The 115,343-nt window shown below is 63.0% G+C and carries 98 protein-coding genes, 1 tRNA gene and 1 pseudogene (1 of these 100 running past the window's edge); 52 read left to right on the top strand and 48 right to left on the bottom strand.

Going from position 1 to position 115,343, the window contains the following annotated elements:
• On the top strand, positions 1–533 hold the 3' end of the coding sequence (locus NKJ01_RS01065) for a pyridoxal phosphate-dependent aminotransferase (RefSeq protein ID WP_023759761.1). The gene continues 652 nt to the left of window position 1, outside the view; only the last 533 of its 1,185 coding nucleotides appear in the window; the start codon falls outside the window, past its left edge; its stop codon occupies positions 531–533.
• 58 nt (positions 534–591) lie between these two features.
• Positions 592–966, top strand: a complete 375-nt coding sequence (locus NKJ01_RS01060; protein ID WP_352725313.1) for a YciI family protein — start codon at positions 592–594, stop codon at positions 964–966.
• On the opposite strand, the gene NKJ01_RS01055 is transcribed toward NKJ01_RS01060, so the two are convergent.
• The 3 genes from NKJ01_RS01055 to trhO all read right to left on the bottom strand — a co-directional run bounded on the left by NKJ01_RS01055 (position 967) and on the right by trhO (position 3,808).
• Entirely contained in the window at positions 967–1,722 is a 756-nt protein-coding gene (locus NKJ01_RS01055) for an SDR family oxidoreductase (protein ID WP_023759759.1), read from the bottom strand. It lies immediately after the preceding gene.
• Positions 1,723–2,029: 307 nt separating this feature from the next.
• Positions 2,030–2,767, bottom strand: a complete 738-nt coding sequence (locus tag NKJ01_RS01050; RefSeq protein ID WP_023759758.1) for a tellurite resistance TerB family protein — start codon at positions 2,765–2,767, stop codon at positions 2,030–2,032.
• A 120-nt stretch (positions 2,768–2,887) separates the two neighbouring features.
• Positions 2,888–3,808: an oxygen-dependent tRNA uridine(34) hydroxylase TrhO gene (gene trhO, locus NKJ01_RS01045; protein WP_352725311.1), complete on the bottom strand. Its 921-nt coding sequence runs from the start codon at positions 3,806–3,808 to the stop codon at positions 2,888–2,890.
• Between the two features lie 258 nt (positions 3,809–4,066).
• On the opposite strand from trhO, the gene NKJ01_RS01040 reads away from it, so the two are divergent.
• The gene (locus tag NKJ01_RS01040) at positions 4,067–4,705 is read left to right on the top strand and encodes a 2-dehydro-3-deoxy-phosphogluconate aldolase (RefSeq protein WP_352725309.1); all 639 of its coding nucleotides are present in this window, start codon (positions 4,067–4,069) and stop codon (positions 4,703–4,705) included.
• A 209-nt stretch (positions 4,706–4,914) separates the two neighbouring features.
• Here the strand turns inward: NKJ01_RS01040 and mepK are convergent, their stop codons facing one another.
• Positions 4,915–6,744 (bottom strand): peptidoglycan L,D-endopeptidase MepK, encoded by a 1,830-nt coding sequence (gene mepK, locus NKJ01_RS01035; protein ID WP_352725307.1) that lies wholly within the window; start codon positions 6,742–6,744, stop codon positions 4,915–4,917.
• A 367-nt stretch (positions 6,745–7,111) separates the two neighbouring features.
• Complete coding sequence (locus NKJ01_RS01030) at positions 7,112–8,647, bottom strand: sigma-54-dependent transcriptional regulator (protein WP_352725305.1); 1,536 nt, start codon at positions 8,645–8,647, stop codon at positions 7,112–7,114.
• Between the two features lie 175 nt (positions 8,648–8,822).
• On the opposite strand from NKJ01_RS01030, the gene NKJ01_RS01025 reads away from it, so the two are divergent.
• The 13 genes from NKJ01_RS01025 to NKJ01_RS00965 all read left to right on the top strand — a co-directional run bounded on the left by NKJ01_RS01025 (position 8,823) and on the right by NKJ01_RS00965 (position 23,437).
• Positions 8,823–10,655: a M3 family oligoendopeptidase gene (locus NKJ01_RS01025; protein WP_502905837.1), complete on the top strand. Its 1,833-nt coding sequence runs from the start codon at positions 8,823–8,825 to the stop codon at positions 10,653–10,655.
• A 362-nt stretch (positions 10,656–11,017) separates the two neighbouring features.
• A complete protein-coding gene (locus NKJ01_RS01020; protein WP_352725303.1) occupies positions 11,018–11,797 on the top strand; it encodes a helix-hairpin-helix domain-containing protein in 780 nt (259 codons plus the stop codon).
• Between the two features lie 228 nt (positions 11,798–12,025).
• The gene (locus NKJ01_RS01015; RefSeq protein ID WP_352725301.1) at positions 12,026–13,171 is read left to right on the top strand and encodes an aminodeoxychorismate synthase component I; all 1,146 of its coding nucleotides are present in this window, start codon (positions 12,026–12,028) and stop codon (positions 13,169–13,171) included.
• A complete protein-coding gene (locus tag NKJ01_RS01010) occupies positions 13,120–13,782 on the top strand; it encodes an aminotransferase class IV family protein (RefSeq protein WP_031260321.1) in 663 nt (220 codons plus the stop codon). Before NKJ01_RS01015 ends, NKJ01_RS01010 begins: the two co-directional genes overlap by 52 nt.
• A gap of 14 nt (positions 13,783–13,796) precedes the next feature.
• A complete protein-coding gene (locus tag NKJ01_RS01005) occupies positions 13,797–14,084 on the top strand; it encodes a YciI family protein (RefSeq protein ID WP_352725299.1) in 288 nt (95 codons plus the stop codon).
• Positions 14,081–15,019: a heme-dependent oxidative N-demethylase family protein gene (locus NKJ01_RS01000; protein WP_352725297.1), complete on the top strand. Its 939-nt coding sequence runs from the start codon at positions 14,081–14,083 to the stop codon at positions 15,017–15,019. The genes NKJ01_RS01005 and NKJ01_RS01000 overlap by 4 nt, the downstream gene beginning before the upstream one ends.
• Before the next feature lie 128 nt (positions 15,020–15,147).
• Positions 15,148–16,593 carry a homospermidine synthase gene (locus NKJ01_RS00995; RefSeq protein WP_352725295.1) on the top strand — a complete coding sequence of 482 codons (1,446 nt, stop codon included), beginning with the start codon at positions 15,148–15,150 and terminating at the stop codon, positions 16,591–16,593.
• Positions 16,594–16,780: 187 nt separating this feature from the next.
• Positions 16,781–17,158, top strand: coding sequence for an outer membrane lipoprotein Omp10 (gene omp10, locus NKJ01_RS00990; protein WP_023759745.1), 378 nt, complete (start codon positions 16,781–16,783; stop codon positions 17,156–17,158).
• 186 nt (positions 17,159–17,344) lie between these two features.
• The gene (locus NKJ01_RS00985) at positions 17,345–19,348 is read left to right on the top strand and encodes a bifunctional metallophosphatase/5'-nucleotidase (RefSeq protein ID WP_023759744.1); all 2,004 of its coding nucleotides are present in this window, start codon (positions 17,345–17,347) and stop codon (positions 19,346–19,348) included.
• Between the two features lie 135 nt (positions 19,349–19,483).
• The gene (hemH, locus tag NKJ01_RS00980) at positions 19,484–20,548 is read left to right on the top strand and encodes a ferrochelatase (protein ID WP_352725293.1); all 1,065 of its coding nucleotides are present in this window, start codon (positions 19,484–19,486) and stop codon (positions 20,546–20,548) included.
• A gap of 63 nt (positions 20,549–20,611) precedes the next feature.
• Positions 20,612–21,856, top strand: coding sequence for an NAD(P)/FAD-dependent oxidoreductase (locus NKJ01_RS00975; RefSeq protein WP_352725291.1), 1,245 nt, complete (start codon positions 20,612–20,614; stop codon positions 21,854–21,856).
• A gap of 88 nt (positions 21,857–21,944) precedes the next feature.
• Positions 21,945–22,895 carry an SPFH domain-containing protein gene (locus tag NKJ01_RS00970; RefSeq protein ID WP_023759741.1) on the top strand — a complete coding sequence of 317 codons (951 nt, stop codon included), beginning with the start codon at positions 21,945–21,947 and terminating at the stop codon, positions 22,893–22,895.
• A 77-nt stretch (positions 22,896–22,972) separates the two neighbouring features.
• Positions 22,973–23,437 (top strand): NfeD family protein, encoded by a 465-nt coding sequence (locus NKJ01_RS00965; RefSeq protein WP_352725289.1) that lies wholly within the window; start codon positions 22,973–22,975, stop codon positions 23,435–23,437.
• Between the two features lie 4 nt (positions 23,438–23,441).
• On the opposite strand, the gene NKJ01_RS00960 is transcribed toward NKJ01_RS00965, so the two are convergent.
• Positions 23,442–24,443 carry a KpsF/GutQ family sugar-phosphate isomerase gene (locus NKJ01_RS00960; RefSeq protein ID WP_352725487.1) on the bottom strand — a complete coding sequence of 334 codons (1,002 nt, stop codon included), beginning with the start codon at positions 24,441–24,443 and terminating at the stop codon, positions 23,442–23,444.
• Between the two features lie 249 nt (positions 24,444–24,692).
• On the opposite strand from NKJ01_RS00960, the gene NKJ01_RS00955 reads away from it, so the two are divergent.
• Positions 24,693–26,486 carry an outer membrane beta-barrel protein gene (locus NKJ01_RS00955; RefSeq protein ID WP_352725288.1) on the top strand — a complete coding sequence of 598 codons (1,794 nt, stop codon included), beginning with the start codon at positions 24,693–24,695 and terminating at the stop codon, positions 26,484–26,486.
• A gap of 53 nt (positions 26,487–26,539) precedes the next feature.
• On the opposite strand, the gene galU is transcribed toward NKJ01_RS00955, so the two are convergent.
• Positions 26,540–27,442 carry a UTP--glucose-1-phosphate uridylyltransferase GalU gene (gene galU, locus NKJ01_RS00950; protein ID WP_502905834.1) on the bottom strand — a complete coding sequence of 301 codons (903 nt, stop codon included), beginning with the start codon at positions 27,440–27,442 and terminating at the stop codon, positions 26,540–26,542.
• A gap of 208 nt (positions 27,443–27,650) precedes the next feature.
• Here galU and NKJ01_RS00945 point away from each other — a divergent pair, with 208 nt between their 5' ends.
• The gene (locus NKJ01_RS00945; protein ID WP_352599633.1) at positions 27,651–28,871 is read left to right on the top strand and encodes a lytic murein transglycosylase; all 1,221 of its coding nucleotides are present in this window, start codon (positions 27,651–27,653) and stop codon (positions 28,869–28,871) included.
• Between the two features lie 77 nt (positions 28,872–28,948).
• The gene (locus NKJ01_RS00940; RefSeq protein WP_352725286.1) at positions 28,949–30,163 is read left to right on the top strand and encodes an SGNH/GDSL hydrolase family protein; all 1,215 of its coding nucleotides are present in this window, start codon (positions 28,949–28,951) and stop codon (positions 30,161–30,163) included.
• A 30-nt stretch (positions 30,164–30,193) separates the two neighbouring features.
• On the opposite strand, the gene NKJ01_RS00935 is transcribed toward NKJ01_RS00940, so the two are convergent.
• Together NKJ01_RS00935 and gltB are read right to left on the bottom strand one after the other, a co-directional pair.
• A complete protein-coding gene (locus NKJ01_RS00935) occupies positions 30,194–31,648 on the bottom strand; it encodes a glutamate synthase subunit beta (protein ID WP_352725284.1) in 1,455 nt (484 codons plus the stop codon).
• A 140-nt stretch (positions 31,649–31,788) separates the two neighbouring features.
• Positions 31,789–36,540 (bottom strand): glutamate synthase large subunit, encoded by a 4,752-nt coding sequence (gene gltB, locus NKJ01_RS00930; RefSeq protein ID WP_352725282.1) that lies wholly within the window; start codon positions 36,538–36,540, stop codon positions 31,789–31,791.
• 487 nt (positions 36,541–37,027) lie between these two features.
• Between gltB and NKJ01_RS00925 the strand changes: the two genes are divergently transcribed.
• Positions 37,028–38,077: a threonine aldolase family protein gene (locus tag NKJ01_RS00925; RefSeq protein WP_023759731.1), complete on the top strand. Its 1,050-nt coding sequence runs from the start codon at positions 37,028–37,030 to the stop codon at positions 38,075–38,077.
• 137 nt (positions 38,078–38,214) lie between these two features.
• Positions 38,215–39,153, top strand: a complete 939-nt coding sequence (locus NKJ01_RS00920) for a Csu type fimbrial protein (protein WP_050589535.1) — start codon at positions 38,215–38,217, stop codon at positions 39,151–39,153.
• 19 nt (positions 39,154–39,172) lie between these two features.
• Here NKJ01_RS00920 and NKJ01_RS00915 read toward each other — a convergent pair whose 3' ends face one another.
• The 4 genes from NKJ01_RS00915 to NKJ01_RS00900 all read right to left on the bottom strand — a co-directional run bounded on the left by NKJ01_RS00915 (position 39,173) and on the right by NKJ01_RS00900 (position 43,573).
• Positions 39,173–41,536, bottom strand: a complete 2,364-nt coding sequence (locus NKJ01_RS00915; protein ID WP_352725279.1) for a fimbria/pilus outer membrane usher protein — start codon at positions 41,534–41,536, stop codon at positions 39,173–39,175.
• A 20-nt stretch (positions 41,537–41,556) separates the two neighbouring features.
• Positions 41,557–42,246 carry a fimbrial biogenesis chaperone gene (locus NKJ01_RS00910; RefSeq protein WP_352725277.1) on the bottom strand — a complete coding sequence of 230 codons (690 nt, stop codon included), beginning with the start codon at positions 42,244–42,246 and terminating at the stop codon, positions 41,557–41,559.
• Positions 42,247–42,324: 78 nt separating this feature from the next.
• Positions 42,325–42,813 (bottom strand): Csu type fimbrial protein, encoded by a 489-nt coding sequence (locus NKJ01_RS00905; protein WP_084025440.1) that lies wholly within the window; start codon positions 42,811–42,813, stop codon positions 42,325–42,327.
• 292 nt (positions 42,814–43,105) lie between these two features.
• Entirely contained in the window at positions 43,106–43,573 is a 468-nt protein-coding gene (locus NKJ01_RS00900; protein ID WP_023759726.1) for an Hsp20 family protein, read from the bottom strand.
• Between the two features lie 471 nt (positions 43,574–44,044).
• On the opposite strand from NKJ01_RS00900, the gene NKJ01_RS00895 reads away from it, so the two are divergent.
• Positions 44,045–45,022 carry an alpha/beta fold hydrolase gene (locus NKJ01_RS00895; RefSeq protein ID WP_352725275.1) on the top strand — a complete coding sequence of 326 codons (978 nt, stop codon included), beginning with the start codon at positions 44,045–44,047 and terminating at the stop codon, positions 45,020–45,022.
• A 57-nt stretch (positions 45,023–45,079) separates the two neighbouring features.
• Here NKJ01_RS00895 and hisN read toward each other — a convergent pair whose 3' ends face one another.
• Both hisN and NKJ01_RS00885 read right to left on the bottom strand, forming a co-directional pair.
• Positions 45,080–45,853 carry a histidinol-phosphatase gene (hisN, locus tag NKJ01_RS00890; protein ID WP_023759724.1) on the bottom strand — a complete coding sequence of 258 codons (774 nt, stop codon included), beginning with the start codon at positions 45,851–45,853 and terminating at the stop codon, positions 45,080–45,082.
• 353 nt (positions 45,854–46,206) lie between these two features.
• Complete coding sequence (locus tag NKJ01_RS00885) at positions 46,207–47,148, bottom strand: N-formylglutamate amidohydrolase (RefSeq protein WP_023759723.1); 942 nt, start codon at positions 47,146–47,148, stop codon at positions 46,207–46,209.
• A gap of 162 nt (positions 47,149–47,310) precedes the next feature.
• On the opposite strand from NKJ01_RS00885, the gene cpdR reads away from it, so the two are divergent.
• Together cpdR and NKJ01_RS00875 are read left to right on the top strand one after the other, a co-directional pair.
• Positions 47,311–47,673: a cell cycle two-component system response regulator CpdR gene (cpdR, locus tag NKJ01_RS00880; protein ID WP_006199474.1), complete on the top strand. Its 363-nt coding sequence runs from the start codon at positions 47,311–47,313 to the stop codon at positions 47,671–47,673.
• A 116-nt stretch (positions 47,674–47,789) separates the two neighbouring features.
• Positions 47,790–47,864, top strand: a tRNA-Val gene (locus NKJ01_RS00875).
• A gap of 126 nt (positions 47,865–47,990) precedes the next feature.
• On the opposite strand, the gene NKJ01_RS00870 is transcribed toward NKJ01_RS00875, so the two are convergent.
• On the bottom strand, positions 47,991–49,145 hold the full coding sequence (locus NKJ01_RS00870) for a dihydrodipicolinate synthase family protein (protein WP_352725272.1): 1,155 nt from the start codon (positions 49,143–49,145) through the stop codon (positions 47,991–47,993).
• 243 nt (positions 49,146–49,388) lie between these two features.
• On the opposite strand from NKJ01_RS00870, the gene NKJ01_RS00865 reads away from it, so the two are divergent.
• The 13 genes from NKJ01_RS00865 to NKJ01_RS00805 all read left to right on the top strand — a co-directional run bounded on the left by NKJ01_RS00865 (position 49,389) and on the right by NKJ01_RS00805 (position 64,001).
• Entirely contained in the window at positions 49,389–50,447 is a 1,059-nt protein-coding gene (locus NKJ01_RS00865; RefSeq protein WP_352725270.1) for a LacI family DNA-binding transcriptional regulator, read from the top strand.
• Entirely contained in the window at positions 50,444–51,460 is a 1,017-nt protein-coding gene (locus tag NKJ01_RS00860) for a Gfo/Idh/MocA family protein (protein ID WP_352725268.1), read from the top strand. Before NKJ01_RS00865 ends, NKJ01_RS00860 begins: the two co-directional genes overlap by 4 nt.
• Entirely contained in the window at positions 51,457–53,058 is a 1,602-nt protein-coding gene (locus NKJ01_RS00855) for an acyl CoA:acetate/3-ketoacid CoA transferase (RefSeq protein WP_352725266.1), read from the top strand. Before NKJ01_RS00860 ends, NKJ01_RS00855 begins: the two co-directional genes overlap by 4 nt.
• Positions 53,051–53,827 (top strand): enoyl-CoA hydratase/isomerase family protein, encoded by a 777-nt coding sequence (locus tag NKJ01_RS00850; protein ID WP_352725264.1) that lies wholly within the window; start codon positions 53,051–53,053, stop codon positions 53,825–53,827. Before NKJ01_RS00855 ends, NKJ01_RS00850 begins: the two co-directional genes overlap by 8 nt.
• A 9-nt stretch (positions 53,828–53,836) precedes the next feature.
• Entirely contained in the window at positions 53,837–55,348 is a 1,512-nt protein-coding gene (locus tag NKJ01_RS00845) for an aldehyde dehydrogenase family protein (protein WP_352725262.1), read from the top strand.
• 58 nt (positions 55,349–55,406) lie between these two features.
• On the top strand, positions 55,407–56,660 hold the full coding sequence (locus NKJ01_RS00840; protein WP_031260305.1) for an ABC transporter substrate-binding protein: 1,254 nt from the start codon (positions 55,407–55,409) through the stop codon (positions 56,658–56,660).
• Positions 56,661–56,749: 89 nt separating this feature from the next.
• A complete protein-coding gene (locus NKJ01_RS00835) occupies positions 56,750–57,706 on the top strand; it encodes a carbohydrate ABC transporter permease (RefSeq protein ID WP_023759717.1) in 957 nt (318 codons plus the stop codon).
• Entirely contained in the window at positions 57,703–58,647 is a 945-nt protein-coding gene (locus NKJ01_RS00830; protein WP_023759716.1) for a carbohydrate ABC transporter permease, read from the top strand. Before NKJ01_RS00835 ends, NKJ01_RS00830 begins: the two co-directional genes overlap by 4 nt.
• Before the next feature lie 4 nt (positions 58,648–58,651).
• A complete protein-coding gene (locus NKJ01_RS00825; RefSeq protein WP_023759715.1) occupies positions 58,652–59,767 on the top strand; it encodes an ABC transporter ATP-binding protein in 1,116 nt (371 codons plus the stop codon).
• Positions 59,768–59,772: 5 nt separating this feature from the next.
• Complete coding sequence (locus tag NKJ01_RS00820) at positions 59,773–61,272, top strand: GMC oxidoreductase (protein ID WP_352725258.1); 1,500 nt, start codon at positions 59,773–59,775, stop codon at positions 61,270–61,272.
• The gene (locus NKJ01_RS00815; protein WP_352725256.1) at positions 61,269–62,027 is read left to right on the top strand and encodes a 3-ketoacyl-ACP reductase; all 759 of its coding nucleotides are present in this window, start codon (positions 61,269–61,271) and stop codon (positions 62,025–62,027) included. Before NKJ01_RS00820 ends, NKJ01_RS00815 begins: the two co-directional genes overlap by 4 nt.
• A gap of 12 nt (positions 62,028–62,039) precedes the next feature.
• Complete coding sequence (locus NKJ01_RS00810) at positions 62,040–63,668, top strand: GMC family oxidoreductase (RefSeq protein WP_352725254.1); 1,629 nt, start codon at positions 62,040–62,042, stop codon at positions 63,666–63,668.
• Between the two features lie 18 nt (positions 63,669–63,686).
• On the top strand, positions 63,687–64,001 hold the full coding sequence (locus NKJ01_RS00805) for a Dabb family protein (protein ID WP_352725252.1): 315 nt from the start codon (positions 63,687–63,689) through the stop codon (positions 63,999–64,001).
• A gap of 103 nt (positions 64,002–64,104) precedes the next feature.
• Here the strand turns inward: NKJ01_RS00805 and NKJ01_RS00800 are convergent, their stop codons facing one another.
• From NKJ01_RS00800 to NKJ01_RS00745, 12 genes are all read right to left on the bottom strand, one after another.
• Positions 64,105–64,950 (bottom strand): EamA family transporter, encoded by an 846-nt coding sequence (locus NKJ01_RS00800; protein WP_352725250.1) that lies wholly within the window; start codon positions 64,948–64,950, stop codon positions 64,105–64,107.
• A complete protein-coding gene (locus tag NKJ01_RS00795) occupies positions 64,947–65,849 on the bottom strand; it encodes an endonuclease/exonuclease/phosphatase family protein (RefSeq protein WP_352725248.1) in 903 nt (300 codons plus the stop codon). The genes NKJ01_RS00800 and NKJ01_RS00795 overlap by 4 nt, the downstream gene beginning before the upstream one ends.
• Positions 65,850–66,039: 190 nt before the next feature.
• Entirely contained in the window at positions 66,040–67,590 is a 1,551-nt protein-coding gene (locus NKJ01_RS00790) for a cation:proton antiporter (RefSeq protein WP_352725246.1), read from the bottom strand.
• A 254-nt stretch (positions 67,591–67,844) separates the two neighbouring features.
• Complete coding sequence (locus tag NKJ01_RS00785; RefSeq protein WP_352725244.1) at positions 67,845–68,909, bottom strand: ABC transporter ATP-binding protein; 1,065 nt, start codon at positions 68,907–68,909, stop codon at positions 67,845–67,847.
• Between the two features lie 11 nt (positions 68,910–68,920).
• Entirely contained in the window at positions 68,921–69,712 is a 792-nt protein-coding gene (locus NKJ01_RS00780; protein WP_136616681.1) for an ABC transporter permease, read from the bottom strand.
• A complete protein-coding gene (locus NKJ01_RS00775) occupies positions 69,709–70,623 on the bottom strand; it encodes an ABC transporter permease (RefSeq protein ID WP_502905833.1) in 915 nt (304 codons plus the stop codon). Before NKJ01_RS00775 ends, NKJ01_RS00780 begins: the two co-directional genes overlap by 4 nt.
• Positions 70,624–70,686: 63 nt before the next feature.
• A complete protein-coding gene (locus NKJ01_RS00770) occupies positions 70,687–71,793 on the bottom strand; it encodes an ABC transporter substrate-binding protein (RefSeq protein WP_352725241.1) in 1,107 nt (368 codons plus the stop codon).
• A gap of 240 nt (positions 71,794–72,033) precedes the next feature.
• Entirely contained in the window at positions 72,034–73,206 is a 1,173-nt protein-coding gene (locus NKJ01_RS00765) for an iron-containing alcohol dehydrogenase (RefSeq protein ID WP_352725239.1), read from the bottom strand.
• Between the two features lie 17 nt (positions 73,207–73,223).
• Entirely contained in the window at positions 73,224–74,612 is a 1,389-nt protein-coding gene (locus NKJ01_RS00760) for an aldehyde dehydrogenase family protein (protein WP_352725237.1), read from the bottom strand.
• Between the two features lie 179 nt (positions 74,613–74,791).
• The gene (locus NKJ01_RS00755) at positions 74,792–76,162 is read right to left on the bottom strand and encodes a glutamine synthetase family protein (RefSeq protein ID WP_352725235.1); all 1,371 of its coding nucleotides are present in this window, start codon (positions 76,160–76,162) and stop codon (positions 74,792–74,794) included.
• Between the two features lie 88 nt (positions 76,163–76,250).
• The gene (locus NKJ01_RS00750) at positions 76,251–77,813 is read right to left on the bottom strand and encodes an amino acid permease (RefSeq protein WP_352599565.1); all 1,563 of its coding nucleotides are present in this window, start codon (positions 77,811–77,813) and stop codon (positions 76,251–76,253) included.
• Positions 77,814–77,866: 53 nt separating this feature from the next.
• Positions 77,867–78,706 carry an N-formylglutamate amidohydrolase gene (locus tag NKJ01_RS00745; protein WP_352725233.1) on the bottom strand — a complete coding sequence of 280 codons (840 nt, stop codon included), beginning with the start codon at positions 78,704–78,706 and terminating at the stop codon, positions 77,867–77,869.
• A 234-nt stretch (positions 78,707–78,940) separates the two neighbouring features.
• On the opposite strand from NKJ01_RS00745, the gene NKJ01_RS00740 reads away from it, so the two are divergent.
• The 3 genes from NKJ01_RS00740 to NKJ01_RS00730 all read left to right on the top strand — a co-directional run bounded on the left by NKJ01_RS00740 (position 78,941) and on the right by NKJ01_RS00730 (position 84,253).
• On the top strand, positions 78,941–79,768 hold the full coding sequence (locus NKJ01_RS00740) for a MurR/RpiR family transcriptional regulator (RefSeq protein WP_023759697.1): 828 nt from the start codon (positions 78,941–78,943) through the stop codon (positions 79,766–79,768).
• 193 nt (positions 79,769–79,961) lie between these two features.
• Positions 79,962–81,125: an efflux RND transporter periplasmic adaptor subunit gene (locus NKJ01_RS00735; RefSeq protein WP_352725231.1), complete on the top strand. Its 1,164-nt coding sequence runs from the start codon at positions 79,962–79,964 to the stop codon at positions 81,123–81,125.
• Complete coding sequence (locus NKJ01_RS00730) at positions 81,122–84,253, top strand: efflux RND transporter permease subunit (protein WP_352725229.1); 3,132 nt, start codon at positions 81,122–81,124, stop codon at positions 84,251–84,253. Before NKJ01_RS00735 ends, NKJ01_RS00730 begins: the two co-directional genes overlap by 4 nt.
• Before the next feature lie 36 nt (positions 84,254–84,289).
• On the opposite strand, the gene NKJ01_RS00725 is transcribed toward NKJ01_RS00730, so the two are convergent.
• From NKJ01_RS00725 to NKJ01_RS00705, 5 genes are all read right to left on the bottom strand, one after another.
• On the bottom strand, positions 84,290–84,700 hold the full coding sequence (locus NKJ01_RS00725) for a GtrA family protein (RefSeq protein ID WP_023759695.1): 411 nt from the start codon (positions 84,698–84,700) through the stop codon (positions 84,290–84,292).
• On the bottom strand, positions 84,697–85,506 hold the full coding sequence (locus tag NKJ01_RS00720) for a ChbG/HpnK family deacetylase (RefSeq protein WP_023759694.1): 810 nt from the start codon (positions 85,504–85,506) through the stop codon (positions 84,697–84,699). Before NKJ01_RS00720 ends, NKJ01_RS00725 begins: the two co-directional genes overlap by 4 nt.
• On the bottom strand, positions 85,503–86,492 hold the full coding sequence (locus NKJ01_RS00715; protein WP_352725226.1) for a glycosyltransferase family 2 protein: 990 nt from the start codon (positions 86,490–86,492) through the stop codon (positions 85,503–85,505). The genes NKJ01_RS00720 and NKJ01_RS00715 overlap by 4 nt, the downstream gene beginning before the upstream one ends.
• Positions 86,485–87,648 carry a glycosyltransferase family 87 protein gene (locus NKJ01_RS00710; protein ID WP_352725224.1) on the bottom strand — a complete coding sequence of 388 codons (1,164 nt, stop codon included), beginning with the start codon at positions 87,646–87,648 and terminating at the stop codon, positions 86,485–86,487. Before NKJ01_RS00710 ends, NKJ01_RS00715 begins: the two co-directional genes overlap by 8 nt.
• A 267-nt stretch (positions 87,649–87,915) precedes the next feature.
• Complete coding sequence (locus NKJ01_RS00705) at positions 87,916–89,157, bottom strand: acyl-CoA dehydrogenase family protein (protein ID WP_352725222.1); 1,242 nt, start codon at positions 89,155–89,157, stop codon at positions 87,916–87,918.
• Between the two features lie 115 nt (positions 89,158–89,272).
• Here NKJ01_RS00705 and NKJ01_RS00700 point away from each other — a divergent pair, with 115 nt between their 5' ends.
• From NKJ01_RS00700 to NKJ01_RS00680, 5 genes are all read left to right on the top strand, one after another.
• Positions 89,273–90,088: an SDR family oxidoreductase gene (locus NKJ01_RS00700; RefSeq protein ID WP_352725220.1), complete on the top strand. Its 816-nt coding sequence runs from the start codon at positions 89,273–89,275 to the stop codon at positions 90,086–90,088.
• Between the two features lie 39 nt (positions 90,089–90,127).
• Positions 90,128–90,613, top strand: coding sequence for a MaoC family dehydratase (locus tag NKJ01_RS00695; RefSeq protein WP_263495443.1), 486 nt, complete (start codon positions 90,128–90,130; stop codon positions 90,611–90,613).
• Complete coding sequence (locus tag NKJ01_RS00690) at positions 90,610–91,644, top strand: phosphotransferase family protein (protein WP_352725218.1); 1,035 nt, start codon at positions 90,610–90,612, stop codon at positions 91,642–91,644. Before NKJ01_RS00695 ends, NKJ01_RS00690 begins: the two co-directional genes overlap by 4 nt.
• A gap of 238 nt (positions 91,645–91,882) precedes the next feature.
• Positions 91,883–92,527 carry a TetR/AcrR family transcriptional regulator gene (locus NKJ01_RS00685; protein WP_352725216.1) on the top strand — a complete coding sequence of 215 codons (645 nt, stop codon included), beginning with the start codon at positions 91,883–91,885 and terminating at the stop codon, positions 92,525–92,527.
• A gap of 147 nt (positions 92,528–92,674) precedes the next feature.
• The gene (locus NKJ01_RS00680) at positions 92,675–92,923 is read left to right on the top strand and encodes a DUF680 domain-containing protein (RefSeq protein WP_352725214.1); all 249 of its coding nucleotides are present in this window, start codon (positions 92,675–92,677) and stop codon (positions 92,921–92,923) included.
• A 41-nt stretch (positions 92,924–92,964) separates the two neighbouring features.
• Here the strand turns inward: NKJ01_RS00680 and NKJ01_RS00675 are convergent, their stop codons facing one another.
• The 8 genes from NKJ01_RS00675 to NKJ01_RS00640 all read right to left on the bottom strand — a co-directional run bounded on the left by NKJ01_RS00675 (position 92,965) and on the right by NKJ01_RS00640 (position 100,721).
• Positions 92,965–94,014 (bottom strand): Gfo/Idh/MocA family protein, encoded by a 1,050-nt coding sequence (locus NKJ01_RS00675; RefSeq protein WP_352725212.1) that lies wholly within the window; start codon positions 94,012–94,014, stop codon positions 92,965–92,967.
• Positions 94,015–94,062: 48 nt separating this feature from the next.
• The gene (locus tag NKJ01_RS00670; RefSeq protein ID WP_352725210.1) at positions 94,063–94,848 is read right to left on the bottom strand and encodes a ThuA domain-containing protein; all 786 of its coding nucleotides are present in this window, start codon (positions 94,846–94,848) and stop codon (positions 94,063–94,065) included.
• Positions 94,849–94,926: 78 nt separating this feature from the next.
• Positions 94,927–95,157 (bottom strand): hypothetical protein, encoded by a 231-nt coding sequence (locus NKJ01_RS00665; protein ID WP_352725208.1) that lies wholly within the window; start codon positions 95,155–95,157, stop codon positions 94,927–94,929.
• Positions 95,158–95,215: 58 nt separating this feature from the next.
• Complete coding sequence (locus NKJ01_RS00660; RefSeq protein WP_352725206.1) at positions 95,216–95,800, bottom strand: sarcosine oxidase subunit gamma; 585 nt, start codon at positions 95,798–95,800, stop codon at positions 95,216–95,218.
• A complete protein-coding gene (locus NKJ01_RS00655; RefSeq protein WP_352725204.1) occupies positions 95,793–98,786 on the bottom strand; it encodes a sarcosine oxidase subunit alpha in 2,994 nt (997 codons plus the stop codon). Before NKJ01_RS00655 ends, NKJ01_RS00660 begins: the two co-directional genes overlap by 8 nt.
• Complete coding sequence (locus NKJ01_RS00650; protein WP_023759679.1) at positions 98,783–99,094, bottom strand: sarcosine oxidase subunit delta; 312 nt, start codon at positions 99,092–99,094, stop codon at positions 98,783–98,785. The genes NKJ01_RS00655 and NKJ01_RS00650 overlap by 4 nt, the downstream gene beginning before the upstream one ends.
• A gap of 3 nt (positions 99,095–99,097) precedes the next feature.
• The gene (locus NKJ01_RS00645) at positions 99,098–99,457 is read right to left on the bottom strand and encodes a hypothetical protein (RefSeq protein ID WP_352725202.1); all 360 of its coding nucleotides are present in this window, start codon (positions 99,455–99,457) and stop codon (positions 99,098–99,100) included.
• A gap of 10 nt (positions 99,458–99,467) precedes the next feature.
• Complete coding sequence (locus NKJ01_RS00640; RefSeq protein ID WP_127416521.1) at positions 99,468–100,721, bottom strand: sarcosine oxidase subunit beta; 1,254 nt, start codon at positions 100,719–100,721, stop codon at positions 99,468–99,470.
• Between the two features lie 219 nt (positions 100,722–100,940).
• Between NKJ01_RS00640 and NKJ01_RS00635 the strand changes: the two genes are divergently transcribed.
• The 7 genes and pseudogenes from NKJ01_RS00635 to NKJ01_RS00605 all read left to right on the top strand — a co-directional run.
• Positions 100,941–101,309, top strand: a complete 369-nt coding sequence (locus tag NKJ01_RS00635) for a YrdB family protein (protein WP_352599523.1) — start codon at positions 100,941–100,943, stop codon at positions 101,307–101,309.
• 192 nt (positions 101,310–101,501) lie between these two features.
• Positions 101,502–101,888 (top strand): SET domain-containing protein, encoded by a 387-nt coding sequence (locus NKJ01_RS00630; RefSeq protein ID WP_352725199.1) that lies wholly within the window; start codon positions 101,502–101,504, stop codon positions 101,886–101,888.
• 324 nt (positions 101,889–102,212) lie between these two features.
• Positions 102,213–102,491 carry a 30S ribosomal protein S21 gene (rpsU, locus tag NKJ01_RS00625; RefSeq protein ID WP_023810129.1) on the top strand — a complete coding sequence of 93 codons (279 nt, stop codon included), beginning with the start codon at positions 102,213–102,215 and terminating at the stop codon, positions 102,489–102,491.
• Between the two features lie 140 nt (positions 102,492–102,631).
• A complete protein-coding gene (locus NKJ01_RS00620) occupies positions 102,632–103,474 on the top strand; it encodes a tetratricopeptide repeat protein (RefSeq protein ID WP_352725197.1) in 843 nt (280 codons plus the stop codon).
• Between the two features lie 204 nt (positions 103,475–103,678).
• On the top strand, positions 103,679–104,155 hold the full coding sequence (locus NKJ01_RS00615) for a DUF992 domain-containing protein (RefSeq protein WP_352725195.1): 477 nt from the start codon (positions 103,679–103,681) through the stop codon (positions 104,153–104,155).
• 93 nt (positions 104,156–104,248) lie between these two features.
• Entirely contained in the window at positions 104,249–104,746 is a 498-nt protein-coding gene (locus NKJ01_RS00610; protein WP_352725193.1) for a DUF992 domain-containing protein, read from the top strand.
• Positions 104,747–104,949: 203 nt separating this feature from the next.
• Positions 104,950–106,092: pseudogene (locus tag NKJ01_RS00605) on the top strand (MFS transporter); the annotation flags it as partial.
• Positions 106,093–106,401: 309 nt separating this feature from the next.
• On the opposite strand, the gene NKJ01_RS00600 reads toward NKJ01_RS00605, so the two are convergent.
• From NKJ01_RS00600 to kdpF, 7 genes are all read right to left on the bottom strand, one after another.
• Positions 106,402–107,094, bottom strand: a complete 693-nt coding sequence (locus tag NKJ01_RS00600) for a response regulator transcription factor (protein WP_352725481.1) — start codon at positions 107,092–107,094, stop codon at positions 106,402–106,404.
• A complete protein-coding gene (locus NKJ01_RS00595) occupies positions 107,091–109,820 on the bottom strand; it encodes a DUF4118 domain-containing protein (RefSeq protein ID WP_352725191.1) in 2,730 nt (909 codons plus the stop codon). Before NKJ01_RS00595 ends, NKJ01_RS00600 begins: the two co-directional genes overlap by 4 nt.
• Positions 109,821–109,874: 54 nt before the next feature.
• Complete coding sequence (kdpC, locus tag NKJ01_RS00590) at positions 109,875–110,441, bottom strand: potassium-transporting ATPase subunit KdpC (protein ID WP_352725189.1); 567 nt, start codon at positions 110,439–110,441, stop codon at positions 109,875–109,877.
• 75 nt (positions 110,442–110,516) lie between these two features.
• The gene (kdpB, locus tag NKJ01_RS00585) at positions 110,517–112,610 is read right to left on the bottom strand and encodes a potassium-transporting ATPase subunit KdpB (protein WP_352725187.1); all 2,094 of its coding nucleotides are present in this window, start codon (positions 112,608–112,610) and stop codon (positions 110,517–110,519) included.
• Complete coding sequence (locus NKJ01_RS00580; protein WP_352599503.1) at positions 112,607–112,822, bottom strand: hypothetical protein; 216 nt, start codon at positions 112,820–112,822, stop codon at positions 112,607–112,609. The genes kdpB and NKJ01_RS00580 overlap by 4 nt, the downstream gene beginning before the upstream one ends.
• Before the next feature lie 7 nt (positions 112,823–112,829).
• Positions 112,830–114,533 carry a potassium-transporting ATPase subunit KdpA gene (gene kdpA, locus NKJ01_RS00575; RefSeq protein WP_352725185.1) on the bottom strand — a complete coding sequence of 568 codons (1,704 nt, stop codon included), beginning with the start codon at positions 114,531–114,533 and terminating at the stop codon, positions 112,830–112,832.
• Between the two features lie 19 nt (positions 114,534–114,552).
• Positions 114,553–114,642, bottom strand: coding sequence for a K(+)-transporting ATPase subunit F (gene kdpF / locus NKJ01_RS00570; protein WP_023759665.1), 90 nt, complete (start codon positions 114,640–114,642; stop codon positions 114,553–114,555).
• Positions 114,643–115,343: the final 701 nt, after the last annotated feature.

Below are 115,343 nucleotides of genomic sequence, written 5' to 3'. Positions count from 1 at the left end.
GCTCGCTGCTTGGCTTCCCCGGGATCCGCGATCGGCTGATCGTGCTCAATGGCTGGTCGAAGACCTGGGCGATGACAGGCTGGCGCATGGGCTGGTCGATCTGGCCGAATGGCGACAAGGGCGCTCACCTCTACGACAAGGTGCGCAAGCTAGCGGTCAATTGCTGGTCCTGCGTCAACGCGCCGAGCCAGTTTGCCGGCATCGCGGCCATCGACGGCCCGCAGGACGACGTCGACAAGATGATGCGCGCCTTCGACCGCCGCAGGAAGATCGTGGTTGACGGATTGAACGCCCTGCCTGACATATCCTGCATCACGCCCAAGGGAGCGTTCTACGCCTTCCCCAACGTCTCGAAGACCGGCTGGAAAGCAAAGAAGCTTGCTTCGGCCCTGCTCGACGAGGCCGGCGTGGCATTGATTGGCGGCCCCGATTTCGGCATTCTCGGCGAAGGCTATATCAGGCTCTCCTACGCCAACTCCGAGGAGAACATCTTGCGGGCACTGGAGCGGATCGGAGCGTTCCTGGCCAAGTGAGGCTGTCGGGCCTTGCGACCGGCGCTGGATGTTTGCAATCACGACAGAAGGTGACTCGATGTTTTACGCCATCCTCGCCTACGATGTGGAAGGAGCCATCACCGCGCTGACGCCGGAGCAGGACGCGGCATTGATGGCCGACCTGCTCGAAATCAACGATCGGCTTTACCGGGAAGGCAATCTTGGCCCATCGGCGCGGCTTGGGGCGACCCAGTCGGCCTGCACCTTGCGTGGACCGGGCGACGGAACCATTTTTGACGGGCCGTTCGCCGAGACGAAGGAACAGCTTCTCGGTCTCTATGTGGTCGACTGCGCGACACGTGACGATGCGATCGTTATCGCCCGCGACCTGCGCCGCGTTAATCCGACCGCCGTCTACGAAATCCGTCCAATCGCGCTCTACCTGCCGGGCGTGCCATTGGCCGGGAAATAACTACCCACGCCCGACGAACGGCATCTTGGTCGCCATCACCGTCATGAACAGCACATTGGCGTCGAGCGGCAGGCTGGCCATGTGGACAACGGCGTCGGCAACGTGCTGAACGTCCATCACCGCTTCGGCAGCGATAGAGCCGTTGGCCTGCGGCACGCCGACCGTCATCGGCTGCGCCATGTCGGTCAGTGCGTTGCCGATGTCGATCTGGCCGCAGGCAATGTCGTAGGGCCTTCCGTCGAGCGCCAGCGTCTTGGTCAGCCCGGTGATGGCATGCTTGGTCGCGGTATAAGGCACGGAGCCCGGGCGCGGCGCGTAGGCCGACACCGAGCCATTGTTGATGATGCGGCCGCCCATCGGGCGCTGCTTGCGCATGGCGCCAAAGGCGGCGCGAGCGCACAAGAACGAACCGGTGAGATTGACGCCGACGATATCGTTCCACACCTCGACCGGGATCTCGTCGATGGGCGTCGATTTGTAGCCCATGCCGGCATTGTTGAAGAGCAGGTCGACGCGGCCGAAGGCCGCCGCCACCGTCTCGAACAGATCGTCGACCTCGCCGGCCTTGCTGATATCGCAGGCAACCGCCAATGCCTTGGCATCGGTGCGGCCAGCCTCGGCGACCGCGGCATCCAGCACCGGCTTGCGGCGCCCGCAAAACACCGTGTTCCAGCCGGCCTTGAGCAGCGCCGTAGCGACGCTCTTGCCGATGCCGGTGCCGGCGCCGGTGACGATGGCGGTTCTTTTTACGGTCATGGCTATTGTCCTCCGAAGCGACGCGCGCTCGCGCTATTTTCCGGGTTTGCGCACGAAGCAAAGGGATCGCAAATGACGGCGGCGATGGCAAGCCGAAGCACAAAGCATGATCCGAAAATTGGGATCCGATTTTGCTCGAGATCATGCTCGGGCGAGCAGATCGTGCCGACAAAAAGGGCGGTCATTGGCGACCGCCCTGATCTGGACCGGGCTTGGGAGGAGGAAAGCCGATCCAACTGGTTAGAATGATGCGCTTGCTGGGTTAACGAAAGGTTAACGCCAGACAAGCCACCTGTGCCGTTTTGGCCTACCAGCGCGGATTGGGTGAAGTTCCGGCCTTGGCCGGCACCTTGGCTGCCGAAACTGTCGCCTCGACATGATCGACCAGCGCATCCGGCAGGCCAAGCCGGCCGGCCAGCAGGTCGAGGTAGCCGCGCTCGGCGCGTGTGTCGGGATCGATGGTCAGGCGCGATGCCGTGTAGAGTTCGAGCTTCTGCGCATCGGTCTGGGCGCCTGCCACCAGCGCGTCGAGGTCGAGCGGGCTCGCCAGCTCCGCCATCAGGAATTTTTCGGCGTCGGAGCCGATGCCCGAAAGACTGAGCTTGCCGGCGATCTTCTGGCGCTCGTCATCGTCGACATGGCCGTCGGCCTTTGCTGCCGAGATCATCGCCCGCACCAGCGTCAGCGTGAATTCGTCCTCGCCTTGCGGCGCCTGCGACGGGTGGAAGGCGGTGTCCTTGGGCGGCGGCAGCAATTCAGGTTCGCCGCCTGCCGGCGCCTCGGCCGGAGCATTGCCGGCCTTGTAGTTCTGGTAAGCCTTGTAGGCGAGCCCGCCGATCGCGGCCAATCCACCGAGCTTCACCGCGGTACCCGTCACCTGGCGGCCGGCACCGGTTCCGAGCAGCACTGCAGCGAGCGCTCCAGCGGCCAGCGGATTGTCCTTGGCCATCTGCACGGCCTGGCCCGCCTTGTCGCGAACGGTGCCACTGGTGCCCGGGATTTGCGAGCCGAGCAGATCGTCGAGAAGCTTCTTGGGATCGAACATTCAGTGCCTCCAGGATTGCCCGGCCGAACGGGCAGGTTTCGGACGTCGAAGACGTAGGTCCCGGATCCTTGCATTACAATGACAAACCGTCGCCTTGCGGCTGTCGATAACAGAGCCAAACTAGGATCCGATGTGCGGATCCCTGCCCCGCGCCTGCGCAAGCTCGACTTGCCGCTGACGCTCGGCATAGCGCTGGCGGTCCTCGTCCGAACGCGCATCGAAGCAATGCGGGCACGAAACACCGGCGGCAAATTTGGGCGATGTCAGGTCGTTCGGCGTCAGCGGATGGCGGCAGGCGCGGCAGAGTTCCGCCTCGCCCTCGGCGAGGCCGTGCGACACAGAAACGCGCTCGTCGAAGACGAAGCACTCGCCTTGCCAGAGGCTCTGTTCGGACGGAACCTCCTCGAGGTATTTGAGGATGCCACCCTTGAGGTGGAACACGTCCTCGAAGCCGAGCGATTTGACGTAGGCGGTCGCCTTTTCGCAGCGTATGCCGCCTGTGCAGAACATCGCGACCTTGCGGCCTTCGAACTCCGCCCGGTGTGCTTCCACCCAGGCCGGAAACTCGCGAAAGCTGGCGGTAGCAGGGTCGATTGCGCCCTTGAAGGTGCCGATCGATACCTCATAGGCGTTGCGCGTGTCGATGATGACAGTGTCGGGCTCGGAAATCAGCGCATTCCAGTCGGCAGGCGCGACATAGGTGCCGGCGCTCGTCGCCGGATCGATATCGGCGATGCCCATGGTGACGATCTCGCGCTTCAGCCGCACCTTCATGCGATGAAACGGCATTTCCGCGGCTACGCTGTATTTGACCTCGAGGCCGGCGAGCCCTTCGACGGCTTCGAGATAATCGATCAGTTCGCCGATCGCCGTTTCGCTGCCGGCCACGGTGCCGTTGATACCCTCATGCGCCAGAAGCAGTGTGCCCTTGATGCCGCGCCCGCAACAGAAGGCAGCGAGCGGCGCGCGCAACTCCTCGAAGGCGTCGAGCCGGGCAAACCGGTAGAGCGCCGCGACGCGGAGAGGTTGAAGTGATGTCATGGCCGAAGCCACTAAACGCTCCCGCAAGCCGATTCAAGGCAGCGCCGGAATCCAGCCAAGTATCGGCCGCGCGTGACATCGCGACACGCTTCGTTTCATGGACAGAAAAACACCCGTCTGCTAATCGGTTGAATTGCCCTCAAGCGCGTCGCGCCGAAACCAATTCATACGACGCGCTTTAGGTCTTTGTTTTATGGATGTCGTTTTCCCAAAGCCGGGATCCCTTTGGGCGACATGCGCTAGGATACGGAGAGACAGATGCCCAGCAAGACCGAAAACCTCCTGTCGCTCCTAAACGGCCAGCCGGTCATCCCGGTGCTGAAGATCGCCAATGTCGCTGATGCCGTGCCCTTGGCCCGCGCCCTGGCACGCGGCGGCCTGCCGGCGATCGAGATCACGCTGAGGACCGCCGACGCGCTTGAGGCGATCCGGCGGGTGGCTGGTGAGGTCGAGGAAGCCATCGTTGGCGCCGGCACCATTCTCGATGTCAGGCAGTTCGAAAAGGCAGCGAGCGCAGGCTCGCGATTCATCGTCAGCCCCGGCATCACCCGCGAGCTTCTGGCGGCAGCAAGCGACAGCGCTGTTCCGCTGCTACCCGGCGCCATCACGCCCGGCGAGATCATGGCCGCACGGGAAGCCGGCTTGCGCTTTCTCAAATTCTTCCCGGCTGAGCAGTCGGGCGGCATCGCCTCACTGAAGGCCTTCGCCTCGCCGCTTGCCGATGTGAAATTCTGCCCGACCGGCGGCATCACCGGCAAGAACGCGGCCGATTATCTCAGCCTGCCCAATGTCATCTGCGTCGGCGGCTCCTGGGTGGCCCCGGACGATATGGTCAAGGCCGGCAAGTGGGACGAGATCGAAGCCCTGGCGCGTGCGGCAAGCAAGCTGGCGAAGTAAGGCCTTCGTCGCCGCATGAAAACCCGGCCGGCTTCCGTCGACCGGGTTGCGTTCCTGCTGCGAGCAGGGTCCGTCGCAGGTTTCGAGCCATCCGCGATCACTGCGATGTCACACCGGAGTGATCCGCCGATGGCAGCGGCATAGCGGCTGGTCTCGCAGCAAAAAGCCGCGCAGGTTGCCCAGCGTGGCTTTGTCGATTGGCTGATCGCTCACTTGGTCTGGAAGCGGGCGACCGAGAGGAACTTGACCGCGTTGCCTGTAAAGCGGTTGGCATCAGCCATCTGGTTGTCCTGCTGGAAGCCGGCCGTGTAGACCTCGCTCGGCGCCGTGTGCACGATGCTGTAGGCGTAGCCCGGCGCCGTCGTCGCGCTCGAGACGGTGGCGACATGCTCGCCGCTGGTCAGCGCCCAGCGGGCGGCCTGCGGTGCGGCGGCAACCACCATGGCCTTGGGGCCTGGCTTCAGGTCGCGCGCGGTGGCTCTCGATTCCTTGCGGGTGGTTTTCACGCCGGCACCGATCGCGGCGACCGGATCGGAGCCGGCCGGGCGGGCAACGACAGCCTCGCGCGGCGATGCGGCATCATTACCCGACGGATCGTTGAAGGCCGAACGCGGCTCGGACTCGGACAATGAAGCAACCTGGTATTCGCCGGCCGCGCCGACCTGGGCATTGGCCTCGTCGAGAACGGCCTTGACCGCGTCCGGCCGGGCCATCTCGGGGCGCGCCGTCGGCAGCACCGAGAACGCGTCGGTCGCGGTCTTGCTGTGCTCAGCCGTATCGGCCAGCGCCATCAGCACAGTCTTGCTGGGGGACGCAGCCAGAGCGGCCGGCAGAGAAGCGTCGGGGCGCCATGTCGGCAACGGTATGTTGTTGACGGCAATCTGGGCCGGATCAGCCGAAGCCGTTGCATCGGCCATGCCGAATGGAACGGTAGCAGGCGCATGTGCGGTCGCCACGGCCTGCTCGGTGGTGGCTGTCGCATCCGCCATCCCAAAAGGAACGTTTTCAGGCGGCTGAGCGCCGACATCGGCCTTCGGCCGCGGTGCGAAATCAGGCAACGGAACGCTGCGTGCAGGCAATGCCGCTATGATCGTCTCCGGCGTGTCCTGTTCAGGCTCGGGGGCCTGCTCCTCGGTCACCTGCGGAATCTCGGCGCGCTGCGCGTTCTCCGGCGCCACGATGGCGATGCCTGGCAGGTTGCTGGTCTTTGCTGCCTCGGCCGGCTTCAGGTTTCTCGCCTTGGGCGGAGGTGCGGCCGAAGCGGTCTCGACATCGGCGCTGTCGTCGGCCTCGTCGTCGCCGCCGCCAAAAAAGGCCGACAGGAACCCGCCTGATTTCTTGCCGCTGCCAGCGGCGCTGGCCAACTCGATGGCCGGCGAGCCCGAACCCTTGCGCGCCTTGTAGGAGGCGAGCGCCTGCTCAAAGCCGGGCAGCGGCCTGCCGTCGCTCGGCACATGCAGCGTCTTGCCATTGGGGAACAGGCTGACCAATTCCTGGCGGCTGATGCCGGGCCAATGGCGCACATTGCCGACATCCATATGGACGAACGGCGAACCGGAGGACGGATAGTAGCCGACGCCGCCGCCCTGCATCTTGAGACCGATATTGCGCAGCTTCTTCAGCGGCACGCCGGGAATGTAGAAATCCATCGCCTTGCCGAGCATGTGCTGGCTCTTCTCGGCGACACCCCGGCTGCGGCTGCGCAGCATCGAGTTCGTCGACGGCGAGCGATAGCCGCAGACGACCTGGATGTAGTCCGTGGCGCCGGCTTCCCGGTACGCTTCCCAGACCAGATCGAGCAGACGCGGATCCATCTTGGTCGGCTCGTTGCGACGCCAGTCGCGCAGAATGATGTTGATCTTCCTGAGACCCTCCGGGACGTAGCGGCCGTTGCGCTTGTAGACGATCTCGGCCTTCTCGTGTGTATGGAGGTGATAGAGCTTCAGCGAACGTGTTTCGGCGCTAGCTCCGGTCGCAGCCGCGGCAACAAAACCAAGTGCGACAATCAATGCCGCCAGCCACTTCGGCCAGACGTTCACTTGATGGTGCCGCCCGTTTGTGTGTCGTTCGATTCTGTCCAAATCAAAAGGCCCTGCAGGCTGCCGTTTGTCCCCGGATTTGTCCAAACGGATGTGTCGTGATCACATCCGAATATCGATCCTAATGGTTAATCATCGCTTATTGAAGTCGAAATGCGGTAACACCGTGGCGATATCCCGTCCAAAATTGTACACGGGGTTTCTTGGTAAACCACTGGTTTAGATCATGTTTCCGCCTTTGCGTGGAACACGATCTGTTACCGTTAGCCTTAATGCGTGAACAGCGCTGTCCATAGGCCCGCCACAATCCGCCAACCGCCGGTATACGGCCTGTTGTGGCATTGCAGACTGGTGCCGAGCTTGCGGCTCAGGAAGCGAGCCGGTCGACCCGGCCGGTCTCGGGGTCGATGCCGTATTCCTTGAGCTTGCGATAGAGCGTCGAGCGGCCGATGCCGAGTCGGCGGGCGACTTCGCTCATCTGGCCGTTGTAGTGATCGATGGCGAGCTTGATCATCTCGAATTCGACATCGGCCAGAGCGCGTACATTGCCGCGATCGTCGAGCGCCCGCAACGTGCCGAAGCGGGGCGGCAACCTGGCTGGCGAATTGGACTCGGTTGCCGGGCTAACCTCGCCGGGCAAGGCTTCTTCTTCGTCCCCCTGCGGAGGCAAGGACGGCGACAGCGCATCGCCGTCGGTGTCGAGGTTGACGGTGCCTTCCACCTGCGCCCGGATCTGCGGGAAGTCCTCCGTGGTCAGCAAATCGCCTTCGCAGAGCACCGAGGCCCGGAAGACGGCATTTTCGAGCTGCCGGATGTTTCCGGGCCAGTCATAGGCCTGCAGCACGGCGAGCGCCGCGGCCGAAATGCCTTGCAGGCGATGACGCGGGTCGGCCGGCGCCACCTTGTCCATGAAATGGGTGACCAGGTAGGGGATGTCGTCGCGGCGGTCGCGCAGCGGCGGTACGAAGATCGGATAGACGTTCAGCCGGTAGAACAGATCCTCGCGGAACTTGCCGTCCTTAACCTGCTGCAGGAGGTTGCGGTGCGTTGCCGAAATCAGCCTGATGTCGACCCTGACGGTCGAGCGTCCGCCGACCGGGTCGACCTCGCCGTCCTGCACGGCGCGCAACAGCTTGACCTGCACGTCGAGCGGCAGGTCGCCGATCTCGTCGAGAAACAGCGTGCCGGAATGCGCTTCGACGAATTTTCCGGTGTGCTTGTCGGTCGCTCCGGTGAACGAGCCCTTCTCGTGGCCGAACAGGATCGATTCGACCAGATTGTCGGGAATGGCGCCGCAATTGACGGTGACGAAGGGTTTCGAGCGGCGGTCGCCGCTGCCCTGGATGGCGCGCGCCACCAGCTCCTTGCCGACGCCGGATTCGCCCTCGATCAGGATCGGAATGTTGGATACCGCCGCCTTCTGGCCAAGGCGGATCACCCTGTCCATGGCCGGGCTGTGCGTGATCATGTCCTTGAAGGTCAGAAGGCCGCTGCGCCGGCGCGACGTGCGCTTGACCTCGCCCTCGACGGCCTCGACCTTGAGCGCATTGCCGATCGACGCCTGCAGTCTGTCCGGAGACGCCGGCTTGACGACGAAATCGAAGGCGCCGTGGCGCATCGCCGAGACCACGGTCTCGATGCCGCCCTGGGCGGTCTGCACGATCGTCGGGACATTTATGTCGCGCTCGCGCATCGCCTTCAGCACGCCGATGCCGTCGAGACCGGGCATGACCAGATCGAGGATGACCACCGAAACCTCGCGGGCGCTGAGCCCGTCGAGGACATCGAGAGCAGCCGCGCCGCCATCGACGACGATGGCCGTGTAACCGAACCGTGTCACCGCCGCTTCGAGCAGCCGGCGCTGCACGGGATCGTCATCGACTATGAGTATGGAACCTGTCATGACTGGTATGACTGCCCGCCCGAGGAATTCTGCCCTGTGGACCATCTTGGCACAGGGTTCTAAATAAGGTTTCAAAAAACCCGGTGAATGAATTCCTTAGGATTTGACCGGCTTCTCGTTTCCCCCTGAATCTTGGCCACGGAAGGTGTCGGCAATGCACATGGTCTCTGGGCACATGGTTTCTGCTCGGCAGCTTGCGGCACCAGCGTCCGGTCAGGGCGCGGCCGAGCTTGGCGACCTGCCGGAATGGAATCTTGCCGACCTCTATGCCGGCATGGACGCGCCGGAACTGAAGCGCGACATCGCCAAGGCCGCCACCGATGCGATCAGCTTCGAGAGCCGCTGGAAGGGCACGCTGGCCGCCGAGGCAGAGCGCGGCGGCGCAGGCAGGCTGGGCGAGGCGCTTGTCGCCTACGAGGCACTGGAGGAACTGATCGGCCGCATCGTCTCCTATGCGGGGTTGGTCTATGCCGGCAACACTGCCGACCCGCAGCGCGCCAAGCTCTATGGCGACATCCAGGAGAAGATGACCGACGCCAGCGCGCACCTTCTGTTCTTCGCGCTCGAACTCAACCTGATCGACGATGCCGCCATCGAAGGCGCGCTCACCGGCGATCAGGCATTCGGCCACTACCGGCCTTGGGTGCTCGATCTGCGCAAAGACAAGCCCTACCAACTCGAGGACCGTGTCGAGCAGCTCTTCCACGAAAAATCTATCACCGGACGCGGTGCCTGGAACCGACTGTTCGACGAGACGATGACCGATCTTCGCTTCGACATCGACGGCGAGGAACTGACGCTGGAGCCGGCGCTGAACCGGCTCCAGGACGCCGATGGCGAGGTGCGTCGCCGGGCGTCCGAGGCGCTGGCCACAACCTTCCGCAAGAATTTGCGCACCTTCACGCTGATCACCAACACGCTGGCCAAGGACAAGGAAATATCGGACCGTTGGCGCGGCTTCGAGGACATTGCCGACTCACGCCATCTCGCAAACCGCGTCGAGCGCAGCGTGGTGGATGCCCTGGCGTCCGCCGTTCGCGATGCCTATCCGCGCCTGTCGCACCGCTACTACGCGATGAAGGCGCGCTGGCTGGGCATGGAGGCGATGAACCATTGGGACCGCAACGCGCCGTTGCCGGACACGCCTCAGGCGATCATCGGCTGGGACGAGGCCAGGAACACCGTGCTGTCCGCGTATCACCGCTTTTCGCCAGACATGGCGGAGATCGCGCGAACCTTCTTCGACCGCAACTGGATCGACGCTCCGGTGCGTCCGGGCAAGTCGCCCGGCGCCTTCGCGCATCCGACCGTGCCGTCGGCGCATCCCTACGTGCTGCTCAACTACATGGGCAAGCCGCGCGATGTGATGACGCTGGCGCATGAACTTGGCCATGGCGTGCATCAGGTGCTGGCCAGCGGCCAGGGCGCGCTGATGGCCTCGACGCCACTGACCCTGGCCGAGACCGCGTCCGTCTTCGGCGAGATGCTGACCTTCCGCTCACTGCTCGACCAGACCACCGACAGGCGCGAGCGCAAGGCCATGCTCGCCCAGAAAGTCGAGGACATGATCAACACGGTCGTGCGCCAGATCGCCTTCTATGAATTCGAGCGCAAGGTGCATGCCGAACGCAAGAACGGCGAACTGACCTCTGACAGGCTCGGCCAGTTCTGGCTCGAAGTGCAGGCCGAAAGCCTGGGTCCGGCGATCAAGCTGCGCGAAGGCTACGAGGTGTTCTGGACCTACATCCCGCACTTCATCCATTCGCCCTTCTATGTCTATGCCTATGCCTTCGGCGACTGTCTGGTGAACTCGCTCTATGCCGTCTATCAGAACGCCGAGCGCGGCTTTCAGGACAAGTATTTCGAAATGCTCCGCGCCGGCGGCACCAAGCATCATTCGGAGCTTCTGGCGCCCTTCGGCCTTGACGCCACCGACCCCGCCTTCTGGCAGATCGGGCTCGGCGTCATCAGCGGCCTGATCGACGAGTTGGAAGTGCTCGACACTTGAAATGCGTCCCGCAGGCGTCGCCAAACAGTTTAGCCCGAGTGCATGTTGGTATCGCTGTATTCTTGCTCTAAATATCTGTTCTTGAAGTACTCTCCATCGAAGTTTTCAGATAGCTTTCCACAAGCTCTATGATAGCCTTCGCTCCAAGCTCAGCCGGAGCGCATGCGGATCGGCGAGGAAAGATCTCAGCCGGCCGTAGCGCTCAGGCGAACGCGACGATGGCCGTTGGCCATGGCAAGCAAGGCCGATTGCCGACAGCTCGAACCGAAGCCGGCTGTTCTGCGAACCGCGGAACCACCATCGAGTAGTCCTGCGCCGAAGGTCATGACCCCACGGCAGACGGATCTGACTGGAGAGAGACAATGGGCACTTTTTTCTACATGCTCCTGGCATTCCTGGTAGGCGTGCTTGTGGGCTGGTTCCTGTGGGGCCGCCTGCGCGGTGAGTTGGACAGCTTGCGTGGCGACATCGACCGCACACGCAGCGAGCGGGACAGGCTGCGCGCCGACAGCGACCGGCTGACCGGTGAACTCGATGCATGCGGCAAGACTCGCGCCGATCTTGAGCGCCGGCTGCGCGACGCGCAGGCGACGCCCGCTGCCAGTGCCACGACAAACGCCGCCCCCTCGGCCCTGATGTCGCCGCCTTCGACGGCCAAATCCGCGCCCACAAAGCCGGCGCCTGCCAAGCCGGTGGCCGCAAAGGCAGCCCCTGCAAAGGCAGTGGCTGCGAAATCGGCGGCGCCAAAGGCGGCAGCGTCGAAACCTGCGGTCAAGCCCGCGGCGAGCAAGCCGGCAGCCGCGACCTCGGCAGCCAGGAGTTCGACCGCACCAAAGGCAGCCCCAGCCAGGAAAGCCGCACCGGCACCGGCCAAGCCAGCATCCGGCAAGCCCGACAATCTGCGCCGGCTGATTGGCATTGGGCCGGTCAACGAGAAGCTGCTCAAGGCGCAAGGCGTCACCAGCTTCGCCCAGATCGCCGGCTGGACAGCCGCCGATATCAAGCGGATCGAGGACGTGATGAATTTCGACGGCCGCATCGCACGCGAGCGCTGGATCGAGCAAGCGAAGCTGCTCGCTGACGGCAATGAGAAGGAATTCGCCAAGCAGTTTCCAACTGCTGGAACCGCCAGCAACACCTGATTGTCAGGCAATAGCTGAAGATTGCAACGGCGGCGCCAATACGGTGCCGCCGTTTGCTTTTTGGCCTCTGGGTTGGCCCAAAGTCGACCCGACGGTCGGCTCAAAGGTCGTCCCCAAGGTCGGCCCGAGGTCGGCTTTGAGTGGCAGGGTGCCGTTCCCTCGATTGCGCGCGAGCGGCCCCCCATATAGAGCGATCGACGGCTTCATCGACCGCAGCATCCGGTGCCCATGTCCCTGCCCGCCGCAATTTTCCGCAACGACGAAAGCGCGCGCCAGCTCGTTTTTGACCGGCCGGCCGACGTCATCATGGCGCATGAGGCAAAGGATTTCCTGCCGGCGCTGGTAGCTGCACAAGCCGCGCACGACGCTGGCAAATGGCTTGCCGGCTATTTCTCCTACGAGGCGGGTTATTTGCTCGAACCGAAGCTCGTTCCCTTGCTGCCGGACAGGCGCCGAACTCCGCTCGTGTGCCTTGGCGTTTTCGATGCGCCGGTCGAAGAGGCGGTGCCGCCGCGCAATACCGTGGCGACCAATGGCCCGATCTTCGACGCCCGCGCGACGTGGTCGCCCGAGGATTACGAGAAGCGGTTCTCACGGCTGCACCAGCACATCAGACAGGGCGATTGCTACCAGGGCAATTTGACCTTTCCGGTGCATGCGCAATGGGCAGGCGACCCGCTGGCCGCCTTCGATGCGCTGACCGAACGCCAGCCGGTAAAGTATGGTGCGCTCGTCGCGCTCGGTGAACCCATCGTGCTGTCGCGCTCGCCCGAACTCTTCTTCGAGATCGACGCTGGGGGCATGATCGAGACGCATCCGATGAAGGGCACGGCGCCGCGCGGCGCGACCAAGGCCGAGGACGAACGGCAGAAAATCTTTCTGCGCAACGACGAAAAGAACCAGGCCGAAAACCGCATGATCGTCGATCTCCTGCGCAACGATATCTCGCTGATCAGCGAGGTCGGCACGCTGGATGTGCCGGCGCTGTTCCGCATCGAAACCTATCCGACGGTCCACCAGATGGTGAGCGACGTCAGGGCCAAACTGCTGCCGGGTCTTTCCATCCGTCAGATCTTCGCGGCGCTGTTTCCTTGCGGCTCGATCACCGGCGCGCCAAAGATCCGCGCCATGGAAATCCTGCATGATCTGGAAGGCACGCCGCGCGATGTCTATTGCGGTGCCATCGGCTGGATCGCGCCCGGCGGCAGGATGCGCTTTTCCGTGGCGATACGCACCATCTCACTCTTTTCCGGTGGCGCGGCCGTCTACAATGTCGGTGGCGGCGTCGTCTTCGATTCGACGGCGCAGGAGGAGTATCAGGAGTGTCTGCTGAAAGCGCGCTTCGCGACGGGAACACCGCCAATTTCCAGCTGATCGAGACCATGCGCTGGGAACCCGGTTCGGGCTTCCTGCGCTTCGATCGCCATCTCGCCCGCCTCTATGGTTCGGCGGCGGAACTCGGCTTCCGCTATGATCCGGGCAAGGTCGGCGAGGCATTGAGCAGCGCGGTCAGCGGATCCCGCATTGCCATGCGCACCCGCCTCGTCCTGTCGCAAGACGGCGAGGTGACGGCCTCGGCACAGCGCTTTGAACCCCTCGCCGCCGACAAGGTCTGGCTGCTGCGGCTGGCGCGAACGAGGCTCGATTCGCACGATACGCTGCTGCGCCACAAGACCAGCCGGCGGCAGCTCTACACGCATGCCCGCGCCGAATATCTCATCACCCAGGCGGACGAGGTGATCCTGGCCAACGAGCGCGGCGAAATCTGTGAAGGTACCATCACCAACGTCTTCGCCGATTTCGGCGACGGAGCATTGGCGACGCCCCGGCTCGACTGCGGCCTGCTGCCTGGCGTATTGCGCGCGGAGCTTCTGGACGAAGGCCGCGCCCATGAAGCGATCTACAGCTTGGACGATCTGAAGACCGCCAGGGCGCTGTTCGTCGGCAACTCGCTGCGCGGACTGATTCCGGCCAAACTTACCTGAGAGAAGCCCAAACAATGTTTGTCGTCTCGCTGAACTACAAGGCGCCGCTGACCGAAATCGACCGCTTGCAGGCGGCGCACGTGGAATGGCTGAACGCCTGCTATGCGGACGGCATCTTCGTTGCCTCCGGGCCGAAGAAGCCGAGGACCGGCGGCATCATCATCGCACGATGTCCGCGCGAGGTGCTCGACGCCAGGCTGGCCGCCGACCCTTTCGCCAAGGCAGGCGCGGCCGAATATGATGTCACCGAATTCCTGGCGAGGATGACCGCCGCCTGCCTCGATCATCTCAAGGAGGCATGAGCTTGGCCGAGGCGCTGCCCGCCCACACGCCTTATGACGGTTCGTCGAAACTCTTCAGCATCGGGCTGAAGCCTCTCGATCCGGCGGACTGGATCGAGGTCGACGATCATCTGCTGCCTTATCTCGCCGAGAAGCGCCGGCTCTACGCGGAAATCCCCGAGCGCGTTTTTGTCGAGGAGGACGGCACGCGGGACGCCCAGCAGGAAGTGCTCGAATTGCTCCGCGCGTATCTGCCCGGGAGATTTCCCGGTATCTATCACCCCACCGATACGGGCATCGAGGCTGCTGATGCCGCGAACCATCCCGCCATTCCTTCCGGTCTGGGCGATGCGCCGCTGGTCACGGCTTCGCTGCTGGTCCAGGAAGACCTGATCCTGATGCGCCGCAGCGACAGCGGCTGGCGGCTTGTCGCAGGCTCGCTGTGCTTTCCCTCTTCCTGGTCGCTTCTCGAAAAGTTCGGCAAGCCGCTGCAGGACATCCACGCCCCGGTGCCGGGTTTCGGCCCGGGCACGCGTCCGGCCGAGCTGATCAACCGCATGTTCGACGGTCTGCAGGGCCAAGCCGTCGAGCGCTACAACTGGTCGATCCAGTCGGGCGACGCGCTCTACCATCCGCTCTCCGACCTGCAGCGCATCGACCGCGCCACGAACCGGCCCTCGCGTTTTCCCGACGGCGACATCGACGCCCATGCCTTCATCCGTGTCGAGCGTCAGACATTGCGAAGACTGCCTGTTACACGCGATATCCTGTTCACCATCCGCATCCATCTCGACCCGCTCGCCGTCCTCGCCCGGCACCCGGATCGGGCGATGCTCGCGGTGTCTTTCGCCGCCCAGCTCGAAGCGCTCGATCTCGCCCAGCTCGACTACAAGGGCCTGACCGCAGACCGTGACCGGCTGATCTCAGTCCTTAACCACATGGCCAATGACGGCTAGCCGCTGGTTGGCGCTTTTCGCTGGTTTGTGACAATGATCTGTGATGTAGCGCATGGCCGCCGGGCAAAGATGCCCGGTTTTGTGTGCGTGTTCCCAGTTTCCTGGGCTTTGAAGGAGTGTTCGATAAAATGGCGACCGAAAACTGGCCCGTTTACGGTGAAATCACCGGCCCTGTCGTGATGATCGGCTTTGGTTCGATCGGCCGGGGAACGTTGCCGATGATCGAGCGCCATTTCCAGTTCGACAAATCGCGCATGACCGTCGTCGACCCGCGCGACACCGACCGCAAGCTGCTCGACGATCGCGGCATCGCCTTCGTCCAGGAAGCGGTAACCGAGAAGAACTACAAGAAGCTCTTGACGCCGCTTCTAACCAATGGCGGCGGTAAGGGCTTTTGCATCAACCTGTCGGTCGATACCGGCTCGGTGGACCTGATGCGGCTCTGCCGCAAGCTCGGAGTGCTCTACATCGACACCGTCGTCGAGCCATGGCTCGGTTTCTATTTCGATGCCGAGGCCGACAACGCTAGCCGCACCAACTATGCGCTACGCGAGGCGATGATCCAGGAAAAGCACGACAAGCCCGGCGGTGCGACGGCGATCTCCACCTGCGGCGCCAATCCCGGCATGGTCTCGTGGTTCGTCAAGCAGGCGCTGGTCAATCTCGCCACCGATCTTGGCCTCGAGTTTTCAGAGCCTGCGCAGGACGACCGCGAGGGCTGGGCCAAGCTGATGAAGAAGGCCGGCGTCAAGGGCATCCACATCGCCGAGCGCGACACCCAGCGCGCCAAGAAGCCAAAGCCGATGAATGTGTTCTGGAACACCTGGTCGGTCGAGGGCTTCATCTCCGAAGGCCTGCAGCCTGCGGAGCTCGGCTGGGGCACGCATGAGAAGTGGATGCCGAAGAACGCCAAGAAGCACAAGCATGGCTCCAAGGCCGCGATCTACCTGGAGCAGCCCGGCGCCAACACGCGCGTGCGCTCATGGTGCCCGACGCCCGGCGCGCAGTACGGTTTCCTGGTCACCCACAACGAGGCGATCTCGATCGCCGATTTCTTCACCGTACGCGGCAAGAAGGGCAAGGTGCACTACCGCCCGACCTGCCACTACGCCTACCATCCCTGCAATGACGCGGTGCTGTCGCTACACGAGATGTTCGGCGCCGCCGGCACGGCCCAGCCTGTGCACCACGTGCTCGACGAGAACGAACTGGTCGACGGCGTCGACGAGCTCGGCGTGCTGCTCTACGGCCACGACAAGAATGCCTACTGGTACGGCTCGCATCTTTCGCTCGCCGAGGCGCGCAAGTTGGCGCCCTACCAGAACGCCACCGGCATGCAGGTCACCTCGGCGGTTCTCGCCGGCATGGTATGGGCATTGGAAAACCCGGAGGCCGGCATCGTCGAGGCCGACGAGATGGACTACAGGCGCTGCCTGGAAGTGCAGTCCCAGTATCTCGGGCCGGTCGAGGGCCACTACACCGACTGGACGCCGCTCGATAACCGCCCCGGCCTGTTCCCGGAAGACCTCGACCGGAACGACCCGTGGCAGTTCCGCAACATCCTCGTCCGATAGCGCCCTGCTCGGAATACTCCATTGCCTTGCAATCGCCCGGAAATCGGGCGATTGAAGGGATGCGGACGAGAGCGACGCGTGCCCGTTTGAAGGCACGATGTACGCTCTGGAAACTTGGATGCGCGCATCGTGCTTTCCGAAAATCGATTCCGATTTTTCGGCCGATGCGAGAGGAGAGGATTTTCACATGACTTTTGCGCGCAAAGTTCTTTCTATGAGTTTGGCGGGGGCCATTGTGGCGATGCTTGCTGCTTGTGCCACCAGTGGCCCCGACGGACCGCCGATGGCGGCGTCGCCGAAAGGCGTTGAAGGCTCCTGGATCGATGCCAAGGGCACCGGCCTGTCGACCTTCACCGGCGGCACCTTCACAACCGTCGCCACCGACACAGGCCAGAAGCTTGCCGATGGCAGCTACACGATGACCGGTGCCACTTCGGTACAGATCAACGGCACCTCGCTAATCCGCCAGACGCCAGTCAGCTTCAACTGTCTGATGGTTTCGACAAGCCAGCTCAACTGCACCAGCTCCAGCGGCCAGAATTTCGTGCTGACACGACGCGTCTGAACCTGCTGGCATTCGCTGACCACGGACGGCGGCCGATTGGCCGCCGTCCTTTTTACGCCGGCAAAGTTCCCGGATTTCCGCTTGCGTCATCCGGGACGCGATGGGAACATGGCCAAAGCGCCGACTGTTATGTTCCAGTCAAGCAAGAGCGTTAAAGGCGTCTGATCAGCTTTCCGGGAGACGAAGATGAAGAAGCTTGCTGCCGTTGCCGCCCTGTCCGCCTCAGCACTCGGCCTGTCGGCCGGCGCATCCTTTGCCGACTACACTTTGAACATCTTGCACATCAACGACTGGCACAGCCGCATCGAAGGCAACAACAAATACGAGTCGACCTGCTCGGCCGACGAAGAGACCAAGGGCGAGTGCATCGGCGGCGCGGGCCGGCTGATCACCGCGATCGCCCAGGAACGCAAGAAGCTGGATGGTCAGAACGTGCTGCTGCTCAGCGCCGGCGACAATTTCCAGGGCTCGCTTTTCTACACGACCTACAAGGGCAAGGTCGAAGGCGAGTTCCTCAACCAGATGAAGTTCGACGCCATGGCGCTCGGCAACCATGAATTCGACGACGGCGAAGCGGCCTTGGCGCCGTTCCTCGACATGATCGAATTTCCGGTGCTGGGTGCCAATGTGAAGGCCAATGCGCAATCCAAGCTCGGCGATCGCGTCAAGCCGTCGATCGTCGTCGAGGTCGGAGGCCAGAAGATCGGCATCATCGGCGCGATCACCAACGACACGCCGGAGCTCGCGTCCCCCGGTCCCAACGTCGCCATCGAGGACGACGTCAAGTCGATCACTGCCGAGGTCGAGAAGCTGAAGGGCGAAGGCGTCAACAAGATCATCGCCGTGACCCATATCGGCTACAAGCGCGAGCGCGACGTCATTGCAAAAATCCCGGGCATCGACGTCGTCGTCGGCGGCCACAGCCATTCGCTGCTGTCGAACACCGACCCCAAGGCTGAAGGCCCCTACCCGACGATGGTCGACAACCCGGACGGCTACAAGGTGCCGGTCGTGCAGGCGGCGTCTTATTCGAAATATCTCGGCGAGTTCAAGGTGGTGTTCGACGACAATGGCGTCGTCAAATCGGCCAGCGGCGACCCCATCTATCTCGACAAGTCGATCACGCCCGATCCGGCCGTGCTCGCTCGCATCAAGGAGCTTGGCGCGCCGATCGAGGCGCTAAAGAACAAGGAAGTGGCCGAGACGACCGACGTGATCGACGGCAGCCGCGAGAGCTGCCGCACGCGCGAGTGCGCGATGGGCAACCTCGTCTCCGACGCCATCCTGGACCGCGTCAAGGGACAGGGGGTCGAGATCGTCATTTCCAATGGCGGCGGCCTGCGCGCATCGATCGACAAGGGCACTGTGACCATGGGCGAGGTGCTGACCGTGCTGCCGTTCCAGAACACGCTGGCAACCTTCCAGATTTCCGGCAAGGACCTGGTGGCCGGTCTCGAGAACGGCCTCAGCCAGGTCGAGGACGGCGCCGGGCGCTTCCCGCAGGTCGCCGGCCTGAAATACACCTTCGACAGATCCGCCGCACCCAATGCCGGCCGCGTCAAATCGGTGGAGGTCATGGAAGGCGGCGCCTGGACGCCGCTCAATCCGGACAAGGACTATCTGGTCGCCACCAACAATTATGTCCGCCAGGGCGGCGACGGCTACAAGGTCTTCGCCGACAAGGCGAAGAACGCCTACGATTACGGTCCAGGTCTTGAACAGGTGGTTGCCGACTATCTCGGCGCCCACCGGCCGTACACGCCGAAGCTCGACGGCCGCATCACCGAGATCGCGGCGACCGTCGCGGCGGCACCCGCGGCCGAACCAGCCAAGCCTGCGGAAGCGGCCCCGGCAATGCCTGAACTTCCGGCCAACTCGGGTGATATCGCCAACACACCGCCGGCCGTATCGACAGAGACAGCGCCAGCCGCGCCTGTCGCACCGGCCGAGCCGGCAAAACCGGCTGAAGCAGCACCGGCTCCTGCCCCTGCGGCACCGGAGCCGGCAAAGCCCGCCGAGCCCGCACCGGCCGAAAGCAGCCATGTCATCGTTGCCGGCGATACCTACTGGGATCTGGCGGTGAAGGCCTATGGCGACGGCACCAAGTGGAAAGTCATTTCGGACGCCAACAAGGGCTACGAGCCGCGCCGTCTTCCGGTCGGCGCAACGCTGACCATCCCGCCGAAATAGCATCGCTTCTATGCCTGAAAGACACCGCCCGCCCGAGAAACCGGGCGGGCGTCCTGTTTTCGAGCTAAGGTGCGGCCAGACGCTGCATTGAAAGTGCCCACAAGATGGTTAGGTTCGCGTCTCCCGGAGAACCCTATGACGCTGTCCACCCCTGTCGATCGCAAGGCCGCGAAGGCACTTGGCCCATTGCCCGCCGGACATCCGCCAGTCAAGGCGGGCAAGATCGGCATCATGCTGGTCAATCTGGGCACGCCTGATGGCACCGATTTCAAGTCGATGTGGCGCTATCTCCGAGAATTCCTCTCCGACCCGCGCGTCATCGAGCTCAACAGGGCGATCTGGTATCCGATCCTCTATGGCCTGGTGCTCACCAGGCGGCCGAAGACGTCGGGCGCCAACTATGCCCGGATCTGGAATCGGGAGAAGAACGAGTCACCGCTGCGCACCTATACCCGCGGCCAGGGCGAGAAGCTGGCCGAAGCGCTGCGCGACCTGCCCGATGTTATCGTCGATTGGGCGATGCGCTATGGCAATCCTTCGACCGAAAGCGTTGCCCAGCGTCTGGTCGAGCAAGGCTGCGACCGTATTCTTGCATTCCCGCTCTACCCGCAATATTCGGCGACGACCACGGCAACCGCCAACGATCAGCTGTTTCGCGCCTTGATGAAGATGCGCCGCGCACCGGCCATCCGCAGCGTACCGCCTTACTATGACGAACCGGTCTACATCGAAGCGCTGGCGCGCTCGATCGAACAGCATCTGGCGACGCTTGATTTCGAGCCGGAAGTGGTCATCACCTCCTATCATGGCATCCCAAAGCCCTACTTCGAGAAGGGTGATCCCTATTATTGCCATTGCCAGAAGACGACGCGATTGTTGCGTGAACGGCTCGGCTGGGATGACAAGAAACTGATCATCACCTTCCAGTCGCGCTTCGGCGCGCAGGAATGGCTGCAGCCCTATACCGACAAGACGGTAGAGAAACTTGGCAAGGACGGCGTGAAATCGATCGCCATCGTCAATCCCGGCTTTTCCGTCGACTGCATCGAGACGCTGGACGAGATCGGCCGCGAGGCGGCCGAGACCTTCCATCATGCCGGCGGCAAGAACTTCGCCCATATCCCGTGCCTCAACGACAGCGCCGAGGGCATGGCAGTGGTCGAAGCGATGGTGCGGCGCGAACTGTCCGGCTGGGTCTAAAGCAATTCTGAACCGGAACAACACAAGCTCCGGGGCGTTAAGGCGCGCCCTCCGGAGAATTCGATGCCTCGCAAGCTCGACCTGAGAACCGGCCGGCCCGTCTGGTCCGCCTATCGCGCGCCTGCGGTGCCGACGGACAGCCTGATCCGGGACGTCAAGACGGATGTGCTGATCGTCGGCATGGGCATCAGCGGAGCCATGATGGCGGAGGCCCTGACGGCGCAAGGCCATGCGGTAATCTGCATCGACCGGCGCGGCCCGCTGAAAGGCTCGACATCCGCGACCACTGCGCTGGTGCAATTCGAGCTCGATCAGCCGCTTTCGACGCTTTCAAAGATAATCGGCAGTGCCTCGGCGAACCAAGCCTGGCGACGCTCGCGGCTCGCCATTTCCAATCTTGCTGCCCGCATCGCCGAACTCGGCATCAATTGTAGTCTGAGCCGCACGCCGTCGCTCTACCTGGCCGGCACCTTGCTCAGCCCATCGCAGCTGCGTGACGAGGCCGACGCGCGGCGGCAAGCCGGTATCGGCGCGGCCTATCTCACACCAGCGCCGCTGGCGGAGAAGTTCGGCATCGATCGCAACAGCGCCGTCCTCAGCCATGGCAATATAGCGCTCAACCCGAGCAAGCTGACGGCCGGGCTGCTGCTCAAGGCCCTAGAGCGCAAGGCAGGTCTCTACGCCCCCGCCGAAGCGACGGCGATCGTCGACAAAGCCGACGCGGTAGTGGTCGCAACCAGGGACGGCCCGGCCGTCACCGCGCAACATGTCGTGCTTGCCACCGGCTACGAACTGGTCGATATCGTGCCGGCGACTGCCCACCAGATCCGCTCGACCTGGGCGATCGCGACACGACCGCAACCGCGAAAGATCTGGCGGCAGGCAGCCTTCATCTGGGAGGCGTCGGACCCCTACCTCTATATGCGCGCGACGGCCGACGGCCGGGTCATCTGCGGCGGCGAGGACGAGGATTTTGTCGACGAGGCGCGGCGCGACGAGCTGATCGGCGACAAGAGCGCACGCATTGCCGAAAAGCTTGGCCGGATATTTCCGCATCTCGACAACAGGCCTGAATTCGCCTGGACTGGTTCTTTCGGCACCACGACCACCGGCCTGCCCTATATCGGCGCCATTCCCAGCCACCCTCGTATCCATGCCGTGATGGGCTACAGCGGCAATGGCATTACCTTCTCGCAGATCGCTTCCGAGATTGTCTCGGCTTCGATCAACGGGCTGGACGACATGGATGCAAGGCTGTTTTCTTTCAACCGTAAGTCGCAATCCGACAAACAATGCATCATCACCTGATTGTAACGCATCTGAAATACACTTAAGCCTTTGGTGAAGTCGGCTGCGCGAGAATGGCTTGTGCGGCCTTCGTCTGGGGGAGAGCCAAATGGATTTCAGTGGTTTCGATATTGCGGTTGGTGCACTTGCCCTTCTGGTATTGGTGCTTCTGATCAAAGGCATAAGGACGATCCCGCAAGGCTACAATTATACGGTGGAGCGCTTTGGCCGCTACACCAAGACACTGAGCCCGGGCCTCAATTTCATTTTCCCGTTCGTCGACCGCATCGGCGCCAAGATGAACATGATGGAGCAGGTGCTTGACGTTCCAAGCCAGGAAATCATCACCCGCGATAACGCCATCGTCGGTGTCGATGGCATCGCCTTCTACCAGATCCTCAATGCGGCTCAGGCCGCCTACCAGGTTGCGGGTCTGCAGAACGCCATCCTCAACCTGACAATGACCAACATCCGCACCGTCATGGGTTCGATGGATCTGGACGAGCTTTTGTCGAATCGCGACGCCATCAACGAGCGGCTGCTGCGCGTCGTCGATGAAGCAGCGCATCCGTGGGGCATCAAGATCACGCGCGTCGAGATCAAGGACATCAACCCGCCGGCCAACCTCATCGAATCGATGGGCCGGCAGATGACGGCGGAACGCAACAAGCGCGCGCAGATCCTCGCAGCCGAAGGCCTCAAACAATCGCAGATCCTCGAAGCCGAAGGCCGCAAGGAAGCCGCCTTCCGCGACGCCGAGGCACGCGAGCGTTCGGCTGAGGCGGAAGCCCGCGCCACGCAGGTGGTATCGGAAGCAATTTCCAAGGGCGACGTACAGGCGCTGAATTACTTCGTTGCCCAGAAATACACCGAGGCATTGGGTAAGATCGGCACCGCCACCAACAGCAAGATCGTGCTGATGCCGTTCGAGGCGTCGTCGCTGATCGGCTCGCTCGGTGGCATTGGCGAGATTGCCAAGGAAGTCTTCCGCAGCGAAGGCACGACCGGCGCGCAAAGACAGGCCGCACGCCCGCCAGTCGTGCGCCCAAGCGACAACTGAGATCGTCGGAGCATGACCCCGAAAAGTGGAAATCGATTTTCGGAAAATGTCATGCTCAAACAAGAAGAAACACACCCATGATCGACCGCATCATTTTCGAACTTGGCCCGTGGAACTGGATGGTTCTCGGCTTCGCCCTACTGGTGATGGAAATCATCGCGCCCGGTATCTTCATGCTGTGGATCGGCATCGCCGCCCTGATCATCGGCGCCGTGTCGCTACTGATCTGGGACACCGGTTTCTGGACCTGGCAGGTTCAGGTCCTCGCCTTCCTGGCGCTGTCGCTGGTCTCGGCCTATATCGGCAAGAAGCTGGTCGGCAGTCGCAATGATCCGACCGACCAGCCGCTGCTCAACCGCCGCGGCGCGCAAATGGTCGGCCGTATGGCGACACTTGCCGAACCGATCCGGGATGGACGTGGCCGCATCAAGCTGGGCGACACGCTGTGGCGTGTCTCCGGTCCGGATCTGCCGGCCGGCACGCAAGTGCGCGTGACGGGTGCGGCCGACACCGATCTGGAACTGACAGTGGAGCCCGTCTGAACGTTCAGGCCGCGCCGATCCGCAAGAGATCGTGCAGGTGGATGAGGCCGACTGGTCTCCGGCCCTCCACCACCATCAGGCTGGTGATGGCTGAATTGTTGATCGTCTGCAGCGCCGTTGCCACCAATGTATCCGGCGCCGCCGTCTTCGGTCCTTTCGTCATCACCTGATCCACCGTCATTGCCAGCAGATTGCTGCCTATATGACGGCGGATGTCGCCATCTGTGATGATGCCGACCAGCGCACCGTCGGCGTCGGTGATCGCCACGCAACCAAATCCTTTGCGCGACAGTTCCAGGATAGCGTCCTGCATGCCGGTGCCCGTGACCACCAGCGGCAGCCTGTCGCCGACATGCATGATCTCGCGGATCTGCGTCAGGTTGGCGCCGAGCTGGCCGCCTGGGTGAAAGGTACGGAAATGGTCCGGCGTGAAGCCGCGTGCTTCGAGGAGAGCAATCGCCAGCGCGTCACCCATTACGAGTTGCAGCAGTGTCGATGTCGTCGGTGCCAGGCCATGCGGGCAGGCCTCTGGCGCGCGCGGCAAAAGCAGCACCACATCCGCCGCTCGCGCCAGCGCTGATGTCTCTCCGGCGGTTATGGCGATAAGCGGAATGGAAAAGCGCCTGGAATAGGCGACGATGCCCATCAATTCCTTGCTCTCGCCCGACCACGACATGGCGATGATGGCGTCGTCCCTGGCGATCATGCCGAGATCGCCGTGATTGGCTTCGGCGGGATGGACAAAGAAAGCCGGCGTGCCGGTCGAGGCCAGCGTCGCCGCGATCTTCGAACCGATATGGCCGCTTTTGCCGACGCCAGTGACGATGAGACGGCCTTCAATCCCGGAGATCATGTCGACGGCTTGGCAGAAAGGCCCGGCCAATCCGCTCTCGAGGGCCTCGGCAAGGGCTGCGACACCAGCTTGTTCTGTCGCCACCGTCCTCAGCGCCGAAGCGATCGACGCTTGCCTGTCCAAAGGCTTGTTGTCAGGAGATCCCGCATGCATGGCTGATGCGATTAGCGCTTTGCCGGAGCGCTGTCCAACGGAAATGGCCGCAGGCATGTCGTCCGAATGTTTGCGGCGGTTTGCGATAGCGACAGGCATGGAGACAAAAGGCTTACACGGGCCGTATAAACCCCTTGGGAAATCAGCGCTTCAGGCGGCCGGCGGCCCGCCTCCTCAACCCTCCGTTAACCATCCCCATTTACGGTTCGGTAAGTATGGCGCGCGTGCGCCGCGCAAGCAGTGGTGGCGATGTCCCGGGTCCAGCCAGAAAAATCGACAGGACGAAAGGGCAAGGCGGCCTGCGCGTTGCTGCTGGCGACCAGCATGTTTGCCCTGCTGCGCCCAACGGCGCTCCATGCCCAGGAAACGGAACTGCGCGGCGAGGTTTCGGAATCGGCGATCCTGTCCGACCAGCAGCGCAAGGCGAGGCAGCTAGCCCAAGCAGCGCAGGGTCAGGCGCAGACCAACGCCGCGCAGGACGACGCGTCGGCCCGCACCTATCTGCCGGCCAGCGCCGGCGCTGTGCCTGACGACACCGATGCCGCCGATGCAACCGCGGACGGCAGTATTTTCGGTCCGCCGGAGGTCACCGGCGACACCCCTGCCGGCATTCAAGCGCCGCAGAAGCCTCGCCGTCGCGCATCGACCGCCGGGCAGAATGCGGCTGACCAGACCAAGGACAAGGCTGCGGACAAGTCTAGAAAGAAAAAAAAGTCGACGGCAACAGCCACCGACATCACTGCTTCCACGACCGCCTCCACGACGGACGCCAGCGACAGCGCTGACACCCCCGATGAGGAGACGGCCAACCGTCGCGCCCTCACCATCGACAGCGCCGACAAGCAGAAGCTCGACCCAGGCGCAAAACGCACGGATGCCATCGAAGGCCAGAAAAAGAAGCCGGAGGATGACCCGTTCGCCGCCACCGGCGTCAAATGGGGCTCCTTCGTCATCCGGCCGACGATCGAACAGGGCCTGACCGCCACGTCGAACGGCGATTCGAGCAATGCCGGCAAGTCGGCACTGCTGTCCGAGACGGCGCTGCGCTTTTCCGCCGCCTCCGACTGGCGCGAGAACTCCGCCACGATCGACGGCTATGGCCTGTTCCGCGAGACCGTCTCGGGTTACCCCGTTCACAACGAGCAAGGGCGCATCGAAGGCCAGCTCAATGTCGACCTCGACAATGAACTGCGCGCCATTGCCAAGCTCGGCTACGAGGCCGTACCGGAATCGGCATCCTCGCCTGACGCCATCGCGGGCGTCAGCAAGCAGCCGCTGCGGCAGACCGTCAACGGCAGCCTCGCCGTCGAAAAACACATCGGCAAGATGCAGTACACATTGACCGGTGCGGTCTCGCACGACTTCTACGGCGACGCCAAGCTTTCGAACGGCACCTCGCTGTCCCAGAAGGATCGAGACTCCACGCTCTACACCGCGACCTTGCGCACCGGCTACGAGATCTCCCCCGCCCTCACCCCTTTCACCGAAATCGAGGTCGGCCGTCGGGCCTATGATCAACGCATCGACAATGAAGGCTTCGAGCGCTCGTCGACGCGGCTCGGCGCCCGCGCCGGCCTTGCGCTCGACATGGGTGAGAAACTGTCAGGTGAATTCTCGGCCGGCTGGCTCAGGGAAGCGATCGATGACAAAGACCTGGATGCGATTTCGGGTGCCACCGTCAACGCCGACCTCAAATGGTCGCCCGAACGCGGCACCACGATCGGCCTGACCGGGCGGACCACCGTCGAGCCCACGACCACAGCCAATGAAAGCGGCGATATCCTCTATTCCGGCCGCCTGACCGCCGAACGCCAGATTCGCGCCAACCTCACCGGAAATGCGGCTTTGGGCCTGGACTGGCGTGACTATGTCGGCATCGACGGCCACGACAGGATCTGGAGCGCCGAGGCGGGCCTGACCTGGTGGCTGAACCGCTATGCCGGCCTGACGACAAGGGTGAGGACCGAACAGCTGACCAGCAATTTACCGGGCCGCGACTACACCGCCAACAGCATCTTCCTCGGTGTAAAACTGCAGAGATAGGAAAGCTAGCCAGGCGCAGTCTGGCAAAGCGATATGTCGCTAGCTCGACAGCCTTAAGCGACCCCGAGCCGCTCCGATGGTCTTATCTCATCGAGAAGTGTGCGGATCACGCCGGCCATGTTCCCGTTCATGTCGCTGCGCCACAGTGCGAAGGCGACATTTGCCTCGACAAAACCTTCCGGCGACCCGCAATCGAACGTGCGGCCCTGATAATGGTAGCCATAAAAGGCTTGCTGCTTCTCCAGCTTCAGCATCGCGTCGGTGAGCTGGATCTCGTTGCCGGCGCCCTTTTCCTGGCCTTCGAGGATATTGAAGATCTCGGGTTGCAGGATGTAGCGGCCGTTGATGTAGAGATTGGACGGCGCGGTGCCGGTCTTCGGCTTTTCCACCATCTCGGTGATGCGGAAGCCGTGATGCGTGTCCTCGCCACGGCCGACGATGCCGTATTTGTGGGCTTCGGCGGGATCGCATTCCTGCACGGCGATGATGTTGTTGCCGGTTTCCTCGTACAGATCGACCATTGCCTTCATGCAGCTCTTCTCCGACTGCATGATCATGTCGGGCAACAAAAGCGCGAACGGCTCGTCGCCGACGAGCTCGCGGGCGCACCATACGGCGTGGCCTAGCCCCATCGGCACCTGCTGGCGCGTGAAGCTGGTCTGCCCCGGCGCCGGCTGCAGCCGTTGCAGGCGGGCAAGCTGGTCGTCCTTGCCACGCTGGGCCAGCGTGTCATAGAGCTCGAACTGAATGTCGAAATGGTCCTCGATGACGGCCTTGTTGCGGCCGGTGACGAAGATGAAATGCTCGATGCCTGCCTCGCGCGCTTCATCCACCACATACTGGATGACTGGTCGGTCGACGACGGTCAGCATTTCCTTGGGGACGGCCTTGGTGGCCGGGAGAAACCGCGTGCCGAGACCGGCGACCGGGAACACTGCCTTGCGAACTCTCTTCATGCAGTCAATTATCCGCTTGATGGCTAGCTCCGCAACCCCCGTTGCAAGACATTTTCACGCCGGAATTGAGGATTACTGGGCGACAGGGCTAGAGCGATCGCCGGAAAGCTTCGAGACGTCTTTTCGTTCCCGGCGGCGCCTATGGTAAACTAATTCCTAACCTGGTTCGGCGATGAATGGTCTTCCTGAGACAGAGAAGGAGGAAAAGATGTCCGTTCGCAATGCCGCAAAACGTTTTACCAGCGTCATAGCGGCAGCCAGCCTCTCGCTCGCCCTGCTGATGCCTGGCCCCGCTTTCGCCGATGCCGGCTTCCGGCAATGGGTTGCCGGCTTCCGCGCCACCGCCGTGCAGAGCGGCGTTTCCGGCGCCCTTTACGACCAGGCCTTCAGGGACATCCGGGATATTGACCCGGTGGTTCTGGAAAAGGCGCGCACGCAGCCTGAATTCACCGCCCCTGCCTGGGACTATTTCGACAACCGCGTCCATGACCAGTCGGTCTCGGTCGGCCAGCAGATGGCCAGGAAATGGAAGCCGTGGCTGGACAGGATCGAGTCAAGGTTCGGCGTCGACCGCCACATCGTGCTGGCCATCTGGTCGATGGAATCGAACTATGGCGAGATCCTCAAGCGCGACGACATCATGCGCAACGTGGTCCGCTCTCTGGCGACCTTAGCCTATGCCGATCCGAAGCGCGCGAAATTCGCCCGCACCCAGCTGATCGCCGCGCTGAAGATCCTGCAGACCGGCGATATCGACGAAAGCCATCTGAGCGGATCGTGGGCCGGCGCCATGGGCCACACCCAGTTCATCCCGACCAGCTATCTGCACTATGCCGTCGACATGGACGGCAACGGCAAGCGCGACATCTGGAATTCGATACCCGATGCGCTGGCGACCGCCGCCAACCTGTTGGAGAAGAATGGCTGGCAGGCCGGCAAGACCTGGGGCTATGAGGTTGTGCTGCCTGCCGGCAAGCTTCCCGGCGGCTCCAAGACGCTGTCGCAGTGGCAGGCTCTCGGCGTGGTCAGGGCCAACGGAAAGCCGTTCAAGAACGGCTCCGACAAGGCAACGCTGAAAGTGCCGGACGGCCGTAGCGGGCCGGCTTTCCTGATGATCAAGAATTTCTCCGTCATCAAAGCCTACAACAACGCCGACAAATATGCGCTTGCCGTCGGTCTTCTTGCCGACGAGATCGCCGGCTCCAGCGGTCTCGTGCAGGACTGGAAGAGGCCATTCACCAAGCTCACCTTCGAGGAAAGGCAAGAGCTGCAGAAGCGGCTTTCCCAGCACGGCCTCTACGACGGCAAGTTCGATGGCAAGATCGGCGACGGCTCGAAGTCAGCCATCATGGCCTTCCAGGCCAGCGCCGGCTTGACCCAGGATGGCTATCCGAGCATGGAAGTGCTGAAGTGGCTCCGGCAGAAATAGAGCCGCATACAGTGCCGCGCGGCCCTTCGGGCGCGCAAAGGACACTGTAGCAATCTGCCAAGGGATGGAGGAAACGATTGGCTTCGGCTGCGCGCATCGCAGGGCTTGTTCGTCGCATGCCGGTGCTCATTCTGGCCGTAATCGTGCTCGCCGTCGGTGTGGCCGGCATCTATCACGCACCTGCAATGGCGCAGGAGCAGCAAGACCGCGGCTGGTCGTTGCGCGACCTTCTGTTCCCGCGCCGCAGCGAGCGGTTCGAGCCGCCGCAGGATATCCAGAAGGCAAGGCCCAGGCCGATGGTGAAAAAACCCCGCGCGCCCCGCCCGCCCGCGGAACCGGAAACCCCTGTGGTCGAAAAGGCGCCGGACGCCCGCGCCGTCCTGGTGGTCGGTGACTTCATGGCAGCCGGTCTCGCTGAAGGCCTCGACACCGCCTTTGCCGAGAATGCCGGCGTCAGGATTGTCGTGCGCAGCAATGGATCGTCCGGCTTCGTGCGCGACGACTTCTACAACTGGCCCGAACAGATCAAGTCGTTGATCGAGACCGAAAAACCCGCCACCGTGATCGTCATGCTTGGCTCCAACGACCGCCAACAGATGAAAATCGGCGACATTCGCGAACTGCCGCGGTCCGAAAACTGGACCAAGGAATATGAGCGTCGCGCCGACGCGTTCGGCAAAGCCATTACGGAGACCAAGGTGCCTTTCCTTTGGGTCGGCATGCCGGCCTTTCGGGTACAGAAGATGACCTCCGACATGCTTGCCTTCAACGACATCTACCGTCAGGCGGCCGAAAGCCATGGCGGCGAATTCGTCGATATCTGGGACGGCTTCGTCGATGAGAACGGTGCCTTCGTCACCAGCGGCCCCGACATCAACGGCCAGCCGGTGCGACTGCGTGCCGATGACGGCATCAACGTTTCGAAGGCAGGCAAGCGCAAGCTCGCCTTCTATACCGAAAAGCCGCTGTTGAAGCTCCTCGGACTGACCGCGCCGGGGAGCTCGGTCACGGCATCTGCCCCCGCAGGCGCTCCCGTGGAGGCGCCGGCGCCGGCCGCGGCCCCCATTGTCATCGACCGAACCGCACCGATGCTGCTCAGCGATCCGGCACTCGATGGCGGCACCGAGCTGCTTGGCGCGGCACCGCTGCCGAAGGCTAATCCGGACCTGCCGGGTGAAAAGCTAATAATCGAGGGCAAGGCACCAAACGCCTCGCCCGGCCGCGCCGACGATTTCTCCTGGCCGCCGAAGGCTACCACCGCGACCGACACCACGACCGCGATCAGTCGTTAGTATCGCAGAGCGGCTCTGAGGCCGTTTGGCTCAGCGCGGCAGAACGCTCGACCCCATTAGCGCCTCGTCGATCGATCGTGCCGCCTGGCGGCCCTCGCGGATCGCCCAGACGACCAATGACTGGCCGCGGCGCACGTCGCCGGCCGCATAGAGCCTGTCGACGCTGGTCCTGTAGTCACGGTCGTTGGCCTCGACATTCCTGGAGCGGCGGTTGTCGGTGACGATCTTCATCTTACCGTCCAGCTCCGTCGCCACGCCGACCTTCGCCGGTCCGGCAAAACCGATAGCGATGAAGGCGAGATCGGCGCGTATGACGAATTCGCTGCCGGGGATCGGCTTGCGCTTCTCGTCGACCTCGCAGCACTTGACGCCGGTCAACTGGCCTTCCTCGCCGATGAATTCGAGTGTCGCCACCTGGAATTCACGCTCCGCGCCTTCCGCTTGCGAGGACGAGGTGCGCATCTTGGTCGCCCAGTAGGGCCAGACAGAAAGCTTGTCTTCCTTCTCCGGCGGTTGCGGACGGATGTCGAGCTGGGTGACGCGCACCGCGCCCTGGCGGAAAGCGGTGCCGACGCAGTCGGACGCGGTATCGCCGCCGCCGACAACGACGACATGCTGACCGCCGGCGATGATCGGATGCGACGGCCACGCCACAGACTGGATCGGCTCGCCGCCGACACGCCTGTTCTGCTGCACCAGATAGGGCATCGCGTCATGCACGCCGCCGAGATCGTCGCCGGGAATACCGGCCGCACGCGGCGTTTCCGACCCGCCGCAATAGAGCACGGCATCATGTTCGGCGAGCAACTCGGCAACCGGCTTGTCGACGCCGACATTGACGCCGCAGTGGAAGGTGACGCCCTCGCCCTGCATCTGCTCGATTCGCCGGTCGATATAGTGCTTCTCGATCTTGAAGTCGGGAATGCCGTAACGCATTAGCCCGCCGGGCCGGCTCTCGCGCTCATAGACATGGACGTCATGGCCGGCGCGGCCGAGCTGCTGGGCAGCCGCCATGCCGGCCGGGCCGGAGCCAATGACGGCGACACGCTTGCCGGTCTTCTTCTCCGGCGGATAAGGCCTGATGTGGCCGGTTTCATAGGCCTTGTCGGCAATCGCCTGCTCGACCGTCTTGATGGCGACGGGGATGTCCTCGAGGTTCAGCGTGCAGGCTTCTTCGCAGGGCGCGGGGCAGATGCGGCCGGTGAACTCCGGGAAATTGTTGGTCGAATGGAGGTTGCGGATCGCGTTGTCCCAGTCGCCATTATAGACGAGGTCGTTCCAGTCGGGGATCTGGTTGTGGATCGGACAGCCGGTCGGCCCATGGCAGAACGGAATGCCGCAATCCATGCAGCGCGCGGCCTGTTTCTCGACCTCCTTGTCCGACATCGGCAGCGTGAATTCACGGAAATGCCGGATGCGGTCGGAGGCCGGCTGGTACTTGTGTACCTGCCGGTCTATTTCAAGAAAGCCTGTTACCTTGCCCATAGTCCAGTTCCTGCTGTCCAGATGGTGCGGTTTTCGCCGCACCCGTTAACCTCTTGAGGCAGCCGTGGCAACCTTTCGCACGAGGTCAAACTGTCGATGAAGATGGGCCGGGCGACCTGGGCCTCCCGGCAACTTCAAGTCTATTCCGCCGCCACGCCCATGCGCATGCGTTCCATCTCGATCAACGCGCGGCGGTATTCGACCGGCATGATCTTGCGGAATTTCGGCCGGAATGTCGTCCAGTCGTCGAGGATCTCGCGACCGCGCACCGAACCAGTGTAGTGCACATGGTTCGAGATCAGCTGATAGAGCCGCTCCTCGTCATGGCTGGTCATGTCGCCTGACACGTCGACGCGTCCCTTGTGGTCGAGGTCGCCGCCGTGATGCAGCAGCCTTTCCATCAAATCGTCTTCTTCCGGAACCGGTTCCAGCTCGACCATCGCCATGTTGCAGCGCTCAGCGAAATCACCCGCTTCGTCGAGCACATAGGCGACGCCGCCCGACATGCCGGCGGCGAAGTTGCGGCCGGTCTGGCCGATGACGACGACGATGCCGCCGGTCATGTACTCGCAGCCATGGTCGCCGACGCCTTCGACGACAGCCGCCACGCCCGAATTGCGTACCGCGAAACGCTCGCCGGCGACACCGGCGAAATAGGCCTCGCCCTCGGTCGCGCCATAGAGCACCGTATTGCCGACGATGATGGAGTCAGCCGCGACGATCTTGGCCTCTTCTGGCGGCCGGATGACGAGGCGTCCGCCCGACAGGCCCTTGCCGACATAGTCGTTGCCTGCGCCGACAAGCTCGAACGAGATGCCGCGCGCCAGGAAGGCGCCGAAGGACTGGCCGGCGGTGCCGGTCAGCTTCACCGAAATCGTGTCCTCGCGCAGGCCCTTGTGCTTGAAACGCTTGGCCACTTCGCCCGACAGCATGGCGCCGGTCGAGCGGTCGACATTTCGGATGTCGACCTCGATCTTGACCGGCTGCTTGCTTTCGAGCGCCGGCTTGGCCAGTTCGATCAGCCTGCGGTCGAGCACGTCGTCGATCGGATGCTTTTGCCGCTCGGTCCAGTGCACCGCTTCATGCGGCGCATCCGGCTTGAAGAACATCTTCGAGAAGTCGAGCCCGCGCGCCTTCCAGTGCACGATCAGGTCGCGCTTTTCCAGAAGGTCGGTGTCGCCGATGATCTGGTCGATATGGGTGTAGCCCATCTCGGCGAGCAGACCGCGGACCTCTTCCGCAACGTAGAAGAAGAAGTTGATGACATGCTCAGGCGTGCCCTTGAAGCGCTTGCGCAGCACCGGATCCTGCGTCGCGACGCCGACCGGGCAGGTGTTGAGATGGCACTTGCGCATCATGATGCAGCCGGCCGCGATCAGCGGCGCGGTCGAGAAGCCGAACTCGTCGGCGCCGAGCAGCGCGCCGACGATGACGTCGCGCCCGGTGCGCAAGCCGCCGTCGACCTGCAGCGCAACGCGTGACCGCAAGCCGTTCAAAACCAGCGTCTGGTGCGTCTCGGCGAGACCCATTTCCCACGGGCTGCCGGCATGCTTGAGCGAGGTCAGCGGCGAGGCGCCGGTACCGCCATCATAGCCCGAGATGGTGATGTGGTCGGCGCGCGCCTTGGCCACGCCCGCCGCAACCGTGCCGACGCCGACTTCCGACACCAGTTTGACCGACACGTCGGCCGCCGGATTGACGTTCTTCAAGTCGTAGATCAGCTGCGCCAGATCCTCGATCGAATAGATGTCGTGATGCGGCGGCGGCGAGATCAGGCCGACGCCCGGCGTCGAATGCCTGACCTTGGCGATGGTGGCATCGACCTTGTGGCCGGGCAGCTGGCCGCCCTCGCCGGGCTTGGCGCCCTGCGCCACCTTGATTTGCATCATGTCGGAATTGACGAGATATTCGGCCGTGACGCCAAAACGACCCGAGGCGACCTGCTTGATCGCCGAGCGTTCGGGATTCTTGCCGCCGCCAGGCAACGGCAGATAGCGGTCGGCCTCCTCGCCGCCCTCGCCGGTGTTCGACTTGCCACCGATCTGATTCATGGCACGCGCCAGCGTCGTGTGCGCTTCGCGCGAGATCGAGCCGAACGACATCGCCCCGGTCGAGAAGCGCTTGACGATGTCGGCCGCCGGCATGACGTCGTCGAGCGCGACCTTCTTGCGGCCGGTTTCCTCGGCCAGCTTGATCCTGAACAGGCCGCGAATGGCCTGTGCGCGGGCCGTCTCGCTGTCGATCTGGGCGGAATAGTCCTTGAACGTCTCCCACGATCCCTGGCGCACGGCGTGCTGCAATGTGGCGACCGCGTCGGGCGACCACATATGCGCCTCGCCGCGCATGCGGAACATGTATTCGCCGCCGACCTCGAGGCTGTTGCGCAGCACCGGGTCGTTGCCGAAACCGTCATTGTGGCGGCTGAGCGTCTCGGTCGCGATCTCGTCCAGCCCGACACCTTCGATCAGCGTAGCGGTGCCGGTGAAATATCGCTGCACGAAATCGGTCTTCAGCCCGACGGCGTCGAATATCTGGGCGCCGCAATAGGACTGGTAGGTCGAAATGCCCATCTTGGACATCACCTTGAGAATACCCTTACCGATCGACTTGATGTAGCGCGAGACGACTTCGTAGGCGTCCACTTCCTTCGGCAGTTCGCCACGCTTGTGCATGTCGAGCAGCGTGTCGAAGGCGAGATACGGGTTGATCGCCTCGGCGCCATAGCCGGCAAGGCAGCAGAAATGATGCACCTCGCGCGGCTCGCCGGATTCGACGACGAGGCCGACCGAGGTGCGCAACCCCTTGCGGATCAGGTGATGATGGACCGCGGCCGTCGCCAAAAGCGCCGGGATGGCGATGCGGTCCGGCCCGACCTGGCGGTCGGACAGGATGATGATGTTGTAGCCGCCGGCGACCGCCGCCTCCGCCCGCTCGCACAGGCGGTCGATCGCGCCTTGCATGCCTGCCGCCCCTTCGGCGGAGCCATAGGTGATGTCGATCGTCTTGGTGTCGAAGCGGTCCTCGGTGTGGCCGATGGAGCGGATCTTTTCGAGATCGCCATTGGTCAGGATCGGCTGGCGCACTTCGAGCCGCTTGCGGCGCGAATTGCCGACCAGGTCGAAGATGTTGGGCCGCGGTCCGATGAAGGACACCAGGCTCATCACCAGTTCCTCGCGGATCGGATCGATCGGCGGGTTGGTGACCTGGGCGAAGTTCTGCTTGAAATAGGTGTAGAGCAGCTTCGACTTGTCCGACATGGCCGAGATCGGCGTGTCGGTACCCATCGAGCCCACCGCTTCCTGGCCCGTCGTCGCCATTGGCGACATCAACAGCTTGGTATCTTCCTGGCTGTAGCCGAACGCCTGCTGGCGATCGAGCAGGCTGACGTCCCTACGCAGTTCGCGCGGCTCGACCGGCTTCAGATCTTCCAGGATGAGCTGCGTGTTGGCGAGCCAGGTCTTGTAGGGATGCTTGGCCGCGATTTCCGACTTGAGCTCCTCGTCGGAGACGATGCGCCCCTTCTCCAGGTCGATGAGAAGCATGCGGCCGGGCTGCAGCCGCCACTTCTTGACGATCTTCTCCTCCGGCACCGGCAGCACGCCGGCTTCCGAGGCCATGATGACGCGGTCGTCGTCGGTGACGATGTAGCGCGCCGGGCGCAATCCGTTGCGGTCGAGCGTAGCGCCAATCTGGCGGCCATCGGTGAAGACGACCGCCGCCGGTCCGTCCCACGGCTCCATAAGGGCCGCATGGTATTCGTAGAAGGCCTTGCGGTCGGCATCCATCAGCTTGTTGCCGGCCCAGGCTTCCGGGATCAGCATCATCATGGCGTGGCTGAGACTATACCCGCCCTGGAACAGGAACTCGAGCGCATTGTCGAAGCAGGCGGTGTCGGACTGACCGTCATAGGAGATCGGCCAAAGCTTCGAGATGTTGTTGCCGAACAGTTCGGAATCGACCGAAGCCTGCCGCGCTGCCATCCAGTTGTTGTTGCCGCGCACGGTGTTGATCTCGCCATTGTGGGCGACCATGCGATAGGGATGCGCCAGCTTCCACGACGGGAACGTATTGGTCGAGAAGCGCTGGTGGACGAGGATCAGCGCGGTCTCGAAGCGCGTATCCTTGAGGTCCTTGTAATAGGCACCGACCTGATAGGCCAGGAACATGCCCTTGTAGACGATGGTGCGCGCCGACAGCGACACGCAATAGGCGCCGATGTCCTTGTTGTCGTTCTCGGCATAGATCCGGCCGGATATGACCTTGCGCAGCAGATAGAGCCTGGCCTCATACTCCTCGTCGTCGGTAATGTCTGGCGTGCGGCCGATGAATATCTGCCGATGGAACGGCTCCGATGCCACGATATCAGCCGCCTTCGACAGTGACGAATTGTCGACGGGCACGTCACGGAAACCGATGAGCGGAAGCCCCTCGGATTGCGCCGATTCGGCAATGATGTCCTCGACATGGGCGCGAAGTGCCGCATCCTGCGGCATGAACCAGTGTCCGACGCCGTACTGGCCCGCCGGTGGCAGGTCGATGCCCTGGTCCGCCATTTCCTCGCGGAAGAAACGATCGGGAAGCTGCACCAGCACGCCGGCGCCATCGCCGACCAAGGGATCTGAGCCGACGGCGCCGCGATGCGTCAGGTTTTCGAGCACGGCAAGTCCGTCCTTGACGATCTGATGCGACTTCACGCTCTTCATGTTGACGATGAAGCCGACGCCGCAGGCGTCATGCTCGTTACGCGGGTCGTAGAGACCTCGGGCGGAAAAGCCGTTGACGGTGCGACCAAAGTTGGATCGGCCGATGTTGGTGAGGGACGTATTTTTGACGGTTGCCGCTTTCGTCTGCGCGGCCTGGCCGTTCGTCGCAGATTGCGTCATGTCCGTCATCTCCTGTCCTCCGTTCCCAGCCCCTCGGGCGCTGGTTTGCCTCGGCAAGCGCTTGGCTCACCCTGATCCTTGCGGCACGTCTTGCGAAATTCTTATCGGACCAGGCGGCTTTCCGCATGGTTCGTATTCGTACAGGCCAAATCGGGGCCGTCCATCTGTCGCTCGCAGCAACAGCCGGAGAGGCCCAAATGATACGCCAATCCAGCTCGTTTTGTGCGACAAAATAAGACAGCACTACTGTCCTAAATTTTTATGACAGAAATCCCGGACGCATACAAGACCGATTCACAAAAAACTTGGGCCTCTTGCGACAGAAAATTACGTGAAGCCGGGGAGAAACGTAAGGTTTAGTCGCCAATCTCTCTTCTGTCGGCTGGCTGGCTTTACCGATTTTTCGGCGCCCGGCCCCCTTGCGATCAGCATGCGAAACCGGTCAACTTCAGGCTGACTTCCCCAAAACCCGATTTCCCTAGACATAGGCAGATGAATGTTCTTCGCTTCCGACAATTGGGCAGGCGCCCATCCCAATATCGTTGCTGGCCTGTCGGCCAATGCGGGGGGCTATTCCACCGCCTATGGCGACGGTGCACTCGACCAAGCCGTCTATCAGCGCTTCAATGAGATCTTCGAACGAGAGGTCGCGGTGTTCTTCGTCGCAACCGGCACTGCCGCCAACTCTCTGGCGCTGACCGCCTATAACAAGCCTGGCGGCATCTCCTTCGCCCACCGCGAATCGCATGTCATCGAGGACGAATGCGGCGCGCCGTCATATTTTTCCGGCGGTTCGCGCCTGCATGAGATCGACGGCGCGCTTGGCAAGGTCGACCCGCACAATCTGGAACGGACCATCGGCCGTTTTGCGCCCGAAATCGTCCATTGGGGACGGCCGATGGCTGTTTCGATCACCCAGTCGACCGAGGTCGGCACCGTCTACGGGCTGAATGAAATCGAGACGATCTCGGCGATCGCCAAACAACATTCGGTGCCCCTGCACATGGATGGCGCCCGCTTTGCCAACGCGCTGGTCGCGCTCGACACCACGCCTGCCGAAATGACTTGGAAACGCGGCGTCGACATCCTCTCCTTCGGCGGCACAAAGAACGGCTGCTGGTGCGCCGAGGCAATCGTGTTGTTCGATCTTGATCGCGCCAAGGAATTGGCCTTCCTGCGTAAACGCGCCGCCCAGCTGTTTTCGAAATCGCGCTTCGTCGCCGCGCAGTTCGAGGCCTATTTCAAGGACGGATTGTGGCTGGACACCGCCCGCCACGCCAACGCCATGGCCGCGCGCCTTGCTGCGGCGATCGAGGATTCGGCCACGGCCAAGCTGGCATGGTTGCCGCAGGCAAATGAGGTGTTCGCAGTGATCAAGAAAGCCGAGGCCGAAAGGCTGCAGGCAGCCGGCGCTGCCTTCTACGACTGGCACAGGCCACATGGCTTTGACGGCCACATCAGTGAGGACGAGCTGCTCTATCGCTTCGTCACCAGCTTCGCGACGACCGCGGAAGACGTCGACCGGTTTGGCCTCATGCTCGCCTGATAGGTTTCTCCCGAAAGAGCTCGGAGCCCGTTTCGAATTAGCCTGGGCCGTGATAGGCAGACATAATGGTTGGCAAGGGATCGGGTTTCGGGAGACCGCTACGCCGTGCGCTACACTGGACAGTGCGGCTACGGGCAGTGCTGGTCACGATATTTCTCGTCTCCAGCTTGCAAGGGGCTTGGTCCCAGAGCTGCTCCGTCACGGCCGTCAGCGGGTCGTACGGCGCTGTCGATATCCTAAGTGGTGCCGTCGACGACACGACTGCGACCTTCTCGATCAGCTGCTCGGGCGTGATCTTCTCGACCGTGCGCCTGTGCGTCGAACTTTCGCCCGGCCAGACCAACACGGCCGGCAATCGCCGGCTGGCGTCGGGCACCCAACGATTGGTGCATGAGCTCTACAGCGACGCGGCGCGAACGACGATCTGGGGATCCTGGGGCCTGGCCACGACGGCCTATGCCCTCCATCCCATCGGAACGACTTACGATCTCAACATGGGCTTCTCCGGTAGCGCCAATGCCACGCTGACGGTTTATGGCAGGGTGGCCGCGAACCAGACCACCGCCGGACCCGGATCATACATCTGGACCATGACCTCCGCGCCGGCGATTGGCTACGACTACGTGACGGCAACGGCGTGCCCGACAGGCAGCCGACAAGCCGTCTCAAGCGGCTCCACCTGGACCGCGACAATCAACGCGAACTGCAACGTCTCGGCCACCAACGTGAATTTTGGCTCCGTCGGGGTACTGGCGTCGAATGTCGATTCGACAGGTTCGGTCACCGTCCGCTGCACCAATTCGACGCCTTACTCTATCGGACTCAGTGCGGGAACGGGTTCCGGAGCTACAATCGCCGCCAGGAAGATGACGAGCGGCACCAAGCTCGTCAGCTATTCGCTTTACCGCGACAGCGGCATGGCTACGGTTTGGGGGAACACGATCGGCACCGACACCGCCAGCGGCACCGGCACCGGGTTGGACCAGCCCTACACCGTATATGCCGAGGCGCCCGCACAGACGACCCCCGCGCCAGGAACTTACACCGACACGGTCGTCGTCACCGTCACCTACTGACATCCGGCGACCGCCGGCATCAACGGCAGGAAATCTCGACGACCACTTGCGCGTTTGTCTTCGGCGTATAGTTGAACGCAGCACTGCACGTACCGCTGGCGGTTTCGGCCACGACAGTGTTCTTGCGCGCCAGCCCCTCGACATAGGCACGCCCGTCATAGCCGATGACGAAGTCCTGCTTGCCGTTGATCGTGCCGTGCGACCCCGCCATGAGCGGCTGTCCGTCCGGGCCTGACAGGACCAGGACTGCGGCGTCCACATTCGTGCGAATCCGGAAATCGGCCCGTACACCGGCCCGGTCGGCCGGCGCGATGACATCCTGCGTTGTGGATACATCGGCATCGATCGGCAGGTTGGTGGTATCGATGGCGATTCTGTTTTTCTGATAGGAGCGCAGGCCCGGCACCAGCAGCCGGCCCTTGCCATCCGTAACCCCCACCGGTCGATTCTCGTACAACACGCCGACATCGGGCACGCCTGTTTCGACGACGGCGAAACTGTCGTCGATGCGGTCCGTCAGGAAGACGCCGGATCCCATCGTTGCGATTGCCCCATCGAACTGGGCTGTCGCCGTGGTGCCCGAGATTGAACGGCCGACGGCGGCATCGGCACGGCCATGGGAAGAGCGATAGGCAATCGCTGCGGAGCCCTCAGCGGATCCGCCCTGGCTAAGGCTGGTCCGCCAGCCAACGCTGCCCGGTTCCTCGCCGAGCGGCTTGCTCACGTCGGCAATCATGTCGAGCCCGTCCTTGCCGGCCGAGACAGCCGTCGATGCCATTGCATCGCCGCCGATCGGCATCGACAGTCCGGCGAAGAGACCGGCGCTCCTTCGCCCGCCAAGCTCGGCGAAGGCCGTGGCGTTGAGGTAACCGAAAGGCAGCGTGCGCGAATAGGACGCGGTGACGACCCTGGAGCTCTCGCCGTCGGCCGATGTCAGGTCGATGTAGCTTGCGCTGACGCTGCCGCTGTCGAAGGACAGTGGCGTTCCGACGGAAATGCTGTTCACTCTCTTCGGCGGCCTGGATCTGGCCACCGCGTCCGTAGCTTCCGGATCGAACGACGATAGATTGAAGAACACGTGACTGGGCGCTTCGCTATCCTGAAGCCGGTCGGTCACCGAGGCGAGATCGTCATAGGAGCCGAGGGTCATCCGCAAGCTGGCATTGACGCTGAGGGTTCCGATCCTGATCTCGTAGGAAGCATAGGCCTGCAGGCCGTTGCCGGCCCGGCCATGACTGCCGGCCAGCGCGAACGAGGCGACGCCAAGCGAGCCGGTTCGCATCGCCATGCCTATTCCGCCATTGACCAGATCCTTGCCGGCCTCCGCATGGCTCTCCAGCGTCAACCAGTCGTAGATGCCTTTTCTCAGGCTTGCCGACACGACGGGCTGATTGACGGCGTAGGCATCCGACGTCGTCGCATACCCGAGCCTTGGCAGGCCCCCCTCCAGCGAAAAGTCGAAGAGGCCCGGTCTCAGCAAACTGGGTGAGGCGTAGAACGGTACGCTCGTGCGCGTTTCATGGCCGGCGGCATCGCGCAGCACGACAAGTGCCTGCCCGCCGCCCGTGGTGACGGGAATGTCGGTGATCTGGAACGGACCCGTGTCGACTGGGTGTGAATAGGTTTTCAAGTCGTTGACGTAGACGTCGACCGTCGACGGCACCGCCGCGCTGCCGCTCACCGAGGCCAGCGGCTGCGTGATCAGGTCGGCGCGAAGCCCGAAATTGCGGCGCACCTGAAGCCCGCCGACGCGGATCGGCCTGGTCCAGGCGAAACCACCGGAGATGACATCGCCAGCCTGATACGTCACCAGCTTCGCCGGGTCGGAATAAGTATAGGCGGTGTCGAGCCTCAGCGCATCGGTCCGTCCGTTGTCCGTCAGCCGCATGATCGCCGACTGACTGAACGTGCCGACCGGCGAAAATGCCCTGGCGTCCAGGGTTGCGGACACGCCGCTGAAGGAGAAGCCGCTTGCGTCCGGCTCCTGTCGTGACGCCGCGAACAGATTGTAGTTGAGGACGCCGCCAAACCCCGCGTGAACGTCAGGCGATGCCTCGCGATCGGGCGCGGCGTCATAGGATATCGTCCCGCGCAGGCCGTTACCTACGGTCAGGAAAATACGCTGCTGCGCCGCCTCGTAGCGGTAAGTCAGGCCCTGGACACCGTCGAGCATGATGGTTGTGGCGGTGGATCGACCCTTGCCCAGATCCAGCCCCAATGCCTGCAGCTCATCAGGCGTGGCGCCGATATGCTGCCCGTCGGTAGAAATGAATGCCGCGATCTGATTGGTTGGAGCGTCGTTGATGAAGACTTCGAGTTGAAGCTGCTGGACCGCTCCGGCTGCCTGATTGGACTGCGTCAGTGCAGCGATCAGGATCGACATGGCCAGCAAGCAAGCCGGATTCACGGCGCGGCGACAACCGGCGCTATGGCCTCGATCGCGCCATCATTTCCCTGACCAGCGATCGAGATCGATCCCTTCGCGGCGAATTTGCGCCCGCCAGCCGGCGCCGTCCATCGCATGGTCGACTGACCGAGCGCATAGCCGACGAGCCCTCCCCCGAACGAGATCTTGTGTCCGCCCGCGTCGCGCAACGAGAGTGCGGAGACACGCAAGCGTGTACCGCCTTTGTTGTGGGCCGCCACGATCAGCCTGCCGTCCTGCTTCGATACGGTCCAGTCCACGGCCGGCGGCGTTCTTTCCGGCGAACTGAAGAAGACCGGGATCGAGTGGCGAACCAACAATCTAACCGTGCCGGTCTTGGCCCGGCTGGCGTCCGGAAGCTCGTCGACAAGGAGGCGATAGGCCTCCTCAGAGGCAATCGGCCGCTTCGCCACGCGCACGATGCGAACCACATAGTCGGCGCCCGGCTGAAGTGTAGCGCCCGGAGGAGAGGCGACCACATCTTGCGTGGGCAGCAGGCTCTCCTGGCCATCAGCTTGCGACCAGCGAAAAACACGAATCTGCACGTTGCTTGGCGTCTGCCCGTCATTGCGCAGCGTGATCGTCGACGCCGCGCCGGGAGCGACGACATCGACGAGAGCAGGCTGCACTTGAAGCGATTCCGCGTGCGCCTGCGCACCGCCGAACAACAATGCTCCCATCAAAGCCAAAGTCAGCCTTGCCAAATTCATTTGCACCCCCGGGCGTCGACCGTCGATGCGGCAGACCTAGTAAGTGACCGTGACCGTCACCGTATCTGTGTAAAGGGCTGGCGCAGGTGTTGATTGCGCTGGCACGCGTCCATACACGGTAAAGCTTTGTGAAGATCCGGTACCCGTCGAAGAGACCGTATTGCTTCCTATTGTGTTTCCCCAGACGGTCGTTCTGCCGCTGTCGCTGTAAAGAGAATAGGTGACAGTGGCGGCGCCATTGGTCATCTTGCGCGCGGCAACCGTCGCGCCCGATCCAGTGCCGGCGTCCAAACCAATATTATAGGGGGTCGTGTTCGTGCATTGAACCTGAACCGTCGATGTCTGGTCGACATTGGCTGCAATGAGGCCCGATGAGCCGAAGTTCAGCGTCGATGCGCTGCCAATGGTGCAGGATGCGGTGATTGTCATCTGCACGGTCATGTTTAATGTCGTCGTCGTCGCGCGTGCCTCGGCGCCGAGAAGCGCCAGGATCGCCAGGCACGCTGCCGTTTTTCTTCGCCACATTCGTCGAGAGTCCTTTTTCGATGGTTCCGGAGAGAAGGTGAAACGGGCGTTGGAGCCTCCGGGGCCTGTGGACTGGCCGAGCTAAATATGTTGGTTAAAAAGGGATTACTTATTTAGATAACGCTAAAGTAACAATCGCGCTCGTTTCCCGCGAAATCCTTTGGTCGCCCCATCCGGCGAGCGCGATCACCCTCAAGTCAAAGACTACGCAGTTCCGGCCTCTCGTCGAGCGAACTGATACAAAAAAAGGCGACGCCTTTCAGCGCCGCCTTTGCCTTGGGAGGCTGCAGGTTTAATTGGCGGTTTTGGCCTCGATCTGCTTGGCCTTGGCCGGAGCCGAGGTGATCGCGATCTTGCGGGGCTTCAGTTCCTCGGGAATGTTGCGCTTGAGATCGACGAAGAGCAGGCCGTTCTTCAGCGCGGCGCCGACGACTTCGACGTGATCGGCAAGCTGGAAGCGGCGCTCGAAAGCCCTCGAGGCGATACCGCGATAGAGCAGTTCGGACCCTTCGCCGGTGCCTTCGTCCTTGCGCTCACCCTTCACGGTCAACACATTCCGATGGGCTTCGATCGAGATTTCCTCGTCCGAGAAGCCGGCAACCGCCATCGAGATGCGATAGGAATCCTCGCCGGTACGCTCGATGTTATAGGGTGGATAGGTCTGCGCGCCATCCGGCTGCGCAAGCGAATCGAGCATGGTGAAGAGACGGTCGAAGCCGACGGTCGAACGATAAAGCGGGGAAAAATCAACGTGACGCATGGGGTGTTCTCCTGTTGAGCAACATGGTTTGCGTATGGCCGGTGCGAAACCCTTGAGCGGCATTTCGGCTGGACCAGCGACCCCAACATTGGCGGCCGCATCAGACATTTGGGGAGCAATCGAATGCATTTCAAGATTACATCCGGCGGCAAAAAACCGTGTGGCTGATGCCTTGATGAACGGCAGATGAACCGGCGCTTCGGCGCGCGTTCAGACAGCCGGCGCTAAAGTGCATTCCAGGATCAAGGACTGGCGGCGCCGACAGGCACCGCGACGAGGCCGACCGGGTGTCAACGTCCCTTCCTCCCGGATCGACAGGGGCCGGAAGCATGCTTTCAAGCGGCTTCCGGCCTTCCCCGTTACAGCCTCCGTTGCCGTGAATTGCTTTGCTTTTGGCGCATGGGCGTCTATCACCTTAGCAGAGCCGGCCGGCACAGGCAGGCATGCGAGACGCCAAGCACGAAGCGCCGAATGACGGATCTTTTCAACGACAACCGCCTTTTTCACGAAATTGAGGGCAATCCGCGGCCGGAAAACGCCTCTGCCGGCTTCTTCACCACGCGCGACGGCAAGAAGATCCGCTACGGCCTGTTCGGCGCGGTCGCCCGCCCGATCAAGGGCACCGTGGTCCTGCTGTCTGGCCGTAACGAGTGCATCGAGAAATATTTCGAAACCATCCGCGACCTCGCCGATCGCGGCTTTGGCGTCGCCACCCTCGACTGGCGCGGCCAGGGCGGTTCCGACCGGCTGATCCGCGATCGCCAGCGCGGCTATGTCAAGCGCTTCCGCGACTATACCGCGGACCTCGAACAGTTTTTCGAGGAGATCGTGCTGCCCGATTGCCGAGGGCCGTACTACATCCTGGCGCATTCGGCAGGGGCGTTGATCACGCTGCTTGCCGCACGGTCAATGATGAACCGCGTGCGGCGCATGGTGCTGATCGCGCCATTCCTGACGCTGCCCGACCTGCCGGTCTCGATATCGACGGTTCGCCGCGTCTGTTCGTTATTCTGCGCTGTCGGCCTCGGCCGGCTCTATGCCGCCTGGGGCCCGCGGCCGAAGGTGACGGCCCCGTTCGAGACCAACAAGCTGACGAGCGACCCGGTGCGCTATCGGCGCAACACGCGGATCTACGAAGAGTACCCGCAACTGGCACTTGGTGGACCCACGATCCGTTGGCTGCGGGCAGCCGCGAAAGCCTCTGAAGCCGTCAGCGACCCCGACTTCATGGCTCGGATCCAGATTCCACTGCTGATAATCGCAGCCGGCGCCGACCAGGTCGTTTCGACCAAGGCCGTGGAAGCCTACGCCAGGCGTCTGCGGCTCGGTTCGCTGCTGATGATCGACGGTTCCCGTCACGAAATCCTGCAGGAAGCCGACATCTACCGTGAGCAGTTGCTCGCCGCCTTCGATGCCTTCATTCCCGGCAGCGACGACCCGAGTGCCTGAAGCGCCGATCGCTGGTTCAGGACGCGCTGAGGCAATTTCGAGAGTCGCGTGAAGCGGTCAGCCGCGTAAGGCGGCCATGGCCGCGGCATGGAGCTCCGGCGTCGCCGCTGCCAGCACATCGCCACCCTGTTCCGCCGGCCCGCCGTCGAATGTGGTGACGACGCCGCCTGCCTTCTCGATGATCGGGATCAGCGCGACGATGTCGTAAGGCTTCAAGCCCGGATCGGCGACGATGTCGACGCTTCCTGAGGCTATCATGGCAAAGGCGTAGCAATCGGCGCCGTAGCGAGCGAGTTGGATCTGCTTTTCGAACTGGTCGTAGCGATTGCGCGCCTCGCCTTTGAACAGTGCCGGCGTGGTTGTGAACAGCGTCGCCTCGGCCAGCTTCGTCGTCTTGCGGGTTGTCAGTTTTCGCGAGCCACCTGGACCCTCATAGTGAGAACCCGAGGCGTTGGCGTAGAACAGTTCACCGGTGAAGGGTTGAGACATCATGCCGGCAACGGCGTCTCCGTCGACGGTGAACCCGACCAGCGTCCCCCACACCGGCAGCCCGGAAATGAAGGCGCGCGTGCCATCGATCGGGTCGATCACCCAGACATGCCGGCTCGAAATGTTCTCGCTGCCGTGCTCCTCACCGAGAATGCCATGGTCGGGATATTGCGCCGATATCAGCGTCCGGATAGCGCGCTCGGCCTCGCGATCGGCCTCGGTGACCGGGTCGAAACTGCCCATTTCCTTGTTGGCGACAGCGCCTTGGCTGCGAAAGCGCGGCAAGGTCTCCGCCGCCGCCGCCTGCGCGATGCGGCGCATGAAATCGATGCTGATGTCCAACTGATTCTCCCGCATTGCGGCATGCCCGAGCCGTGCTCTGCCGACAATTTTGTCCCAAAACAAGGGTGTTCGATGATTTTTCCGCGACGACATCTGTTGCCCGGATGTCACACAAGCATCTTCGAAACGCAATTTCCACATCACGGTGAATTAAAAAAACCTGAAGGTCGCTTGACATTTGTGCAGCGCACAATACCCTTGTTCTCGGACAGCTTATCTGTCCATGCCCTCCTTGGGCGTTTCCTCCCTAGACTTCGACCGTATCGTGCAAACGATGCGGTCTTTTTTTACGCCGGGATTTCCGAGGCATGTCAGCGGCTTTGCGCCAATGACATGCACCAACAAGGCGAATTTCACTCCGCAGCCAGCGGCAGGTCGACGAAATGATGGTCGGGCATCGACATCAGGTCGGCTGAAAATCGCGTCAAATCGTCGGCCAGAGCGTCGAAGCCGGCGACCTTCTCGAATGTCCGCTCGTTCATGTAGAGCCCGCGATTGACCTCGATCTGCAGCGCATGCAGATGGCGCGCCGGGCGACCGTAGTGCTCGGTGATGAAGCCGCCGGCATACGGTTTGTTGTGAGCGACTGCATAGCCCATCGCCGTGAGCAGGCCGATCGCGGCCTCGGTCAAGGCCGTGGTGGCCGAGATGCCGAAACGATCGCCGATGATGAAGTCGGGCCGCAAGCCGTTGTCGCCGACACGAATGCTCGCCGGCATCGAATGACAATCGATCAGCACGGCAAAGCCGAAACGCGCATGGGTCCTGGTCAAAAGCCGCTTCAGCGTCTCATGATAAGGCTTGTAGACGGCCTCGATCCGGGCGACCGCCTCGGCCAGCGGCAAGCGGCCGGGATAGATGTCGAGCCCCTCGCCGACCAGTTTCGGCACGGTGCCAAGTCCGCCGGCCACTCGCGCCGAGCGGATGTTGCAGAAGGACGGCACCGGCTCGGCGAACATGCGCGGATCGAGTTCCCAAGGCTCGCGGTTGACGTCGAGATAGGCGCGCGGAAAATTCGCCGCCAGCATCGGTGCGCCGAGCGCGACGGCGCCGCCGAACAACTCATCGACGTAGCAGTCCTCCGACCGGCGGATGGCGTTGCGATCCAGTCTTGCCATGGCCAGGAAGCGTTCGGGATAGTAGCGGCCGCTATGCGGTGAGTTGAAGAGGAAGGGGACGCGCTGCTCGGCGCCCGACCGGATTTCGAAGGGCGGAAAGACCGAAAAATCCTCGGCTGCCGTCTTCAATTTGAACGAACCCGAAAACACCAGTGCATCATGATGTGAAAGTGCCACCTTGCTGGCCGCGTGTCCAGCATTTCAGGGGTCGAGCCGCCGGGCAAATATGGATCATCGCCGTCCGCGTTCACTTGATGTTTACCCTCACCTCCTCATATACAGGATGGTTAACGGGCTTGCCCAACGGCAATCTCGGGCGGGTGATTCGGACGGGACATCATGGCACGCATTCTTCTGGCGGAAGACGACGACGATATGCGTCGGTTCCTCGTCAAGGCGCTGGAGCGCGCCGGTTACCAGGTCAGCGATTTCGACAATGGCGCCAGCGCCTATGAGCGGCTGCGCGAGGAGCCGTTCTCGCTGCTGTTGACTGACATCGTCATGCCGGAGATGGACGGCATCGAGCTGGCACGCCGCGCTACCGAGATCGATCCTGATTTGAAAGTCATGTTCATCACCGGTTTCGCCGCCGTTGCGCTGAACCCGGATTCCAAGGCGCCGAAAGACGCCAAGGTGTTGTCGAAGCCATTCCATCTGCGCGATCTCGTCAACGAGGTCGAGAAGATGCTTCAGGCGGCCTGAGCCGCTTTCCAAGCGAGGCGCCGCACCTCTTCGCCACTGCGGCGAGACGACGCCTTCTTTCCTTTTTCCTGCTATTGACGCGCTGGATCAAAAATGGTGTATGCGCGGCTTCGGATGGGCGTGTAGCTCAGCGGGAGAGCACTGCATTGACATTGCAGGGGTCACAGGTTCAATCCCTGTCACGCCCACCATCCAATCCAGACATTGGCGAGCTTGAGCGCAATGCGCCCGTCCCGGCACTGACCAGAGCGGGCATGCGTGAGATGATATCCGGGTTAGAAGCCAGGACATTGGTTCCGCGAGGGGACAGTCCCAGCTCAGACGCCCGCAACGGCGCAGAGGCTCCTCATCCTGGCAACCGCCAGGTCCGGATCGGCCAGCAACCCAGCCTGGTCGGCAAGGCGGAAAATATCGGCATAGTGACGGATGCTGCGCGCCGATTGCATGCCGCCGACCATCGCAAAATGGTCCTGATGGCCGTTCAGCCAGGCCATGAAGACGATGCCGGCCTTGTAATATTCGGTCGGCGCCTCGAAGATTTTTCGCGATAGCGGCACGGTCGGCGCCATCAATGCGTCATAGCCGGCGCGATTCCTCTCCGCCAGTTTCGCCAAGGCGGCATTGGCGACCGGCGCGATGGCGTCGAAAATGCCGAGCAGCGCATGCGAATGTCTTTTCTCGTCACCGGCGATCAGTTCGGGGTAGTTGAAGTCGTCACCGGTGAACATCACGACGCCGTCAGGCAGGCGGGTCCTGAGCGCGATCTCCTTGCCGGCATCGAGCAGCGAGATTTTTATCCCTGCCACCTTGTCGGCGTGGCGTTCGATGATGGCGATGACGGTATCGAGCGCGGCCTCGAAATCGCTGCTGCCCCAGTAGCCCTTGAGCGCCGGATCGAACATGTCGCCCAGCCAGTGCAGGATGACCTTGCCGGAGGCCTGGCCGAGAATGCGGTCGTAAACATGCACATAGTCATCCGGGCCCTTGGCTGTCGCCGCGAGCGCCCGGCTGGCCATCATGATCGCCTTGCCGCCCAGCCCTTCGATAAAACCGAACTGCTCCTCATAAGCGGTGATGACATCGTCGAGCGTCTTGGCAGCGGCCGGCGCCAGATGGTCGGTGCCAGCGCCCGAGGCCAGGTCGGCGCCATCGACGGTACGCGCCTCGGCGATCGAGCGGCGGATCAATTCCTGCGCGTTTGTCCAGTCGAAACCCATGCCACGCTGCGACGTGTCCATCGCCTCGGCGATGCGAAAGCCTAGCCGCCACAGATGGTGCCGGAACGCCATCGTCCTGTCCCAGTCGACCATCGGCCTGGACCACGGATCGGTCATCGCAAGCGGATCGGCAACGACGTGTGCGGCGGCATAGGCGATGCGCGTAAACCGCGCGCCGATCACCGGCTGCACCGGCTGGCCGGCAAGCGCGTAGCGGGCACTGCGGCCATCCTCGCCAGGCAAGGAAATGTCCATCGATCTCTCCCTTTCCCGCGCCTATAAATGGAACGTTCCAATAAATCAAGAACCTTTAGGATTCAGAGTTCATTCACAGGCAAATGCTGCATTGCATCAGACAAAGCCTTATACAATACGGCATTGGAGTACGTACGATCGATCGTTCCCGACCGGGAAAAAATCTGGGGTTGACTCAAGATCCAACCGATGATTAGAACGTTCCAATAAAACGCGATCATAAAGTTGGGAGGATGCATCTGGATGGCCAGCCGGGCCAAGGCGACGATATTCGACATTGCCCGTGAAGCAGGCGTGTCCAAATCGACGGTATCGCTCGTGCTCCAGGGCAGCGGGCTGATCCGGCCTGAGACAGCAAGCAAGGTTCGCAAGGCGATCGAAGATGTCGGTTACGTTTACAACCGCGGCGCCGCCAACCTGCGCAAGGCTCACTCCAACGTCATCGGCATGGTCATCAACGATCTCACCAATCCTTTCTTCGCAGAACTGGCGGTCGGCATGGAACGCGTCTTCCAGTCGGCCGGGATCGTGCCTTTCATCGCCAACACGGCTGAAAATCCGGTGCGCCAGGAAGAAGTGCTGAAATCGCTGATGGAGCAAGGTGTCGCCGGTCTCATCGTGTCGCCGGCCCGCGGCACGACGCCGGGCGCCTTTCGGAGGATCGAAACGGCGGGCCTGCCTGTGGTCTTCGCCATGCGCCGGCTGCCGGAAAGCCGCATCCCAGTGATCGCGCCGGACAATCATCGCGGCGCCTATCTCGCCACCGCTCATCTGATCGGCAAGGGACATCGCCGGCTGGTCTTCTTCGGCGGCTCGTCCGATCTGGTGGTCTATCATGAGCGGCTTGGCGGATTTCGCGAAGCCTGTGAGACGCAGGGCATCGCCGCCGGTGACGCGCTTGTCGTCGAAGGCGAGACCAGCCGCAGAGGTGGTATCGCGTGCCTGGAGACCGCTCTCGCGATGGCTGAACCGCCGACCGCGGCACTCTGCTTTAATGACGCCGTCGCCTTTGGCGCGATGCTGGCGCTGCGCAAGCGTGGGCTTGAGCCGGGCGCTGATTTCGCCATCGTCGGCTTCGACGACGTGGCCGAGGCCGAGCATCATATGCCGGCTCTGACCAGCGTCGCGGTGGACTCGGCGGGCCTGGGCGAACGTGCCGCGCATGTCATGCTGAAAATGATCCAGTCGCGCACCACGCGGGCCGAGGACCATATCGGCGCGGTCAATCTCGTGGTCAGGGAAAGCTGCGGCCCGGATCGCCGCACCCGAAACAGCCTCGCAGGTTCGAGGAGCGCGACATGAGCGTCAAATGGGGCTTGATCGGCGCCAGCACGATCGCCAGACAGTTCATGATCAACGCCATCCGCGCGCAAGGCGACGGCGAGGTCGCGGCAATAATGAGTTCCAGCCCCGAGCGCGCCACCGCCTATGCCGGGGAAAACAACATTCCGCTTGCCGTTTCGACGCTTGATGGCCTGCTCGGCGCCGATATCGACGCCGTCTACATCTCGACCACCAATGAATTGCACCTCGAGCAGGCGATCGCCGCCGTCAGGGCGGGAAAGCACGTGCTGTGTGAAAAGCCGCTGGCGCTGACCAGCAGCGACGCCCGCAAGATGGTTGCCGCCGCCAAGGCCGCCGGCGTCGTGCTCGGCACCAACCATCATCTGCGCAACGCCGGCGCGCACCGCACCATGCGCGAGGCGATCGCCGCCGGCCGCATCGGCAAGCCGATTGCCGCGCGCGTCTTCCATTCCGTCTATCTGCCTGAGAATCTGCAGGGCTGGCGCATCACCAAACCCGAAGCGGGCGGCGGCGTGGTGCTCGACATCACCGTGCATGATGCCGACACGCTGCGCTTCGTGCTCGGCGACGATCCGGTCGAGGTTTCCTGCTTCACGCAGTCGGCCGGCATGGCCGGCAGCGGGCTGGAGGATGGCGCCATGTGCATCTGGCGCTTCAAATCGGGCGTCATTGCGCAGTCGCATGAGGGCTTCGCCACCAAATTCGCCGGCACCGGCTTCGAGGTGCACGGTTCGGAAGGGTCGCTGATCGCCAGCAACGTGATGACTCAGAAGCCGATCGGCTCGGTGCTGCTGCGCACGGCAGCAGGCGAAGAGGAATTGAGCTTCGACCGCGAGGATCTTTATGCGCGCTCCGTGCGCCAGTTCCACACCGCGATCCGTGGCGAGGGCCGGCCTGCCGCAACCGGCGAGGACGGCATCTGGTCGCTGACCGCTGCCGAAGCAGCGCTGCAATCGGCAAGTTCCGGCAAGGCCGTCAAGATCGACCCGAAACTCGGGAGCATGAATTGAGCAAGGTCGTTTCCGCAACTGAAGCCGCCGGCCTTATCAAGGACGGCATGGTCGTGTCGGTGTCCTCGTCGAGCGGCCTCGGCTGCCCTGACGCCGTGCTGGCCGCGATCGGCGAGCGCTTCGATGGAGAAGGCCATCCGGAGAACATCACCACGCTGCATCCGATCGCCGCGGGCGACATGTATGGCGTCAGGGGTATCGACCATCTGGCCAAGCCCGGCCTGCTGAAGCGGACTTTGTGCGGTTCCTATCCGTCCGGCCCCTCCTCTTCCGAACCGCCGCAGATCTGGAAGATGATCGGCGACAATTCGGTCGCCGCCTACAACGTGCCGTCCGGCATCCTGTTCGATATGCACCGCGAGGCTGCCGCCAAGCGGCCGGGCGTGCTGACCAAGGTCGGTCTCGACACCTTCGCCGATCCCCGCCACCAAGGCTGCGCCATGAACGCCGCCGCCAGCGAGCCGATCGTTTCCGTGCAGCAGTTCGACGGCGAGGAATGGCTCTATTTCCGCTCCATCGTGCCGGATGTCTCGATCATCCGCGCCACCACGGCGGACGAGCGCGGCAACCTCACCTACGAGCATGAGGGCGCCTATCTCGGCGGGCTGGAGCAGGCGCTTGCTGCCCGCAACAATGGCGGCATCGTCATCGCGCAGGTCAAGCGCGTCGTCGAGAACGGCACGCTGAAGCCGCATGACGTACGCGTGCCCGGCGTGCTGGTCGACCATATCGTCGTCGCGCCCGACCAGTTGCAGACGACGCTGACGCCTTACGATCCGGCAATCTCGGGCGAGATCTTCCGGCCGCTGTCGAGTTTCCGCAACGCGGAGATGAATATCCAGAAGGTGATCGCGCGCCGCGTCGCCATGGAATTGCGCGACGGCATGGCCGTCAACATCGGCTTCGGCATTTCGGCCAATGTGCCGCGCATCCTTCTCGAGGAAGGCCAGCACGGCAAGGTCACCTGGGTCATCGAACAGGGCGCGGTCGGCGGCGTGCCGCTGCTCGACTTCAAGTTCGGCTGCTCGTCGAATGCCGACGCCTTCATGCCCTCGCCGCACCAGTTCATCTATTTCCAAGCCGGCGGCTTCGATGCGTCACTGCTGTCCTTCCTGCAGATCGACCGTCATGGCTCGGTCAACGTCTCGAAGCTTTCGGCGCGGCCGCATGTGACAGCCGGCGCAGGCGGCTTTGTCGACATCACCGCACGGGCGAAGAAGATTGTCTTCTCCGGCTTTTTCAACGCTGGCGCCAAGCTCTCATTGGCCGATGGCGGCATCCGCATCGACCAGGAGGGCAAGATCAAGAAGGTCGTCGCGGAGGTCGAGCACATCTCGTTTTCGGGCAAGCGGGCGGTCGCGCAGGGGCAGGACATCACCTATGTCACCGAGCGCTGCGTGATGAAGCTGACGCCGGAAGGTCTGGTCGTCACCGAACTCGCCCCGGGCATCGATCTGCAGCGCGATGTGCTGGCGCAGGCAGAGATCCCGCTCGGCGTCGCCAAGGACCTCAAGACGACACCAGAGGCGCTCTACCTGGACCAGCCGATAGGCCTGTCGCTGAATGGCGGCGCCTCGCTCGGAGGCGCGCATGGCTGAACGTCTCGTTACCTTCGAGCAGCATGGCGCCATCGGCACCGTCACGCTGCGCCGGCCGGAAAAATTCAACGCGCTCGACATCCCGATGCTGCGGGCGCTGGAGACGGCGCTCGACGCGGCCGAGTTGGCCGAGGGCGTGCGTGTCGTCCTGCTGCGCGGGGAGGGCAAGGGCTTTTGCGCCGGCGGTGATGTCGAGGCCTGGGCGCAGATGAGCGCGGCCGATTTCCAGGTGCAATGGGTGCGCTACGGCCACCGGGTGTTCGACCGGCTGGCGCGGCTGCGGCAGCCGACCATCGCGGTCCTGTCCGGCCATGCGCTGGGCGGCGGGCTGGAACTGGCTGTGGCCTGTGATTTCCGCGTCGCGGAAACACAGGTGAAATTGGGCTTCCCCGAAACCTCGATCGGCGTGGTGCCCGGCTGGTCCGGCACGCAGCGCGCGGTGCGCCGTTTCGGTGCGCAGACTGTGCGTCGCATGGCGCTGGGCGGCGAGATCTTGCTCGCGCCCGAAGCGCTGGCTCTGGGTGTGGTCGACCGGGTGGTCGAGACCGGCAATGCCCACGGCGAAGCCAGGGCATGGGGCGAAAAGATCGCCGAGCGCGGACCGCTGGCGACGGAGGCCGCCAAGCTGATGATCGCTGTCGCCGAAGGCGAGGAAAGTGCGGCCGCTACCGAAGCGCTGGCCAGCGGCTTCATCGCGATGTCCGGCGATCTCAAGGCCGGTGTCGGCGCTTTCAAGGCCAAGCACAAACCGACCTTTTCGAGATCCTAGAGGAAACACATGAACGCACCTCTCAAGATTTCCATGCCGGTCGAGGCGTCCACGGCGCCAAAGGCGTACAAGCTGCTGATCGACGGCAAGCATGTCGATGCCCGCGACGGCCGCACAATTGCGCGCCAGAGCCCCGGCCACGGCTTCACCGTCTCGCACTATGCGCGGGCCGGCGAGGCCGAAGTGGAAGCCGCTGTGCAGGCTGCGCACAAAGCTTTCGAAACGGGCCCATGGCCGCGAATGAAGGCTGCTGAACGTGCCGCGATTCTGCTCAAGGCGGCCGACTTGATCGAGGCGCGGCTCGAAGACATCGCCCGGCTCGACGCGCTGGAATCCGGCAAGCCGATTGCTCAGGCGCGCGGCGAGATCGGCGGCGCCGTCGACATCTGGCGCTACGCCGCCTCGCTCGCCCGCACGCTGCATGGCGAATCCTACGCCAATCTCGGCGATGCCATGCTGGGTGTCGTGTTGCGCGAGCCGATCGGTGTCGTCTCGATCATCACGCCGTGGAATTTCCCCTTCCTGATCGTCAGCCAGAAACTGCCCTTCGCGCTCGCCGCCGGCTGTACGGCGGTGGTCAAGCCGAGCGAAATGACCTCGGCTTCCACCTTCGTGCTCGGCGACATCCTGATGCAGGCCGGCCTTCCTGCCGGCGTCGTCAACATCCTCGCAGGACTCGGCGCCGATGTCGGCGCCCCGATGGTCAGCCATCCGCTGGTCGAGATGGTGTCGTTCACCGGTTCGACCCGCGTCGGCAGGATGACGATGGCCTCGGCCGCGCAGTCGCTGAAGAAAGTCTCGATGGAACTCGGTGGCAAGAACGGCCAGATCGTTTTCCCCGACGCCGACCTCAAGGCGGCCGCCGACGCGGCGGTGTTCGGCGGCTTCTTCAATGCCGGCGAATGCTGCAATGCCGGCAGCCGGCTGATCGTGCACGAGGCGATCGCCGACGATTTTCTCGACGCCGTCAAGGCGCTCACCGCTAGGGTGACGGTCGGCGATCCGCTCGATGACAAGACCAAGGTCGGCGCGATGATTTCATCCGACCATTTGGCCAAGGTCGCCGGTTACGTGGCAGCAGCCGCGGCCGAAGGCAGCAGCGTCTACAGCGGCGGCAATCAGCTGGCCTCCAATGCCGGCCAATACCTCGATCCCACCATCATCCGCGGCGTCACCGAGGATATGGCCATTGCGCGCGAGGAAGTGTTCGGCCCGGTGCTCTCGGTGCTGACTTTTGGATCGATTGAAAAGGCGTTGCACATCGCCAACGACACGCCCTATGGTTTGTCGGCGGGCGTGTGGAGCGCCAGCATCGACACTTGCATGTCGATAGCGCGTGGGGTGCGTTCGGGGACCGTCTGGGTGAACACATTCATGGAAGGTTATCCCGAGCTGCCTTTCGGAGGCTACAAGCAGTCCGGTCTCGGACGCGAACTCGGCAAACGCGCCGTCGAGGACTATACCGAGGAAAAGACAATCCAGTTTCATCGCGGCCAACGCACCGGATGGTGGGTCGGCTGAGTTGAGAAGAACCCGGTGGGCCTCCACCGGTCGTGTAATGAAACAAGGGAGGAAGTACATGTTGCGCAAACTGCTTATCGGAACGGCTCTCGCATCGGGTCTGGCTTTCGCGGCCCATGCCGCGGACGTCAAGGAAGTCCAGATGCTGCATTGGTGGACGTCGGGCGGCGAAGCGGCTGCTCTCAACGTCCTAAAGGGCGACCTGGCCAAGGAAGGCTATGCCTGGAAAGACGTGCCGGTGGCCGGTGGTGGCGGCGACGCTGCCATGACCGCGCTGAAGGCGATGGTCGCGGCCGGCAATTACCCGACTGCCTCGCAGATGCTCGGCTACACCGTGCTCGATTATGCGGCGGCCGGCGTCATGGGCGATCTGACCGAGACGGCGAAGAAGGAAGGCTGGGACAAGTCCGTTCCGGCAGCCCTGCAGAAGTTCTCGGTCTACGAAGGCAAATGGGTCGCGGCTCCGGTCAATGTCCACTCGGTCAACTGGCTGTGGATCAACAAGGCCGTCATGGACAAGATCGGCGGCACCGAGCCGAAGACCTTCGACGACTTCGTTGCCCTGCTTGACAAGGCCAAAGCAGCAGGCGTGATCCCGCTCGCTCTCGGCGGCCAGAACTGGCAGGAAGCCACCATGTTCGACTCGGTCGTGCTGTCGACCGGCGGACCTGAGTTCTACAAGAAGGCCTTCAACGATCTCGACGACGCTTCGCTCAAGTCCGACACGATGAAGAAGTCGTTCGACAACCTCGCCAAGCTCGTCACCTATGTCGACCCGAACTTCTCGGGCCGCGACTGGAACCTTGCCACCGCCATGGTCATCAAGGGCGATGCCCTCGTGCAGGTCATGGGCGACTGGGCCAAGGGTGAGTTCCACGCCGCCAACAAGACCCCGGGCACGGACTTCCTGTGCTACCGCTTCCCGGGCACCGACGGCTCGGTGATCTACAACTCCGACATGTTCGGCATGTTCAACGTTCCGGACGACCGCAAGGCCGCCCAGATCGCATTGGCCACCGCTACCCTGTCGAAGAGCTTCCAGTCGGCCTTCAACGTCGTCAAGGGTTCGGTTCCGGCTCGTACCGACGTTCCGGACACCGACTTCGACGCTTGCGGCAAGAAGGGCATCGCCGACCTGAAGGCTGCCAACGAAGGCGGCACGCTGTTCGGTTCGCTGGCCCAGGGCTATGGCGCGCCTCCAGCGGTCGCCAATGCCTATAAGGATGTCGTCTCCAAGTTCGTCCATGGTCAGATCAAGACCTCGGACGAGGCCGTGACCGAACTGGTCAAGGCCATCGACGACGCCAAGTAAGCGCAACACAAGAAAACGCCTTCCCCGCTCCGGTGGGGAAGGCTCCGATCCGCGAAACCGGTTGGTCGCGCGTCGACGGGAGGAGCTTCATGAGCACGGTAGCGACAAGCCAGATCAAGCTGACGCCGGAGCACGCACGCCCGCGCGCCTCGGTGCGCTCGCGCCTGCAGGACGCGCTGCCGAAGATCGTGCTGGCGCCGAGCTTCGCCATCACCATCGTCTTCGTCTACGGCTTCATCCTGTGGACGATCTATCTGTCCTTCACCAATTCCAAGACCTTCCCGTCCTATGCCATCACCGGCTCGCGTGCTTATCAGCGGCTGTGGGGCTGGACCTTCGACACCGACCCGCCATCGAGCTGGTACACGTCGATCACCAACATGGGCATTTTCGGTTTTCTCTACATCTTCATCTGCCTGGCGCTCGGCCTGTTCCTGGCCATCCTGCTCGATCAGAAGATCCGCGGCGAAGGCGTGCTGCGGCCGATCTATCTCTACCCGATGGCGCTGTCCTTCATCGTCACCGGGGTTGCCTGGAAATGGTTCCTCGATCCCGGCCTCGGCCTCGAGCAGACCTTGCATCAATGGGGCTGGACGAGCTTCCATTTCGACTGGATCAAGAACAAGGATTTCGTCATCTACACGGTGGTCATCGCCGGTGTCTGGCAGGCCTCTGGCTTCATAATGGCGATGTTCCTGGCCGGTCTGCGCGGCATCGACGGCGAGATCATGAAGGCGGCGCAGATCGATGGCGCCACCACCTTCCAGCTCTATCGCCGCATCGTCATCCCGCTGCTGAGGCCGATCTTCCTGTCGGCCTTCATCGTGCTCGCGCACCTCGCCATCAAGTCCTACGATCTGGTGGTGGCGCTGACCAGCGGCGGCCCCGGCGGCTCGGCCTGGCTGCCGTCCAACTTCATGTATGAGTACACCTTCAAGCGCAACGAGATGGCCGTCGGCTCGGCCAGCGCCGTGATCATGCTGATGACCATCATCGCCATCATCGTGCCCTATCTCTATTCGGAACTCAGGGAGAAGCCGCGATGAGCGCCGTCACCACTCCCGCCCGTCAGGCCTCAGGCGGCGTCAACGTCAAGCTCATCAACCGCGTCGTCATCTACGGGCTCTTGGCGCTGTTTGCGCTGTTCTACCTGATGCCGCTGTTCGTCATGCTGGTGACCTCGTTCAAGACCATGGAAGAGATCCAGAACGGCAACATGCTGGCGCTGCCGCAAGCGCCGACCTTCGACCCATGGATAAAGGCGTGGAGCGAAGTTTGCTCGGGCCTGACCTGCGTCGGCATGAAGGGCTATTTCTGGAACTCGATCAAGATGGTGGTTCCGGCAGTCATCATCTCGACCCTGCTCGGCGCGCTCAACGGCTATGTGCTGACAAAATGGCGCTTTCGCGGGGCGACGCTGGTGTTCGGGCTGATGCTGTTTGCCTGCTTCATCCCGTTCCAGTCGGTGCTGTTGCCGATGGCGACCATCCTTGGCAGCATCGGCCGTTTCGGCGTGACTTTGCAGAATGCGACCGGAACGAGCTTCGGCCTCGGTAATTCGACAGTCAACCTTGTCTTCGTCCACGTCGTCTACGGCATCGGCTTCACCACGCTGTTCTTCCGCAACTACTACGAGACGTTCCCAACCGAACTGGTCAAGGCGGCGCAGGTCGACGGGGCAAGCTTCTTCCAGATCTTCCGGCGCATCATGCTGCCCAACTCACTGCCGATCATCGTGGTGACGGTGATCTACCAGTTCACCAACATCTGGAACGACTTCCTGTTCGCCTCCGCCTATGCCGGCTCCGGCGACGTAATGCCGATGACGGTGGCGCTCAACAACGTCGTCAACACCTCGACAGGCGTCGTCGAATACAACGTCAACATGGCGGCCGCGATGATCGCCGCGCTGCCCACCCTTCTCGTCTATGTGCTCGCCGGCCGCTATTTCGTGCGCGGTCTGATGGCTGGCGCCGTCAAAGGATAATCTGATGGCTTTTCTGGAAATTGATGGTCTGCGAAAGCGCTTCGGCCAGGTCGAAATCCTCAAGGGGATAGATGTCGAGCTCGAGAAAGGCGGCTTCCTGGTGCTGGTCGGCCCGTCCGGCTGCGGCAAGTCCACGCTGCTCAACACCATCGCCGGGCTGGAGACGATCACCTCGGGCGAAATTCGCGTCGACGGCCGCCAGATCAACGATCTGCATCCCTCCAAGCGCGACATCGCCATGGTGTTCCAGAGCTACGCTCTCTACCCGAACATGACGGTGGCCGGAAACATCTCGTTTGGCATGGAGATGCGCGGCGTGCCGACGGCGGAGCGCCAGAAGGCGATCGACAAGGTAGCCAAGGTGCTGCAGATCGGTCACCTGCTGCAGCGCAAGCCGAGCCAGCTTTCCGGCGGCCAACGCCAGCGCGTCGCCATGGGCCGGGCCCTGGTGCGCGACCCCAAACTGTTCCTGTTCGATGAACCCTTGTCCAACCTCGACGCCAAGCTTCGCGTCGACATGCGCATCGAGATCAAGCGCCTGCACGCCACCACCGGCACCACCATCGTCTACGTCACCCACGACCAGATCGAGGCGATGACGCTGGCGACCAAGATCGCTGTCATGCGCGACGGCGAGGTACAGCAGTTCGGCACCCCGGCCGAAATCTACAACAACCCGACCAATCTTTTCGTTGCCGACTTCATGGGGTCGCCGGCAATGAACCTGATCCCGGCGACGATTGGCACCAACGGCAACGCGCTGTCCGTCGTGCTCCAGCGCGAGGCGCGCGCGCCGATCAACCTGCCGATGGCCAATGCACCGGCCGGCCTGTCGGCATTCCAGGGCAAGCCGATCATCTTCGGCGTCCGCCCTGAAGCGCTGACCGATCCGGAAGGCGCCGAACGCAACGCCTCGAACATAGCCACGGCCGACTGCCATATCGAGGTCGTCGAACCGGCGGGCTCCGATACCTTCGCAGTCACCAATCTCGGAGGCAAGGGCGTGGTGGCTCGGCTGCGTGCCGACGCCAACATCCAGCCGGGCACCAACACGCCGCTCGCCTTCAACCTGACAAAGGCAGTGTTCTTCGATCCGGCGACCGAGAGCCGCATTCGCTGACGGCCATGACAAGTCCGGACATCGTCATCATCGGCTCCGGCATAGGCGGCGCAACGATCGCCTGCGGCCTTGCCGGAAGCGGCGCCTCGATCCTGATGTTGGAACGCGGTGTGCCGTTGCCGGCGACGCCGCATGCGCGTGACACGCGTTCGATCTTCGTCAACGGCCATTACCGGCCGAAGGAGATGTGGCGCGAAGCCGGAGGTGCTGCCTTCAATCCCGGCAACTACTACTATGTCGGCGGCAATTCGAAATTCTATGGCGCTGTGTTGATCCGCTACCGCAAGGAAGACTTTGCCCCCATGGAGCATTTCGGCGGCGTCTCGCCGGCCTGGCCGTTTTCCTATGAGGAGTTCGAGCCCTGGTATTCGAAAGCTGAACAGCTGTTTCGCGTCCGCGGTGCACTGGGCGAAGACCCGACAGAGCCGTTCCACTCGATCCCGTATGCCTACAAGCCAGTGCCCGACGAGGCACCGATTGCCCGCGCCCGCGCCGAACTCAAGAGTCTTGGCCTGCATCCGGCATCATTGCCGCTCGGCGTCGACATCGACACCTGGCTGAAGGAGGGCAGGACCGGCTGGGACGCGTTTCCCAATACCGGTCAGGGCAAGGTCGACGCGCAGACCGGACCGCTGACGGTGGCACTTGCAGACAGCAATATCCAGCTCGAGACCGGCGCCTACGTCGAATATCTCGAAGCATCGACAGATGGCACAACCATCGCTGCAATTCACTATCGGCAGAATGGCGAGGCGAAGAAGGTCACGCCGAAGCTGGTCATCCTCTCCGCGGGTGCGGTCAATTCCGCCGTCATCCTGCTGCGCTCGCCCTCGCCAGACGGCAAGGGCCTCGCCAACCGCTCCGATCAGGTCGGCCGCAATTTCATGAACCACAATTCGAGCGCCATGCTGGCGATCGACCCGCGCCGCCGCAACGATGCCGTCTACCAGAAGACGCTGATGCTGAACGACTACTATTTGTCAGACGGCAAGGGTGGCAAGCCGCTCGGCAATGTCCAGCTTCTCGGCAAGATCGACGGCAACATGCTGAGGGCCAATGTAAAGTTCGCGCCGAAATTCGCGCTCGATTTCATGGCTCGTCATGCGGTCGACTGGTACCTGATGTGCGAGGACCTGCCCGATCCGGAAAGCCGCATCATGGTCGACGGCAAGGACATCGTCATGCAGTGGCGGCGTTCCAACATGCAATCACTCGATGGATTGACCAAGGTGATGCGCGAGAACTTCCGCGCCTGCGGTTATCCCCTGGTGCTGTCGCGGCCTTTCGACAAGCGCACCCCTTCGCACCAGTGCGGCACGGTCAAGATGGGCGATGATCCGGCGACCGCGCCGCTCGACCCTTTCTGCCGGTCCTTCGACCGCCGAAACCTGTTCGTCGTCGACGGCAGCTTCCTGCCGAACTCGGCCGCCGTGAACCCGGCCCTGTCGATTGCGGCACAAGCACTGCGCGTCGCCGACCATATCCGCAAGACGGAGCTCCAATGACCCGGCCATCTGCCATCGTCACCGGCGGCGCGCGCGGCATCGGATTGGCCTGCGCCGAGGCGCTCGCGGATGCCGGCTTCGACATTCTGATCGCCGATCTTGCCGAACAAGCGCCGGATGGTCTTGCTACTAATATCGCCGGCCGAGGCGCGAAATTCGCTTATATCCCTTGCGACATCGCCGATCTCGCCAGCCACACCACGCTTGTCGATGCCGCGACGCGCGCCTTCGGCCGCATCGACTGCCTGGTCAACAATGCCGGCGTCGGCGCTGCCGTGCGCTGTGACCTGCTGGACCTCAAACCGGAAAATTTCGACCGAACGCTGGGCATCAATCTGCGCGGCACCGTCTTCCTCAGCCAGGCCGTCGCCAAGGCGATGCTGGCCACCTCCGGCGATCAGAGATCAATCATAACCATCACCTCTGTAAGCGCCGAAATGGCCTCACCGGAGCGGCCGGACTACTGCATCTCGAAGGCCGGGCTTTCGATGTGGGTGAAGAACCTGGCGCTGCGGTTGGCGCCCGAAAACATCGGCGTCTTCGAGGTGCGACCCGGCATCATCCGCACCGACATGACATCCGGCGTGGCCGCCAAATACGATGCGCTGATCGACGGAGGGCTGGTGCCGGCCAAACGCTGGGGCGAAGCCTCAGACATCGGTGCGGTGGTGGCGACGCTCGCCGGCGGCAAGCTCGGCTTTTCGACCGGCTCGATCATCAATGTCGACGGCGCGCTCTCCGTGCCGCGATTGTAAGTGGACAGTGTCATGACCGACTACATCATCGTGGGCGCCGGTCCCGCCGGCTGCGTTCTGGCCAACCGGTTGAGCGAGGATCCGGGCAATTCGGTCCTGCTGCTGGAGGCCGGCGGCAAGGACTGGCATCCCTATATCCACATGCCGGCCGGCTTCGCCAAGATGACCAAGGGCATTGCCTCCTGGGGCTGGTCGACGGTGCCGCAGAAGCACATGAAGGATCGCGTCTTCTGGTACACGCAGGCCAAGGTGGTCGGCGGCGGCTCGTCCATCAACGCCCAGATCTACACGCGCGGCAATGCCCGCGACTATGATGCCTGGGAGAAGGAAGAAGGTCTCGCCGGCTGGGGGTATCGCGACGTGCTGCCTTACTTCAAACGTGCCGAGAACAACCAGCGCTACGCCAATGATTTCCACGGCGACCAGGGCCCGCTCGGCGTGTCGAACCCGATTTCGCCGCTGCCGATCTGCGAGGCCTATTTCCGTGCCGGCCAGGAAATGGGCATCCCCTTCAACCCGGACTTCAATGGCGCCAGCCAGGAGGGCGTCGGCTACTACCAACTGACCCAGAAGGACGCCCGGCGCTCCTCCGCCTCGGTCGCCTATCTCAGACCGATCCGCTCCCGCAAGAACCTCACCGTCAGGACCGATGTGCTGGTGACGCGCATCGTCGTCGAGAAGGGCTGCGCCATCGGCGTCGAAATCGTCGACAAGCCAGGCGGCGAGAAGAAAATCTTGCGGGCCGAGCGCGAGGTGATCGTCTCCTCCGGCGCCATCGGCTCGCCGAAATTGTTGATGCAGTCGGGCATCGGTCCGGCCGATCATCTGAAATCGGTCGGCGTCACGCCGGTTCACGACCTGCCAGGCGTCGGCTCCAACATGCAGGATCATCTTGATTTATTCGTCATCGCCGAATGCACCGGCGACCACACCTATGACAACTACGCGAAGCTGCACCGCACGGCTTGGGCCGGCCTGCAATACCTGCTGCTGAAGAACGGACCGGTGGCCTCCAGCCTGTTCGAGACCGGTGGCTTCTGGTACGCCGACCCGACTGCCGCTTCGCCCGATATTCAGTTCCATCTCGGTTTGGGCTCCGGCATCGAGGCCGGCGTCGAGAAGCTGAAAAATCCGGGCGTCACTTTGAACTCGGCCTTCCTGCGCCCGCGCTCGCGCGGCACGGTGCGGCTGAAGAGTGCAGATCCCGCCGATCACCCGCTGATCGATCCGAACTACTGGTCCGATCCCTATGACCGCGCCATGTCGATCAAGGGGCTGAGACTGGCGCGTGAGATCATGCGGCAGAAGGCGCTCGCCCCCTATGTGCTGCGCGAGGTGCTGCCCGGTCCATCGCTCGCCAGCGACGATGAACTGTTCGACTACGCCTGCCGCAGTGCCAAGACCGATCACCACCCGGTCGGCACCTGCCGCATGGGTCATGACGACATGGCTGTCGTAACACCGGATCTGCGGCTGCGCGGCGTCGAGGGGCTGCGCGTCTGCGACGCCTCGGTGATGCCGCGCGTCCCCTCCTCCAACACCAATGCGCCGACCATCATGGTCGGCGAAAAGGGCGCCGACCTGATCCTCGGCCGCGAGCCGCTGCCGCCGGCTGTGTTTTCCGGAAACCGAGCCGCTTAGCCACCTAAGGAGCAAGAAATGATCAGGCACTGTGTGTTCGCTAGATTCCGCAATGATGTTGGCGACGGCGAACGCAAGGCGATCCATGCCGATCTTGAAGCGCTGCGACAGGTTATCGACGGCATGGACGCGGTAAATTTCAGCGCCAATGTCAGCCCGGAGCCGTTCGCGCGCGGCTTCACCCACGGCTTCACCATCGACTTTCGCGATGCCGCCGCGCGCGACGCCTATTTGGTGCATGAGGCGCATCAGCGCGCCGGCGCAAGACTGGTCGCGGCGCTCGAAGGCGGCACGGACGGACTGATGGTCTTCGACCTTAGGATTGCTCCTTAAGACAAGATGCTCACCTTCAATCGAAAAATTGGGGCACATTTGTAGATGTGCCTGGTTTCGTCGCCCCATTGGTGAAATGGGTGATCGCGAGACGACACCTGGACTAACCGAGCCTGAGCGCAACGACACCGGCGACGATGCTGAGCGCGGCGGCACCGCGCCAGCCCGTCATCTTCTCGCCGAGCGCGAAGACCGAGATCATCATGGCAAACAGGATCGAGGTCTCGCGCAGCGACGCCACCGAGGCGATCGGCGCCTTGGTCATCGCCCACATCACGATCCAGTAAGCCGCGCCGCTGAGCACGCCGGTGAACAGTCCTGCCTTCCAGTCGCGCGCCAGCACCGGCAGCGCCTTCGGCCCACGGAAGATAAGGCACAGCAGCAAGGCGCCAAAAGCATCGCAGATGAACAGCCAGGCGGCATAGCTCTGCGCCGTGGCGGCCAGCCGTGCGCCGCTGCCGTCCGACAGTGTGTAGCTGGCGATGAAAATCGAGGTGGCCAGCGCAAAGCCGACCGCGCGCAAGTTGATCCTCTCCAGATGCGCACCGCCGCGAAACGACATCACCAGCGTGCCGGCCGACAACAGAAAGATACCCAGAATGGCAAGCGGGGCCGGAACCTCGGCGACGACGAACATGCCGCCAAGCGCCGCCAGCAGCGGTGCGGTGCCGCGCGCCAGCGGATAGGTCTGGGCGAAGTCGCCGGCCCTGTAGGCGCCGATCAGGAAAGTCCGGTAGCCCATGTGGAAAAACACGGAGGCGATAATGTAGGGCCACACTTGCGCTTTCGGCATTTCGACGAAGGGCAGCACCAGGAGGGCCGCGGCACCCATGCCCAGCGTCATCAGCGTGATCGACAGGAAGCGGTCGAGATGAACCTTGACCAGCGCGTTCCAGATCGCATGCATGGCGGCGGCCGCAAGCACTGCGAAGAAGACGAAAAGTGTCATGGGGCGAAGCCGGGTGTTTCCAGATCGATGTCGACCCGGAGCGGGAAATGGTCCGACGCAACCTCGCCGATGTCGGCGCTGATTGAACGCACGCGCCCGGCTAGCATGCCGCCGACGAAACAATGGTCGAGCCGCCGCCTTGCCACCTTGCCGTCGATGGTCTTCACATGGGTGTGGAAGTCCGGGACCGGCTCGCCGGCCACGGCAGCGGCATCGACGAAGCCGTCGAGATAAGCAGCATCGCGATGGTAGGGCGTGCTGCCGACGATGCGATGGTATTCGGCACTGCCCGGTTCCATGTTGAAATCGCCCATCCAGATCGCCGCCAGCGGGTTCTCCGGCTCCGCTTCGCCGCTGGTCCAGTTGCGCGTGGGCTCGTCGTCGACGCCGCTCCACGGCCCGCCATCGGACGGTGCCCGGCGGTGCGCGGCCATGAGGTAATCGATCTGCTCCAGCCGCTCTTCGACCGCGATATGGGCGAGATGCAGCGAAACCATCCGCACCGGGCCCGCTGGCGTGCGGATCATGCATTCGAGTGCCGCATTGCGCGTGTTGAGTGGCCGCAGCGTACGGCGCATCGGCAGCGCATGCAGTCGCGACCAGACGATCGGCAGCTTCGACAGCACCATGGTGCCGAACTGCCGGCGCCGGTTGACCAGGCGGCCGTCGCGCCGCTCGCTGGCATCCATGTCGAAAGCTGGGCCGTAAACCCAGTGATAGCCCGGCAGCAGGCGCGAAAGCAGTTCCGGCTGGTCGTCGAAATTGCTGCGCTGCCAGTGCCGCTCGACCTCCTGCAAGGCGATGATGTCGGCGCCGGCAACGATGCCTGCGGCGCGCGACAGATCATAGCGGCCGTCGCCGCCGAACCCGTACTGGATGTTGTAGCTGACCAGCTTCATTGCTTATCCGGCTCAATGTTGAATGGCAGTAGCGGTTCGGCAGATTGGTTGCAATGTACCGGGCGAGCGACGGGGCTGGGCCAGCGGCCAAAGTTTGATCTCGAAAAGTGGAACCCGGTTTTCGGAATAGATCATGCTCAAACAGGAATCAGAGCCTGCTTCATCTTGAGTCCATCGGATGGAGCAGGCTCTATGTCGTCAGCGGTTGGAACCGGCCTGGTGGCGACGCCGCCAGTTCGGTCCAATCGATCTCTTCCTCGAGGCGGTGATAGGCTTCGTCACCGATCGTGCCGTTGCGGCGCAGTTCCTCCAGCACGTCGCGCTGGCTCTTGATGGCATAGAGGCGCAAGCGGTCATATTCGGTGGCCGCCTGGGCATCGTCAGGATTTTTGGCGATCTTGCGTTGAGCGGCATATTGCTCGCGCACCGCAGCCGCCGCGTCCGATGTCTTGCGGCTCAATATGTCGAGGGCGGCCTGCATGACCAGAACGCGTGCCTGCGCAACCTCTCGGTCGACCGTTTCATCCGGGTCGAGGTCGAGCAGGCGCAGCAGCGGTTTCAAGCTCATGCCCTGGAGCACCAGCGTACCTAGCACGACCGTGAAGGCAGCGAGCACGATCGGGTCGCGGGCGGGGAATTCAGCCGGCAAGGCAAATGCCGCCGCAAGCGTCACCAGACCACGCATCCCGCACCAGCCGATGAGCATGCCGCCGCGCAACGATGGCGCGTCTCGCTGACGATCCGCATTGCCGAAACGGGCCAACCACCTGATGGCCGCGCCGCAGCCCAGCACCCAGGCCAGGCGGGAAACGATGACGATGGCAAGTACGGTCCCGGCCAGCAAGAAGGCATCGGTCTGCTGCTCGCCGGCAAGCCTGCCGACAATCGAACGTGCCTGCAGGCCCATCAGCACGAAAGCCAGCACGTTGAGCACGAACACCGCCGTTTCCCACACCGAATAGGAACTGATGCGGTTTCTGGCCGGCATGCGGCGCGGCGCGGTGCGAGCTATTGTCATGGCATAGACCACGATGGTGATGATGGCGGAAAGGCCCAGCCTGTCGGCCAGGATCCAGACCCCGAATGTGCCGGCAAATTGCACCACAGTGCCGCTCGCCGGGTCTTCGATACGGTCCAGTGTCATCAGAGACAGCCGGCCAAGCAGATAGCCGGCCGCAAGGCTGCCCAGGGTGGACAGCAGGATCATCGGAACGGCGCTGCTCAGCAGGATGGAGCCTGCTGCCGCCGAAACCGCCATCCGGTAAATCAGCAGCGCGGTGGCATCGTTGAGCAGGCTCTCGCCTTGCAGGATGGCTGTGATTCGATGCGGCACCTTGAATTGGCCAAGCACGGCCGACGCCGCCACCGCATCGGGCGGCGCCACAATCGCGCCGAGGGCTATGGCCGCGGCGATCGGCAGGCCTGCCATCGCCCACCCGACCAGAGCCACGGTCGCCGTCGTGAAAAGGACAGCGCCAAGCGCCAGCAGCGCAAGTGGCACCCTGTAGCGATTGAGGTCGCGCAAAGACGTATCATAGGCGGCATCGAGCAGCACCGGCGCGATGAACAGGGCAAGCGCCAGTTCCGGGTCGATCTCGATCGTCGGCACGCCAGGCACGAAGGCGATGCCCACCCCTGCCAGCGCCAGCAAGGAGGGATAGGGGACCTGCACGCGCCGCGACAGCGCCGTCAGCGCAACGGCGATCAACAGCAGAATGAGTGTCAGTTCGAAGAGGGCCATGGCTTGTTATAGCCGGGAAGCGGGATTGTCGGCAGTGGCAAAGCAGCTGGAAAACGCTTGGCCGGCAAGCTCAGGATGGCAGGCAATGTAGCCCCACCGACATTTCTTCCACCTCTACTGATTTCGGCGAGCGCATCGACCCAAGGTCGAAATCACCGCGCCGCCGTTGGAAGCCACGCGAATGGAAGCCCTGCCGGTTTTTCAGGCGGTGTTGCGTCCATTCATGGTGCCAGCCTGAGGGAGAGCTGTCACGCCTAGTGCAGTACCAGCATATCGCTCGACGAGAACGATATCTCGGCCTTTTCACCCACCGCGGGGGGCGGCGTTGCCGGGCTGTTGAACGTATCGAGCGAGACCGTGCTGCCGCCGATGCCGACCCGAACCCGGATCACCGATCCGAGGAAATGCACTTCGGAAATTTCTCCCGAAAGGCTGGAGTCACGGCCGGGCTGGCGGCCCAGCGAGATCGCCTCGGGCCGCAACGCCAGCGACAGCGTGTCGCCCGACTTGGAACCGTTGAGCTTGCCCTGCAGCGATATCTGTTCGGAATTGACCCGCACCGTGCCCGCAGCGGGATCGGTGACGGTTCCCTCGAGCACGTTCAGCGTGCCGACGAAATTGGCGACGAACTTGGTTGCCGGGCGGTTGTAGATCTCGAACGGCGTGCCGACCTGCTCGGCCTTGCCGCCATACATGACGGCGATGCGGTCGGAGATCGACAGCGCCTCTTCCTGGTCATGCGTGACGAAGATGGTGGTGATGCCGAGCTTCTTCTGGATCGAGCGGATTTCCTCGCGCAGCGACACGCGCACCTTGGCGTCAAGCGCCGACAGCGGCTCGTCGAGCAGCAGCAGCTTCGGCTTCGGCGCGATGGCGCGGGCCAGCGCGATGCGCTGCTGCTGGCCGCCCGAGAGCTGGTAGGGATAGCGATCTGCCATCTGCGGCAGCTTGATGATCCCGAGCATCTCGGCGACACGGGCATCGATGTCCGCCCTCGGCATGCCGGCGACCTTGAGGCCGAAGCCGATATTCTGCGCCACGGTCAGGTTCGGAAACAGCGCATAGGCCTGGAACACCATGCCGACATTGCGCTGGTTGGGCTTCAGCCTTGTGATGTCCTTGCCACTGACGACGATCTTGCCGGCGCTCGGCTCCTCGAAGCCGGCGACCATCCGCAGCACGGTGGTCTTGCCGCAGCCGGACGGGCCGAGAAAGGAGACGAATTCGCCGCTCTCGACGTCGAGATTGAAATCCTCCACCACCGTGGTGGCACCGAAGGATTTTCGAACGTGCTGGATGGACAGAAACGGATCGGCCATGGCTTTGACTTTCAGTTCGGACGGTTCGCCGATCTCGGCGCGAAGCGGGACAGGATCTGGATCAGCGACATGCAGCCCCAGGTAATGGCGAAGGCGATAATGGCGAGCGCTGCCGGCTCATAGGCTCGGTTGGCGCCGATATTCTGCAGATAGGGGCCGAAAGCCGGCCGATTGAGCAGGCTCGCCATGGTGAACTCGCCAATGACGATGGCGAAGGTCAGGAAGGCGCCCGACAGCACCGCGATCAGCACGTTGGGCAGGATGACACGGGTGATGATCGTCCCCCAACCAGCACCAAGGATCTGTGCCGCTTCCGTCAGGGTACGCACGTCGATGGTGCGAAGCCCAGTGTCGACGGCGCGATACATATAAGGCAGCGCCAGTGTCGCATAGCCGATGACCAGCAAGGCATTGGTGCCTGTATCGGTCGCCAGGAACGGCAGCGGCGAATTCGACCCGTACATTCTGATGTAGCCGAAGACGATGACGATGGCCGGGATGACCAGCGGCAGCAGCGTGATGAACTCGACGATCGGCCGCAACTGCGGCAAGCGAAGCCGGATCCAGTAGGCAGCAGGCACCACGATGAGCACACCCAGAATGATGGTGAAGACGGCGGCGAGCACCGAATAGCCGAAGGTCGCCTGGAAGCGCGCATCGCCGAGCACGACCTTGTAGGCGTCGAAGGAGTACTCGCCACGCCGCATGCGCATGGAGAACTCCACGGTCGCGATCAGCGGAATGAAGAAATAGGCCGCGCCCAGGGCGAAAACGACCCAGGCCCAGAACTTTCCCGACTTCATTTCAGCCACCTCTCGGAACGGGTCCGGAACCAGATGTAGAAGACATTGGCCAGGCCGGTAATGAAGATCATGCCGAAAGCTATGGCATAGCCCAGATGGGCATTGTGCAGCACGTCACCGCGGATCTGCGCATAGAGCAGGATCGGCACGATGTTGAGCGACGAGCCAGTCAACGCATAGGCGGTGGCTATCGCGCCGAATGCGTTGGCGAACAAAAGGATGACGGTGCCGAGAAAGCTCGGCCAGATCACCGGGATGACAACCATGCGCCAGTATTGCGCCATGGTCGCCCCAAGCGTTGCGGCGGCCTCGCCCCATTCCTTCTTCAGACCATCGATTGCCGGTACGATGATCACCACCATTAGCGGAATCTGGAAGTAGACATAAGTCAGAGTCAGTCCCCAGAATGACAGGATGTTGAAGCCATGCGCATAGATGTTGAGACCGAACAGGGTGTTCAGGATCACCGTCGCAAGGCCGAGCCGGCCGAGCGTGGCGAGGAAGGCGAAGGCCAGCGGCACGCCGGCAAAATTGGAAGCGACCCCGGAAAAGGTCAGCGTCGCCGAGCGTATCCACTCCGGCAGGCCGCCGCGCACAATGGCGATGGCGATGGCGAGACCTGCGAAGGCGCCGATCAGCGATGAGGCGAGGCTGACCTTGATCGAAATCCAGTAGGCGGCAACGATCGAAGGCTGCGCCAGTGCGGCAATATTTTCGAAGGTGAATTCACCCGCCTCATTCTGGAACGCGCCTAGCATCAGATACAGCGTCGGCAGGATCAGGAACATGATGGCGAAGATGAAGAACGGCGCGACACCAAGCCATTGCGTGGGCAGCCGCACGCTGCGTGCTTCGGCGGGAGGCGCAGTCTTGCCGGTAACAGCGTGGTCGGACATTGAGATATCGGTCATGCGCCGGCTACCGTCTTCGAGAGAAAGACCGGGCGACCCAGAGGCCGCCCGGCATGGCGTAACTTACTTGACGTTGGCGCCGACAACGGCATCCCAGTTCTTGGTGATGGCTTCCTTCGCCTTGCCCTGCTCGTCGAGCGTCGGGAACGCCGCGGCCGCATAGGACTCAGCCGGCGGCAGCTTGGCCAGCACGTCCGCCGGGATCTTGTTGTTCTTGGCAAGATCGTTGAAGCGGATCGGGTGGCAATAGCCCTTCAGCCAGGCGATCTGGCCTTCGTCGGAATAGAGGTATTCCAGCCAGAGCTTGGCTGCGTTCGGGTGCGGCGCGAAAGCGCTGATCGCCTGCACGTAGACGCCGGCGACGACACCGGTCTTCGGCACGACGACGTCGACGGGCGGGTTGCCCTTCAGCGTGTCACGGCCGGCGAGCGCGTTGTAGTCCCAGGTGACGAGGATCGGAGTCTGACCCTGGGCGAGCGTGGCGGCCTTGCCGATGACCGGCACGAAATTGCCGGCGGCGTTGAGCTTCTTGAAGAAGTCGAGGCCAGCGGTGCCGGCGGCCTCGCCAGCAGCCGCACCCGACGACAGGCCAGCAGCATATACCGCCTGGATGGCCTGGTTCGACGCGCGCGGATCACCGGCCAAAGCGACCGAGTTGGCGAATTCCGGCTTCAGCAGGTCGGCCCAGTCCTTCGGCGATTCCTTGACCAGATCCTTGTTCACCTGGAAGGACAGCACGCCGTAGTAGTCGCCGGTCCAGAACCCTTCGGCGTCCTTGGCGCTGTCTGGGATCGAGTCCCAGGTCGACACCTTGTAAGCCTGGATCAGGCCATCCTTCTTGGCCGACGGGCCGAACGACAAGCCGACGTCGATGACGTCGGGCGCCTGCGGCCCCTTGTTGTCCTTGTTGGCCTTGATCGCCTCGACCTCGTCGCCGGACCCGGCATCGGGGTTGAGTTCGTTGACGGTGATCCCAGGATACTTGGCCTTGAAGCCATCGATGACGGCACCGTAGCCGCACCAATCATGCGGCAAGGCGATGGTGGTGAGTTGGCCTTCCGCCTTGGCGGCCTTGACGAGATCGTCCAGCGAAGCCGCGGACGAAATCACCGACGACACCATCAGGGTCGCGGCCGAAAGGGAAAGCACTTTCCCCGTGAATTTCAACATGTGTTCTCTCCGTTGAACTGACGCCGTTGGACGCCTGCGATGCGGTATCGTTTTCATGTGACAGCCAGATGAAAGCTTTATGAAACCGGCTGCTCGCAGTGCGAAAAGTAAACTCTTTTTAACCGGCTGTAGCAATCGCTTCGCGATTCTTTTTCCGGCTAACTATTTTGTGCCTTGCCCGTCATCCTCCCCCTTGTTTTTCAGCCCCTTTTCAGATCACTTCGCGGCGCGGAAAACGCCTCAGACCGTGCCGGCGATGGCGTTATCGAGCAAGGTCAGCGCCGCCTTCTTGGTCAGCTTGACCGGGTTGCCGCCGGCGGTCGGATCGACCACGGCCATGTCGGCGATCAGCGCCTTGCGCTTCTTGTCCATGCCTAGCCCTTTGATCAGGCCCGGCAGCGCGTGCGGCACCTTCAATTCCTTGCGCAGCTTGATGACTGCCTTGGCGAAGCCGTCGAAGCCGCCCTTGATGCCGCAATAGGCGGCGAGCCGGCCGATACGCTCCTCGATGGGATCACGATTGAAGGCCAGCACATAGGGCATGAACACCGCGTTGGTCATGCCATGATGAGTGTCGTAGAGCGCGCCGACTGGATGCGACAGCGAATGGATGGCGCCAAGCCCCTTCTGGAAGGCGGTGGCGCCCATCGCGGCTGCGCTCATCATATGGGCGCGCGCGACGAGATCCTTGCCGTTGGCAAAAGCCTTCGGCAGGTTCTCGAAAACCAGCCTCACACCTTCGACAGCGATGCCATCGGCCATCGGATGATAGCCCGGCGCGCAAAAGGCTTCGAGACAATGGGCAAGCGCATCCATGCCGGTGCCGGCGGTGATGAAGCCGGGCATGCCGACCGACAGTTCCGGATCGGCGATGACGATGGCCGGCAGCAATTTGGGATGGAAGATGACCTTCTTGGTGTGGGTCGCCTCGTTGGTGATGACGCCGGCGCGGCCGACTTCCGATCCGGTGCCCGCGGTGGTCGGCACGGCGATGATCGGCGCGATGGCCTCCGAATTGGCGCGCGTCCACCAGTCGTCGACATCCTCGAAGTCCCACACCGGCCGCGTCTGCCCGGCCTGGAAGGCGATGAGCTTGCCGAGATCGAGCGCCGAACCACCGCCGAAGGCGATGACGCCGTCATGCTTGCCCTTCTTGAACACGGCGATGCCGGCGGTCAGATTGGATTCGACCGGGTTCGGCCTGACCTCCGAGAAGACGCCGTAGGGGACCTTGGCGTCGTCAAGGATCTTCAGCGTCGAGGCGACGACCGGCAGTTTCGCCAGGCCTGGATCGGTGACGAACAGCGGCCGCTTGATGCCGGTAGCCGCCAGCACCTCAGGCAATTCCTTGATGCGCCCGGCGCCGAAGCGGACGGTGGTGGGGTAGTTCCATTTGGAGATCAGCTTGGACATTTTTGTCTTTCAATAAATCAGATGGCTTCGCGCAGATGGAATGACTTCGGCCTCGTCAGATTGTCGTAGCCGATGGCGGATAAGCCGGCGCCCTTGCCGGTATCCTTGACGCCGGTCCAGACCAGCGCCGGGTCGAGGTAGTCGCAGCGGTTCATGAACACCGTGCCGGTCTCGACGCGGTTGCCGATCGCCACCGCATGCTCGGTATCGCGCGTCCAGATCGAGGCGGTCAGCCCGTAGGGGCTGTCGTTCATCAACGCGATCGCCTCTTCGTCGTTGCGCACCTTCATGATGCCGACGATCGGGCCAAAGCTCTCCTCGCGCATGACGCTCATCTGATGGTCGACATTGGTCAGCACTTCCGGCGCCAGATAGGGCGAACCGGCTTTGTCGTTCGCCACCTTCATGTTGATGTGCGCCACCGCGCCTTTGCGCAGCGCCTCGGCCTTCTGCTCACGGATCAGGTCGGCGAAGCGCGCCTGCGCCATCGGCCCCATCGTCGTCGCCTGGTCGAGCGGATTGCCGACGACATAGTTCTTCGTCTCGGCGATGAAACCTTCGACAAACTCGTCATAGACTTTCTCGTGCACATAGACGCGCTCGATGCCACAGCAGCACTGGCCGGAATTGTAGAAGGCGCCGTCGACCAGATTGGCGACCGCATGGTCCATCTTGGCATCGGGCAGCACATAGGCCGGATCCTTGCCGCCAAGCTCTAGGCCGAGCGTCATGAAGGTGCCCGCCGCCGCTCTTTCAATGGCGCGGCCGCCGGCGACCGAACCGGTGAAATTGACATGGTCGATCTTGCCCGAGCCGAGCAGCTTCTCGGTCTGGGCGTGGTTGAGCACGATATTCTGGAACACACCCTTCGGCAGACCGGCCTTCTCGAAGGCCTGCTGAAAGCGCTCGCCAACCAGCAGCGTCTGCGCCGCATGCTTGAGGATGACGGTGTTGCCGGCCATCAGCGCCGGCACGATGGTGTTGACGGCGGTGAGGTAAGGATAATTCCACGGCGCGATCACCATGACCACGCCGAGCGGATCCTTCTTCACATAGCGGCGGAAGCCATCCTTCGGGTTAGAGGCCGGCACGGACTTGAGCGCCGCCTCGGCGATCTCGACCATGTAGTTGGTGCGTTCCTTGACGCCGCCGAACTCGCCGCCATAGCGAACAGGCCGCCCCATCTGCCAGGCAATCTCCGGCACGATCTCGTCGGTCATCGCGACCAGCGCTTCCAGCATCGCCAGCATGTACTTGCCGCGCTCGACGATCGGTGTCTCAGCCCACTTCTCCTGCGCCGCTTTGGCGCGCTCGACCGCGGCGTTGATCGCCTGGTCCGTTGCCACGGGCCTCTCGGCATAGATCGAGCCATCGACGGGGGATATGAGTTTGACCGTTTCGGTCATTTTGTAAGTCCTCGCATTCTGTAACGAAAATCTTGTGGTCTGGCGCTGCCCCTCATCCGCCTGCCGGCCCCCTTTTCCCGATTGTGACGGGGAGAAGGACGTGGCCCAGCGCTTGCGGCCCCTCTCCCCGCTCTACACGGGAGAGGATAAGAGTGAGGGGCGGCGCCGACAAACGGCACTTAGTACCGCTCGAACCCTCTATGCAGTTCCCAATCCGTAATCCGGCGGTCGTATTCGAACTGCTCCCACTTGGCGGTATGGACATAGTGTTCAAGCACGTCCTCGCCGAGCGCCTCCTTCAGCATCATCGAGTTCGTCAGCGTCTCGGTGGCATCGCGCAGCGTCTTCGGGATCTCCGGCAGGCGAGATGCCTGATAGGCATCGCCGACAAACGGCTTTTGCAGTTCCAGCTTCTCGTCGATGCCGGCAAGACCGGCCGCGATCAGCGCCGCGAAGGCGAGATAGGGGTTGAGGTCGGCGCCGCCGATGCGGCACTCCATGCGGATGCCCTTGGTGCCCTCGCCGCACAGCCGGAAACCGGCGGTGCGGTTGTCCTCGCTCCACATGATCTTGGTCGGCGCGAAGGTTCCGGCCTGGAAGCGCTTGTAGGAGTTGACGTAAGGCGCCAGGAACCAAGTGAATTCGTTGGCGTATTTGAGTTGGCCCGCCGCCCATTGCTGGCCGAGCGTCGACAGCGTCCACTCCGCATTTTTGTCGAAGAACAACGGCGTCTTGCCGTCGGCGCTCCACAGCGAATTGTGGATGTGGCTGGAATTGCCGGCGAGCCCGTAATTGTATTTGGACATGAACGAAATTGCCTTGCCCTCGGACTCGGCGATTTCCTTGGCGCCGTTCTTCAGGATGACGTGGCGGTCGGCCATGTCGAGCGCCTCGGCGTAGCGCACATTGATCTCTTCCTGGCCGGGACCCCATTCACCCTTGGAATTCTCGATCGGGATGCCGGCCGCTTCCATCTCGTTGCGAAGCCGGCGCATGACGCCTTCTTCCTTGGTGGTGATGCCGATCTGGTAATCGCCGATATAGGGCGATGCCGTGTCGAGGCCCTGCCAATGCTTCTTGCGGGCGGAATCGTAGGTCTCGTTGAACAGGTAGAATTCCAGCTCTGAAGCGAAATAGCCGATATAGCCGCGCTCCGTCAGCCGCTTGACCTGCTTCTTGAGGATGGCGCGCGGCGAGTGCGGCAGGTCGTCATGCGTGTGGTGGTCGAGCACGTCGCAGATCACAAGTGCGGTCTTTTCCAGCCAGGGAATGCGCCGAAGCGTGGCCAGATCCGGCTTCATAACGAAGTCGCCATACCCTTTCGACCAGCTCGCCGCCTTGTAGCCGGGCACGGGCTCCATATCGATGTCGGCGGCCAGCAGATAGTTGCAGCCATGCGTTTCGTCGTGCGCGGAATCGACGAAGTATTGCGCCAGGAACCGTTTGCCCGCCAGTCGGCCCTGCATGTCAACGATGCAGGCCAGCACCGTGTCGATCTCGCCGCTGGAGACCGCTTTCTTCAATTGATCGAACGAGAAATTTCCGGCCATTCCTTTGGCACTCCAGCGCTTGACGATTGAAAGGGGCTAACGAAACCATGGCCGGCAAAAACGCCGGCCATGGCCATGATGGTTGATGTCAGTAGCCGGTTTCGCCGACGGCCAGTTCGGCGGCCGCGATGGCAGCCTTGCGCTTGGCAATCTGGTCGCCGATCGGTGGACCCTGGAAGCGGCGGTTCTCGAAACCGAACCAAAGCACGGCGGTCAGCCCAATGAAGCCAATGGTGATGTATAGCACCTTGTCGTTCGGCGGCTGGATGGCGATGTAGAAGATGATCGCCATGCCGACAACCGACAGGACGCAAAACAGCTTGAACAGCCCGGCGCCGAGGTTCCACGGGCCCGGATTCGGCCATTTCGCCGTTCCGAAAGTCATCATGCCGAGCACGATCGGAATGATGAATGACAGGAACAGGAACACCAGCGTCGAATTGACGACGATGGTGTAGATGTTGGTGCCGCCGATCGAAATGAACTGCGCAAGAAAGACATAGATGATCTCAAGCACCGCAGCGGTCCAGATCGCGTTGACCGGCGTGCGCCAGGTCGGGCTGACTTTGGCAAGCGACGCGGAACCAAACGGCATGCCACCATCACGCGAGAAGGCAAACAACATGCGCGAAGCCGAGGTCACCGTGGCCAGACCGCACAGGAACTGCGAGATCAGGATTGCGAGATACAGCAACGTCTTCAGCCAGACGGGCATGATCGCGTCCATGGTGGCGAAGAACACGTTCCAGCCCTGCTTGGCGCCGGCGGCCAGGTCGGGGATTGCCAGAACGATTGCGCACAGCATCACCCAACCGATTAGCGAAGACCAGAGCACGGACGAAACGATCGCCTGCGGCACCGAGTGTGCTGCTTTCTCTGTTTCTTCGGAGGTATGCGCTGACGCGTCGTAGCCGGTGATGGTGTAGACTGGCAGAAGCAGGCAGAGCAGGAACAGGTAGCTCATGGAGTCGGACTGCGGGAAGACACCGCCACCGGCGTCGCCCGAATAGTTGGTGAATGTCCACAACCGCGTGATATCGATCGCGGGCGCAAACACCAGGCAAGCCACGATCAGTACTGCCGTCGCACCCAGGATGAGGAAGCCCGAAGCATCCGTCAGCATGGCCGTGAGCCTGATGCCAAAATGGTTGAACACCGCCTGCAGCACCGTGATGAAGGTAACGAACCCGACGATCTCGCCAGGCGTTCCGGTGATGCCAAACCAGCTTCCGAACGTTCCGACAAAGAAGAATGCGGTGCCGATATTGATCGCCCCCAGCACGGTGATCAGGCCGAGCAAATTGAGCCAGGCGGTCAGCCAGCCGGTGAAGCGGTTTCCGAGGATCGAAGACCAGTGATAGAGGCCGCCAGCGGTCGGAAATGCCGAGGCAATCTGCGCCATCGCAAGGGCAAAGCAGGCCGAAACACAACAGCCGACGATCCAGCCGATGCCCGCCGCGGCGCCGCCGATCGACCCAGTGGCTTGTGCAAAGGAATTGATGCCACCCGAAAGGATGCAGATGATCGAGAACGAGATCGCGAAATTCGAGAAGCGGCTCATGCTTCGCGACAATTCCTGGGCATAGCCCATACCGTGGAGAACCTTGAGGTCCTCCTTCTTGTCAATGTCTGTGTAACCCGGTGCTATCATTGGAAGTCCCCTGTTGTTTCCGAGCGAGATGCGTCAATCTCATCTCGCTCTGGCTAGCCGATTGAACTGACTTTCCGACTGAATGCGATCTGGCCGACTGAATGCGATCTGGTCTGTCCTGCCTCCTCCGGCTCCAGATCCGAAAAAATGCCCGTGAGCAGATCCCCCCATTTCCGCTGCCCGGTCTCGCCGGAAATTTCATCATTGCGGATTTCGATCATCGCGCAAGGCAAGCCGCGCGAGCGCGCGTGGCGTTCCAGCGTGAAATAGACGCGGTCGGCCGGCGAATAGGGCTCGTTGACGCCGACGGTGACGCCGGCAAGCCGCTTCAGCGCCGATATCAGCGGCGCCGCCAACCGGCGGTCTTCGTCATGGATGATGCCGATATGCCAGGGCCGATTCTTACCCTTGAAGATCGGGGTGAAAGAATGGATCGACACCAGTCGCGTCTCTCGGCCCGACGCCAACCGATCCTCGATGGTCTTCTCGATAGTGCCATGGAACGGGCGCCATGCGAGCGCTACACGCGCCTCCCGCTCGTCGGCGGAGAGTCCCTGGTTCGCTGGAACGACGGTTTTCTCGCTGACACTGACACTCATTATGAGGTCGGGCGCGTCGAGCGGCCGGTTGCAGTCGATGACGAGACGCGAGATACGGGTTTCGATCAGGGTGGCATCGAGCGCCTCCGCCATGCGGCGGGCAACCGGCAGCGCGCCGGGATCCCAGGCGATGTGGCGCGACAGGTCCTCGGCGGCAAGGCCGAGCGTGCCGAATTCAGCGGGAAGGAAGTTCGAGGCGTGATCGCAAGTCAGCACAAAAGGGCTCGATCCGCCGGGGTTCGTCACCCTCACGGTATCAGACGCTGCAAGGCTGGCGGGCCGTGCTTTCTCCATAGTCTGCTGTCCCCGGGGACGCTGTATCGTATGTTACGTATTTTGTGTCATTGCGTCCCTATGGATGATTTCATACAGTTTGGGCGACTTTGTCAAATGCGATTTCGGAAAAGACCTTCGACCAGGCCGAAGCGTTTTGCAGCCAGGTAGAATCACTTGGCGTCGCAGAAATGGGACCAAGACAAACAGACGGAGCGGAATGGTTTACCATCCCGCTCCAAGGGTGGGGAAAAGATGATTTCCAGTATTGCCGAACTGATTGCCGACCGCATCGGCACGATGCCGGCCGGAGAACGGCGCGCGGCCCAGACGCTGATCGCCAGTTACCCGATGATCGGCTTGAAGACGGTTGCCGAATTCTCGGCCACGGCCGGTGTCTCTTCGCCGACGATCCTGCGTTTCGTTGCCCGGCTCGGCTTCCAGAACTATCCGGAATTCCAGTCGAGCCTGCAGGACGAACTGGCGGCGCAATTGCAGTCTCCGGCGACGAGGACGCTCAACCCGCCCTCGCCCGGCGGCGGCACGGTGTCACCAATGCTGGAAGCGACGCTCGACAATATGCGCGAGACGTTCAGGCACCTGTCCGACGGGCAGCTTGCCGACATCGCCGCCCGGCTCGTCGACCGGCGCGGCAAGACATTCCTGATCGGCGGCCGCTTCACCGATCCGCTGGCGCGCTATATGGCCGCCCACCTCGCCGTCGTTCAACCCGATGTCTTTCACCTTGCCGGCCAGGAAAGCATGTGGCGCGACAGGCTGATCGACATGGGCAAACGCGATGTGCTGGTGATCTTCGACATCAGGCGCTACCAGGACAGCCTCGCTCGCTTCGCCGAGAAGGCGCATCAGCGCGGCGTGCAGATCGTGCTGTTCACCGACCAGTGGCTGTCGCCGATCGCGCGTTTCGCCCGCCATGTCATCGCTGGACGAACGGCCGTGCCGTCGGCGTGGGATTCCTCCGCTGCCCTCTTCGTCGTTGCGGAAATGCTGATCGGCGCTGTCACCAGGCAACTGGAAGCAGAGGGCGCCAAGCGCATTCGCGAGATGGAAAGTCTGCGTTAGTGCATGTAACGACGACCCCAAAGGTTACGCATGTTTTCTCAAATGTTACATATATTTAATGTGCGCGGCCTTGGAGACTTGTCATAAAAACGCGATATCGGGGTGGCTTCTTGCCTTATAATAGCCTCGCTGCGTCTGCTTCATTTCGGGAAACCCGGTAGACGGAAGGATTGCTTTGCCAACCGGAGTGCCGATGGCCGCCTGGAAACAGATATTTTTCGCGCTTGTGGTGCTGGTGGTGGCAGCATCCGCCTGGCTGCGCTTTTATCCGGGCGCTCACGACGTGCTGGCACGCTGGGGCATTGACTGGGCTTATGCGGCAACGTCCCCGGCTGAAAGCGGCGCCGCCAACGCGAAGCAGGCAATCGGCCGCGAAGGTGGCAACCAGCGGGTGAACGTGGTGGCCCTGGCGGCCACGTCGGCCGTTATCAACGATCGCCTGCAGGCAATCGGCACCGGTCGTGCCAACGCCTCCGTGACCGTCAATCCCTACAGTTCCGGCCGCCTCGCCGAGTTGCTGGTCGAATCCGGCAGCCATGTCGACAAGGGACAGATCATCGCGACACTCGACTCCGAGACCGAAACGATCGCCCAGGACCGCGCCAAGCTCGCCTTGCAGGACGCGCAGGCCAAGCTCGACCGCGTCAAGTCATTGCGTGCTTCCAACGCCGCGACACCGGTTGCCGTGGCCGACGCCGAAGTGGTTTTGGCCGGCGCCAAGCTGGCGCTTCAGGACGCGGAACTTGCGTTGCAGCGGCGATCGATTCTGGCACCCATTGCCGGCACTGTCGGCATCCTGCCGATCTCCGCCGGCAATTACGTGACCAACCAGTCGGCGATCGCCACGCTCGACGACCGCTCCAGCATTCTGGTCGATTTCCTGGTGCCGGAGCGTTTCGCCGCCGCCGTCAAGGTCGGCGCGCAATTGACGGCGACGCCGATCGCCAATCCCAGCAATGCCTATACCGGAACGGTTTCGGCCATAGACAATCACATCGATGAGAAGAGCCGCACCCTTCTGGTCAAGGCCAAGATCGCCAATCCGGCCGATTCCCTGCGCGCCGGCATGTCGTTCGGCATCAGCATGAAATTCCCGGGACAGACCTATCCGGCCGTCAGCCCGCTGGCGATCCTGTGGGGTTCGGACGGCGCCTATGTCTGGCAGATCGAGGACGGCAAAGCCAGGCGAGTCCCCGTGCGCATCATCCAGCGCAACACCGAGACCGTGCTGATCGACGCCGAGATCGACAGCGGCGACATGGTGGTCACCGAAGGCACCCAGAGCGTCAGCGAGGGCGGCACCGTCCGCCTTGCCGGCGAAGAGCAGCGTGCCGTGGAGGCGGCCGAGGGCTCATGACCGGAACCATCAACGCAGCCAGCGATACCGGCTTCACTGCGCTGTTCATCCGCAGGCCGGTGATGGCCTTCGTTCTGAACACCCTCATTGCCGTTGCTGGCCTTGCCGCCTTCTATGGCGTCGAGATCCGTGAACTACCTGACGTCGATCGCGCGGTCGTTACTGTTTCCACCGCCTTTGAAGGGGCGGCGGCAGAAACCGTCGATCGCGAATTGACCGACACGATCGAGGGCGCCGTCGCCCGCGTCTCCGGCGTCAAGTCGATCTCGTCTTCTTCCTCATTCGGTTCGAGCCGCGTCACCATCGAGTTCAACGACGGTGTCGATCTCGACGTTGCCGCCTCGGACGTGCGTGATGCCGTCGGCCGCGTCGCCAACCAGATGCCGGACACCGCCGACCCGCCGCGCATCGTCAAGGCCGACGCCAATTCCGAACCGGTGATGCGATTGGCGGTGACCTCGGACAACATGTCGATCCAGGACATGACGGTGGTGGTCCAGGACCAGATCGAGGACGAACTGGCCGCCGTGCCCGGCGTTGCCGATGTCCAGGTCTATGGCGACCGCGACAAGATCTTCCGCATCGACGTCAACCAGAACAAGCTGGCCAGCCTCGGCTTCACGGTTGCCGACCTCAGGACGGCGCTTGCCTCGGTCGCCTTCGATTCGCCGGCCGGTTCGATCACCACGACCAACCAGGACCTGATCGTCCGCACGACGGCCGACGTGACCACGCCGGAAGAGTTCGAAAACATCATTATCGGCGGCACGACACGCATCCGCGACGTCGCCACCGTCACGCTCGGCCCCGATGTCGGCCAAACCACGCTACGTTCGGACGGCAAGACCGGCATTGGCGTCGGCATCATCCGCCAGGCGGAATCGAACACGCTGGACATCTCGACCGGCGTCCAGGCCGCCGTCGCCAAATTGCAGCAAAACCTGCCCAAGGGCATGTCGATCAAGATCACCAGCGATGACGCGGTCTTCGTCAAGGGCGCGGTGCACGAGGTCGAGATCGCGCTTGGCCTGTCGGTGACCATTGTGCTGCTCGTCATCTATGTCTTCCTGCTCGACTGGCGCGCAACGCTGATCCCAGGGCTGTCGATGCCGGTCGCCATGATCGGCACCATCGCCGCGATTTATCTGGCCGGCTTCTCGGTCAACATCCTGACCCTGCTCGCCCTGGTGCTGGCGACCGGACTGGTCGTCGACGATGCCATCGTCGTGCTCGAAAACATCGTGCGACGGCGCAACGAAGGCATGGGGCCGCGCGCCGCCGCCGTGCTCGGCGCGCAGGAGGTGTTTTTCGCCGTCATTGCCACCACTTTGACGCTGGTCGCCGTCTTCGTGCCGATCTCGTTCCTGCCCGGCCAGACCGGCGGCCTGTTTCGCGAATTCGGCTTCGTGCTTGCCATGTCGGTGCTTCTGTCCTGCGTGGTCGCGCTGACGCTGTGCCCGATGCTCGCTTCGCGCATGCTGACCAGTGCATCCCTCCACCACGAAGGCGGTCACGGCGTCGGCGCCCGCATCGGCGGCGTGCTCAATACTGCCTACAAGCGCAGCCTGCACGCCTGCCTCGATGCACCGTGGATCGTGCTTCTGGTCGCGGTGCTGTTTGCCGGCATCGCCTTCACGCTGTTCGGCACCATTCGCCAGGAATTGACGCCGACCGAGGATCGCGCCGCCGTGCTGCTGCGTATCAGCGCCCCGCAGGGCGTCAGCCTCGACTACACGACACAGCAGATGCAGAAGATCGAGAAACTGATCCAGCCAATGCGCGATTCAGGCGAGATCCGCAGCACGTTCGAGAATGCCGGCCAGAACGGCTCCTACAATTCCGGCTTCATGGTGATGACGCTGGCGCCGTGGAACGAGCGCAGCCGCAGCCAACAGGAGATCATGGCCGAGATCAGCCGATTGACCAAACAGGTGCCGAGCGTGCGCATCTTCCCGGTGCAGCCCAACAGCCTCGGCATCCGCGGCGCCGGCAACGGCCTGCAGTTCGCGCTGGTCGGCAACGACCGCAAGGCGCTCGGTGACGCAGCGGTGAAGATCATCGCCGAGATGCAGAAGGATCCGCGCTTCCAGACGCCGCGCCTGTCGATCGACCCGACGCAGCCGCAACTCGCCGTCGCGATCGACCGCGAGCGCGCCTCCGACCTCGGCATCGACATCACTGGACTGGCCAACACCTTGCAGGCCATGCTCGACGGCAACGACGTCGTCGACGTCTACATCGCCGATCGCAGCTATGGTGTGAAGCTGGTCTCGACGACAAATCCGATCAACGACCCGACCGACCTGGAAAACATTTTCCTGAAAACGGCCGACGGACGCTTCGTGCCGATGTCGACCATCGCCACGCTGACCGAGCGTGCCGTGCCGCCATCGCTGTCGCGCGAACAGCAGCAGCCTTCGGTGGCCATCACATCCAACCTTGGCGGCGACTTCGCGCTCGGCGCCGCGCTGACCCGCGCCGAGGAGATCGCCACGCCGCTGTTGCCGCCCGGCAGCCGCATCCTGCCGCTGGCCGAGGCGGCGACGCTGGGCGAGACCAACAGCGCCATGGTCACCATCTTCGGCTTCGCGCTGGTCATCATCCTTTTGGTGCTGGCCGCCCAGTTCGAAAGCTTCGTCAGCGCCGTCATCATCATGGCGACGGTACCGCTCGGTCTTGCCTGCGCCATTTTCGCGCTGCTCTTCTCGGGTACCAGCCTCAACGCCTACAGCCAGATCGGCCTGGTCTTGCTGGTCGGTGTCATGGCCAAGAACGGCATCCTGATCGTCGAATTCGCCAACCAGCTGCGCGACCGCGGGCTTGGCGTGCGTGAGGCGATCGAGCAGGCCTCGATCATCCGCGTGCGGCCGGTGATGATGACGATGATCTGCACCGTACTCGGCGGCTTGCCGCTGGTGCTGGCGAGCGGCGCAGGTGCCGAGGCGCGCGTCGCGCTCGGCTGGGTCATCGTCGGCGGACTGGGGCTTGCCACCGTCTCGACGCTGTTCCTGACGCCGGTCGCCTATCTCCTGCTTGGCCGCTTCGTCACCCCGAAGACCCATGAGGAGGCCCGGCTGAAGCGCGAGCTCGAGGAAGCCGTCTACACCAATGCGGAGCCGGCCGAGTAGAGACATTCCGGGAAAACTGAGAAGCGGCTTTCGCCGCTATTTCAGCAACCGGCCTTCGATCGACCAGCGCGCGGCGAGGAAATTAAGCACCGCGGCGATGACGACACCGGAAATCTTTGCCGGCCAAACTCCAACGGTCGTTGCGAACAGCGCGATCGAAAGGCTGGAGACGCCGAGCGAAATCAGACCCCCAAGCGAGGCGAAGCGAAGGAACGCATCATGCAGCCGGATGGCTCGATTGCGCTCGAACGACCAGAAGCCGTTCGCCGCGAACGAAAATATGACGGCGACAAACCAGGCACCGATGTTGGCGGGCAGCGGCGGCATCTGCAGCTTGAGCAGCAGGGAGAAGCTGGCAAGGTCAATCGCTGTGTTGGCGAGTCCGACAATGGCAAAGCGGACGATCTTGTTGCCGGTCGAACGCGGGGGCCGCTCGGCGTCGCTCATCCCTTGCCACCCATGATTGCGACACCGGCGCGGGCCAGGCTGGCGCCGAACGCATCCGATGCCAGGGTCGCGAATTCGACCTCGCGCACGCCTTGCATCGGGTCGCGCGCGCGCAGGGTCGCGTCGACATGGCCGGGGTGACACATGAACAGCCCATGTTCCGGCAACGCCTCGACGGCGGCCTGCAGCACGGAAGCGAATTTTTCGGGTTGGCGCCAGTCATAGATGCCGGCGAGCGGCTCGAAAACGGTAAAGCCGGCGCGCCGCATCGACCGGTTGAAGCCGGAGGCGAGCGCGGCGATCGCGGCGACTTTCGGCGCCGCAGTCAGAGCCGGGGCGCCGCGTAGCGCCGGCTTGTCGCTTTCTTCGCCAAGACGCGCGCGCAGCCATTTGCGCACGACGGGAAGGAAATGCACATGCTGGTGCCCGTCGATGAAATCGGGGCGGCGCCCGAGTGCTTCGACGAAGCGGCTGTATTGGGCGTCGAGCTCGGCATGAACATCGCGATCATTGACGCGGCCGCGTAGGATCGGCAAGGCCAGCGTGCGGAGTGGCGGCAGCCGACCTTCCGGCGCCAGGCTCGACCTGCCGGTGATGGCAGGCTGGTCGGTCAAGGTGAGATGCAGCCCGACCGCGACATGGCCGCAAAGAGGTTTTATGCGCGCCGCCTCCTTTGGCCATTCCGGAAAGCCGGACATACAGCTGGTGCCGGTCAGGCGGCCGCGATCGAGCAGATCGAGAATCCCATCGGAGACGCCGGGCGCCAGGCCATAGTCGTCGGCGATCAGGCGGATGCGCCGCGTCATGTGTCGAGAGCGCCTGCCACCGATCTGTCGGCGGAGACCTCACTGCGAACGACATCGCGCACGAGATAGACCGGCCGATCCTTGCTTTCGCTGAGCGTGACCCAGACATATTCGCCGATCAGGCCAAGCAGCGTCAGATTGAGGCCGCCGAGCAGGACGACGGCGACCAGCAGGCTGGGATAACCCGGAACGGCAATGCCGTAGAAGATCACCTCGAAGAGCACCTTGGCCCCGTAAACCGCGCCCGCAAGTGCCGCGAGCAGCCCGCTGAGGCTGATCAGGCGCAGCGGAATGACGGAAAATGAGGTGAAGCCTTCCAGCGAGAAGGCGATCAGGTTGAGCCGGCTCCATTTCGACGTGCCGCTGGCCCGGCTCTCCGGCGAATAGGGCAACGCCTTCTGGCGGAAGCCCGCCCAGGCAAACAGGCCCTTGTTGAAGCGACGCTTGTCGCGCAGGCTGGTCAGCGCACGCGCCACGGCGCCGCGCATGACGCGGAAGTCGCCGGCATTCTCAGGAATGTCGAAACGCTGACTGCTGTTGATCAGGCTGTAGAAAAGCCGCGCCAGCTGGCTGCGCCGCCAGCTCGCCTCGCGCCGGTCGTTTTGTGCATAGACGACATCGACATCAGGATGTTCCACCAGCTCGGCGATCAGCTTCAGGCTGATGTTCAGGGAATGCTGGAGGTCGGCGTCCATGATCAGCACCATGTCGCCGCGCGACCGATCGAGGCCGGCTAGCACCGCGACCTCCTTGCCGAAATTGCGGCTAAGGCGGACGATCTCCCACGACCCCGTCAGCGCCTGCGAAAACCGTTGGGCGCCATCGTCACGGCTGCCGTCATCGACCAGGATCTTGTGCACGGTCATGCCGAACCGCTGTGCCACGGCCGCTTCGAGTTCGCCGAGCAGGCGTGCGAAGGCCGATGCCGATTGCGCCTCGTTCAAGAATGGCGCGACGATATCGAGTGTCGGCCGCAATTCAGTCATTTGCGATCCCTGCATTCACCACCTTTACCCGCGCCGTGGCCCAGAACCACCAGATCAGCGAACCCGCGATGAACGTAACCGCGATCGGCCGGAACCAGGGGTAGAGCAAGTCGTGCACATGGCGATCGATGCCGGTCAGTCCGGTCGCGAACAGCACCGTCGACAACACCGAGGCCAGAACGCCACCGCGTTCTTCGCGCCACAACAGCGCGATGGCGAGACCGGCGGGTACCGCGATCATTGCATAGGTGTTGGGCTCGACGCGCGGGTTGAAGACGCACATGTAGAAAGTGGCCGTCAGGAAGATCGCCAGCCCCGCCGGTCCGCGTTCCAGCTTGCGGTCGAACCAGATGACCGCCGAAAGCGTAAACAGGGCCATGACGATGCGCATGATCGTGGCGCCGAATTCCGGAATGGGCAGCCCTATCCTGGTGAACGGCGCCGTGAAATCAGTCGGCACGAAATGGCTGGTGTTCTCGACGGCCATCGAGGTCAGCATCCTGGCGAAGACACGATACTGATCGTTGAGATAGCCGGGAGGAGCGAAAGCGTAAGGTAGGGCGAGGACGAACAGTACGGCCAGCCCCAGCACCGGTATCAACCGGAGCCGAAGGGCTCCTACCAACAACAGCATGATGATCGCGGTCGGCTTGGCGATGACGGCAAGCGAAGCCCAGAAGAACGTCTCCACCCGCCGTCCCTCCAGCGCCGACAGGGTGAGAAGCCAACAAGCGCCGGTCAAGAGGATCGTCGCCTGGCCGTTGCGGATCGCCCCCGCTGCCATTGGCAAGGCGAGGAAAAGACCGAAAGAAAGCAGCCACGTCAATTCGCCGCCGCCGAGCTTGCGCACCTGTCGCATCGCGGCATAGGTCAGCACCGCAAAGCCAAGGCTGTGCCAAACCACGCCGCCCAGCTGCGGACCGAGTTTGGCTATTGGAATATACAGCGAGGCAAAGGCTGGCGCGTAAAGATACCCCATCTCGGATTGGGTGTCGTAGAGTGGCAGACCGGCCAGAAGCGCCTCGCTGCCGTCTATATAGGCCTTCCATACCGTGCGCGTATGGGGTGACCACAGGACCAGGACAAGAACGACCAGGAACGCTCCGATCCACAGGCTGAACCCCAAACGGTCGAAGACCGGCTTGGATATCGTCATCAAATCACCCTACACCCGCCCGGATCAGGCGCTTGCCCACGTCGTCCGGAATTCGATGGCGGCGACATATCACGGACAAAGCGGCGTGGCATAGGGGGTCGCAAGATGGGAATAGAGGCCGACGATCCGGATACCGGACATTCTTCCGGCTCATGTCCAAGTTTCTCGCGTCTTTCGGATTGGGCCAAGGCTGGATGAACACCTTGCCGTTGGGCCAGTTCCGCGCCATGGCCTCGGCAAGCGGTCGCCGGAAGATGATACCGGCGCTCAGACCTTTTCCTGCGAGTATTTCTTCAGCTCCGTCCGCGCCACCTGCCGACGATGAACGGCGTCAGGCCCGTCGGCAAGGCGCAATGTCCGCAGATGCGTCCACGACCGCGCCAGCGGCGTGTCCTGGCTGATGCCTTGCGCGCCGAACATCTGCACCGCCTCGTCGGTGACCTTGAGCGCGACGCGGGGCGCTACCACCTTGATCTGGCTGATCCAGGGGGCGGCGGCCCGCGCGTCGCCCTGATCGATCATCCATGCCGCCTTGAGGCAGAGCAGGCGGGCCATCTCGATCTCCATGCGGCATTCCGCGATGATGTCGAAATTGGCGCCGAGCTTTGCCAGAGGCTGGCCGAAGGCCTCGCGGCGCACGGAACGCTGGCACAGCATTTCCAGCGCCATCTCGGCCTGGCCGATGGCGCGCATGCAGTGATGGATGCGGCCGGGGCCGAGCCGTCCTTGTGCGATCTCGAATCCCCTGCCCTCGCCCAGGATCAGGTTCGACGCCCTAATCCGCACATTGTCGAAGCGAAGATGCATATGGCCATGCGGCGCGTCATCGTCGCCATAAACCTGCATGGCCCGGACCTTGGTCACGCCTTTTGTGCCCGATGGCACCAGGATCATCGAATGGCGGCGGTGCCGCGGTTCGCTGTCACCGCCGGTCCGGACCATGACGATGTAGATGGCGCAGCGCGGATCGCCGGCGCCGGACGCCCACCATTTCTCGCCGTTGAGCACATAATCGTCGCCCTGCCGCTCGCAGCTCATGGAGATGTTGGTGGCGTCGGACGAGGCGACATCCGGCTCGGTCATCAGATAGGCCGAGCGGATCTTGCCGTCGAGCAGCGGTTCGAGCCACGCCTTCTTGTGATCGGCCGAGCCGTAGCGTTCCAGCACCTCCATATTGCCGGTGTCGGGCGCCGAGCAGTTGAAGGTCTCGGCACCGAGATGCGCCTTGCCCATCTCCTCGGCCAGATAGGCGTATTCGACGGTGGAAAGGCCGTAGCCGCGTTCCGATCCGGTCAGCCAGAAATTCCACAGGCCGCGCTCTCTTGCGGTCTTCTTGAGCCCTTCGAGGATCTCGCTCTGGCGCGCCGTATAAACCCAGCGGTCGCCTTCCTTGCCCACTTCGCCGAGAAATTCCCTGTCGAGCGGCATGATCTCGTCGCGCACCATGGCCGCGACACGCACGTGGATCGGCTTCAGCCGCTCGGTCATGCCGAGATTCATGTCCGTCATCGGTCGCTAACCCTTTATGGATGCCAGGCATTTTGTCGGTGGCAAGGATGACTGTACTTCGGATAGCCTTGTCAACGCGAACTGTTTGCCCGCATGCCGAGCGCGGAGGACTGTGATGAGCTATCTGGACGAGTTGTTTTCGGTGGCCGGCAAGACCGCGTTGGTGACGGGTGCTGCAACCGGCATCGGCCGCATGGCGGCGACGGCGCTGGTGCAGGCCGGCGCCGGCGTGATGATCGCTTCGCGCAAGGGCGAAGACTGCATCAAGGTCGCCGCCGAACTGAATGGACTTGGCGCACCCGGCCGCGCCGAAGGGTTTGCCGGTGATGTCTCCAGCGAGGCCGGCATTGCCGCACTCGTCGCCGAGGTCAAGGCGCGGACCGACAGGCTCAACATCCTGGTCAACAATGCCGGCGTTTCCTGGGGCGCGCCGCTCGAAAGCTTTCCCTATTCGGCATGGGCGAAAGTGTTCGGCGTCAACGTCACCGCGGTTTTCCATCTGACCCGTGAATTGCTGCCGCTGCTCGATGCCGCCGCCAGCGATGCCGATCCAGCCAGGGTCATCAATCTCGGTTCGGTGATGGGCACGCAACCGCTGGCCGACGACGCCTATTCCTACACGGCTTCGAAGGCCGCGGTTCACCATCTGACACGCACCCTGGCGCTTGAGTTCGCCTCTCGCCGCATCACCGTCAACGCTTTCGCCCCCGGCCCCTTTCAGAGCCGGATGACAGCGTTTGCCACCGGCACGGAAGAGCAGGCCAGACATGTCGGAAACCATGTTCCGATCGGCCGTATCGGCGCACCGGATGACATTGCTGGCGCAACGCTCTATCTGTGCAGCCGTGCAGGAAGCTACGTCACAGGCGCCGTCCTGCCGATCGACGGCGGACAGTCGGTGCAGCATGGGCTGACGCTGTTCAAGGAATAACATTTTCCGGCCACAGAAGCCGGAGGTGAACTGGAGGACGTGAGCGTGGAACCGATCAGTCTCGATGTGCTTCTAGCCAATGTCGGCAAGGAGGTTGGCGTGTCGCCGTGGCGGGTGGTCACGCAACGCATGATCGACCAGTTCGCCGACGCCACCGACGACCACCAGTTCATCCACTGCGATCCGGAGCGGGCCATGCGCGAGACGCCGTTCGGCGGCACCATTGCACACGGTTTCCTGTCGCTGTCGCTATTGTCGGCGATGACCTTCGAGACCATGCCGCCGCTGGAAAACAGCAAGATGGGCGTCAACCACGGCTTCGATTCGCTGCGCTTCCTGGCGCCGGTGAAGACCGGCGCGCGCATTCGCACACGTTTCGTGCTGGCCGACGTGAAGGTCAGACCGTCGGGCTGGGTGCAGACGGCGCATGACGTGACGATCGAGATCGAAGGCTCGAAGAAACCGGCGCTGACGGCACGCTGGTTGACGCTGACCTTGATCGAACGCCAGCCCGAGACGGCATGAGCGATACGAACGTCCTCGACCAGGCGGCGCTCGCGCCTTATCTCGAGGCGAACATACCGGGCTTTTCCGGGCTTGCCGCAATCGAAAAATTCAAATCCGGCCAATCGAACCCGACCTATCTGCTGACGGCGGCAAGCGGCCGTTACGTGCTGCGTGCCAAGCCGCCGGGCCAGCTGCTGAAATCGGCGCATCAGCTCGACCGCGAATTCAGGGTGATGAAGGCGCTTGCCGGCACCGCCGTGCCCGTGCCGGAGATGCTGCATCTCTCGTCGGAGGACTCGCCGATCGGACGTATGTTCTACGTCATGGATTTCGTCGACGGCCGCATTTTCTGGGATCCGGCGCTGCCGGAGGCTGGCGATAACGATGAACGCGCCGCCATCTACGATGCCATGAACAACACCCTCGCCGCGCTGCATGATGTCGACGTCGGGGCCGTGGGTCTCGGCGATTTCGGCCGGCCGGGCAACTACTTCGAGCGCCAGCTGGCGCGCTGGTCCAGCCAGTACCGTGCCTCGGAGACTGCCACGGTGGCCGATATGGACCGACTGACTGCCTGGCTGGAAACGCACATGCCCGAAGATGACGGCCGCGTTTCGCTGGTGCATGGCGACTACCGGCTGGACAATCTGATCTTCGCTTCCGATCGGCCTCGAGTTGTGGCGGTGCTCGATTGGGAACTGTCGACATCAGGCCATCCCTTTGCCGATATCGCCTATCAGTGCATGCAATGGCGCCTGCCTCACGCCTCAGGTTTTCGCGGCCTGGGCGGTATCGATCGTGCCGCACTCGACCTGCCTTCCGAGGAGGATTACGTCGCCAGCTACTGCCGGCGGCGCGGGCTCAGTGGTATCGGCAACTGGACGTTCTTCCTCGCCTTTTCCTTCTTCCGGCTGGCGGCAATCTGTCAGGGCGTCTTCAAACGGGCGCTGGACGGCAACGCCTCCAATCCCGAAAAGGCGAGAACCTATGGCGAGGCGGTGAAACTGCTTTCGCATCTCGCTGCCCGACTGATCGACAAGGAGGCGTGACGATGGCCGCTTCGACGCAGCAACAATGCCGGTCGCGGATGCCGCCGGCGGGCTTGGCCGGGGCGTCGCGAAAGGCTTTGCCGCTTTTGCCGCTGAAGACGCGCTACTGATGCTCTCGGATATCGAGCCTCGGCGCGAGCTGAGGCATGTTGCCGTTTGGGAACCTGTCACACCCTTGTCCGTTTTCGTACAGCGTATATAATTTGGCCAGCACCAACCCGAACAAAGGCACCGATCTTTGCCGCCGAGTGTCCAGACACGCCGCGAGAAACAAAAGGCCGAACTGCGCTCCGAACTGGTCGAGGCCGCGCACAAGCTCGTTCAGGAGGAAGGCTATGAAGGCCTGACCATCCGCAAGCTGGCCAAGCGGGTCGGCTACGCACCGATGTCGGTCTATTCCTATTTCGCCGACAAGCAGGACATCCTGTTCGCACTCGCCGAGGATGCGTTCGAGACGCTAGCCCGCCGCATCGAGGAGCACCCATCCGACGATCCGATCGAGGCGTTGCAGGCTGTCATGACCGAATATGCCGCCTTCGGGCTCGGCAATCCCAACGAATACCGCACCGTGTTCATGACCGAGAAGACGAAGCTGCCGGAAGGCAGGAGCTACGAGGACATGGAAAAGGGCAACCCGGCGATGAAGGTGCTGATCAGCAGGGTCGAGGCCTGCGTGGCCGCCGGCAAATTGCAGGGCGACCCGCGCGCCATCGCCACCATGCTGTGGGCAGTCGGCCACGGCACGATCTCGCTGCTGATCACCTTTCCGTTCTACCCCTTCGGCGATCCGCAGGCTTTCGTGAAGCGCATGTGCGATTTCACGCTTGCCACGCTCAGCACGCAAAACGTGCCGCCGCTGACCGACACACCGGTCAACTGCTGAACGCCAGTTTCCTTTCGAATTCTTGGTTAACATAAAGTTTAGCGTACGCGTACGGTTTTATCTTGAACTTCGCGATCGACGGACGTATGTGTACGGTGCATCGTACATGTACGACAAGAATTCACCCGTCGAAAACGGAGACAGACTATGAAAAAGACACTCTTCACCCTCGCAGCCGTGCTGGCACTTTCGGGCTCGGCCTTCGCCGCCAGCGCGCCCCACATGGTCAAGCATGCGTCCGCTACAACCTGCGTAGACACGAAGACCAACGTGAAGCTCGATTGCGCCTCGACCGGCTCGGTCGAGAAGAAGGGCGCCACAGAAAACACCGCTGAAGGCAAGGGCCCGCGGCTCGGCATCAGCATCGACCCGTGGATCGTGCCGAGCTCGTTCTAAGCTCCGCAGAAATGCGTACGGCCGGCGAAAGCCGGCCAGCTTCAGGCGACCAGGATTGGCAGCTTGGCCGCTGAACTCTCGAAGGCCGCGTCGATCAGTTTCTGCATGTCGGCGGCGCGCCGGAAGGACGGATCGCCGTTTCGGCCTGCATCGAGCGCGTCGGCAAAGCGCCGGGCGTTACGCTTGACATTGGGCAGCGGCAGCGTTTGCCAGCGCTGAAGATCGACATCGCCAGCCAGGCAGGCCGACAGGTTCGACTCCTTGCCATTGGTCTCGACCTTGATGGCGCCCTTGGTGCCGTGCAGGGCCAGCGACAAATCGTTGGTATGGCCAGTCATGTAGCGGCTTGCCACGATCGTGGCGAGCGCGCCGGAATCGAGACGCGCCGTCATCGCGACGCTGTCATTGGCATCCAGCACATAGTCGCCGATGCGCTCGCCCTCGGCCTTCGGAAACGTGACCAGATCGGCATGCAAGCTGACGATATCCTGGCCGGCGCCATACGTAGAGAAGTCCAGGATGTGAATCCCGACATCGCCGAGCACGCCGGTCGAACCGTGCCGGCTCGACAGGCGCCATAGCCATTTGTCCTCGACCCGCCAGTCGCCCCATGATTTGCTGATCAGCCAGCTCTGTCGGTAGCTCGCCTCGACATGACGCAGCTCGCCGATCTCGCCGGCCTGCACCATGCGCCGCGCTTCCTGGATTGCCGGTGAGTTGCGATAGGTCAGGTTGACCATGTTGACCACCCCGGCTGCCTCTGCCGCTTCGGTCATTGCCAGCGCGTCGGCGTGGTTCGGCGCCAGCGGCTTTTCGCAAAACACATGCTTTCCCTCGGCAAGCAGCGCCAGCGTCGTCGCCATGTGTGCACCATCCGGCGTCGCGTTGATGGCGGCATCGAAATGGCCCCAGGCGACCGCCGCCTCCAGGCTCTCGAAGAAATCTCCGATCTTGCTGGCAGCGGCGAACGCGGCCGCACGGCCGGGCACCTGATCGACGCAGGCGACGATGCCGCAGCCGGCAATCCCGGCGAACTCCTCGACATGATGCCCGGCGATGCCGCCCGTGCCGAGCAGAAGAATTCGATGCATCAGTTCAGGCCCCCAATCACCTCACGCCGCAATCGACTCACGCGCCGATCAGCCAAGACCCCTGTCGCCATCGGCATGCAGGCGCAGGCCTTTTTGGACGATCTTCTCCTTGGCGGCATCCGTCGGCACGTTCAGGGCATTGGTGATGCCGGACCAGGCCGGCGCCGGGTTGCGCGCCCAGTGCACCGCATTGCGCAGCACCTGCTGCACGCCCTCGTTGTGATAGATTGGATAGGTCTCGTGGCCCGGCGAGAAGTAGAAGATCCTGCCGGCGCCGCGCTGGTAGGTCAGCCCGGACCGGAACACCTCACCGCCCTCGTACCAGGAGACGAACACCGTCTCGAGCGGCTCCGGCACGGCGAAGGGCTCGCCATACATTTCGGTCTCGCCGATCTCCAGGCACTCGCCGATGCCTTGCGCGATGGGGTGGCTGCGGTTGATCGCCCAGACGCGCTCGCGCTCGCCCGCCTCGCGCCATTTCAGTGAACAGGGCGTGCCCATCAGCCGCTTGAAAATCTTCGAGTAATGTCCGGAATGGAGCACGATCAGTCCCATGCCTTCCCACACCCTTTTCTGCACCCGCTCGACGATCTCGTCCTTGACCTCGCCATGCGCCGCGTGGCCCCACCACAGCAACACGTCGGTGACGGCCAGGCGCTTTTCGCTCAAGCCATGTTCGGGCTCCTGCAAGGTGGCGGTGGTCGCCTCGATGCCCTTGTCCCGGTTAAGCGCCGCGGCAATGGTGCCATGCATGCCCAGGGGATAGAGGTCGCGTACGGCGGCACTGGTCTGTTCGTGGACGTTCTCGCCCCAAACGATCGCTTTTGTCGGCATTTTTCATCTCCCAAAGCGCTTTAAATAGCATGTCCAATGGGATTGAGAAGGTGCGATGCCGCCTGGCCCGATGGAAAACTACGCCTTGCGCTTCTTGCGCCCGGGCACGGTCTTGGCCTGGCCCGGCTTCGCCGGAGCGCCCGAGATGGACGATCCGGTAATCGATACCGGATCGCTGGCCGGGAACGTGTCCTCAAGGCCTTCCTGGAGTTCCTCTTCGGCGCTCGGCGCTTCGTGCCGCTCCTGTTCGAGCGAACGGACGGCCGACGTCTTTTTGACCGGCGACTTGGGCGCGGAATTCGACGGCATCGGCATTCTCCCTCGGCGTGAGGATGCAGAACGAGCCTGCCCTGCAAACGTTCCGGGTTCAGACCGCTGCGTCGCGCGATCCCTCGGACAAAAAAGTAAAGACATAGTCCGAGAAGGAACGCCAGCATTCAACCCTGAAGGCGTCCGGCGCCGTGCGCAACAGCACGATCTCGGTCTTGCCGAGGATGGTTCGCGACGCCGCTCCAACCGGGAAGCCATCGGGCGACAGGTCCTGCGGGCAACCCGCATTGATCGTCGCTGCTGCCCCGGTGCCCGTCACGGCGATAGCGATGTTGCGATGCGAGATGCCGACCGCCGAGTGCAAGGCGGAAACCCCAGCACAATCGGCCAGCGGATCCTTGCCCGCCTCATCGATGACCAGCCATTCGTCGGGGCCGAGCCACAAGGCGGTTCGCCCGCCCTTCGAAGCGGACGTCTTCGGCTTTTTCGGCAAGGTCACGCCGAGCGCCTTGGAAAGCGCTGCAAGCGAGGCCTCCGGTGCGCGCAATGAAATGCGCTCGGCCGGCGGCAGCACCTCGACCTTGACGCCGGTACCGGTCGTGCTGCGTCCGGCCAGCGCCGGACGGCGTTCTACCGAAGGCGATGTCACCGGTGCCGTCTTTCTTGCAGCAGCCTTAGCCATTGAGGCGCCCTCCCGTCTCGTCGAAGAACACCATGCTGGCAACCTCCACTTCGATCGCGCCGTTCGGCATCGGCACAAAGAGCGTGTCGCCCATGCGGTCGCGTCCGCCAGCGACCAGCGCCAGCGCGATCGAGCGGCCGCAATTTTCCGACCAATAGCTCGAGGTGACATGGCCGATCATCTTCATCGGGATCGCCTGCCGGGGATCCTCGACGATCTGCGCGCCCTCTTCCAGCACCACTTTCGGGTCTTTCGTTTTCAGGCCGACCAACTGCTTGCGGCCCTTGGCGACAAGGTCAGGTCGCGTCAAGCCGCGGATGCCGACGAAGTCCGTCTTTTTCTTGCCGACCGCCCAGTCGAGACCGGCATCGTTCGGCGTCACCGTGCCGTCGGTATCCTGGCCGACGATGATGTAGCCCTTTTCGGCGCGCAGCACGTGCATGGCCTCGGTGCCGTAGGCGGCAGCGCCGTGCTTCTGGCCCTCGGCCCACAGTGCTTCCCAGACAGCCTGCCCGTAATCGGCAGGCACGTTGACCTCGAAGCCGCGCTCGCCGGTGAACGACATGCGAAACAGCCTGGTCGGCACGCCGCAGATCTTGCCTTCGCGCACCGACATATGCGGCAGCGCCTCGTCCGACATGTCGATGCCTTCGACCAGCGGAGCGATGATGTCGCGGGATTTCGGTCCCTGCACCGCGATGACGGCCCATTGCTCGGTGATCGAGGTCAGCCAGACGTTGAGATGCGGGAACTCTGTCTGGAGATAATCCTCCATGTGGTTCATGACGCGCGGCGCGCCGCCGGTCGTCGTCGTCACATGGAAACGGTCTGGCGCCAGCCTGCCGACTACACCGTCATCATAGATGAAGCCATCCTCGCGCAGCATGATGCCGTAGCGGCAGCGGCCGGGCTCCAACTTCTCCCATGGGTTGGTGTAGAGCAGCTCCATGAATTTCGCTGCGTCCGAACCGACCACTTCGATCTTGCCCAGCGTCGAGGCATCGAACAGGCCGGCCGTCTTGCGCACCGCGACGCATTCGCGGTCGACCGCGGCATGCATGTCCTCGCCCGCCTTGGGGAAATACCAGGCGCGTTTCCACTGGCCGACATCCTCGAACACCGCGCCTTGCGCCTCGGCCCAGGGATGGATCGCAGTCTTGCGCGTCGGGTCGAACAGCGGACCCCGAGCATGGCTGACGATCGCGCCGAAGGTCACCGGCGTATAGGGCGCCCGGAACGTGGTCAGGCCGACCTCCGGGATCGGCTTGCCCAGCGTCTCGGCGGCAATCGCCAGGCCGTGCATGTTGGAGGTCTTGCCCTGGTCGGTCGCCATGCCGTTGGTGGTGAAGCGCTTGACGTGCTCGATCGAGCGCATGCCTTCGTGCACCGCCTGGCGGATATCCTTGGCGGTGACGTCGTTCTGGAAATCGACGAAGGCTTTCACCGTCGTGTCCGGCCCGGCTCCGGGCGCCGCACCCAGCATGCCGCGCGACCAGTTTTCCGACGCATCGACATTCGGCTTGGTACCCTTGGCGGTTTTCGCGCCTGCATCCTTGGCCGCCTTGGCGCCCGCCGCATAGGCTTCGTCGACCGCCGCGGACAGCCCGTCGGTGCCGTTGCAGGCGCCGACAGAGACGCAGTCCTGCGCATAGGTGCCCGGCACGAAGCGCTTGGTCTCGTCGTTGAAGGCGACCTTGCCGCGCGACTGCGAGAACAGATGCACCGACGGCGTCCAGCCGGCCGACATCAGGATCGCATCGACCGGGATGGTGCGTTCGCCGCCGCCATTCTTCGGCTGCACGGTCATCGACGACACCCTGAGCTTGCCGCCGGCGCGGATCACCGCGCGGCCGAAATTGACCTCGATGCCGAGTGCCCTCGCCTCGTCGATCAGCGGCCCGGTCGGGTTGTCGCGCAAATCGACGATCGCCGCCACGTTGACGCCGGCTTTCTTGAGGTCGATTGCCGCTGCATAGGCGGAATCATTGGCGGTGTAGACGCCGACATTCTTGCCGACCGCAACACCATAGTGGTTGAGATAAGTACGCGCCGCACCTGCCAGCATGACGCCCGGCCGGTCATTGTCGGCGAACACCATGTGACGCTCGATGGCGCCGGAGGCCAGCACCACGCGCTTGGCCCTCACCTGCCACAGCCGCTCGCGCGCCAGATCGTGGCCGGGAGTCTTCAAATGATCGCTGACACGCTCGACCAGCCCGACGAAATTCTGCGCGTAATAGCCGAACGCCGTCGTGCGCGAGAGTACGCGGACATTGTCCATGGCGGCGAGCTTCGCCGCGGCAGCTTGTGCCCAGGCAAAACCGTCCTGGCCGTCTATCTTGGCTCCGCTCTCGAAACGCAGGCTGCCGCCGAACTCGGCCTGCTCGTCGGCGAGGATGACACGCACGCCCGTTTCAGCCGCGGCCAATGCTGCCGCGATGCCGGCGGCACCGCCGCCCAGCACCAGCACTTCGCAATGCGCATAGCGCGACGAATAATGGTCCGGGTCCGGCTGGTCCGGGGAAACGCCAAGTCCGGCCGCTGCGCGGATCTTGGGTTCGTACAGGCTCTTCCATGCAGCCTTCGGCCACATGAAGGTCTTGTAGTAGAAGCCGGCCGAAAACAGCGGCGAAGCAAAGTCGTTGACCGCGCTGACGTCGAAGGACAGTGACGGCCAGCGGTTCTGCGACTGCGCGTCCAGCCCGTCATAGAGTTCCTGCACGGTGGCCCGCACGTTCGGCGTCTTGCGTGCCGCGTCGCGCTTGATCTCGACCAGCGCGTTCGGTTCCTCGGCGCCCGCCGACAGGATGCCGCGCGGACGATGGTACTTGAACGAGCGGCCGACAAGATGGACGCCATTGGCGAGCAGCGCCGAAGCCAGCGTGTCGCCCTCGATGCCGGTATAGGACTGGCCATCGAAGCTGAACCGCGCGGTCTTCGCCTGCTTGAAGCGACCGGCGCCAGGAATGCGGAACGCGCCGATCATTTGGCTACCACTTCGTTGGAGTTTTTGGGCAGCTTGGAGGGTTTCGGCTCGCCGGCCTTGTAGGTCATGACGAACTTGTCAGTGACGGTGTCGCGCACGGCGTTGAAGAAACGCGCGCAGCCATGCATGTGCCGCCAGCGCTCATAAATGATACCCTTGGGGTTCGAGCGGATGAAGAAGAACTTCTCGAAATCGTCGTCGCTCTCGCCGGCCATGTTGGCCGAGCGCGCGATGTGCGCCTCGCCGGCGTTGCGGAACTCGAGCTCCGGGCGCTCTTCCTCGCAATAGGGGCAGCGGATCAACAGCATGGGTCAGCTTTTCTCGTCAGGTTCGATATAGAGCCCAAATGCCTTCGTATTGCGAAGACCGACACGTTCCATCCGTCGTCGCCAACCTTGTGATGCATATGGACCAACTTCCTTCTCAGGCTCCGCCGCGTAGTCGGCGCGAAATCCTTTGGTGTTTTGGACGGGATATTTCAGGCCGAACGTTCCCGCCCACGGTGCGATTCCAAGGACGACCACGAAGATAAAAGCGGCGAACATGAAGCCCCCCACCAGATAGTAGGCAACTTCAGAGCCCGTCTGCTGATGCACTTGCGCAGCCAATAATGTGAGAAGCACTGCGCCGGCGCCCATCATGAGAAATCGTCTGTTCGTTTTCTTCGTCAACACACGCCCCTTAGTGCGCCACCGCCGCCGCCGCCGCCTCGTCGATGAGCCGGCCGGTGCGGAAGCGTTCGATGGTGAAGGGCGCGTTGATCGGGTGCGGATCGTCCTTGGCGATCGTGTGGGCAAAGACATGGCCCGAACCGGGTGTCGCCTTGAAGCCACCCGTGCCCCAGCCGCAATTGACGTAGAGGCCGGGCACTGGCGTCTTGGCCAGGATCGGCGAGCGGTCCGGCGTCACATCGACGATGCCGCCCCAGGAGCGCAGCATCTTCATGCGCGTGAAGATCGGGAACATCTCGCAGATGGCGTCGAGCGTGTGCTGCAGGATGTGCAGGCCGCCGGTCTGCGAATAGGACACATACTGGTCGGTGCCGGCGCCGATCACCAGTTCGCCCTTGTCGGACTGCGAGATATAGGCGTGCACTGTGTTCGACATGACAACGCAAGGCACCACCGGCTTGACCGGCTCCGACACCAGCGCTTGCAACGGATAGCTTTCCAGCGGCATGCGCACGCCGGCCATGTTCATGATGACAGAGGAATGGCCGGCCGCAACGACGCCGACCTTCTTGGCGCCGATGAAGCCGCGCGTCGTGTCGACGCCCATGACGGCGCCATTGGCGGCCCGCTTGACCCCGGTGACTTCGCAGTTCTGGATGATGTGCACGCCGCGCGCCGAAGCGCCGCGCGCATAGCCCCAGGCAACCGCATCGTGCCGCGCCGTGCCGCCGCGCCGCTGCAGTGCGGCACCGACGACTGGATAGCGCGCATCCTTGGAGGTGTTGAGCGGCGGGCAGAATTCCTTCGCCTGCTCCGGCGTCAGCCATTCATTGTCGATGCCGTTCAGTCGGTTGGCGTGGACGTGGCGCTTCAGCACCTGCACGTCGTGCACGTTGTGGGCGAGCATCATGACGCCGCGGGCCGAATACATGACGTTGTAATTGAGCTCCTGGCTCAGCCCATCCCACAGCTTCAGCGCGTGGTCGTAAATGCCGGCGCTCTCGTCATAGAGATAGTTGGAGCGGATGATGGTGGTGTTGCGGCCGGTGTTGCCGCCGCCGAGCCAGCCCTTTTCCAGCACCGCGACATTGGTGATGCCGTGCACCGTGGCGAGATAGTAGGCGGTGGCAAGGCCATGGCCGCCGGCGCCGACGATGATGACGTCGTATTCCTTCTTGGGCTCAGGCGAGGACCACTGCTCCTCCCAGCCCTTGTGGCCGCGCATGGCCTCGCGGGCGATGGCGAATACCGAATATTTCTTCAACGTCCCAACCTCGCCCCAGAAAAGGCCTCGCGAATAACGGCCGGGCGTTCATTCGATCCCGGCGCGCGAGGTGTATCACTAGCGAAACAGCGCTTCCACCCTTGCGCTGTTTGCGACGGCGCTTGCCGTTTTGCGCCACGGCGAAAAAGCCGCATGCGATCTGGCAGCTAAGGCACCGTTCGGTCACACTGTCTGTCGCGAGACTCTGGAGGATTATTTATGGGCAATGCCTGGTGGAATCTGACGTTGCGCTTCCTGCTGGAGCTTGCCGCCTTGCTCGGGCTCGGCATCGCCAGCTGGAGCCTCTCACACGATTGGTGGCGCTGGGTCGCTGCGTTGGCCACACCGCTCGTTGCTGCTGCGCTGTGGGGAACCTTCGCCGTGCTCAATGATCCGAGTCGGTCGGGCCGCGCCCCTGTGCGGGTTCCGGGCGCGGTGCGGCTGGTGCTGGAACTCGTCATCCTGTTCGGCGGCGCGGTCGGGTTCTATCTGGCCGGCCAAACGACCACGGGCATCGCCATGGCCCTGCTGATCGTCATCAGCTACGCATTCTCGCTCGATCGCCTGGCGTGGTTGTTGCGGCAATAATTCGCCCCACTGGCCTCCCTGTTTGGCGAGCGACGAGGAAGGCGCGGCGTGTCGATCAACCGGACGTGGAGTTTTTTTGCGGCCAGGACGAATGTTCGTAGTCACAACGCAGACCGCCGGTCTTGCTTTTTCCACGCGATTTGGCGATGCCATTTCGAAACGGGTCTTCTTGCCAAAACGGGTCCTGCCAACATGATGCTGATCAGAACCTACGTGGCTGCGAGCGCGATCGAGGGCGTCGGCATGTTCGCCGCCGAGCCGATCAGGAAAGGCGCTTCGATCTGGCGGCTCGATCCGGATTTCGACCGGTTGATCCCGATGGACAAATACGAGGCGGCACCGCCACCTCTGAGGGAATTGCTCGAGCGCTATGCCTATCCGAGCCCGGACCGGCCTGGCTTCATGGTCTATGAGGTCGACAATGGGCGCTTCATGAACCATTCGGCCAACCCGAACACGGATTTTTCGCAGTATGGCGGGGCCACCGCGACCCGCGACATCGCCGAGGGCGAGGAGATCACCTGCGACTACGGCGAGTTTTTCGAGGATTTTGAGCGGCTGCATTTGGCAACGGCATAGAGATCTGCTGGGGAGTGGGAGGCAAGCTGGCCTCGGCTTGGCCGCCATCTTTCGTCTGAAGCGACTGCCTTGCCGCCTTGGCCATATCCTTGCCCCGTGACGGCAACTATGCTAGTGTTTTGGGTATGGTGCTGATTTGCGCCGGGACCCCGCCTATGAGGCGGGTTTTTTGTTTCGGCTTCGGCGCCATTCTTCCATTTCGACTGTGGACAGCGCGGCCTGATTCTGCTATCAGCCGCCCCAATTCGTGGTGTAAACCGCCGCGGAGGCTAGTGGCTATGGCCGCTTGCCTGTTGACATCAAACCCGAAAGACAGGATTGCCCGTGCAGGTACTCGTCCGCGACAATAACGTTGATCAGGCGCTTCGCGCTCTCAAGAAGAAGATGCAGCGCGAAGGCATTTTCCGCGAAATGAAGATGCGCGGTCACTACGAGAAGCCGTCCGAAAAGCGCGCCCGTGAAAAGGCTGAAGCTGTCCGCCGCGCCCGCAAGCTGGCCCGCAAGCGCGCCCAGCGCGAAGGCCTGCTGCCGATGACGCCGCGCCCCGTTGCTGCTGGCGCCGCCGGCGGTGCAGGTGGTGCTCCGCGTCCGCCGCGGTTCTAACGCCAATTTTTCGTCCTTTTCGAAGGATATCAGAGGTGGCGCGATGCGGAATCGCCGCCACCTTTTTGTTTTGGTTGTGACCCGGCCCGGAGGGGGAACCGGACCAGAGCGACGCGGCTTGAAGTGAGGACAGGGCAGACATGAACGCAACAAGCGTGGAGCGCGGGACCGCATTGCGTGGTTTCGCCCTGACAGTGGCTCTGCTCTCCGGACTGGCGCTTGCCGGCTGCCAGACCTCAGGCCCGACCGGCGAATTCAACAACATCGACAAGGCGCAGGGGTCGAGCGAGAACATCTCGTCGCTGTCGGCGGTCATCCAGCGCAGTCCCCAGGATCCCGAAGCCTACAACGTGCGTGGCTCGGCCTATGGCCGCGGCGGCCAGTACCAGGCGGCGCTCAAGGATTTCAACCAGGCCATCCAACTCAACCCGAATTTCTTCCAGGCCTATTCGAACCGCGCGCTCATCCAGCGCTTCCTCGGCAATCAGACGGCCGCGCTCGAGGACTACAACCGTTCGATCCAGATCAATTCAAACTATGACGCCGCCTACATTGGGCGCGGCAACCTTTATCGCAAGGCGGGCCGCACCCAGGACGCTTTCAACGACTTCCAAAAGGCGATCCAGCTCGACACGACCGACGCGCGCGCCTACCACAATCGTGGCCTGATCTATCAGAGCCAGGGTCAGCACAAATTCGCTATCGAGGACTTCTCGACGGCGATCTCGCTGGCGCCGGACGCTGCCGAACCCTACAACGGCCGCGGCCTTTCCTATCTGGCAACCAACGACGAAGACAACGCCTTCTCCGACTTCAACATGGCGATCAAGCTCGACGGCAACAATGCCGAGGCCTGGGCCAACCAGGCGTTGATCTACGAGCGGCGCGGCGACAAGGCCAAGGCGGCGAAATCCTATCGCGAAGCCGTTCGCCTGAACCCAGCCTACCAGCCGGCCAAGGACGGCCTCGCCCGCGTCAGCTGATCGATTTCGGCAGCATTCCCACACAATCAGCGTGGCATCCATGTGCCGCGGCGCCCTTCGCGTGTCCGAAAAGACGCACCTCGGCAACCGTGCGTTAACCGCGGCAGCAAGGGGTTGACCCGTGCCTTGTTCGCGCCAAGTTTTCAGCGGAACGGTCTGGCCACCCAATCCGTTGTCAAAAAGCTATTTGCGAAAGGACTTCCCATGATCAAGAAACTCGCCTGCGCCGCTGTCCTCGCCATGACGGCATTTGCCGTCGCCCCGGCGAGCGCCGGCAAGCTGCAACTCGGCACGCTCGACTGCACAATCGATGGCGGCACCGCTTATATCGTCGCGTCCAACAAGGGTGTGTCCTGCGTCTTCCGCCCCCATCATCACGGACCGTCCGAGGTTTACACCGGCGTGATCTCCAAGGTCGGCCTGGATGTCGGCAAGACGCATCAGGGCCAGCTCGTCTGGGCCGTGCTGGCGGCAACGCGCGACCGCGACGGAGGCGATCTCGCCGGCAGCTACTACGGCGTCAACGCCGAGGCGAGCGTCGTGACCGGCGGCGGCGCCAACCTGCTGGTTGGCGGCCTGGACAGCGCCTTCATGCTGGAGCCGCTCAGCGTCCAGGCGCAGACCGGCGTCAACCTTGCTGTGGCCGTGACCTCGCTCCAGCTCATCCATTCGTTCAAGTGAATGTAGTGGAGCCATGCGCTCCACGACCCCTCACCCTGCGGCGCGGAACCGGATAGGATGGTTCCGCGTCGTTTGTTTTTGAGGGGGACCGCCATGCCCAAGATAACCATACCGCAGACAGCCATTGCCGCTGCGATGATCGCAACTTTGCTCGCCGGGACGGCGCGGGCGCGGGACCAAGGGATAGAACTCGGCACGCTTGATTGCGCCATCGGCGGCGGCACCGGTTTCATTTTCGGCTCGAGCAAGGATTTGAGCTGCACGTTCAACCCCGCCGACAAGACCTTCGCACCGGAAGCCTATTTCGGCGCGGTCAACAAATACGGCCTCGACATCGGCACGACGAAGCAGACATTCATGCAGTGGATCGTGCTGACGCCGCTGAAGAACATCTATGCCCCGGGTGCGCTGGCCGGCGACTATATCGGCGCCAGCGCCGAAGTGACAGCAGCCGTCGGCGCTGGCGCCAATCTGCTGGTCGGAGGATCCTCGCAGGCCTTCACCTTGCAGCCGCTCAGCCTGCAGACGCAGACCGGCATGAACCTCGCGATCGGCGTCAGCCAGTTCCAGCTGCGCAGCACTGAGAATTGACCGCGCCACCCGACCGCAATCCTATCTCGAAAAATTCGCTTGAGCTCAACCCCGGTTGAGGTTTTACAAGCCTGCCCCGACCGGAGCAGCGCGCTCGATGCGGTGCGCGATACACGCTCCTGCCTGCGCATGGTCCTGCCGGAAACCTGTACTGGCTTCTGGCGTCCTGCGCTGGCCTCAAGATATGGAAGCCAGGGGTGGAAATGACCGAAATCAGCACAAACAGGGTCGACTGGCGCGCATTGTGGGCAAGCGGCGACTTGGCGCGCTTCTGCTTCATCAGCCTCGGCATCCTGCTGCACGCCACCAACGAAACCATGGTGGCAACGGTGATGCCGGCCATGGTCGGTGAACTGGCCGGCGTGCAGCTCGTCGGCTGGTCGCTGGCTATCTACGAACTCGGCGCCATCGTTGCCGGCGCGGCAGCCGGACGTCTGGTGAGCTATGTCCCGCTGCGCGCCAACATGGTGGTCGCCGCGCTCCTTTACGCAGCCGGAGCGCTGATCTGCGCCACCTCGCCTTCCATGCAACTGTTCCTTGCCGGCCGCCTGATCGAGGGGCTTGGCGGCGGTGCGCTGGTGTCGCTGGCATTCGTCTCGGTCGAGCGGCTGTTCTCGCGCGCCATCTGGCCACAGCTTTTCGGCATCATGTCGGCGATCTGGGGCGTCGCCGCCTTCAGCGGACCGTTGCTCGGCGCGATCATGACCGAGCTTCTGTCTTGGCGCTGGGCCTTCGGCGTCTTTACCCTCGGCGGCACCGCGATGGCGCTGGCGAGCTTCATCGTGCTCGACACGCCGGAGGCGACAAAACCCAGGACGAGCATAGGCAAGGCGCCGCCCTTCCCGTTCGCGGCCCTTGGCTGCCTTGCCGTCGCAGTGGTGCTGATCGCCTCGGCCGGCGTTGACATCGCCTTGCTGCGCTCCTCGCTGCTGACGGTCCTTGGCCTGGCTGGCCTGGTGCTGTTCTTCTCCGTCGACGCGCTGAAGCCGCGCTCGCGGCTGTTTCCGGCGCGGCTGTTCTCGTGGCGCACGCCGGTCGGCGCCGGCATGACCATGGTTGCCGCCTTTTCGGTCGCGACCTGTTCCTTCGGCGTCTACGGCCCGCTGCTGCTGACCAGCCTGCACGACATTCCGCTGCTGACCACCGGCTACATCATCGCCGCCGAATCGATCGCCTGGTCGATCCTGTCGATCCTGGTCGCCAACGCACCACCGCAACGCGAGCGACTGATCATCGTCGGCGGCGCGGCGATGATCGCGGCCGGTATTGCCGGCTTTGCCTATACGATACCCCTAGGCTCCATCCCGCTGATCCTGATCTGCGCGCTGCTGCAGGGCGGCGGCTTCGGCGTCTCATGGCCCTTCCTGACGCGCGTCATCGTCGCCTCAGCGCCTGAAAGCGAGCAGACAGACCATCGCCTCGGCCGCAGTGCCGACCATGCAGCGGATCGGCTATGCCGTGGGTGCCGCACTCGCCGGCATCGTCGCCAACGCCAGCGGCTTTTCGCAAGGTTTGAACCACGACGCGGCAGCGAATGTCGCGTCCTGGTTGTTTCTTGCCTTCCTGCCGCTCGGCATTGTCGGCTGCCTGGCGGCCTTCCGGGCAACCACGCCCTTCGGTCAGCCGCGGGAAGCCATCGGCTAGACCTTGCCCGCTCACTCGACCTCGCGCAGGCGGTAACCAACGCCGGTCTCGGTGGTGATGTAGCGCGGCTGGTCGGGGGTCTTCTCGATCTTCTGCCTGAGCTGCCGGACATAGACCCTGAGATACTGCACGTCGGTCGAATCGCCCCAGACCTGCTTCAACAGGAAATGATGGGTCAGCACCTTGCCGGCGTGCTGCACGAGAATGCGCAGGATGTCGTATTCCTTCGGCGAGAGCTTCACGTCCTTGCCCTCGACCTTGACGACGCGCTTGACCAGATCGACGGACAGGTCGCCGGTCTGGAAAACAGGCTTCTCGCCCTGTTGCTGGAATTTGTGCCGCAGCGCCACTCGGATGCGCGCGACCAGTTCGTTCATGCCGAACGGTTTGGTGACATAGTCGTCGGCGCCGAGTTCCAGAGCCTGGACGATGCCGGCCTCGTCGATGCGGCTGGACAGAATGACCACCGGAATGTCGAGGCCGTCGTCGCGCCATTTGCGCAACAGCTCATGGCCGCTCATGCCGGGCAGGCCTAGGTCGAGCAGGACAAGGTCCGGCCTCTCAGTCTCCATCAGCTCGATCGCTGCTTTGGCGTTCGGCGCCTCGCTGATCGCGTAGCCCTGGCTGCCGAGCCCGACACGCAGCAGCTTTCGGATCGGCGGCTCGTCATCGACGACCAGTATCCTGACGTTCGAGTTTGTCATGCCAAGTCGCCCCCATCATCCGTGGCAGAGGCGTCGAGATCGGGCGTGTTGGCCGGCTTCGGCATCTTGATGGTGAAGACCGCGCCCGAGCGATCGGTCCGGTTTGCCGCCGTGATCGTCCCGCCCATCGCCTCGATGAAACCACGACAGATCGACAGCCCGAGCCCGGTGCCGGCGCGAACCTGGTCGCCCTTGCGCACCCGGTAGAAGGTGTCGAAAATCCGTTCCAGATCGCCCGTGGGAATACCCGGCCCTTCATCCATGACCTGCAGGAGGACCGAGCCGTTGTCGGTCCAGCCCTGAACGCGGATCGTCGAGCCGGATGGCGCGTATTTCGCTGCATTATCGAGAAGATTGAACAGTGCCTGCTCGAACAGGACGGGATCGACCTTCAGCATCGGCAAATCCGAGGTGATGTCCGTCTCGATCTTGTGCTCTGCGATGATCTTCCTGGCCCGCTGCAGGGCGGAGCCGACGATGTCGCCGACATAGTGGAAGGCGTAGTTCGGCTCCATCGCGCCGGACTCTATCTTGGTCATGTCGAGCAGATTGGCGATGAAGCGGTTCAGCCGCTCGGATTCGTCGAGCACGGTCGACAGAAGCTCTGCCCGATCCTGTTCGGGAAGTGCGGCTGAGAATTCCCTCAGCGTGCCGGCCGCGCCCATGATGGCTGCGAGCGGCGTCTTGAGATCATGGGAGATCGAGGTGAGAAGCGCCGAGCGCAGCCTGTCCGCCTCGGCGGCAAGCTTGGCCCGGTCGACGTCGGCGACCAGCTGGATGCGCTCGATGGCGACGGCTGCCTGATCGGCCAGCGCGTCCAGCAGGCGTTGCTGTTCGGGCGTCAGCAGCGGCCCCTGTTTGTCATTGTCGAGGCCGACGACACCGAGTGCCGTGCGCCCCGTGCGCAAGGGAAGATAGAGGCGCTTGGCGCCGGGAAGCGTGTCGGCGCCACGTCCGGCGGCCCGATTGTGCTCCCAGGCCCAGCGGGCGGCGGCGATGTCGGCTTCGGCCAGCGTGTCGTCGGGCGGATAGCCGGCCTTGACGGTTATCGTTCCGTCCTCCGGCAAGAGCAGCACCACCCGCAGCTTCAGCATCGAGGCGATCTGGAAAGCGGTTGCCCAGAGTACGTCGTCGAGCGTGCCGGCACCGGCAAGCTTCTTCGAAAAGAGGTAGATGTCCTCGGTGGCTCGCGCCCGTGAGCGGGCGGCGACCGCCTGGCGCTGCACGCGCGCTGTCAGATTGCTGGCGATAACGGCGACAACCAGGAAGACGCCGAGCGCGACAATGCTTTCCGGATCACGGATGGTGAGCGTGTAGCGCGGTTCCAGGAAGAAATAGTTGAAGGCAAGGGCGCTGACGAAACAGGCATACAGAGCCGGCCACAGGCCACCGGTCACCGCCGATGCCAGCACCGCGATGAGAAAGATGATCGCCAGATTGCGAACGTCGAGAAACTGGTCGAGAACGACGGCGAAGGCGAGCGAGCCCATGAGATAGGCCGTGGCCTTGAGATAGGGCCAGATCTCGAACTGCCACTGCTCGTCCGCCGCCCTGACGCTCCTCGACGCCGCCTCGGTGCCGCGTTCGTTTCCCGAAATGACATGGACGCTGATGTCGCCGGCATTGCGGATGAGATCATAGGTGAGCGAGCCTTCGATCAATTCCCGCCAGCGCGACCGGGTCGGCCTGCCGACCACGATGTGGGTGAAGTTGTTCGCCGTCGCGTAACGCACGATGTCCTGCGCCACATTCTGACCCGGAATGGTCGTCACCTCGGCGCCAAGCTGCTGGGCGAGGCGCAGGTTGTTTGCGAGCCGGTCCTTGTCCTCCTCGGGCATGCTGGCCAAGCGCGGGCTATCGACATGCAGCGCCGTCCAGGGGGCACGCAGCCGGTCGGCCAGCCTGCGCGCATAGCGGACGCGGGCCGCTCCTCCAGGACGCGCGTCGAGGCAGACGAGAACCCTTTCCCCGGCAGCCCATGGTCCGGGAATGGCATGCGCCTGCATATGGATCAGCAACTGGTCGTCGACGCGCTGCGCGGTGCGGCGCAGCGCCAGCTCCCTGAGCGCCGTCAGATTGCCTGATGAGAAATAGTTCTCGATCGCGCGCCGGGCGGTGTTGGGAAAATAGACCTTGCCTTCCTCGAGCCGCTTGATCAGGTCGTCGGGGGTAAGATCGATGATCTCGACATCATCGGCCTGGTCGATGATGGAATCGGGAACCGTTTCGCGCACCCTGACCTTGGTGATCTGGGCGACGACGTCGTTCAGGCTTTCGACATGCTGGATGTTGAGCGTCGTATAGACGTCGATGCCGTGCGTCAGGATTTCCTGAACGTCGAGATAGCGCTTGGGATGGCGGCTGCCGGGCGCGTTGGTGTGGGCGAGTTCGTCGACGAGAACCAGCGCCGGACGCCGGGCAAGGATGGCGTCGATATCCATCTCGTCGAGGATGCGTCCTTTGTAGTCGACCTCGCGGCGCGGAATGACCTCATAGCCCTCGACCAGGGCCAGCGTTTCCTTGCGGCCATGCGTCTCGACGATGCCGATGATCACGTCCACGCCGTCGGCCACCCTGGCGCGTCCAGACATCAGCATTTCGTAGGTCTTGCCGACGCCCGGTGCCGCGCCGAGGAATATCCGCAGACGGCCGCGCCCTTCCCGCTCGGCATGATCGAGCAGTGCGTCGGGAGAAGGTCTGGTGTCGTTGTTTCTGTCGTCCGGCATCAGGATCGATCATGGATGGAGCCGGGGATACTGTCGATCCCCGGCCCGAACCATTCACTCTTTCGCTGCGTCCAGCGCAAGGTTGAGATCCAGCACATTGACCACCGGTTCTCCCATGAAGCCGAGCTCCCTGCCCTCGACACGGGCGTCGACCAGCGCCTTGATCCTGGCCTCGTCGATCCCCCTGGCCTTGGCCACCCTTGCGACCTGGAAGTACGCGGCTTCTGGGCTGATGTCAGGATCGAGGCCGCTGCCTGAGGTGGTGACCAGGTCGATCGGCACGGGCTGGCTCGGATTCTGCGCCTTCAGCTTTTCCGCATCGCCCTTGATGCGGTCGATCAGCTTGGGATTGGTCGGACCTAAATTGCTGCCGCCCGAGGCAGCGGCATTGTAGCCGTCGCCGGCTGCCGAGGGGCGGCCGTGGAAGTAGCGGTCGCTGGCAAAGCCCTGGCCGATCAGTTCGGAGCCGACGACCTTGCCGTCCTTTTCGATCAGGCTGCCATTGGCCTGACGCGGGAACAGTGCCTGGGCGATGCCGGTCATGCCGATCGGATAGATCAGGCCGGTCAGCACCGTGAAGAAGACGATCATGATGATCGCGGGTCTTAGCTGGGTGAGCATGGACGTGTTCCTCAGAGCAATTCCAGGAAAAGTGTGAAACGGTTTTCCGTCCGGAGTTGCGTTAAAAACAAAGAGTTAAGCGAGGCCAAGCGCGGTGACGATCATGTCGATCGCCTTGATGCCGACGAAGGGGACGATGATGCCGCCGAGGCCGTAGACGAGCAGGTTCCGGCTGAGTAGCGCGCCGGCGCCGATGGCACGATATTTGACGCCTTTCAGCGACAGCGGGATCAGCGCGATGATGATCAGCGCGTTGAAGATGATGGCCGACAGGATGGCGCTTTGCGGCGTCGCCAGATGCATGACGTCGAGCGCCTGCAACGGGCCGGTGATTTGCCCGGGCGCGATGTAGAAGGCAGCGAACATCGCCGGGATGATGGCGAAGTACTTGGCCACGTCGTTGGCGATTGAGAAGGTCGTCAGCGAACCGCGCGTCATCAGCAGCGCCTTGCCGATCTCGACGATTTCGATGAGCTTGGTCGGATCGCTGTCGAGGTCGACCATGTTGCCGGCCTCGCGCGCGGCGACCGTGCCGGTGTTCATGGCGACGCCGACATCGGCCTGGGCAAGGGCCGGCGCATCGTTGGTGCCGTCGCCGCACATGGCGACCAGCTTGCCCTTGGCCTGCTCGTCACGGATCAGCTTCAGCTTGTCCTCGGGCGTCGCCTGGGCCAGGAAGTCGTCGACGCCGGCTTCCGCGGCAATGGCCGCCGCCGTCATCGGGTTGTCGCCGGTGATCATCACCGTGCGGATGCCCATCTTGCGCAGTTCGGCGAAGCGCTCCCTGATGCCGCCCTTGACGATATCTTTGAGGTGGACGACGCCGAGCAGGCGCCCGTCGCGCTCAACGGCCAGCGGCGTGCCGCCCGATTTGGCGATCTCGTCGGCGATCGCCTGTAGGTCGCGGACGGTATCGCTGCCGGGCCGCGTCGCGTGGGCGGCGACCGTCGACTGGCTGACATGGGCAAGCACGGAATCGACCGCGCCCTTGCGCACCGACGAGCCATCGATGTCGACGCCGCTCATACGGGTCTGCGCGGTGAAGGGCACGAAGGTGGCGTGCAGCGTTGCCATGTCGCGGGCGCGGATGGCGTATTTCTCCTTGGCCAGCACGACGATCGAGCGGCCTTCCGGCGTTTCATCGGCAAGCGAGGCGAGTTGTGCCGCGTCGGCCAGCTCCTGCTCGGTGACGCCCTTGACCGGGCGGAACTCGGTTGCCTGGCGGTTGCCGAGCGTGATCGTGCCGGTCTTGTCGAGCAGCAGCGTGTCGACGTCGCCGGCAGCCTCGACAGCGCGGCCCGACATGGCCAGCACATTGAAGCGCACCAGGCGGTCCATGCCTGCGATACCGATGGCCGACAGCAGCGCGCCGATCGTGGTCGGGATCAGGGTGACGAACAGGGCGACGAGCACGGTGACCGAGATATAGCCGCCCGAATAAGTCGCAAAGCTTGGGATCGTTGCGGTGGCCAGCACGAAGATCAGTGTCATGCCGACGAGCAGGATGTTGAGCGCGATCTCGTTCGGCGTCTTCTGGCGCTCCGCGCCTTCGACCAGCGAAATCATCCGGTCGAGGAAGGTGTGGCCGGACGCCGCCGTGATGCGTACGCGGATCCAGTCGGACAAGACCTGCGTGCCGCCGGTGACCGCCGAGCGGTCGCCGCCGGATTCGCGGATGACCGGTGCGGACTCGCCGGTGATCGCCGCTTCGTTGACCGAAGCGACGCCTTCGATCACCTCGCCGTCGGACGGGATGATGTCGCCGGCCTCGACCAGCACCGCATCGCCGACCTTGAGGCTGGTGCCGGGCACGAGTTTGTATTTCGTACGGTCTTCGCCGGTCAAAAGTTTGGCCTGGGTCTCGGTGCGCGCCTTGCGCAGCGAATCCGCCTGTGCCTTGCCGCGGCCTTCGGCGACCGCTTCGGCGAAATTGGCGAACAGCACGGTGAACCATAGCCAGATGATGATCTGCAGCGTGAAGCCGAGATTGCCGCCGCCGGTGACCAGGTCCTTGACGAACAATACCGTGGTGAGCGCCGAGACGACGGCGACGACGAACATCACCGGGTTCCTGGCCAGCGTGCGCGGGTCAAGCTTGCGGAAGGCGCCGCCAATGGCGGGAAGCAGGATGCGGGCATCCATGATGCTTGCTGATTTCGAGCGGCTCATTTTGAAGCTCCGGCTTCGGTGTTGTTGGACGGCACTGGATGATCGGATGCCGAAAGGAAGTGCGGCGGCCCGTAGACCAGCAACCAGAGGACGAGCATGACTGCCGCGAGGCCGAGAAAGGTCGACAGGGTCGGGAAAGGAGGAGGTCTCTCCTCCTTCCCGTGATCGCCACTGTGGCTGATGTTGCGGCGCTTGGTGCTGAACCAGGGCATGACAGCCTCAGAAGGTCTGCCCGTGGATCATTGCCAGGTGTTCGATGATCGGCCCGACGGCGAGCGCCGGGAAGAAGGTCAGACCACCGACGATGAGGATGACGCCGACCAGCAGCCCAACGAACAGCGGGCCATCGGTCGGGAAGGTGCCGGCGGAAGCCGGAACCGTCTTCTTCGCCACCAGCGAGCCGGCGATGGCCAGTGCCGGGATGATGACCAGGAAGCGGCCCATCAACATTCCGATGCCGATGGTGATGTTGTACCAGGGCGTGTTGCCGCTGAGTCCGCCGAAGGCCGAGCCATTGTTCGCCGCAGCCGATGTGTAGGCATAGAGAACCTCGGAGAAGCCGTGCGGGCCGGCATTGCCCATCGACGCCACACCGGTCGGCAGCACGACCGCGATGGCGGTGAAGATCAGCATCGCCAGCGGCAGGCACAGGATGGCCAGCATCGCCATCTTGACCTCTTTGGCCTCGACCTTCTTGCCGAGATATTCGGGCGTGCGGCCGACCATCAGGCCGGCGACGAAGACGGCGATGACGATGTACATCAGGATGCCGTAGAGACCGGCGCCGACACCGCCGACGATGACTTCGCCAAGCTGCATGTTGATGATCGGGATCATGCCGCCGAGCGCGGTGAAGGAGCCGTGCATGGCATTGACGGCGCCGCAGGAGGCGGCGGTGGTGATGACGGCAAACAGCGCCGACAAGGCGACGCCGAAGCGCGTCTCCTTGCCTTCCATGTTGCCGCCGTCGATGCCGAGCGCATGCACCAGCGGGTTGCCGGCGGCTTCCGCCCAGTAGCAGATGATGACGCCGGCGATGAACATGACGCCCATGGCCGACAGGATTGCCCAACCCTGGCGCTGGTTGCCGATCATGCGTCCGAAGACGTTGGTCAAGGCTGCACCGATGGCGAAGATTGACACCATCTGGATCAGGTTGGAGATCGCGTCGGGATTCTCGAAGGGATGTGCGGCATTGGCGTTGAAGAAGCCGCCGCCATTGGTGCCGAGCATCTTGATGGCAACCTGCGAAGCGACCGGGCCGACGGCGATGGTCTGCTGTGCCCCTTCGAGCGTGGTGGCGTTGACGTAGGCGCCAAGCGTCTGCGGCATGCCGAGCCAGACAAAGACCAGCGTCAGCACGATGCTGAACGGCAACAGCAGATAGAGTGTTGAACGGGTCATATCGACCCAGAAATTGCCGATCGACTTGCCGGAAGCCCGGGCAAAACCGCGGATCAGAGCAATGGCAATGGCGATGCCCGTGGCCGCCGAAAAGAAGTTCTGCACAGTCAGGCCAGCCATCTGCACGAGGTAGGACATCGTGCTCTCGCCGCCATAGTTCTGCCAGTTGGTGTTGGTCATGAAGCTGGCGGCGGTGTTGAAGGCCAGACCTGGCTCGACCGCGGTCATGCCGGCGGGATTGTAGGGCAGGCTGCCTTGCAGGCGCTGCAGGACATAAAGCACCAGGAAGCCGGCAAGGTTGAACAGCAGCAGCGCCGCCGCGTAGGTGGTCCAGTGCTGCTCCTCGCGTTCGCTGGTTCCGCAAACGCGGTAGAGCCCGCGCTCGAGCGGGCCGAAGAGTGGCGAGAGCAGCGTGCGGTCGCCCTTGAAGACGCGGTGCATGTAGCCGCCGAGCGGCTTCACCAGCAAAATGATGATCCCGCAATAGACCAGGATCTGTATCCAACCGTTCAGGGTCATGTCTGTGCTTTCGGTGCCTTCAGAAGCGTTCAGGACGAACGAGCGCGTAGGTCAGGTAGGCGAGCAGGAACAAGGTCACGCCACCGCTGAGGATGTAGTCGAGAAGCATGGTCTTATCCTCAGCTCAAATTCTGTCGCATGCTTTGACGAAGGTGAAGAACAGGGCGAAAGACAAAACCCCGATCCCGAGAACAATGATGTCCATTGTGTTTGTTCCTATCTGTACTTTGCGCCCTTGAGGAAAAGGTTCGCAAAATCGTGAAAACGGCCCGCCGCACACTTTGCCGCCGACGAAACCGGTTGTGTTTTCTCAAGGGGGATATGGACCCGATCGCCATAAAGGTTCGAGACGGAGCGGGGCGGAAAGAAATAGGAATTTCATAAAGGTTTTGGCCTGGCGACCATCCAAGGCGTCGCGGCCGGTGCGTCGTGCACGCTCTACCGGCTGGCCGTCACGCCGGCCATGCGGGGCATCATGGTGCAGCCGGTCCGAAACGCCGAAAAGGCCCGGAGGCAAGCCGAGCCGGGCTTTCTATGGCCGGGATGGCTTTCACCCCAAAGATGGCAGGCGCCGTCATTGCTGAACGGATTTGGCCGGCATTCCAATGTCGTTCTGTATTCCTATGGCATCCGAGGGCCATTCCCGCATTTCCGGGGAGGCATCGCTGGACTTGAGGATCGACACTGCCTGCGCTGCCATATCGGCCGGCGGTTTTTAGTTGGCGGCCATAGCGGCCATATAGGCGAAATAGCCGGCTGTGACGGCACACCCTATCGAACGATGTACTGCTCGCAGCCAGTGGGCTGGAC

Origin of the sequence: Mesorhizobium sp. M0276, assembly GCF_040321755.1 — a bacterium.
Taxonomy (GTDB): domain Bacteria; phylum Pseudomonadota; class Alphaproteobacteria; order Rhizobiales; family Rhizobiaceae; genus Mesorhizobium.
Note: the sequence above shows the minus strand (reverse complement) of the source record. Positions and strands in the feature narration are given on the sequence as shown.

What these genes read in the sequence shown, in the direction of transcription:
- NKJ01_RS01060 (WP_352725313.1), top strand. Translation starts at nt 592, where the DNA reads ATGTTTTACGCCATCCTCGCCTACGATGTGGAAGGAGCCATCACCGCG.
- NKJ01_RS01055 (WP_023759759.1), bottom strand. Translation starts at nt 1,722, where the DNA reads ATGACCGTAAAAAGAACCGCCATCGTCACCGGCGCCGGCACCGGCATC.
- NKJ01_RS01050 (WP_023759758.1), bottom strand. Translation starts at nt 2,767, where the DNA reads ATGTTCGATCCCAAGAAGCTTCTCGACGATCTGCTCGGCTCGCAAATC.
- trhO (WP_352725311.1), bottom strand. Translation starts at nt 3,808, where the DNA reads ATGACATCACTTCAACCTCTCCGCGTCGCGGCGCTCTACCGGTTTGCC.
- NKJ01_RS01040 (WP_352725309.1), top strand. Translation starts at nt 4,067, where the DNA reads ATGCCCAGCAAGACCGAAAACCTCCTGTCGCTCCTAAACGGCCAGCCG.
- NKJ01_RS01030 (WP_352725305.1), bottom strand. Translation starts at nt 8,647, where the DNA reads ATGACAGGTTCCATACTCATAGTCGATGACGATCCCGTGCAGCGCCGG.
- NKJ01_RS01025 (WP_502905837.1), top strand. Translation starts at nt 8,823, where the DNA reads ATGGTTTCTGCTCGGCAGCTTGCGGCACCAGCGTCCGGTCAGGGCGCG.
- NKJ01_RS01020 (WP_352725303.1), top strand. Translation starts at nt 11,018, where the DNA reads ATGGGCACTTTTTTCTACATGCTCCTGGCATTCCTGGTAGGCGTGCTT.
- NKJ01_RS01015 (WP_352725301.1), top strand. Translation starts at nt 12,026, where the DNA reads ATGTCCCTGCCCGCCGCAATTTTCCGCAACGACGAAAGCGCGCGCCAG.
- NKJ01_RS01005 (WP_352725299.1), top strand. Translation starts at nt 13,797, where the DNA reads ATGTTTGTCGTCTCGCTGAACTACAAGGCGCCGCTGACCGAAATCGAC.
- NKJ01_RS01000 (WP_352725297.1), top strand. Translation starts at nt 14,081, where the DNA reads ATGAGCTTGGCCGAGGCGCTGCCCGCCCACACGCCTTATGACGGTTCG.
- NKJ01_RS00995 (WP_352725295.1), top strand. Translation starts at nt 15,148, where the DNA reads ATGGCGACCGAAAACTGGCCCGTTTACGGTGAAATCACCGGCCCTGTC.
- omp10 (WP_023759745.1), top strand. Translation starts at nt 16,781, where the DNA reads ATGACTTTTGCGCGCAAAGTTCTTTCTATGAGTTTGGCGGGGGCCATT.
- NKJ01_RS00985 (WP_023759744.1), top strand. Translation starts at nt 17,345, where the DNA reads ATGAAGAAGCTTGCTGCCGTTGCCGCCCTGTCCGCCTCAGCACTCGGC.
- hemH (WP_352725293.1), top strand. Translation starts at nt 19,484, where the DNA reads ATGACGCTGTCCACCCCTGTCGATCGCAAGGCCGCGAAGGCACTTGGC.
- NKJ01_RS00975 (WP_352725291.1), top strand. Translation starts at nt 20,612, where the DNA reads ATGCCTCGCAAGCTCGACCTGAGAACCGGCCGGCCCGTCTGGTCCGCC.
- NKJ01_RS00970 (WP_023759741.1), top strand. Translation starts at nt 21,945, where the DNA reads ATGGATTTCAGTGGTTTCGATATTGCGGTTGGTGCACTTGCCCTTCTG.
- NKJ01_RS00965 (WP_352725289.1), top strand. Translation starts at nt 22,973, where the DNA reads ATGATCGACCGCATCATTTTCGAACTTGGCCCGTGGAACTGGATGGTT.
- NKJ01_RS00960 (WP_352725487.1), bottom strand. Translation starts at nt 24,443, where the DNA reads ATGCATGCGGGATCTCCTGACAACAAGCCTTTGGACAGGCAAGCGTCG.
- NKJ01_RS00955 (WP_352725288.1), top strand. Translation starts at nt 24,693, where the DNA reads ATGTCCCGGGTCCAGCCAGAAAAATCGACAGGACGAAAGGGCAAGGCG.
- galU (WP_502905834.1), bottom strand. Translation starts at nt 27,442, where the DNA reads ATGAAGAGAGTTCGCAAGGCAGTGTTCCCGGTCGCCGGTCTCGGCACG.
- NKJ01_RS00945 (WP_352599633.1), top strand. Translation starts at nt 27,651, where the DNA reads ATGTCCGTTCGCAATGCCGCAAAACGTTTTACCAGCGTCATAGCGGCA.
- NKJ01_RS00935 (WP_352725284.1), bottom strand. Translation starts at nt 31,648, where the DNA reads ATGGGCAAGGTAACAGGCTTTCTTGAAATAGACCGGCAGGTACACAAG.
- gltB (WP_352725282.1), bottom strand. Translation starts at nt 36,540, where the DNA reads ATGACGGACATGACGCAATCTGCGACGAACGGCCAGGCCGCGCAGACG.
- NKJ01_RS00925 (WP_023759731.1), top strand. Translation starts at nt 37,028, where the DNA reads ATGTTCTTCGCTTCCGACAATTGGGCAGGCGCCCATCCCAATATCGTT.
- NKJ01_RS00915 (WP_352725279.1), bottom strand. Translation starts at nt 41,536, where the DNA reads ATGTCGATCCTGATCGCTGCACTGACGCAGTCCAATCAGGCAGCCGGA.
- NKJ01_RS00905 (WP_084025440.1), bottom strand. Translation starts at nt 42,813, where the DNA reads ATGTGGCGAAGAAAAACGGCAGCGTGCCTGGCGATCCTGGCGCTTCTC.
- NKJ01_RS00900 (WP_023759726.1), bottom strand. Translation starts at nt 43,573, where the DNA reads ATGCGTCACGTTGATTTTTCCCCGCTTTATCGTTCGACCGTCGGCTTC.
- NKJ01_RS00895 (WP_352725275.1), top strand. Translation starts at nt 44,045, where the DNA reads ATGACGGATCTTTTCAACGACAACCGCCTTTTTCACGAAATTGAGGGC.
- cpdR (WP_006199474.1), top strand. Translation starts at nt 47,311, where the DNA reads ATGGCACGCATTCTTCTGGCGGAAGACGACGACGATATGCGTCGGTTC.
- NKJ01_RS00870 (WP_352725272.1), bottom strand. Translation starts at nt 49,145, where the DNA reads ATGGACATTTCCTTGCCTGGCGAGGATGGCCGCAGTGCCCGCTACGCG.
- NKJ01_RS00865 (WP_352725270.1), top strand. Translation starts at nt 49,389, where the DNA reads ATGGCCAGCCGGGCCAAGGCGACGATATTCGACATTGCCCGTGAAGCA.
- NKJ01_RS00860 (WP_352725268.1), top strand. Translation starts at nt 50,444, where the DNA reads ATGAGCGTCAAATGGGGCTTGATCGGCGCCAGCACGATCGCCAGACAG.
- NKJ01_RS00850 (WP_352725264.1), top strand. Translation starts at nt 53,051, where the DNA reads ATGGCTGAACGTCTCGTTACCTTCGAGCAGCATGGCGCCATCGGCACC.
- NKJ01_RS00845 (WP_352725262.1), top strand. Translation starts at nt 53,837, where the DNA reads ATGAACGCACCTCTCAAGATTTCCATGCCGGTCGAGGCGTCCACGGCG.
- NKJ01_RS00840 (WP_031260305.1), top strand. Translation starts at nt 55,407, where the DNA reads ATGTTGCGCAAACTGCTTATCGGAACGGCTCTCGCATCGGGTCTGGCT.
- NKJ01_RS00835 (WP_023759717.1), top strand. Translation starts at nt 56,750, where the DNA reads ATGAGCACGGTAGCGACAAGCCAGATCAAGCTGACGCCGGAGCACGCA.
- NKJ01_RS00830 (WP_023759716.1), top strand. Translation starts at nt 57,703, where the DNA reads ATGAGCGCCGTCACCACTCCCGCCCGTCAGGCCTCAGGCGGCGTCAAC.
- NKJ01_RS00825 (WP_023759715.1), top strand. Translation starts at nt 58,652, where the DNA reads ATGGCTTTTCTGGAAATTGATGGTCTGCGAAAGCGCTTCGGCCAGGTC.
- NKJ01_RS00820 (WP_352725258.1), top strand. Translation starts at nt 59,773, where the DNA reads ATGACAAGTCCGGACATCGTCATCATCGGCTCCGGCATAGGCGGCGCA.
- NKJ01_RS00815 (WP_352725256.1), top strand. Translation starts at nt 61,269, where the DNA reads ATGACCCGGCCATCTGCCATCGTCACCGGCGGCGCGCGCGGCATCGGA.
- NKJ01_RS00810 (WP_352725254.1), top strand. Translation starts at nt 62,040, where the DNA reads ATGACCGACTACATCATCGTGGGCGCCGGTCCCGCCGGCTGCGTTCTG.
- NKJ01_RS00805 (WP_352725252.1), top strand. Translation starts at nt 63,687, where the DNA reads ATGATCAGGCACTGTGTGTTCGCTAGATTCCGCAATGATGTTGGCGAC.
- NKJ01_RS00800 (WP_352725250.1), bottom strand. Translation starts at nt 64,950, where the DNA reads ATGACACTTTTCGTCTTCTTCGCAGTGCTTGCGGCCGCCGCCATGCAT.
- NKJ01_RS00795 (WP_352725248.1), bottom strand. Translation starts at nt 65,849, where the DNA reads ATGAAGCTGGTCAGCTACAACATCCAGTACGGGTTCGGCGGCGACGGC.
- NKJ01_RS00790 (WP_352725246.1), bottom strand. Translation starts at nt 67,590, where the DNA reads ATGGCCCTCTTCGAACTGACACTCATTCTGCTGTTGATCGCCGTTGCG.
- NKJ01_RS00785 (WP_352725244.1), bottom strand. Translation starts at nt 68,909, where the DNA reads ATGGCCGATCCGTTTCTGTCCATCCAGCACGTTCGAAAATCCTTCGGT.
- NKJ01_RS00780 (WP_136616681.1), bottom strand. Translation starts at nt 69,712, where the DNA reads ATGAAGTCGGGAAAGTTCTGGGCCTGGGTCGTTTTCGCCCTGGGCGCG.
- NKJ01_RS00775 (WP_502905833.1), bottom strand. Translation starts at nt 70,623, where the DNA reads ATGACCGATATCTCAATGTCCGACCACGCTGTTACCGGCAAGACTGCG.
- NKJ01_RS00770 (WP_352725241.1), bottom strand. Translation starts at nt 71,793, where the DNA reads ATGTTGAAATTCACGGGGAAAGTGCTTTCCCTTTCGGCCGCGACCCTG.
- NKJ01_RS00765 (WP_352725239.1), bottom strand. Translation starts at nt 73,206, where the DNA reads ATGTCCAAGCTGATCTCCAAATGGAACTACCCCACCACCGTCCGCTTC.
- NKJ01_RS00760 (WP_352725237.1), bottom strand. Translation starts at nt 74,612, where the DNA reads ATGACCGAAACGGTCAAACTCATATCCCCCGTCGATGGCTCGATCTAT.
- NKJ01_RS00755 (WP_352725235.1), bottom strand. Translation starts at nt 76,162, where the DNA reads ATGGCCGGAAATTTCTCGTTCGATCAATTGAAGAAAGCGGTCTCCAGC.
- NKJ01_RS00750 (WP_352599565.1), bottom strand. Translation starts at nt 77,813, where the DNA reads ATGATAGCACCGGGTTACACAGACATTGACAAGAAGGAGGACCTCAAG.
- NKJ01_RS00745 (WP_352725233.1), bottom strand. Translation starts at nt 78,706, where the DNA reads ATGGAGAAAGCACGGCCCGCCAGCCTTGCAGCGTCTGATACCGTGAGG.
- NKJ01_RS00740 (WP_023759697.1), top strand. Translation starts at nt 78,941, where the DNA reads ATGATTTCCAGTATTGCCGAACTGATTGCCGACCGCATCGGCACGATG.
- NKJ01_RS00735 (WP_352725231.1), top strand. Translation starts at nt 79,962, where the DNA reads ATGGCCGCCTGGAAACAGATATTTTTCGCGCTTGTGGTGCTGGTGGTG.
- NKJ01_RS00730 (WP_352725229.1), top strand. Translation starts at nt 81,122, where the DNA reads ATGACCGGAACCATCAACGCAGCCAGCGATACCGGCTTCACTGCGCTG.
- NKJ01_RS00725 (WP_023759695.1), bottom strand. Translation starts at nt 84,700, where the DNA reads ATGAGCGACGCCGAGCGGCCCCCGCGTTCGACCGGCAACAAGATCGTC.
- NKJ01_RS00720 (WP_023759694.1), bottom strand. Translation starts at nt 85,506, where the DNA reads ATGACGCGGCGCATCCGCCTGATCGCCGACGACTATGGCCTGGCGCCC.
- NKJ01_RS00715 (WP_352725226.1), bottom strand. Translation starts at nt 86,492, where the DNA reads ATGACTGAATTGCGGCCGACACTCGATATCGTCGCGCCATTCTTGAAC.
- NKJ01_RS00710 (WP_352725224.1), bottom strand. Translation starts at nt 87,648, where the DNA reads ATGACGATATCCAAGCCGGTCTTCGACCGTTTGGGGTTCAGCCTGTGG.
- NKJ01_RS00705 (WP_352725222.1), bottom strand. Translation starts at nt 89,157, where the DNA reads ATGACGGACATGAATCTCGGCATGACCGAGCGGCTGAAGCCGATCCAC.
- NKJ01_RS00700 (WP_352725220.1), top strand. Translation starts at nt 89,273, where the DNA reads ATGAGCTATCTGGACGAGTTGTTTTCGGTGGCCGGCAAGACCGCGTTG.
- NKJ01_RS00690 (WP_352725218.1), top strand. Translation starts at nt 90,610, where the DNA reads ATGAGCGATACGAACGTCCTCGACCAGGCGGCGCTCGCGCCTTATCTC.
- NKJ01_RS00680 (WP_352725214.1), top strand. Translation starts at nt 92,675, where the DNA reads ATGAAAAAGACACTCTTCACCCTCGCAGCCGTGCTGGCACTTTCGGGC.
- NKJ01_RS00675 (WP_352725212.1), bottom strand. Translation starts at nt 94,014, where the DNA reads ATGCATCGAATTCTTCTGCTCGGCACGGGCGGCATCGCCGGGCATCAT.
- NKJ01_RS00670 (WP_352725210.1), bottom strand. Translation starts at nt 94,848, where the DNA reads ATGCCGACAAAAGCGATCGTTTGGGGCGAGAACGTCCACGAACAGACC.
- NKJ01_RS00665 (WP_352725208.1), bottom strand. Translation starts at nt 95,157, where the DNA reads ATGCCGTCGAATTCCGCGCCCAAGTCGCCGGTCAAAAAGACGTCGGCC.
- NKJ01_RS00660 (WP_352725206.1), bottom strand. Translation starts at nt 95,800, where the DNA reads ATGGCTAAGGCTGCTGCAAGAAAGACGGCACCGGTGACATCGCCTTCG.
- NKJ01_RS00655 (WP_352725204.1), bottom strand. Translation starts at nt 98,786, where the DNA reads ATGATCGGCGCGTTCCGCATTCCTGGCGCCGGTCGCTTCAAGCAGGCG.
- NKJ01_RS00650 (WP_023759679.1), bottom strand. Translation starts at nt 99,094, where the DNA reads ATGCTGTTGATCCGCTGCCCCTATTGCGAGGAAGAGCGCCCGGAGCTC.
- NKJ01_RS00635 (WP_352599523.1), top strand. Translation starts at nt 100,941, where the DNA reads ATGGGCAATGCCTGGTGGAATCTGACGTTGCGCTTCCTGCTGGAGCTT.
- NKJ01_RS00630 (WP_352725199.1), top strand. Translation starts at nt 101,502, where the DNA reads ATGATGCTGATCAGAACCTACGTGGCTGCGAGCGCGATCGAGGGCGTC.
- NKJ01_RS00620 (WP_352725197.1), top strand. Translation starts at nt 102,632, where the DNA reads ATGAACGCAACAAGCGTGGAGCGCGGGACCGCATTGCGTGGTTTCGCC.
- NKJ01_RS00615 (WP_352725195.1), top strand. Translation starts at nt 103,679, where the DNA reads ATGATCAAGAAACTCGCCTGCGCCGCTGTCCTCGCCATGACGGCATTT.
- NKJ01_RS00610 (WP_352725193.1), top strand. Translation starts at nt 104,249, where the DNA reads ATGCCCAAGATAACCATACCGCAGACAGCCATTGCCGCTGCGATGATC.
- NKJ01_RS00600 (WP_352725481.1), bottom strand. Translation starts at nt 107,094, where the DNA reads ATGACAAACTCGAACGTCAGGATACTGGTCGTCGATGACGAGCCGCCG.
- NKJ01_RS00595 (WP_352725191.1), bottom strand. Translation starts at nt 109,820, where the DNA reads ATGCCGGACGACAGAAACAACGACACCAGACCTTCTCCCGACGCACTG.
- kdpC (WP_352725189.1), bottom strand. Translation starts at nt 110,441, where the DNA reads ATGCTCACCCAGCTAAGACCCGCGATCATCATGATCGTCTTCTTCACG.
- kdpB (WP_352725187.1), bottom strand. Translation starts at nt 112,610, where the DNA reads ATGAGCCGCTCGAAATCAGCAAGCATCATGGATGCCCGCATCCTGCTT.
- NKJ01_RS00580 (WP_352599503.1), bottom strand. Translation starts at nt 112,822, where the DNA reads ATGCCCTGGTTCAGCACCAAGCGCCGCAACATCAGCCACAGTGGCGAT.
- kdpA (WP_352725185.1), bottom strand. Translation starts at nt 114,533, where the DNA reads ATGACCCTGAACGGTTGGATACAGATCCTGGTCTATTGCGGGATCATC.
- kdpF (WP_023759665.1), bottom strand. Translation starts at nt 114,642, where the DNA reads ATGCTTCTCGACTACATCCTCAGCGGTGGCGTGACCTTGTTCCTGCTC.